The sequence below is a fragment of the Gordonia sp. KTR9 genome (genome assembly GCF_000143885.2).
GTDB lineage: Bacteria > Actinomycetota > Actinomycetes > Mycobacteriales > Mycobacteriaceae > Gordonia.
In genome coordinates this window covers 3,506,591-3,621,035 of record NC_018581.1, presented here as the reverse complement: position 1 = coordinate 3,621,035, position 114,445 = coordinate 3,506,591, and the positions used below count along the sequence as shown (strand labels likewise).

Here is a 114,445-nt window from a genome sequence, read left to right as displayed (position 1 = left end):
ATACTCGCACCGTGTTGCGGCTCGACCGGCGTCTGGCACCGATCAAGGTCGCCGTCCTGCCGCTCTCGCGCAACGAGAAGCTCTCGCCCAAGGCCCGCGACCTCGCCGCCGAACTCCGCAAGCACTGGAATGTGGAGTTCGACGACGCGCAGGGCATCGGCAAGCGTTACCGCCGGCAGGACGAGATCGGCACACCGTTCTGCGTGACCGTCGACTTCGACACCCTCGACGACCAGGCCGTCACGGTCCGTGAACGGGACACGATGAGCCAGGAGCGGGTCGCGCTCGACAAGGTCGCCGAGTATCTCGGCGGCAAGCTCCTCGGCGCCTGAGCGCTCTCGCGTCGCCACGGGCGTACGCTCTCGATTCCGCCTGACCTGCGGATGTCTGTCACAATTGATGGCGAGTTGTCGCGTGACGTAGGGCATGGGGTCCGGCGTGCATGCGACGAGAGAGTGAGTGGAGTCGTGTCTGTCAGCGGGAAAGTCGTTCATTACGACGCGAATCGGGGCTTCGGATTCTTGGCGCCGGAATCGGGCGGTGCCGATGTGTTCCTCCACATCAACGACATCGACATCGACGAGAACTCGTTGAAGCCCGGCGCGAAGGTGTCCTTCGACGTCGAGGAGACCGACCGTGGTTCGAAGGCGGTCAACGTCGCGGTGACCGAGGCCGCGCCCGCCGACGAAGCGGGCGCCCGGGCGCATCGTCGCGACGATCACCACGGCCGGGATCGGGGCGAGCGGGGTGATCGCGGCGACCGCGGACGCCACGACGACCGCGGCAGCCGTCGTCCGCGCGCTGGTGGTGGTTCCCTGGACGCCGCCGCGTTCACCGAAGAACTCACCGAGCTCCTGCTCGATGCCGACGGCGCCCTCACCGCGCGGCAGATCGTGGCGATCCGGCAGCGGGTCACCGACTTCGCAGTCGCCCGGGGCTGGGTGCTTGACTAGCACCCGCCATGGGCCCGAGACCGTCGGGCATGTCCTCCCGGCGGTCGCCACCTACGCCGACGAGGCCGTCGAGCGATACGTGCCCGAGGGGGCGAAGGTCGCGAGCCTGCCCGGCACCCGGACCGATCATCGGAGCGACTTCGCCCGGGACCGCGCGCGGGTCCTGCATTCTGCCGCGCTTCGCCGGCTGGCCGACAAGACACAGGTCGTCGGCCCGCGCGAGGGTGACACCCCCCGTACCCGGCTCACGCATTCGCTCGAGGTCGGGCAGATCGGCCGCGGGATCGCGATCGGTCTCGGCGCCGAACCCGACCTCGTCGAACTCGCCGGACTCGCCCACGACATCGGGCATCCGCCGTACGGGCACAACGGCGAACGCGCGCTCGACGAGGTGGCCGCCGACCACGGCGGTTTCGAGGGCAACGCGCAGAATCTCCGGATCCTGACCAGACTCGAGCCCAAGCTGCTCGACGCCGACGGGCAGAGTGTCGGCCTCAATCTCGCGCGCGCGTCGCTGGACGCGACCCTGAAGTATCCGTGGACCCGGCGCACCCCGGGCGGGAAGTTCGGGGCCTACGACGACGATGCCGGGATGCTCGCGTGGATCCGTCGGGATGCGCCCGGGACCCGTCAGTGCGTCGAGGCCCAGATCATGGACTGGTCCGACGACGTGGCGTACTCCGTGCACGACCTCGAGGACGGCGTGATCGGCGGGCGGATCGACCTGCGAACCCTCGGCGATCCGCAGGATCAGCGCGCGCTGGCCGACATCGGCGCCAAGGAGTTTCCCGGCCTCGACCCCGAGGCGCTGGTCGACGCCGCCGGCCGACTGCACCGCATGGACATCGTGCGTTCGGTGGGTGTCTTCGACGGAACGCTCGACTCCTACGTCGCACTCAAGCGACTGACCAGCGAGTTCATCGGCCGATTCGCGTCGGCCGCGATCACCGGTACCCGCGAGGTGGTGGGGGACCGGCCGGTGTCGCGCTACGACGCCGATCTGGAAGTGCCGGAACTCATCGCCGCCGAGGTGTCGATGCTCAAGACCCTGGCCCTGCGGTTCATCTTCTCCAACGAACGTCACAAGGCGACCCAGCGTCGCCAGCGCGAGCGCATCCACCGGGTCGCGAACTGGTTCGCCGAAGCGGCGCCGGGGGGACTGGACCCGGTCTTCGTGCCGTGGTGGAACGCCGCCTCCGACGACGCCGCCCGCATGCGCGTCATCGTCGACCAGATCGCGTCCATGACCGAAGGCCGGCTCGAGCGCACCGACAAGCACAACTCGGGGGCCCAGGCGCACCTGGGGTAGGCCGCGGTTCCGTCGGCCGCGCCGAAGGGTTGTCGTCAGAGTCGGAGCCCACGCCGGGGGCCTCCCGGGACGTCGGCCCCGGTCGGGTGGACGACCGGTGTCGAGTACCAGGTCGGGCCGGCCGCGCGGCGTCACTACACTGGTCGCGTGGCAGGCCGAATTCCCGATCGCGACATCACGGCGATCCGTGAGCAGACGAGGATCGAGGACATCGTCGGCGATTACGTCGCCCTGCGCCGTGCCGGTGCCGACAGCCTCAAGGGCCTGTGTCCGTTTCACGACGAGAAGTCGCCGTCGTTCCACGTCCGGCCCAACCACGGTCACTTCCACTGCTTCGGCTGCGGCGAGGGCGGTGACGTCTACAGCTTCCTGCAGAAGCAGGAGCACGTCAGTTTCGTGGAGGCGGTCGAGCAGCTCGCAGACCGCATCGGTTACCAGATCAACTACGAGGGCGGTGGCACCGCCATCAAGCGCGACCGCGGTACGCGCGCCCGCCTGGTGGCGGCCAACGCGGCCGCCGCGAAGTTCTACGCCGCCGCGCTGCAGTCACCGGAGGCGCAGCCGGCGCGCGATTACCTGAAGGAACGCGACTTCGACGCGGTGGCGGCCGTCCGATTCGGTTGCGGCTACGCTCCAGCCGGCTGGGACACGATGACCAAGGCCCTGCTGTCGCAGGGATTCGAGTTCAGCGAGCTCGAGGCGGCCGGTCTGTCGAAGCAGGGACGCAAGGGGCCGATCGACCGGTTCCACCGCCGTCTGCTGTGGCCGATCCGCAACCTGGCCGGCGACATCATCGGCTTCGGAGCCCGCAAACTGTTCGACGACGACAACCTCGGCAAGTACATGAACACGCCGGAGACCATGCTGTACAAGAAGTCTCAGGTGCTGTTCGGACTCGACCACGCGAAGAAGAGCATCGCCAAGGGACATCAGGTGGTGGTCGTCGAGGGCTACACCGACGTCATGGCGATGCACCTGGCCGGCGTCACCACTGCGGTCGCGTCGTGTGGCACGGCATTCGGTGAGGACCACCTGGCCCTCATACGGCGTCTGATGATGGACGACTCGTACTTCCGGGGCGAGGTCATCTACACCTTCGACGGCGACGACGCCGGTAAAGCGGCTGCCCTCAAGGCTTTCGAGGGAGAGCAGTCGATCTCGGGGCAGACGTTCGTGGCGATCGCACCCGATGGGATGGATCCCTGTGAACTGCGTCAGGAGAAGGGTGACGCCGCCGTCCGCGATCTGATCGCGCGACGGGTGCCGATGTTCGAGTTCGCGATCAAGGCGCTGCTCGCCGGACACGACCTCGACACGGCGGAGGGGCGTGTGCACGCCTTGCGCGACACCGTCCCGGTGGTCGCCCGGATCAAGGACATCGCTCTCCGCGACGAGTACGCGCGACAGCTCGCCGGCTGGGTCGGGTGGGAAGAGGTCTCCCAGGTTCTCGGGCGAGTGCGCGAGGAGGGTGCCAGAATCCGGAAGGCGCAGGGGGTCAGCACATCCGGAGGTCGGGGCAATGCGCGCGGCGCCCGAAACCGACCAGAGGCGGAGTCGGCGCCGACCTCGGCGCGGCCCCAGCCCAACGATCCGCGCCTGTGGCCGCAGCGAGAAGCGCTGAAGGCGGCGCTGCAGTATCCGGCGATCGCCGGCACGGTGTTCGACTCGCTGCCCGTCGAGTGCTTCAACGAACCGGCCTACGCGATCGTCCGCCAGGCGATGACCGGGCTCGGCGGGACGTCGGCCGGCATGGGTGGCGCGGCCTGGGTCGACGCCGTGCGCAATGCCGTCGACGACCCGATCATCGATCCGCTGGTGACCGAACTCGCCGTCGAATCGATGCCGGTCGACGAGGACAACATCGCCCGCTACATCTCGAGCGTGCTGGCCCGGCTGCAAGAGGTGTGGGTGGGCACGCAGATCGCCGACATCAAGTCGCGCCTGCGCCGGATGGCGCCCAGCGACGACCCAGACGGTTACAACGCGGTGTTCGGAGATCTGGTCGCCCTCGAGGCCTATCGTCGCAGCCTGCTGGAACAGGCCGTCGATCCCATCGTCGGCGCGGGCTGACGGGCTCACCGACGTCGAGAGCTGCGCGATCGATCCGCGCGTAAGCGCGAGACCGATGAGTTCCCGCCTCCGCGGAGGTCTGCACCGTGGACACCCCGACTCGACCGAACGAAGGCAGGAGTTCATGGCGACCACCATCTATTCGGCGACGGCATCTCTCGACGGATTCATCGCCGGGCCCGGCGGCGACATGTCCTGGCTGACGCCGTTCTTCGACGCCCCGACCGACGAACGGACCGAGGCCGCCGCCGATGCCGCCTCGCGGCTGATGCGGGGGACCGGCGCGCTACTGGTCGGCAACCGGTCGTTCGGCGGCGACGATCCCAACAAGGGCACCGACCGCGAAGGCGCGTTCGGCGGTGAATACGACGGGGACGCAGTCGTTCTCACCCACAACCCGCCTGCGGAGGCCGTCGCCGGCGTCACATTCGTCTCCGACCTCCACGCGGCGGTCGAGACCGCCGCGCAGATCGCGGGCGATGCCTACGTCACCGTCATCGGGGCCGATGTGGCGCGACAGATGATCGATCACGGGCTGCTCGACGAGGTCCTCGTGTTCTTCGTCCCGGTCTTCCTCGGTGCGGGCGTTCGACTGTTCGACCGGCCAGACGGCGGCGAGGTCCGGCTGACGCCGATCCCCGGCGAGACCGAGTACTGGTGTCGCGTCGAGCGATGAGCTCGCGCGGTGTCCGGGAACCGGAATCGAACCGTCGGTGCGGCTGATGAGTGGGGAGTGCGGGGCTCGAACCCGCGACCTACGGATTATGAGTCCGCGGCTCTAACCGACTGAGCTAACTCCCCGCGCAGATGTCGCTGCCTGCGGGAGGACAATACCGCACCTCGGAAGAACGACGACAGACGAGTGCGCGCAAAACGGTCGACTGTCGACGCCGCTACACTGGCCGCAAAATCGGGCACGAGTGTGGCGGGAAGTGGTACCAGATGACGGTCGAGGACGGGGTCGGTGGTGACCTGCCGGAGAGCCTGGTGGATGTCGCCGCGCGGCGGCTCCGTGACGCGATACTGAGCGGCGCACTCGAACCGGGCCAGAAGATCGTCGAAGAGACGCTGTGTGCAGATCTCGGTATCAGCCGGGCTCCCGTTCGCGAGGCGTTGCGCCTGTTGGCGCAGCAGGGGCTCGTCGAACATCAACCGCGGCGCGGGGTCCGGGTCGCCGAGTGGTCGCCGACGGACATCCTGCAGCTGTTCGAGATCCGCCAGGTGCTCGAACGCCATGCCGTGGAAACCGCGCTACCGCTGACCGATCCCGACCGGCAGCTGGAACCCGTGCGCGAGGCGATCGACGCGATGCGTCGCGCGGGTGACGATCTGGAACGCGACGATGCCCACCGTCGTTTCCACGCCGCAGTGGTCGCGCTGGCCGGGAACCGCCAACTCGACGTCACCCTCGCGCCGATCCTGCTGAAACTGCAACTGCCGATGGCGGTCAATCTGCGTTCCGAGACAGCTGACCATCACGGACCCGCGGACGGGTTCACCCGGCATCAGGCGATTCTCGATGCACTCGAACGCAATGACGCCGAAGCGGTCGTGGCCGCGCTCGGCGACCACGGGCATCTGCATTACCTGGGGCTGGTGTCCGCGAGTGCGGGCGAGTCCCCGGAGCACGTTCACGGGCACGCGCACACGCCCTGACCCGCCGACGGCATTGCCCTAACGCGATGCCCTAACACGATCGACACACAGCCGTTCCGCAAGCGCCATCATTCTGTCGACAATCGACGTTATGACGAAAGCTGCCGGTCCGACGACGGGGCCCACGGTCGCCGAGATACTCGACTCGCACCTCCACGGAAGCGGGTCGCCGACCCGCACCGCGCGAGCCGTCCTCGATGCGATCGAGGCGCGAGGTGACGACGGCACCTGGCTGTCCACGGTTCCTCGGGACGAGCTCATCGCCGCGGCTGCGGCTCTCGAGAACCGTTCCGACGCACGGGACCTACCGCTGTACGGCGTCCCGTTCGGGGTGAAGGACTCGATCGATGTCGCGGGGGTGCCCACGACGTTGTCGTGTCCCGCGTACGCGTACGTCCCCGAGACCACCGCCCCGGTGGTCCAACGACTCCTCGACGCCGGTGCGCTGTATGTCGGCAAGACCAATCTCGACCAGTTCGCCACCGGACTCAACGGGACGCGTACCCCCTACACCGTGCCGCGCGGGGTCTACGGCAACGAGATGATCTCCGGCGGTTCGAGTTCCGGCTCCGCGCTCGCGGTGGCACACGGGGACGTCCCGTTCGCCGTCGCCACCGACACCGCGGGATCCGGGCGTGTACCGGCGGCGCTCAACGGGATCATCGGATACAAGCCGTCCCGCGGACTGATCAGCACGACCGGCCTCGTGCCCGCCTGCAAGTCGCTGGACTGCATCACCGCGATGACCTCGACCATCGCCGACATGGACGTGATCATGAACGTGATGATCGGCCGCGACGACGCGGATGCCTGGTCGCGTGACAGGGGAGCCCGCCACTCCGGCGGCTCCCTCACCGTCGGCCTGCCCGCTCCGGACGAACTGGAGTTCTTCGGCGACGATGCCATGCGCGACGCCCACCTGTCGTTCCGGGCGCGGTTGGCGCATCTGGCGGTGCCCGGGGGTCTCGAGATCGTCGATGTCTCGCTGGCCCCGTTCCTCGCCGCGGGGGAACTGTTGTACTCGGGGCCCTGGGTCGCCGAGAGGCTCGTCGAATTCGCCGGCTTCCTGGCCGAACGGCCCGACGACATCCACCCGGTGGTCCGCGAGATACTGCGCGGCGGCGAGAAATACACCGCAGTGGACGCCTTCTCCGCACTGCAGCGGTTGCAGGAACTGCGCGCCGAGGTCGGCCGGGTGTGGCAGGAGATGGACGTCCTGGTGGTCCCCACCATCGGCCGCACCTTCACCGTCGACGAGGTGCTCGCCGAGCCGATCGCGACCAACACGATGCTCGGTCACTACACCCACTTCGGGAACCTGCTGGACCTCACCGGTGTCGCCATCCCGCAGGGTCTCACCTCCGACGGGCGGCCGCACAGCGCGATGCTCCTCGGCAATGCGCTGACCGACGACGCCGTGCTGCTTTTGGCGGCCGCACTCCTCGACGAGCCGCGCGCCCGACCGGCGGATGACACGCCGGCACGCGCCCCGATCACCTCCGCCGTTCCGACCCCCTGAAGTCCGACGACACCGTCCCCGAAGGAACCCCATGTCCGACACCGTCACACTCGACGCGCAGCCCGGCCCCATCGAACTCGACCTCGCGCACACCGCCCTGATCATCATCGACATGCAACGGGACTTCCTGCTGCCCGGTGGTTTCGGCGAGACGCTGGGCAACGACGTCAGTCAGTTGCAGCGTGTCGTCGCTCCGCTGGCAGGTCTGCTCGACGCCGCCCGCGCGGCCGGCATGCTCATCGTCCACACGCGAGAGGGGCACCTGCCCGATCTGTCGGACTGTCCGCCCGCCAAGCTCAACCGCGGGCTCCCGTCCAAGCGGATCGGTGATCCGGGAGCCTTCGGCCGCATCCTCATCCGGGGCGAATACGGCCACGACATCGTGGACGAACTCGCACCGCTCGACACCGAGGTCGTCATCGACAAGCCGGGCAAGGGCGCCTTCTATGCGACGGAGCTGGCGGCGATCCTGGCCGACAACGACATCACCCAGTTGCTCGTCACCGGTGTGACCACCGAGGTCTGCGTACACACGACAACGCGCGAAGCCAACGATCGAGGTTTCGAGTGCGTCGTCGTATCCGATTGTGTCGGTTCGTATTTCCCTGAGTTCCAGCGTGTCGGACTGGAGATGATCGCCGCGCAGGGCGGCATCTTCGGCTGGACCGCACCGAGCGAGGACGTCATCACCCTGCTGACGCCCGCCACCGCTGAGGACGTCGTCGGTTCGGCGTGAGCCGTCCGGGACCGACGACTCCGATCCCAGACCCCTTCTCGAGACACCGGCGTCTCGTACTCCCAACTCGACCACCCCGGAGGAAGTCATGAGCGCCACCACCGATCCAGCCCCTACGGCCGACCCGCCGTCACCCCCGCAGCAGTCCAAGGTCGCCTGGTGGACGCGCGGGGACACCAACGCGTTCTTCGGTCTCGGGTTCAACATCCTGGTCAACGTGCTGACGCTGACCGGACTGATGATCGGGGTGATCGGTCTCAGTGCGGAGAACGTCCTCGGTACCGTGCTGCCCGCCCTGGGGGTGGCTCTGATTCTGGGCAACCTGTACTACACCTTCCTGGCACGACGCCTCGCCGCGCGTGAGGGACGCGACGATGTGACCGCGCTGCCCTACGGTCCGAGCGTGCCGCACATGTTCATCGTGGTGTTCGTCGTGATGCTGCCGGTGTACCTGAACACCAACGACGCGATCCAGGCGTGGCAGGCCGGTCTGGCGTGGGCGTTCATGATCGGCGTCATCGTGATGATCGGCGCCTTCGTGGGTCCCTACGTCCGCAAGCTCACCCCGCGAGCGGCGATGCTGGGAACCCTGGCGGGCATCTCGATCACCTTCATCTCGATGCGGCCCGCCGCGCAGATGTGGGAGGCGGCGTGGATCGGCCTCCCAGTGCTGGCGATCATCCTCATCGGGTTCTTCACCGACGTGAAGCTGCCCGGCAACATCCCGGTCGGCCTGGCGGCGCTGCTCGTCGGCACGGCGATCGGCTGGGCCGGCGGGTACATGTCCGTGCCCGACCTGACCTCGGCGGTGGAGAACGTCGCGATCGGCATCCCGGATCAGCGTTTCGATCTGCTGTTCAACGGACTCGGTGATCTCGCACCCCTGCTGGGCACGGCCATACCGCTCGGTGTCTACAACTTCACCGAGGCGATGAGCAACGTGGAGAGCGCCGCGGCGGCGGGGGACAACTACAACCTGCGCAGCGTCCTGCTGGCCGACGGTGCCGGCGCGTGTATCGGTGCGGCTTTTGGGTCTCCGTTCCCGCCCGCGGTCTACATCGGACATCCCGGCTGGAAGGACGCGGGCGGGCGCGCGAGCTACTCCCTCGCGAGCGGTGTCGCCATCGGACTGTTGTGCTTCCTGGGCATGTTCGGAGTGCTCAACGCACTGTTGCCGGTCCCGGCGATCGTCCCGATCCTGCTGTTCATCGGCTTGCTCATCGGCGCTCAGGCCTTCCAGGCGGTGCCGCGCCTGCACGCGGTCGCGGTGGTGGCGGCACTGCTGCCGAACCTCGCCGAATGGGGTCGAGGGCTCATCGACAACGCGCTCGCGGCGGCCGGCACCACCGCCGACGAAGTGGGTATGGAGGCGCTCGGCGGCGCCGGGGTGATCTACGAGGGCCTCAAGACGCTGGGCGAGGGTGCGGTGCTCGTCGGCCTGGTCCTCGGCACCATCGTCACGTTCATCCTCGAGAAGAAATTCCACTACGCCGCGATCGCCGCATCGGTCGGTGCCGTCTTGTCGTTCATCGGCCTGATCCACGCGCCCGAGGTGTCGTGGGCGGCGGCCCCCGCGGTCGCGCTCGGCTACCTTCTCTTCGCGGCAGTGTGCATCGCGCACTGGTTCCTACCGGGGGCGCGCACGCCCGTGGTGGTCGACGAGTCGGACGTGGTCGCCGGTCACTGACCTCGATGACCAGGTGGTCGGGCCGGTGTGACACACCGGCCCGATCGCACCGATGTCTGCTGACCGCGCGTTTTGTTCTCCGGCGCGACCATGCGCTAGAGTCTGACCTCGGTTCTGGTGAAGCATCTGCGGGTGCCGAACCGAGCCGGCGCAATCCCCCATAGCTCAATTGGCAGAGCATTCGACTGTTAATCGAACGGTTACTGGTTCGAGTCCAGTTGGGGGAGCAGAACAACCCCCGTCACCTGTACCAGCAGGGGGCGGGGGTTTTCTCGACTCACGCCACCCACAGGAGACCCACGGGACACCCGGTCCCGGTCTCGTCGCGCTGCGGCGAGCCGCCGCTCGGACTCCGCATCGCCCGAAAATTCGTTGAACTGATGCGTTTGGCGGCGGAAGGGGAGGGTAGGCGACCTCCATGCACCCAGAATCATCGTCACGGTCTGTTCTCGTGATCGCCGATCCCGGTGCGACGGAGTCGATCGGCGAACACTTGTCCGAATCACTGTCAGCGGTCGAAGAGAGTACGGATCGTTGGCAGGTGTCCACCCGAAGTCATGCGTACCCGATCGACGAGCACACCGACTTCGCCGAAGTGGTCGACACTGTCGATCCCGAGTCGGCGACCGAAGACATCGTCATCTACCTCACCGACCTACCCCGTCGGCGGGGGACGGCCCCGATCATCGCCGAGATCGATCTGTCGAAACGCCTCGGAGTGATCTCGATACCCGGTATGGGTGCTGCCTTTGTCGATCGGCGTGCGAGGAACCTGGCTCGGATGATCGTGACCGAGGTGTCCCGCGGTCCGGCAGAACCCGGAGCGGAGAACGAGCGCTTTCAGCGGGTGCAAGATCACGACGTCGTCCAGTATGTCTCGCCGTCGAGGCTGTCACGCCTTCGGCTTCTCGCGGGCATGGTCTACGCCAATCGGCCCTGGCGAGTCGTCGCCGGAATGTCGAAGGTGATGATGGCGGCGTTTGCGACCGGAGCGGTGAGTCTGGCGTACGGGACCATGTGGCAGCTGTCGGACATGATGGGCCCGTGGCGGCTGGGGGTGGCCACCATTCTGTCGATAGCTGCGATGATCGCCTGGCTGATCGTCGAGCACGATCTATGGGAACGGCCGCCCTCGCGGGAGGAACGCGAGCGAGCGGTGCTCTACAACATGTCCACCATCGTCACGCTGACGATCGGGGTGATGGTCTTCTACGTGGTCGTGTTCGCTCTGCTGCTCCTGACAGCATGGTGGACGATACCGCCGGAGATGGTCGCGGACCAGATCGGTCACCCGGTGGGCGCCGCGTCCTTGGTGACGATGGCGTGGTTGGTGGCGTCGGTGGCGACACTGGGTGGCGCCCTGGGGTCCGGTATGGAGGATGACGACGCCGTGAGAGCGGCGACCTACGGAGCTCGGCAACGCCAGAGATTCGAGCGGGACGACCGTGGTGGTCGACGTTCGGGGAAGAGTCAGGGTCGGTGACGACAGCGGAAAGCCCTTCGGCTGCTTGAGCAGCTGAAGGGCTTTCCGCGTCGACGGCCCTATTCGCGGGGGTAATCCTCGGGGTCGGTCTCGACCTCGGTGGCCTGCTCGGCGGCGTCGGCGTCGTTGGCATCGAACGGCACGGTGGGCTCCGCCGCCTCGGCGGGGTCGGGGTCCGTCGGCTGGGCTTGCTCGATCGCGTCGGCCTCGTTTGCCTCGATCGGCAGGTCGGCTTCCGGTGACGTCATCGGGTTGATCCTCTCGTCGTCGAACTCCTACGTATCCACGTGTACCCGACGAGATGGAATTCAGTCTCCGCCGCTGTGTCGCCCGTCGTACTGCGCCTGCGCGTCCCGGACGACGGGCATGTTGTCCTGCACGAGTTCGATCAGTCCGCTCAACTGGTCGGCGACCTGGCGGCCCAGCGGGGTGAGGTGATACTCGACCTTCGGCGGGATGGCCTCGAGGACGGTGCGCACGATCATGCCGTCGCGCTCGAGGTTCTGCAGGGTCTGCGACAGCATGCGTTCACTCACGCCGTCGACGCGTCGTCGCAAGGCGCTGAACCGATAGTTGCTCTCTCCCAACGCCATCAGCACGAGGCTTCCCCAGCGACCGGTGACGGTCTGCAGCGTCGTCCGAGATGAGCAGTCTCGGGCGAAGACATTCGCTTCGAGGGACTCGTCGCTGGTCTCGGTCACGTCCTCAACGGTAGTCGAAGCGACGAGATATCGCTAACACTTAGTATTGCACTTACTAAAAGTTAGTGCATACTGGGGCGACCACCACCCAGAAAGAGGACACCATGACCACAGCAGTGACCGGCGCGACAGGACACCTCGGCGGACTCGTGATCGAGGAACTACTCGCGCGTGGCGTCGCGGCCACCGACGTCGTCGCGATCGTCCGGGACGAGTCGAAGGCGTCGAAGCTCGCGTCGCAGGGCGTCTCGGTCCGCGTCGCCGACTACGACGATCCGGAGTCGTTGCGGACCGCACTCGCCGGCGTCGACAAGCTGCTGCTCATCTCGGGCGCCGACATGGGCCGACGTGTCGCCCAGCACACCAACGTGATCGAGTCCGCGGAGGAGAACGGCGTCGCACTCATCGCCTACACCAGCCTGCTGCACGCGGACACGAGTGGTTTGAGCCTGGCCCCTGAGCATGTCGCCACCGAGGCCCGGCTGAGCAAGTCGCCGGTTTCCACCGTGATCCTGCGCAACGGCTGGTACTGGGAGAACTACCTGGCGGCCATCCCGCAGGCGGTATCGACCGGGACGCTCTTCGGGGCGGCCGGTGAGGGAAGGCTCGCGGCCGCTGCCCGTGCCGACTACGCGGCCGCGGCCGCGGCTGTCCTCACCGCCGATTCCGATCAGACCGGCAAGGTCTACGAGCTGGGTGGGGACGAACGGCTGACGTACGGAGAGTTCGCCAGCGCGATCGGTGAGGCGGCGGGTTCGACCGTCGAGTACCGCGACCTCTCGGAGTCCGATTACCGGGCGAGCCTGGTCGGCGCGGGCCTGCCCGAGCCGGTCGCCGCGATGCTGGCGAGCTCGGACGCGGGGATCAGTCGCGGCGAACTCGACACCACCTCCGGTGATCTCCGGTCGCTCATCGGCCGGTCGTCGACCCCCGTCGCCGACGTCATCGCCCAGGCGCTCGGCTGACGCTGCTTGGCTGTCGCCGCCTCCGGTCATCCATATCGGTCACCTCCGTCGTGGGTCCGCAGGCGGCGATCGCGGCGTGGATCATCCGGTCTGCGCCGCGGCGATGAGTTTTCCGGCGCCACCGGGTCCGTCCGCATATATTGCTCGTGCCGACAGACGACGGGAATGCCAAGCCATGCCGCAACTACTCAGAGTCCAGAACTTCTCCATCTCGCAGGACGGGATCGGGGCGGGGGAGAACCAGACGTTCGAGCGTCCCTTCGGTGACCGCGTCGAACCCTGGGAACTGATGTCATGGGCGGGTGCCACCGCCGGCTGGCCCAACCGGACCGACCCGGGTGGCACGCGGGGCCTCGACGACTACTTCACGCGCGACTTCTCCCACAACATCGGCGCGGAGATCATGGGCCGCAACAAGTTCGGCCATCAGCGCGGCCCGTGGACCGACCATGAGTGGCAGGGTTGGTGGGGCGACGAACCGCCCTTCCACACGCCCGTCTTCGTGCTGACGCACCACGTGCGACCGTCGTTCACGCTCGGCGACACCACTTTTCACTTTCTCGACGCGACACCCGCCGAGGCTGCCGAGCAGGCGAAGGCCGCGGCCGACGGCAAGGACGTACGCATCGGCGGCGGCGTGAGCACCGTGCGGGAATTCCTCGACGCCGGCCTCATCGACACCCTGCACATCGCCGTCGCGCCCGTCACGATCGGGGAGGGGCTGAAACTCTGGGAGTCGCCCGAGGAACTCGAGGACCGGTACCACCACGAGTCGGTCCCCAGCTCCAGCGGGGTCACTCATCACCTGTTCTGGCGTGAGTAGCGCCGGCCGGCCGGCCGCTACCCGGTTGCGTTTTGTCCCGGCATCGGTGGTTGCCACTCTGGATGTGAGTCACTCCTGATGGGGAGGAGCACACTGTGAGCATGTCACCGGGCTACACGGTCGAGGAGATCGAAGCTCTTGTGGAGGAGTACATGACTCTTCGACAGGGGCAGAAGGGGCCGTGGCTGAAAGCCAGGTCGATCAGTAAGTACCAGCTACACCGATGGCGCCAGGCCTATCTGGCCGGTGATCTGGCACGCGGGCTGGTGCCGCGTGACTCGGTGACCCGCCCGGACGCGATCCGACGGGCGATCGAAGCCGAGAAACAATTAGAAGCTCAACAGCGTGCTCATGCCGACGAACTCGAACGGTTACATCGGCAGATCGAGACCCTGCAAGGCGGTAATGCCGCGTTGGGAAAAGCTATCGGGCTCTTGCGCGAGTTGGACTCGCAAGAGCCCGGGACGACACCGGACGATCCCACCTGCGAGAAATAAGGTTCGGCCTGATCGCCGAACTCACAGCCTCGGGGTATTCCCAGCGGTCGGCGTTGACGATCGCTGGGGTATCGCGCGGATCGTTTCACTACCGTCGCCGGCCACGACCTGCGGTGTCACATCCGATCGCCCAACGAGACCGGGCCTATCCCAGCCGACTCAACTCCGCCGACGTCGCGACGATCAGCGAGTTGATCCGGGCCGGCTGGTCCCAGGGGCAGTCGGTGCTCGATACCTTCGCCCGCACCTGGGATTCGGGCCGGTACTTGGCGTCGCCGCGCACCTGGTATCGCATTGCCAACCGGATCGATCAGTCCACCCGCCCTGCCTCGCCACGCCTGCGCACACGTTCCCCACGGCAGGTGCCGGTCGTGGCGGCCACCGCCCCCGGACAGGTGTGGATGTGGGATATCACCGACCTCAACGGCACCTACGTCGGGCAGCGCTACAAGGCGTACTCGATCCAGGATCTGTACTCGCGCAAGATCATCGCGTCCTGCGTGGCACCTCGCGAGGACGAAGACATCACGGCGGGCTTGTTTGCTGCAGCATTCGACACCGATCAGGTTCCGCGCGTCATCCATTCCGACAACGGGTCGGTCATGCGGTCAGCGCGACTGGCCCAGCTGTGTGCGGCGATGAACGTGACCATGTCGTACAGCCGTCCACGAGTATCGAATGACAACCCGTACAAGGAATCCGAGTTCCGCACCATGAAACACCGGCCGTCATATCCGACCACTTTCGACGACATCCACAGCGCTCGGGACTGGGTCGAGTCCTACGTCGACTGGTTCAACCGCGAGCACCACCACCGTGGACTGGCCTTGTTCACTCCACAATCAGTCCACGACGGCAACTGGCGGAGGCACCACAGCGTGCGCACCTCAACACTCAACACCTACTACGCGCACAACCCCGACCGGTTCCGCCATCGTCGTCCCAGCGTGCACCGCCCGCGCAGCCGCGTCGGCATCAACCTGCACCACGAACACAACCAGATCGCACTAAACACAAACTAGTGACTCAACACAGGTTGACACCCACCGCATCCGGGACAAACCACAACCGGATGGCGGCGGCGGTGGAATGCGATCGCCGATCGGCGTAGTTGTAGGGACCATGACGGAACTCTCCAGCAAGGCCACGACTCTGCTCGACCTCCACCAGCCCGGAAATCCGGTCATCCTGCCCACGGTCTGGGATGCGTGGTCGGCGAATCTCGCGATCTCCGCGGGGTTCACCGCGCTCACGGTCGGGAGTCATCCGGTGTCGGACTCCATCGGCAAACCCGACAACGAGGGCATCACGTTCGATGAGCTGACCACCCGGATCCGGCAGATCACCGCCGCGGTCGACGTCCCGATCTCCGTCGACATCGAATCCGGCTACGGGGAAGACCCGAAGACACTCATCGACGGCTTGATCGCGGCCGGCGCGGTCGGCCTGAACATCGAGGACACCGTGCACAGCGAGGGCGGTCGCCTCCGCGAGGCGCAGGAGCACGCCGACTTCGTGGGCGCATTGCGGGCCGCGTCCGACGCCACCGACGTCCACGTGGTCATCGACGCGCGTACCGACCTCTTCGTGAAACAGGTCGGGGACGAATCCGATCGCGTCGACCGCGCCATCGAGCGACTGAAGCTGGCCGCCGAAGCCGGTGCGGATGTGTTGTACCCGGTCGGTTTCCACGACGACGCCACGCAGAAGCGGCTCACCGCGGAGCTGCCGTTGCCGGTCAACGCGATCGGGCATCCGACCAAGAACTCGAAGTCGGCCCTGGCCGAACTCGGCGTCGCCCGGGTCAGTTTCGGGCCGATCTTCCAGATGGTGCTCGCCGAGCGCGCCGCCGAGGTACTCGCACCCTGGAAGTAGCCAGAACATCCCGTCCGGGTCGAAAGAACCCGGACGGGATGTCGGTGGTGCGGTCTACCGTCGGCACATGGCACTCACGAAATCCGAACGAGAAGCGTTCCTGTCCGAACCCCACGTCGCGGCTTTGTCGGTGGAGGCCGAGCCCGGCCGGGCGCCACTGACCGTCCCGGTCTGGTACCAGTACGAGCCGGGTGGACGTCCCTGGCTGCTCACCGGGACCGAGTCGCGCAAACTGCAGCTCATCCGGGCAGCCGCGCGTTTCACGCTGATGGTCGACGAGGTGACGCCGCGGCTGATGTACGTGGCCGTGTCGGGGGATGCGGTCGACATGGTCGCCGGCACTCGCGCCGACCTCCAGGAGATGGCGGCGCATTACCTCCCGCCCCAGGCGGTGGACCCCTACGTGGAGATGGCCGAGAAGGACCACGGCCCGCAGACGAAACTGTTCCTCGAGCCGAAGCAATGGGTGTCTCTGGACCTCGGCAGCCTCTGATCGTCGGGCACTGATCCGGCAGCGAGACGAACCGGCCGGGAACGTCTCGCTACATTGAACGCATGCCGACGCCGCGTTCCACGTCCGACCAGCCCGACTCCGGGGGCACCGCACCCGGTGCCGAGTCCGATCAGTCCGTCGACCCCGGCTCGGCACCGGCGAATCCCCCCAGCGACGCCGCGGAGGTGAACCCTCTCCACGGCGCCGAGTTCCTGCAGGCCAACCGCAGCAACCGCGACAAGTACCGCGCCGAGGCCGAGGCCAAAGCGGAGAAGGCGGCTCGCAAGGCCGGTCGCAAGCGTGGCTCGGAGGGTTCCGGTCCCGCAACCCGTTCGGCGGCGACCGATTCCGCAGGCCCGGACCCCGCCGCGCCCACCGACGACCCGCCCACCGACGACCCGAAGTCCACCGACACCGATGCGGACCGCACGCCGCGCAAGATCGACCCCGCGGCGTCCGGTCGTCGTGGCTCTCGGTGGACCGGATGGACCTCGGCGGTCGGCGCCCGGCCCTGGGCCGTGATCGCGCTGATCGTGGCGGTCATCGCCCTCGCGGCGTCGACCGCGGTACTCGCGGTGGCCTATGTGGACGCCGACGAGCGGGCCGAGACGAGCGCGTCGGCCGGCGCCACGTCGTCGCTGCTCGAGACGGCGCGCCGGTACGCGGCCGAGATCTCCACCTACAACTCCGCCGATTACGCCGACCTCGACCGGCGCATCCGGGAGATCTCGACGCCCGCCTTCACCCAGACCTACATCGAATCCTCGCAGGACGCGAGACGCGGATCGACTGCGGCCGAATCGGTCTCGACCGCGAAGGCCGACAACGCCGGCATCATGTCCGTCGACGACGGCAAGGCCGTCGTGCTGGTGACGCTCGACCAGACGCTGAAATCGCCCCAGACCGCCCAGGAGTTTCCCGAGGGATTCCCGTACCAGTCGCGGGTCAAGGTCACTCTCGTCGAACAGGACGGCCGCTGGCTGATGGACGACTTCGCGGTGCTGTAGGGGCGTCAGTCGGCCACGTGTGGGCCGAGCAGTATCCGCATCGCGAGCGCTTCGATCCGCTCGGGTGAGGGCGGCGGGGACTGGCGCGACAGGTCGGTCACCACGTTGAGTGCCGCGTGCACGAGGAACCGGGCCTGTGAGAGCGACAGCTCCTCGCGGTCCCGGGTGAGCCACGTGGCGAACTCGTCAACGGTGATCCGTTGCTGATTGCGCAGTTCGGCGCGAGCCTCTGGTGTGGTGTGCCCGATCTCGGTCTCGTAGATCGAGATCAGATCCGTTGTGCTGGAGCTCAACCGGATGTAGGCGGCGAGTATCGCGACGATCGCCTCCCGGGGCGTCGTCGATGCGGCGAGGGCGTCGGCGATCGCAGACGTGACCCGATCGGTGGCGCGCCAGAACGATGCCTCGAGGATCGCGACCTTGCTCGGGAAGTGGCGGTACACGCCCGACGCGGGCAGGTCGGCCGCGTGTGCGATGTCCTCGATGGTGACGTCCCGGAACCCGCGGGCGGCGAAGAGTCCGATGGCCTCGGTCAGGATGACCTCACGTTTGGCGGCGGGGGCGAGTCCGGTGACTGTCGGTCGTTCGCGAGCGGTGGGGGCGGGTAACCCGACGTCGAGCAGGCCGATCGCGGCGCCGGACATCAGCGCCGTCGCCTCACGGGCGGGCAGCGCGGCGCGGTGCGTCGTGGGGCTGGCCGCGACGCTGATCATCGCCGCGGCGACGAGATTGGCGTCGGAGTCGTTCAGCGATGGCCGCAGTCGCCGGGCGGCCGCCCGCACGCGACGGTGCTGCTGCACGACGACGTCGCGGACGATCGCGACGTCGGCGGGCTCGAGGTACCGCGATTCCCAGCGATACAGCCCGCCGCGGCGCCGGTTGTCGAACGAGGTGGCGGTGATCGCCTCGAGGAGCGCGTGCAATTCCTCCGGGGACCCCTCGGGGACGGTGTCGAGTACGTCGCGCAGGCCGGTGGCGAGTTCGGCGGTGGTCTCGGCGAACAGTGCGTACTTGTTCGGGAAGTGCCGGTACAGGGCCGGCGCGGAGATGCCGACGGCCTCGGCGATGTCGTCGAGTCGTACCGCGTGATATCCGCCGTCGCTGAACGCCTTAGCCGCGGCGTCGACGATCATGCGTCGCCGGTCGGCGGGGCGACGACGCCGGACGCCCGGGTCCGGGCGTGACGTCTGCGGGCGGGCGGTCATGACGACACAGCCTAGCCGGAGACCACGTTCTCGTGACAGATTTCCGGACCAGACAGTAAAACCGCAGTAGAGGAGCACAAACTGATCTGATAAGTTAACGAGAATTCTCGTGATCTGCGTCGCATTGTGATAGTAGTCTAGGCGATGGCACAGATGCGGGGCACTGTGTCTATCGGAACCGGCATGAATGGGGAGTGGTAGTGAGCGACGAGATCACGCACGACGGAGTGGTGACGTCCGTCGACGATTCCGGGATCGGACGTCTGACGATTTCTCGACCGGAACGGATGAACGCCCTCGACGGCCGGGCCGAAAAGGCGATCGAGGAGACCTTGTCGGAGTGGTCGAAGCGGGATGACGTCCGCGTCGTCGTGATCGACGGCGCCGGTGGCAGTTTCAGTGCCGGTGCCGACGTCCGGGGGTTCGCCGAGCGGTCGACCGAAGGTGGCGCGTCCGGCTTCACCCGGGAACAGGCCCGGGCGATCATCTCCGGTGGCTCCGCCCTCGTACGTGCCGTGCGTTCGGTTCCGGTCCCGGTGATCGCCTCCGTCGATGGCGCGGCCGCCGGGATCGGTGCGTCACTCGCACTCGGCGCCGACCTCATCTACACGACGGCGCGGTCGTACTTCCTGCTCGCATTCGTCAACATCGGTCTGATGCCCGACGGCGCCGCGTCGATGTCGTTCGCCACGGCGGTCGGTCGCGTACGCGCCAACGAGCTGGCACTCCTCGGCGAGAAGCTGCGTGCCGCAGAAGCTCTCGAGGCCGGACTCGTCAACGGGGTCGTCGACGACCGTGCCGCGCTCGACGAGGTGGTCGGCACTGTGGCCCGAAAGCTGGCGGGCAAGAGTGCCGCTGCGCTCCGGCTCACGAAGGCCGCGCTCGACGCGCACACGATGTCCGGTTTCGACGCCGCCATCGAGCGAGAACTCGACGGCCAGACCGAACTGCTCCAGTCCCCGGAGTTCCAGGCGGCGATCAGTGCCTTCGCCGGCGCCTCCCGGTGATTTTCGCGCCACGCCGGAAGAACCACACACCACCCGTCCCGACCCCATCACCACCAGAGAAGACAACGAGGAGACCGATCGTATGACCGCGACCGTCGACACCTTCAGCGACCTGGCCACCGAGCCACTGCGTTCGCGCCGCAACCACTGGAACAACCAGATCCGCCGCCACGCCTTCATGACCCCGGACAAGCCGGCGCTGAAGTTCCTGGGCAACGTCACCACCTGGAAAGAACTCGACGAGCGCAGCCGGGCGTTTGCCGCCGCGCTGAGCCGACGCGGCGTGCAGTTCGGTGACCGGGTCCTGATCGTCCTGCTCAACCGCTCGGAGTACGTCGAAGCGGTTCTGGGCGCCAACCTGATCGGCGCCATCCCCGTGCCGGTGAACATCCGGATGAGCCCGGCCGAGGTCGCCTTCCTCGTCAACGACAGCGGTGCCAAGGTGATCGTCACCGAGACACTCCTCGCGCCGCTGGCCGACGCCGCGGGCGCCGCCACCGGCGCGATCGAGCACACCATCGTGGTCGGCGGATCGGACAAGGAGAATCACCTCGACTACGAGTCGCTGGTTGCCGAGGATTCGTCGGATCTCGAGGAGATCGACGTTCCCGAGGACACCGTCGCGCTGATCATGTACACCTCGGGCACGACCGGAAAGCCCAAGGGCGCCATGCTCACCCACACGAACATGCAGGCGCAGGCCGTCACCTGTCTGCAGGCTCTGCAGACCCGGTCCGATGACATCGGCTCCTGCGTCGCGCCGATGTTCCACATCGCCGGCCTCGGCGCGATGGCGCCTCTGTTCTACATGGGTGCGCTCTCGGTGATCCATCCGCTCGGTGCGTTCGACCCCGACGACATGCTCGACACGATCGAGAAGGAGGGCACCACCTCGATCTTCCTGGTGCCCGCGCAGTGGCAGGCCGTCTGCGCCGCGCAGCAGGCCAAGCCGCGCGACCTCAAGCTGCGGGTGATCAGCTGGGGCGCCGCCCCGGCGTCGGACACGGTCCTGAAGGCGATGAACGAGACCTTTCCGGAAGCGCTGAACGTCGCTGTCTTCGGGCAGAGCGAGATGTCTCCGATCACCTGTGTGCTCGAGGGCCGGGACGCGCTGCGCAAGATCGGCTCGATCGGCAAGGTCGTCCCCGCGGTCACCGCCCGCATCGTCGACCCCGAGGGGAACGACGTGGCGCAGGGTGAAGTCGGCGAGATCGTCTACCGGGGCCCGAACATGATGAAGGGGTACTGGCAGAACGAGCAGGGCACCGCCGACGCCTTCGCCGGCGGCTGGTTCCACTCCGGCGACCTGGTCCGCGCGGACGAGGAGGGCTTCCTCTACGTCGTCGACCGCGCCAAGGACATGATCATCTCCGGTGGTGAGAACATCTACTGCGCCGAGGTCGAGAACGTGCTCTTCGGTCATCCGAGCATCACCGAGGCGGCGATCATCGGTCGGGCGCACGAGAAGTGGGGCGAGGTGCCGGTGGCCGTGGTGGTGCTGGCCGACGGAGTCGACGACCTGACCCTCGCCGACCTCGAGCCGTACCTCAACGAGAACCTCGCCCGGTTCAAGCATCCGAAGGACATCGTCATCGTCGACGAACTGCCACGCAACGCCGGCGGCAAGGTCGTCAAGCCGACGCTGCGTCAGAGTTACGGCAGCAAGGACGCCGGCCTCTCCGACTGACGCCACCCTCCAGACCGACACCCTCCGACCTGGGCGCGAGCACGCGCGCCCAGGTCGTCGTGGTCTCGTCCGTCTCGATCGCACCGGGCGACTGCGCGGCCTGGAAACACGTACTAGAACACGTTCCAATTATGTGGTTGAGTGATGACTGTCACGTCATGGCGGCAACCGTCGGAGTGAGTAGATCCTCCCGGTGTGAGACGTCGCCGGGTTCGAACGGAGGAGTTCAGTGAAGACAAAGGGTGCACTGCTGCGGGAGCACAACAAGCCGTGGGCGATCGAGGACATCGAGATCGGCGATCCCAAGGCCCACGAGATCAAGATCAAGATGGAAGCCGCAGGCATGTGCCATTCCGATCATCATCTGATGACCGGTGGCATCCCGATGGCCGGGTTCCCGATCCTGGGCGGACACGAGGGTGCGGGAGTCGTCGCCGAGATCGGCGAGGGCGTCACCGACTTCGAGGTCGGCGACCACGTCGTGCTGTCGTTCATCCCATCGTGTGGCAAGTGTCCGTCGTGTCAGTCGGGGATGGCCAACCTGTGCGACTTCGGCGCCATGCTGCTGCAGGGTGAAGCCGTGTCGGACAACACCTTCCGCATCCAGACCGCATCCGGCGAGAACGTCTACCCGATGACGCTGCTGGGGACCTTCGCGCCGTACATGGTCGTGCACGAGGCGTCCGCGGTGAAGATCGACAAGGACATCCCGTTCGAGGTCGCCGCGCTGTGCGGTTGCGGCATCCCCACCGGTTACGGCTCCTCGACCCGGAGCGGCGACGTGCGCCCGGGCGAAGACGTCGCCATCGTCGGTGTCGGTGGCGTCGGTACCGCGGCACTGCAGGGCGCGGTGATCTCCGGTGCCCGCAACCTGTTCGCCATCGACCCGGTCGAGTGGAAGCGCGAGCAAGCGCTGAAGTTCGGGGCCACCGCGGCGTTCGCCTCGGTCGAAGAGGCTGCCATGGCGATCGCGGAGACCACGCACGGCGGCATGTGCCAGAAGGTGATCGTCACGGTCGGCGAGGTCCACGGCAAGGACGTCGACTTGTGGATGGGTATCACCGCCAAGGGCGGCACCTGTGTCCTGACCGGTATGGGCAACATGCTCGAGAGCGATGTGAACCTGAACCTCGCCATGCTGACCCTGCTGCAGAAGAACCTGCAGGGCTCCATCTTCGGCGGCGCCAACCCGAAGCTCGACATCCCGCAGCTGCTGTCGATGTACAAGATCGGCAAGCTCAACATCGCCGACATGATCACCCGCCAGTACCGGCTGGACCAGATCAACGAGGGTTACCAGGACATGTTGGACGGCAAGAACATCCGCGGTGTCATCCGCTACACCGAAGAGGACTGGTGAGCACCCGGGTAACGTGACCCGATGTGTCTGTCCTTGAATCTCTGACGGAATGGCCCGTCGACCACGCGTCGGCGGCGATCATCACCCGTGACGGGGTCGCCGACCAGTTCGGCGACCCCGCTCGCGTCTACGAACTCGCCTCGGTGACCAAGCCGCTGGTGGCCTACGCGGTTCTCGTGGCGGTCGAGGAAGGTGCCGTCGAACTCGACGACCCGGCGGGGCCGTCGGGATCGACTCTCGCTCACCTCCTCTCGCATGCGTCCGGACTGGCCTATGACACCCGCGAGGTCGAGGCGCCGCCGGGGGAGCAGCGGATCTATTCGAGTTCGGGCTTCGAGGTGGCCGCCGAGGCCGTGGCGGAAGCTACCGGTATCGAGTTCGGCCGCTACCTCTCCGAAGCCGTGTGCACGCCGCTGGGGTTGTCGTCGACGACCCTCTACGGGTCGGCCGGGCATGCGGCGCGCTCGAGTGCGGCGGATCTGGCGGTCTTCGCTCGAGAACTGATGAATCCGCGGCTGCTCGCGCCGGAGACGTTCGGAAAGCTGACGTCGGTCCAGTTCCCCGGTCTCGACGGATTCGTTCCGGGTTACGGCAAGCACCGCCCCAACGACTGGGGGATCGGCTTCGAGATCCGCTCGGAGAAGTCGCCGCATTGGACCGGGACACGGAATTCTCCGCGCACGTTCGGGCACTTCGGGCAGGCCGGGACGTTTCTCTGGGTGGACCCGGTTCTCGACGCCGCATGCGTCGTGCTGACCGACCGGCCGTTCGGACCATGGGCGAAGCCGCTGTGGAGCGAGTTCAACGATCGTGTTGTTGATGAACTCTCGTCACAGAACTGAATTTTTCTCGCACTAGAAACTGGCGCAACACGTGCCTCATGAGGCACACTTGATCTCACGAGTGTGATATCCGCTGTCGCGAGGTGTGTTGGGGAAGACGTTCCTCGTCGACAACGGAGGTGAACAAGGTGCGCAATCTGAACCAGTTTGCGGACATGACAACAGGAGTGGTGTACATCCACTCGGCGCCGGTGGCGCTGTGCCCGCATGTGGAGTGGGCTCTGTCGTCGACCCTGAATGCGCGCGCCAACCTGAAATGGTCGGCACAGGATGCCGAGCCGGGCATGCAGCGTGCCACTGTCGACTGGGCAGGGCCGGTCGGCACTGCCGCACGTCTGGTGACGGCTCTACGTGAGTGGTCGGCGCTTCGCTTCGAGGTGACCGAGAATCCGAGCGAGGGCGTCGACGGCGAGCGGTTCTGCTACGTCCCGGGACTGGGCCTGTGGCGCGGCTCCACGAGCGCCAACGGTGACGTCATCATCGGCGAGAACCAGTTGCGCTCGATGATCGAATCGCAACCCGACAGCGCCGGCCTCGCCGGTGAACTCGAAGGCGCACTCGGTACCGCGTGGGACAACGCGCTCGAGCAGTACCGCATGGGCGGCGCCGGCGCCGAGGTCACCTGGTTGCAGCAGCGGGTGGGCTAGCGCAGACGAGAAGTGCCCCGGTCCTCGAAGGACCGGGGCACTTGTCGTTGGTGCGACGCGTCAGAGCGGGATGTTCTTGTGGCGTCCGCGGCGTGCGGGTGCTGCCGCAAGCGCTTCGGCGATGATGCTGCGCGTGTGCGCCGGGTCGATGATCTCGTCGACCACCCCGATGGACTGAGCGCGGCCGACACCGCCGGCGATGGCCTCGTGCTCGGCGGCCAGGCGGTCGTGCAGAGCCTCTCGCTCATCGTCGGGTGCGGCGGCGAGGGCCTTCTTGTGGAGGATGCCCACCGCGGCCTTGGCGCCCATCACGGCGACCTCCGAACCCGGCCAGGCGAAGACCGCGGTGGCGCCGAGCGCTCGCGAGTTCATCGCGATGTAGGCGCCGCCGTAGATCTTTCGGGTCACCAGCGTGACGCGGGGGACCGAGGCCTCGGCGAACGCATGCAGCAGCTTCGCGCCGCGCCGGACGACGCCGTTCCACTCCTGGCCGACGCCGGGAAGGTAGCCCGGTACATCGGTGATGACGATGAGCGGGATTCCGAAGGCGTCACAGAGGCGGACGAAGCGCGATGCCTTCTCCGCACTCTCGGAGTTGAGGCAACCGCCCATCCGCAGCGGGTTGTTCGCGATGACACCGACGCTGCGTCCGGACAACCGGCCGAAGCCGACGACGATGTTCGGCGCCCACTTCGCCTGCAGCTCTTCGAAACTCGAGATCTCCGTCTCGCCGTCGGCGGCCACACCGGAGTCGAGCAGCTGCTCGACGACGGGGTGGACGTCGTAGGCGCGACGATTCGACTCGGGCAGCAGGGCCTTGAGGTCGGTGTCGCCGGCCCGGGCGTGATCGCGGTCGAAGTGTCCCTGCTGGGTGAACGTCGACACGAGACGCCGCGCCCGCCACAGCGCATCGGGCTCGGAGTCGGCGACGATGTGGCAGACGCCGGACTTCTTGCCGTGTGTGGTCGGGCCACCCAGCGACTCCATGTCGACTTCTTCGCCGGTGACGCTCTTGACGACATCCGGCCCGGTCACGAAGACCCGGCCGGCCGGCGCCATGATCACGACGTCGGTCAGCGCCGGGCCGTAGGCCGCGCCGCCGGCCGCGAACCCGACGACGACCGAGATCTGCGGGATGTAGCCGGAGGCGCGCACCATCGCCTCGAAGACCTGGCCGACTGCGTGCAACGCCTCGACACCCTCGGCGAGGCGAGCGCCACCCGAGTGCCAGATGCCGATGACCGGCGCCTGCTCGGTGATGGCGGTGTCGATGGCGTTGACGATGTGCGCACACCCCACGACACCCATGGCGCCACCCATCACGGTGCCGTCGGTGCAGTAGGAGACCGTCCGGACCCCGTGGACCAGACCGACGGCGGCCTGGACGCCCGACTTGTCGCGTGGGTGGAGCAGCGACATCGTGCCTTCGTCGAAGAAGTTGGTGAGCCGCAACAGGGGGTCGCGGGGATCGGCGGCTTCTTCGCGGCCGGCAACGGGAGCCAAGGTCGTCATCGATGTCTCCTGGGTGTCGGGGGTGTGGCGGGAGTGCTCAGTAGCGACCGAAGGCGAGCGCCACGTTGTGCCCACCGAAACCGAACGAGTTGTTGATCGCGTACTCGATCTGCCCGTAGCGGGGCTCACCGTGCACGACGTCGATGTCGCATTCCGGGTCCAGATTCTCGAGGTTAAGAGTCGGCGGGATGACGCCTTCCTCGACACTCTTGATGGTCAGGACCGACTCAAGCGCCCCGACGGCACCGATGGAGTGTCCGAGCGCGGACTTCGGTGCGTACACCGCCGCGTGCTGGCCGATGGCGGCGAGAATGCCCGCGGCCTCGGCGGTGTCGCCGATGGGGGTCGACGTGGCGTGCGCGTTGATGTGGGTGATGTCGGAGCGCTGCAGACCGGCGGTCTGCAGGGCCCGGGTCATCGCCCGTGCATTGCCCTGTCCACTGGGGTCGGGGGCGACGAGGTGGAATCCGTCGGAGGTGATGCCGGAGCCGAGGAGGCGGGCGTGGATGTGCGCGCCGCGTGCCCGTGCATGATCCTCACGCTCGAGGATCAGCATCGCCGAGCCCTCGCCGAAGACGAACCCGTCGCGGTCCTTGTCGAACGGCCGTGAGGCGGCCGCGGGATCGTCGTTGCGCGTGCTCATCGCACGCATCATCGAGAAGGCGGCGATCGGCACCGCGTCGATGTGACCCTCGACGCCGCCGGTGACGACCATGTCGGCGTCACCCATGACGATGTGGCGCCAGGCGTGTGCGATGGCCTCGGCGCCCGATGAACAGGCCGAGACCGGGGTGATCACGCCGGCGCGGGCGCCGACGTTGAGTCCCGCGACGGCCGCCGGTCCGTTCGGCATCGCCATCGAGACGGCGAGCGGGGACACCTTGCGGTAGTTCCCGGTGGTCTCCATGGCCTGGACCGCGTCGACCATCGCGTCGGCGCCGCCCTGACCGGTACCGATCACGACGGCGAGGCGATCCTTGTCGACGTCGGGTTCGCCGGCCTGGGCCCAGAGGCGCTTGCTCATGACGTGCGCGATGCGCTCGACGTAGGCCATCCGCCGGGACTCGACGCGCGTGACCTCCTCGGCGGGATCCTGGAGGAGACGACCACCGATGCGCACCGGGAGGTTGTACTTGGTGATGAAGTCGTCGGTCAGCTCACGGATTCCCGATTCGCCGGCCAGCAGGTTCTTCCAGGTCGAGTCGAGGTCCCCGCCCAGCGAGGTGGTGGCCACCATGGAGGTGACCACCACACTCGGGAAGTTCCCACCCAGCGTGGAGTACTCGCGGAGGGAAGAGGGAGTCATCAGTTCTCGTCTGCCTCGACCTGCGCCTTGATGGCTGCAGCGGCCTCGGGGTTCTCGTTCTCGAGCTTCTGGATGTAGGCGACGGCGTCGCCGACGGTGCGGAGGCCGGCGAGATCCTCGTCCGGGATCTTCACGCCGTACTTGTCCTCGGTCTGGACCGCGATCTCGACCATGGACAGCGAATCGATGTCGAGGTCGTCGACGAACGACTTCTCGAGGGTCACCTCGGACGGCTCGATGCCGGTGACTTCTTCGATGATCTCCGCGATGCCGGCAATGAGTTGTTCCTGGGTGGCAGCCACTGTGGCGTTCCCTTTCCTTAGCTTCGTTGACTTGATGGTTCCGGAGCGCATGACGGACAGGAGAGTCCGCGCGCTTGGACACGCCGGCTCTAACAGCCGACGTTCCGGGGGTCGCGGACTACCCGCGACCGCTATCCAAGTTCGGTGATCTTCGTGATGTCGCCGGGCTCCTTGAGCGCCAGCGCGGGAGTGCCCTTGAGTTCGCGCTTGGCGATACCCACCAGCGTCCCCGCCGGGGGCAGTTCCACCACGGCGTCGGCCGAGTGGTCCCGCAGGTACGCCGAGCAGAGATCCCAGCGGACCGGCCTGGTCACCTGTCCCACCAGTTTTGTCAGCGCGTCGGCGCCGTCCGTTACAGGCTGACCGTCGGAGTTCGACAGCAGCGTGCGGACGGGGTCGGACGGGGTGATCTGTGCCGCGGCAGCGGCGACGGCCTCCTGGGCCGGAGCCATGAAATGTGTGTGGAACGCGCCGGCGACGGCGAGCTTGCGGATGCGAGCCTTCTCCGGCGGCGACGCGATGAGTTCGTCGATCTGAGAGACCGCTCCGGCGGCGACGATCTGACCCGCCGCGTTGCGGTTGGCGGGGACGAGGTCGAGTTCGTCGAGGCGCGCGAGCACCGCGGCCTCGTCGCCACCGAGAACGGCAGCCATGGTCGTGGGCTCGAGCGCGCAGGCCTTGGCCATCTCGGCACCGCGGATCGCGGCGAGCGTGACCGCTTCGTCGGCGGAGATCACACCGGTGATCGCCGCAGCGGCCAGTTCACCCACCGAGTGTCCGGCCACGACGGCGTCGGCAGGCAGCTCGCCGTTCTTGCGGACCTCGTCGTAGGCCAGCAGCGCCGCGACCACGACGAGCGGCTGGGTCACCGCGGTGTCGGTGATCTCCTCCGCGGTGGCGGTGGTGCCGAGCCCTTCGAGGTCCAGCTGGATGAGCTTGGACCAGGTGGCGAGCTGGTCACGCGCGCCCGGCAGTTCGAGCCAGGGCACGAGCATTCCGGGTGTCTGTGAGCCCTGTCCGGGGGCAAGCATCGAAAGCACGTGACCAGAGAACACCCTTTGCCCGTGGGATGTGGGTGTGGAGAAGCATGAACCTTGTCGCCGCCTTTTGTGGGGTTCCCACAAAGGTGACCTACAGGTCACCTGGTTCGTCACCAGTCCGAGATTTGTTACCGAACCGTGTTCTTAAGGCTTCTATCAGCACAAACGGTGAATCGGACATGAAACCGGTGTGACTCATGTGGCTGATGAATGCGATTTGTGCCGGAAGTGTGTCAGTCGACCCACCGTCGACGCGACCCTCAGAACGTAGGCGTCGCGAGGGTTAGTTGGGTCACGTCCTGTGATTTCTGAAATTTTCTTCAACCGGTAGCGGACCGTATTTGGATGTATGTACAGAATCCGAGCGCACGATTCCACCGAGCCGCCCGAGTCGAGGTAGGCATCGAGCGTCGTCGTCAACGTCGAGCCGCCCTCGGCCAGCGGTAGGACGAGGGATTCCACCAAAGCGGTCATCGCTGACTCGTCGCCGTTGAGCGCGCGTTCGGGGAGCAGTTCGAGACTGTGGACCGGGCGCGGGGCGTTCGGCCAGCCCGCCACCGCCTCTATTCCGGCCATCGCCTCGGTCGCACTCGTGTGCGCACTGCCGAGGTTCGGCATCGTCGGTCCGATGACGACCGGGGCATCGGCGAAGTGGGACAGCAGCGCGCCGACGAACTTCTCGGTCGGACGGGCCGGACCGCTCACGATGGCCACCAGTACCGAACCCTGCACCACCGAGAGGGCCGACCGGTCGAAGGACTTGGCCGTGTTGTGGATCGCCAGCGGCACCGAGACGTTCTGTTCCGGCGGCGGGGTCCCGACGATGACGGTGGCGGGTGCATCCGATTCCCAGTTGAGTGCTGCTGCGCGGGACAGCAACTGGGCGCCGGTGTCCCCGCGGACGACCGCGTCGACGACCAGGGCCTCGAGCCGGGAATCCCACGCACCCCGCGACTCCGCGGCCGAGGCGTAGATGGATGCCGCGGCGAAGCCGATCTCCCGTCCGTACCGCAGCACCGACTCGGTGAGCGCGCGGAGCTGGGCGTCGTTGCGGGCCAGGAGCGGGAGCCACTTCTCGAAGAACTCCATCGCCACGCGGACCATCTCGACGGTCTGCAGGAGGGTGATCCGGCGGGCGAGATCCTGGGGGACCACCTGGAAGGCCTGGACCGTGAACTTCACGTTGCCTTCGGGGTCCTGGATCCACTCGACGAAATTGACCACCGCGGTCTGCACGACGAGTTGCACACTCGCGCGCTGCGCCGCGTCGAGATCGGAGAAGTACGGCAGCTGGTCCTGCATCGAGTGGACCGCCTCGGTGGCGAGTCGGCCGCTGTACTGCTTGACCCGCCGGAGCAGTGTGTCCGGGAGTGCGTCGTGCACGGTGGCGGGGGCCGGTACATGGGCGCCCCGCTCACCGAACACATCAGCCGGCGGTGGCTTCCTGTTCACGCTGGCATCGGACACGACCTCAATCTAGACCCTCGGCCGGCCGGAGTCGCCGACCGTGGGCGAGACGAGGCCGCGTCCGTCGACGCGACGCTCAGGCGACACCCGGATCGCTGGTCTGCTCGGGTGCGGCCGAGACATCGTCGATCCGGTACTTGTCGGCGGCCTGCTTGGCGACCGACATCTCGATGTTGCCGTCTCGGGCGAGCGCGACGAGCACGGCGACCACGATCGACTCGGCGTCGACGTTGAAGAACCGGCGTGCCGCCGGACGGGTGTCGGAGAACCCGAAGCCGTCCGTGCCGAGCGTGAGGTAGGTGCCCGGGAGGTAGGCCCGGATCTGCTCCTGGACGCCTCGCATGTAGTCGCTGACTCCGACGAACGGGCCGGCGGCGTCGGCGAGCAACTCGGTCAGGTAGGCCGGGGCCGGTTCGGCCCCCGGATCGCGCACCGCCTCGCGGTCGGCGCGGATGCCGTCGCGGGCGAGTTCGCTCCACGAGGTGACCGAGTAGACGTCGGCGCCGACGTTCCATTCCTCCGCGAGCATGTCTGCGGCGCGCAGCGCGTCGGGCATGGTCACGCCGGAGACGAGGATGTTGGCCGGATGCTGCTTGCCCTCGGGAGCCTTCTGGAACCGGTACGCGCCCTTGACGATGCCGGCCGGATCGAGCCCCTCGGGCTTGGCCGGCTGACTGATCGGCTCGTTGTAGACGGTCAGGTAGTAGAAGACGTTCTCCGGGTCGTCGCCGTACATGCGCTCGATGCCGCGCTCGACGATGTGGCCGAGCTCGTAGGCGAAGGCCGGGTCGTAGGCGACGACCGCGGGGTTCGTGGCGGCCAGCAACGGGGAGTGCCCGTCGGCGTGCTGGAGCCCCTCGCCGGTCAGTGTGGTGCGCCCCGCGGTCGCGCCGATGACGAAGCCCCGCGCCATCTGGTCCGCGGCCGCCCAGAAGCTGTCGCCGGTGCGCTGGAAACCGAACATCGAATAGAAGATGTACAGCGGGATCATCGGCTCGTCGTGGGTCGAGTACGACGTGCCGACCGCGGCGAAGCTGGCCGCCGACCCGGCCTCGTTGATGCCCTCGTGGAGGATCTGGCCCTCCGAGCTCTCCTTGTAGGCGAGCATCAGTTCGGCGTCGACCGAGGTGTAGAGCTGCCCGTTGCGGTTGTAGATCTTGAGGGTCGGGAACCACGAGTCCATCCCGAACGTGCGCGCCTCGTCGGGGATGATCGGGACGATGCGCTTGCCGATCTCCTTGTCGCGCAACAGATCCTTGAAGACACGTACGAGCGCCATGGTGGTGGCGACCTGCTGCTTGCCCGAGCCCTTCGCGGTGGCCTTCAGCGCCGAACTCATGTCCGCCTTCAGGACTTTGGACTTCGTGCGCCGGCTCGGCAGGAAGCCGCCGAGGGTCTTGCGCCGGTCGAGCATGTACTGGAGTTCCGGCGAGTCCTTGCCGGGGTTGTAGTACGGCGGCAGGTACGGGTCCTTCTCGAGCTGCTCGTCGGTGATCGGGATCCGCGTGCTGTCGCGGAAGGCCTTCAGGTCGTCGAGCGTCAGCTTCTTCATCTGGTGCGTCGCGTTGCGACCCTCGAAGTGCTTGCCCAGCGTGTAGCCCTTGATGGTGTGGGCGAGGATGACCGTCGGCTGTCCCTTGTGGGTCATCGCCGAGGCGTAGGCGGCATGGATCTTGCGGTAGTCGTGACCGCCGCGCTTGAGGTTCCAGATGTCGGCGTCGGAGAGATCCTTGACGAGTTCCTTCGTACGCGGATCGCGGTTGAAGAAGTGTTCGCGGACGAACGCGCCGTCGTTGGCCTTGTAGGTCTGGAAGTCGCCGTCGGGTGTGGTGTTCATCAGATTGACCAGAGCGCCGTCGCGGTCGGCGTGCAGCAGCGAGTCCCACTCACGGCCCCAGATGACCTTGATGACGTTCCATCCGGCGCCGCGGAAGAAGGACTCGAGTTCCTGGATGATCTTGCCGTTGCCGCGCACCGGGCCGTCGAGACGCTGCAGGTTGCAGTTGATGACGAAGGTCAGGTTGTCGAGACCCTCGGTGGCCGCGAAGCTGGCGAAGCCGCGCGACTCGGGCTCGTCCATCTCGCCGTCGCCGAGGAAGGCCCACACATGCTGATCGGAGGTGTCCTTGATCCCGCGGTCGTGCAGGTAGTGGTTGAAGCGCGCCTGGTAGACGGCGTTCATCGGACCGAGACCCATGGAGACGGTGGGGAATTCCCAGAAATCGGGCATCAGGCGCGGATGCGGATACGACGGCAGGCCGCCGCCCTCGCCGGCGTGGCTGTGCTCCTGGCGGAAGCCGTCCATCCGGGCCTCGTCGATCCGGCCCTCGAGGTAGGCGCGGGCGTAGATGCCCGGTGAGGCGTGGCCCTGGATGAAGATGTGGTCGCCGCCGCCGGAGTGGTCCTTGCCGCGGAAGAAGTGGTTGAAGCCGACCTCGTAGAGCGACGCCGACGAGGCATAGGTGGAGATGTGGCCGCCCACACCGACACCCGGCCGCTGGGCGCGATGCACCATGATCGCGGCGTTCCACCGGATCATCTGACGGAAGCGGCGTTCGACGTCCTCGTCGCCGGGGAACCAGGGCTCGGCCTCGGTGGGGATGGTGTTGACGTAGTCGGTGGAGGTGAGTGCGGGGATCGACACGCGCTTCTCGCCGGCCCGCTCGAGAAGTCGCAGCATCAGGTACCGAGCGCGACCGGGTCCCGCGGCATCGAGGAGGGCGTCGAACGAGTCGAGCCATTCGTCGGTCTCGTCTGGGTCGATGTCGGGCAGATAGGACGCGACTCCTTCGCGGATGACCCGGACTCGTTGTCCGGCGGCGCGCCCGTTCGAGCGGGGGCCGGTGTTCCCGGCGGGTTCGCTCGGCGAGACGTCCTGTGTCGCATGGTCCATCTGGTTGGTCACGGTGATGCCTACTCCCTCTGACAGGCCGGACTCGGGGTGGTGGTCCGACTGCATGGCGTCGGGCACCGCGCTCCGATGTTGTGCGGTGCCTCCCCTCATCGTGCCCCATGTGGGGTGGCTTGGCACCGGGTGGATCCGTGTCGGCTGTCGCGATCGCGTCGATGCGGTAGCGTCCAGAAACTATTACTAACCAGTAGGGGGAGTGGATGCCGGAGCGAGGAGCGGGAACGGTGGGGCGCCGCCGGGGCCGCGTCATCCGGTCGGCGACCGCGGCCACGATCGCCCTCGGGGCGGCGCTGTCGGGTGCGTGTGCCTCGACGGTCGGTGGCGCGGGCACCCCGGCGCCGGGCGAGGTCGCGGTCTACCGCTCCGAGCTGTCGGCCTCGGCGGCCGCCGAGGTACGGGCCGAGGGGGTCGAGCTGTGCCGCGAGTCGATGGCGTCGATGGTCGTGATGGTCCGGGGGTTCAACGCTTTCGTCACCCGTCTGAACGTCGCACAGTCGTATCCCGGGGTCGGCGATCTCGACGAGAAGGCACGGGCCAGTCTGATCGCCGGCGCCGATCAGATCCGTCCCAAGATCACCGCAACCGCGCCCGCGGACGTCTCGACGCCGGCGCGGACATTCCTGGAATCGACCGCACGGCTGGAGAACGCGATCCGTCGTGAACTGAGTGCCGGCCTCAACCCGGTGTCGGGTCAGTGGTCCCGCGACAAGCAGCGGCTGCTCGACGTGTGCGGCGGTTACACGCCGCTTCCGGCGGCCTCCTCGGCCACCCCGCGCCCGTCCGTCCCGTCGACGACGTCGGACCGTCCCGGCGGGTAGCGCCGCCGCCCCGCGATGATTGGGATCGTGGCACCCGGGGTACCGGTTGTGCACAGGCTGTCGCGAAACGCCCGAAATCACTGACGGCGTTCGGCTTGCAATGTGAGGCTTTAGGCTGTTGCCTATGCTGACAGGCGAACAGCGTGCGAGAACGTACGCTGATTCGGCACAGACGACGCACACAAAGATCCACACATCTTCAGGAGGTCACGCGCGGTGGTAGCCGCCACAGACGGTAGCAACGCCCAGAAACTGGGCTTGACCGCAGGCTTGGTCGTGCAGGAACTCGGCTGGGACGAGGACACCGACGACGAACTGCGCGCTGACATCGAGGACGCGATCGACGCCGAGATGGTCGACGAGGATGCCGACGACGTCATCGACGTCGTGGTCCTCTGGTGGCGCGACGGTGACGGTGACCTCGTCGACGCCCTGATGGACGCGATCGGCCCGCTCGCCGAAGACGGCTTCGTGTGGGTGCTCTCGCCGAAGACCGGCAAGTCCGGCTATGTCGACCCGAGTGAGATCGCCGAGGCGGCCCCGACCGCGGGCCTCACCCAGACCTCGGCCATCAGCCTCGGCGACTGGTCGGCGGCCCGACTCGTCCAGCCCAAGGCCCGCGCGGGCAAGAAAGCATGAGCGGTGCGCTGCCTTCTGCGCCCCTGACCGTCGGCGATCGGGCACCGGACTTCGCCCTTCGCGACCAGAACAACCAGCTCGTGTCGCTCTCGACGCTACGAGCCGATCGCAATGTGCTCGTCGTGTTCTTCCCGCTCGCATTCACCGGCACGTGCCAGGGCGAGCTGGGCTACATCCGCGACCAGCAACCGCGCTTCGAGAACGACGACGTGACGACGGTGACCGTGTCGGTCGGTCCCTCGCCCACACACAAGGTGTGGTCCGCGGCGCAGGGATTCCTGTTCCCGCTGCTGTCGGACTTCTGGCCGCATGGTGATACCGCGCGCGCCTACGGCGTGTTCAACGAGGACCGTGGTTACGCCAACCGCGGCACCTTCCTCGTCGATCGAGACGGCACGATCGTCTTCGCCGACATGGTCGGCCCGGGTGAGGTACGCGAGAACGCGGTCTGGGACAAGGCTCTCGGCGTCATCGGCTGATCGGGTCCGGCCGTCCTCGGATCAGAGTGCCGAGCGGCATGGCAGAAGAAAACCGTTTGCCGCCCGGAGGATTCGACTGTGTGATGTGAGAGCCCGTCGACCCGGGCGCTCACGAAAGGACGATCCTCCATGCCGACCAAGTCGTCGCCCAAGGTGCTGAACTACGCATCGCATGTGGACGACAACACTCTGACCCAGGCGGCCGAGACCGCCCGAATGCCGTTCGTGCACCCGCACATCGCCCTCATGCCCGATGCCCACTTCGGGAAGGGCTCTGCGGTGGGCACGGTCATCCCGACGACCGGTGCGGTGATCCCCGCGGCCGTCGGCGTCGACATCGGCTGCGGCATGATCGCGGTGCAGACGCGACTGCGCGCCGCGGACATCGACGGGATGGACCTCGGCCGACTGCGAGGGAAGATCGAGGATGCGATCCCGCTCTCGCCCGGCAACTACAACCGCGGTCTGGACCGGTTCGGTTTCACGCGGGCCCGGATCGACTCGCTCGACGAGCAGGCGACGAACGACGGTGTGGACCTCTCACATTCGCCGAAGTGGCGGGAACAGCTCGGGTCGCTCGGCGGCGGCAACCACTTCATCGAACTGTGCCTCGACGAGGGTGACGTGGTGTGGCTGTTCCTCCATTCGGGTTCGCGCGGCGTCGGCAACAAGATCGCCCAGAAGCACATCAAGATCGCTCAGCGGCTGTGCCGCCAGTGGTGGATCAAGCTGCCCAACGCCGACCTCGCGTACCTGCCGCAGGGAACGCCGGAGCTCACGGCGTACCTGCGGGATCTGTCCTGGGCTCAGCGGTTCGCGTTCGAGAACCGCGCGGAGATGATGGATCGATTCGTCGCGGTGTTCGCCGAGTGGTTCGGCGACAACGTCTCCGGTGATCGCGATGCCGGGGCGGAGTCGCTGGAAGTGGACCGGATCAACTGCCACCACAACTACACCGTGCGGGAAACGCACGCGGGCAAGGACGTCTGGCTGACCCGGAAGGGAGCGATCGACGCCCATGAGGGCGTCCGGGGTGTCATCCCGGGATCGATGGGAACGCGGTCGTATGTCGTGCGCGGCAAGGGCAATCCGGCAGGCCTGTGCTCGGCGCCGCACGGTGCCGGTCGGCGGTACTCCCGAAGCGAGGCCCGGAGGCGGTTCACCGCCGCGGATCTCGCGGCCCGCATGACGGGGATCGAGTACCGGCACGGCGACGAGTGGGTCGACGAGATCCCCGACGCCTACAAGGACATCGATCAGGTGATGGCCGACGCCGTGGACCTGGTGGACATCGAGCACACCCTGCGGCAGATCCTCAACGTCAAGGGGACCTGACCGGCCGCGTTCGGCCATGAGAACGAGACGAATCCCGAAGGTGCTGAGCACCTTCGGGATTCGTCTGTCGAGCTGGCGGAGATCTCAGTTGCCGGACAGCTTGTCCTTGATGTTCGACGCGGCGTCCTTCACGCTCTCCACGCCGTCCTTGACGGCCGCGGAGAGCTGATCGCCCTTGCCCTCGCTCTTGAGCTGGTCGTCACCGGTCACATCGCCGGCGGTCTCCTTGGCCTTGCCCGAGAGGTCCTCGGCCTTGTTGCTGACCTTGTCGCTGAATCCCATTTCTCTTCTCCTTCATCTCATGTGTTCATTCATCTGTTCGACGACAACCTCGGGTGAGGTCGTCGGTCGGTGCGGGTGTCTGCCTGTTCACCGATCGAGGTGGACGAAGGCCTGCACGTGTACTCCGGAGTCACCCAACGCGGTCCGGATCGCGGTGACTGTGTCGGCGACCGGTGCGGTGACCTCGTCGAAGCGCCGGGTCGGCCTCGCCGACACCTCGAGCCGGATGATGCTGCGCGACCGGTCGTCGATCGCCTTCGCGGTCGCTTTCTGGAACAACGGGTTGCCGGCCAGTTCCGCCGCGGCCGCGTTCGCGATCAGTTTCGGTGCGACGGTGAGCGTTCCGGTCTGATCGGAACCGTCGAGCACGGCGTCGTCGACGGCGCGTGGCCTGATGTTGGTGGCCAGCAACAGCAGACCCCAGCCGACCGCGATCACGGTGAGACCGGCCAGCGCCCAGATCCACCAGGACGCCTGTGCCGCATCGAGAGCGGCGCGCTCGTCGAGACGTTCCACCCATCCGGCCACCGGCTCGATGCCGACCCGCCATGCCATGGCCGCCGCACCGACGACGATGAGAAGCACGGCCACGAGTCCGACCGACAGTCGATGTGCGATGGCGGGAAGACGATTCATCGGACGCTCCTCGTTCCTTGCACGCGCAACCGCACGACGACCTTGGGGGACGACCGCACTTCGGCGGCCGTGTGAGCGACGGTGTCTTCGATCAGCTGGCGGTCGACACCCTGTGGCCGGACCGACACCGTGCACCGGATCTTTCGCCGGGTCACCACCGTGTCGGCGTCGAGTACGCCAGGTAGGTCGGAGACGGCAGCACTGCACCGCCGCGCGACGTCCCCGGGGCGGGTCCACATCCCGTCGCCGCCGGCGAGGGCGAGATGTGTCCTGCGCCGTGGTTTGACCGCGACCCACAACAGGATCAGACCCAGCACGATGGCTCCGACCGCGGCGGGCCACATCCAGTTCTGCCACTGCAGGTCCGAGATCCATTCGGCGGCGGTGACCGACCACTCGCGTCCGTCGAGCCAGTTCGCGCGGACGGCGATGTCGCGCACGGCCACCGCGCCGAGCGCGATGAACCCGAGCCCGAGTGCGGCGCCGGCGATCGCGGCTCCCGGAAGGGCCGCGGGCGGGAAGACGTGTTCCGAATCGGTGTTCCGCCCGCTGTCCATACGTGCGGTATCCGGTTCGAGTGCGGTCTGCGTCATCGTCGTACCCCCAGGTTGGTGCTGATGGTCGAGGTGAGCGTCGCGGTGTCGTGCTGCGGGCCCAGCGGGTCCGGCGTGCCCGACGGCACGCGGTCCGTGCGCGGGGCCTCGGTGTGTAGGTCGTCGGTGTGTGGGTCGTCGCCGACCGGTGGCAGGTCGACGTAACCCCGTTGGCGTCGCCGGATCGCCTGTCGTGGCTCGAATGTGGACACGGTCACGTCGACGCGTGTCGGTGCGACCCCGGCGAGGCGTTCGACCTCCGCGGCGACGTGATCGCGCGTGCGACGGGACACCTCGGCGACTGCACACGGCCACTCGAGGGCGAGGGACAGCGTGATTCTGGTGCCGCCCGCATGGACGGTCGCGTCGGGTAGGGCGGACCTCTCACCGATCGCCCCCAGGACCGAGCCGACGCCGCCGCGATGGCGGACGACGCCCGGGATGTCGAGGGCCGCCCGGGCCGCGATCTTCTCGAGGACGCGGTCGGCGACGGTGAGTGTCCCGGGCGGCGAGTCGTCCCCGGAGGGGGCGCCACCCGTCACCGGCCCGCCGGTGTGCTCAGCCACGACCCCGGCTCCGCAGGAGGGCACCCAGGTCGATGGCGCCGTCACGGTTGAGACCCAGGACGAGTCCCGCGGCGCCGAGCACAACGGCCAGCAGGAAGCCCGCCAGTCCACCGGCGACGGCGGCCAGTGCGAGGAGCAGGCCGACGAACAGACCCACCACTGCGTTGTTCATTTCGCTTCTCCTTCATGCGGACTCGGCTTCGAGCTGACGCTGATGTCGGCCACGGTCACCGAGATCGGTCTCGCGGCGAGCGTTTCGGCGATGTCGCGGACCTGTGCGGCGACGCCCTGCAAGTCGTGCGCGGCGTCGACCACGATGTGGACCTCACCGCTGTCGTCGGCGAGGGACACGCCCGAGACCCGATGTCCGGGTAGGTAGGTGGCGATCTCCCCGAACAGACCGCTGTGCAGGTCGTGCACGCCCGGGACGGCGAGCACGGCGGCGGCGAGGCGATCTGCCAGTGAGCCGCCGTCATCCGTCCGCGCCGCCGGGAGGTCCGACGTCATCACTGGACCCGCGGGGTGGTGTTCGATTCCTGCTCGTCGTCGCCGAACGCGATGTCGTGCACGGTGACATTGACCTCGGTGACCTCGAGACCGGTCATCTGCTCGATCGCGGTGATCACGTTGCGTCGGATGGCTGCTGCCAGTTGATGGATCGCGACGCCGTACTCGGCCACGATGGAGACATCGACGGCGGCCTGGCGCTCGCCGACCTCGACCTCGATGCCCTGGGTGGTACTCACCGTCGTGCCCGGCAGGACGTCGCGAACCCGGCCGACCACCCGTTCGGTGGTGCCGCCCAGATCGTGGACGCCGTCGATCTCCCGCGCGGCGATGCCGGCGACCTTCGCGACGACGATGTCGGCGATGGAGGTGCGTCCCCGATCGCCCGACGAATCACGGCGGGCGAGGGCGCGACCCGCGGCGGCGTCGGTGGCGCCGGTGGTCGACCCGTCGAGGCCGGCCGCGTCGTCCTTCGTGGCGTCCTTGGTCGGGGTGGCGCTTGCGGACATGTCGAACTCCTTCGGTCGTCGTGTCTTCTTCGTAGACGGACCGCCTTCGGATGATGCGCTATCGCAAAGGCTGTTCACGATCCGTCTGTAAGGTCAGTCGGGACGGACGGGGGGAGTTGCACGCATGGGACCCAGTGATTCGGCTCACAGACAGTCGCTCGACCTGTCCGAGCTCGGCGATGACGAACTCGCGGGCGCGGCCGCTGTCGGCGACACCGAGGCATTCGATGTGCTCGTCCGACGGGTGACGCCGGGTCTGCTGCGGTACATGCTGCGGATGGTCGACGGTCAGCAGACTGCCGAGGACCTCACCCAGGAGACATTGCTCGATGCGTGGAAAGGATTGCCCGACTTCGCATTCCGAAGCAGCTTTCGGACCTGGATGTTCACCATCGCGCACCGGAAGGCGGCCGATCACCATCGGCGCAGGCGCGACGTCCCGTTCGACGACGAGCGGTTCGCCGAACTCGAGGCCGCTGGACCGTTGCCCTCCGACATGGCGGAGCGGAGTCTGCTGATCGACGCCCTGCGCGCCGAATTGGACAATCTGCCCGCGACGTCGCGCGCCGCGTGGTGGCTCAAGGAAGTCGAGGGGCTTACGCTCGAGGAAATCGGACAGGTGCTGCGCATCACAACGGGCTCGGTGCGCGGACACCTCCAACGCAGCCGGAAGTTCCTGTTGACCCGTTTGGCACCGTGGAACCCTGGTAAACCGACAACCACACCGACGGCCACGACGATCGTCGGCAACGCGGAGGGAGGCGAGGCCGGTGCCTGACAAGCACATCCGCGACGCCGAGACCGCCGACATCGCCGACGCCTGGCTGGTCGAGGCCACGCAGCGGCTGGCCGACGAGCCCGCGAGCGACGTCGACCGCCTGATCACCTCCATTTCGGGGAGCCTGCAGCGCATCCGGCGGCCGGCGCGAACCCTGGCCACCGACGGGCTGCGCATCACCACCAGCGACCGCGTCGTCAAACAACTGATCGCCGTCCGCACCCGACGCGAACTCGGACGACTGACGGTCTTCGTGTCGGTGGACGGAGCCGGCGACACCGTCGACGGCGTGCGCGTCGGCCTCATCGCCCGCTACGCCGACGACCTCCCCGCGCTGTCCGACGACGTGCGCGACATCGTCGACGAGGTTCTGATCGAGACTCTCGGCGCCGAGAGCAGCGCCGCCGCCCGTCGCAACATCTCGGTGCGTTGGCAGGACGTGTACACGCGGGAGTGGCTCAGCCGCTAGCGATTTCATAGCTCGAAGTCGCGCTGGGCGCGGGTTGGGGCTATGGGATCGGGGTGGTGCGCGCAAAGGGATTCGAACCCCTGACCGCTGGTGTGTAAGACCAGAGCTCTACCGCTGAGCTATACGCGCGTGCCGCGTCGACATTCGTGGCGCTGCGCACACGAATTTAGTCGGTTCGGCGCCGATCGCCCAAACCGGGCTGTGTCCCGGGGCGGAGGCTCGGGTCGCCGGCCCTTCGAGGCTCGTCGCTTGCGCTCCTCGCACCTCAGGGAGCAGGGGGCGTCGCTTGCGCTCCTCGCACCTCAGGGAGCAGGGGGTCAGGCGAAGACGGGCGGGAGGGCCAGGACCATGACGGCGCCCCAGATGACGTGAGTGATCGCGGGTGCGAGGATGCCTGCGGTGCTGCGTCGGAGGATCGCGCACACGGTGCCGAGCACCGCGCCGGCGAAGCCGAGCATCACATTGCCGCTGGCCATGGTGACCAGCACGTAGATCACCGTCGACACGAGGATCGGGTTGTGCGGACGTGCCGCCGAATAGACCGAGCCGCGGAAGAACAGTTCCTCGGCCAGGCCATTGATCATCGTGATCGCGGTGACCACGGCGAGGCTGCCGTAATCGGCGAAGGCGAGTACCTGATTGGCCAGGTCGCTGACGCCGGGGATCATCCTGGCGACGAGACCGCCGACCAGGAACGCCCCGCCCACCGCCACGCCCACGACGACACCCAGCCCGATCGCGCCGACGCGTCCGGGCGGGCGTGAGGGCGTGGGGCTGAAGGCACCGAGCCGCAGCGGGCCGGACAGAAACGCGCCGACGATCCAGACCGCCGCCAGCGCGAGCGTCAACGGGTAGAACGCCGCGTCGCCCGGTTCGACACGCAGCGACACGCCCAGCACGACGGCGCCGATGACGAGGAAGACGCCGACCAGCCAGCGTCGTCGGACGTAGTGGGCGCCGGGATCGGGGTCTCGGTCCGCGGCGACGGACTCGTACAGGTCGCGCGCCAGTGAGGTCACCAGCACATCACCACCTAGTTCGATCGGTCAGGGAATCGGTCGATCAACGGTTACCGGTCACGACGCTACATCGGGGCGCGGCGGGCGGAGGACCCCGACGACCTTGGCCGCCACTCCGAGGGACGTGCCGATCGTCTCGACGACGCTGCGCTTGACCCGCAGCCAATCGCCGCCGGCCCAGGCCGGGTCCGTGTCCGCGAGGTGATGCAGGTCGTCGAGGTCGCACACCGATCGCGGATACGGCGACCGTACCGAGGCGTGAATGGCTTCGCGCATCGGCGTCAGACCGCCCGCCGGTGGCGGGACGAGATCGCGGATTCGATGCTCGGACGCCGTCATCGGGTGGTCGAGCGAGGTGACGAGCTCTTCGGTGAGCGACGTGGGGACCGGCACGAGCATGCCACCCACCCGTCCGGCAAGGCGGGTCGAGATCCCGAAGACCGGCAGCCGCAGCCTCGGCATCCGGATCGCCGACACGTACTCGTGCAGGATCGAGATGTAGCGCGCACTGTCGGGGCCGGAGATGTCGTAGTCCCCGGCGGGCAGAACGGACGAGTCGCACGCCGCGGTCAGGTAATGGACGGCATCGCGGATGGAGATGGGGTCCATCTCGTTGGTGATCCAGCCGGGCTCGGGAATCACCGGCAGCCGGTCGGCCATGTACCGGATGATCTCGAACGACGTCGAGCCGGCGCCGATGATGACGGCGGCACGCAACCACACGAGTTCGGGCCCGCCGTCGACGACGAGCCCCTCGGCGACGTCGGCCCGGCTCTGCAGATGGGTCGACAGCTTGTCGTCCGACGGCACGAAACCACCGAGGTAGATGATGCGGCCGACTCCGGAGTCGCGGGCCGCCTCGGCCACGTTGCGCGCCGCGTCACGGTCGCCGTTGGCGAAATCGCCCTGGCCGATGGCGTGGACGAGGTAGTAGATCGCGTCGATCTGCCCCGCGTCCGACATCGCCTCTCTGACCGAAGCCGGGTCGTCGGCGTCCATGGTCACCATGCTGACCTGGGACGACCAGCCGAACGTGGCGAGCTTGCGGGTGTCCCGCGAGGTGACGACCACGTCGTGTCCCTGTTTGAGCAGTGCGCACACCAATCGGGAACCGACGTACCCCGTGGCGCCAGTGATGAGAAGTCGCATGACACCGACGGTAGAGACATTCGACGGAATGGGTCGGCCTACGGGCTCGCATGTGACAGACACGGTGCCGGTGTCACGGCGAGATCACGAGGTGTGACCGCGGTCACGGCTGCGCGTCGACCGCCCGACGATACCGCTCGGCGACCTGGTCGTGGTACTCCGCAGCCGCCACCAACTCGGCACGGAGCTCGACCGGTTCGATGACGGTGAAGTCCGCTCCGAAGGCGTACATCCAGCGCGCGATCGATGTCAGCGACGTGCTGTAGAGGGTGACCTCGCAGCTGTGTTCGTCGCCGGACTCGAGGGCCCCCCACGACTCGTGGACCATCGCCGAGACCTCGTCGAGCGGGGCGTGGATGCGCACCCGCGCGGTGGCCCGCCGGTACACCGAACCGAGACCGCGGAGCACGAACGCCGCGGCGCCGCCCTCGGGTGGTTCGCGCGGGGTGAAACGCGGTCCGGTCGGGACCTTAGGTTCCATCCGGTCGACGCGGAACGATCGCCAGGCCACGCGCTGCACGTCGAAACCGACTAGGTACCAACGATTTCCGTTGCGGACGAGCCGGTAGGGTTCGATCTCGCGCCGACTCTCCTCGCCGTCGTTGCGCCGGTAGTCGAACCGCAGGCGCTCGTTGCGGTGGCACGCGGTCGCGATCTCGGTGAGGCGGTCGGCGGACACCGCGCTCGCCGGTGCGGTGCGGGGCACGGCCTCGATCCGCAGGGCGTCGAGCCGGTGGCGCAGCCGCGACGGCATGACCTGCCGGAGCTTCGCAAGTGCCCCCGCCGACGCCTCGGCCATGTCGGCCACCGCGCCGGTTGTCACCGCGTCGAGCCCCAGGGCGACCGCGAGGACCTCCTGGTCGTCGAGCAGCAGTGGGGGCATCTCCGCACCGGCGCCCAGTCGATAACCGCCGCGCGAGCCGACGTTGGCGTCCACCGGATAACCCAGTTCGCGCAGCTTGTCGACGTCGCGGCGCACGGTGCGGGTGGTGATGTCGAGCCTCTCGGCGAGTTCTCGGCCCGACCACTCCCGTCGTGTCTGCAGCAGTGACAGCAACGCCAGCAACCGCGCGGAGGTTTCCAACATGCATCACATCGTGCCCGATGATGCGGACAGTTTCGGTCCTTGTTCGGCGCGGCGTCACACCGGGGCGGCCGAAGGTCAGCAGGTGATCAGCGATGCCGGGTCGGTGGTGTAGTCGAGCCATTTGCCATACGCGGCGCCGCCGATCCGGTTGCGCAGCGTGCAGATGTCGTCGAGCGTCGGGCCGGCGACGTAGTAGACCGCGTAGATCGGGGTGCCCACGTCGCTCACCTGCTTCAGCGACGGACACGACTGGTCGGTGCGGAGGTAACTAGCTCCCGGGTATCGGTTCAGGTAGGACTGCACCTCGCCGGGGTAGTTCCCGGGTGCGATCGCGTTGGCGACCACGACGATTCCCGTTCCGTCGCACGCCGGCCGGGTCATCGGCACGGTGAGACCGAGATCGCCGGGGACGATCGTGCGCGGGACGCCCGCCGATGGCCCGGGGCCGGGTTGCGACGACGGACCCGGTTCCGATGGCGGTCCGGGGCTCGGGCCGGTTGCAGTCGAGGCCGACGTCGACGGGAGCGTGGCGTCGGCGGTGGTCGACAACGGCGCGGCATCACCGGCGGTGCCGGCCGGCTGGTCCTGTTGGGTCGTGGCGATCGCCCACGCGACGATCCCGGCGCAGATCAGCAGTACGACGACCGTGGCCACGATGATCGGGATCAGAGGTGATCGCCGTCGGGGCGGTGCGGTCCACGCCGCGGCTCTGGTGGCATCCCACGGCGTGCCCGGACCGGGCGGTCCACCGGGTGTGGACACGGTCGGAGCGACGGGCACGGCGGGCGGGGGTCCGCCCGGAATGATCGTCGGGGCGCCGCCGAGAGGCTCCGAGCGCAGGGCCGCGCCTGCGTCGGCGACCAATTCGGCAGACGAATGCTGCCGTTGCCCGGGATCTTTCGCCATTCCGCGGGCGATGACCTCGTCGACGGCCGCGCCGAGCCGCGGCGGCGGGGCGGTGAGATGAGCGGCGATGAGCCGCTCGATGGTGGTCGCCGAGGCGAACGGGTGTGTGCCGGAGAGGCATTCGAAGAGCACGCATGCCAGCGCGTAGATGTCCGCGGGCGCTCCCACGACGCCGTCGCCGAAGCGTTCCGGCGCCATGTACCCGAACGAACCGACTGCGGTGCCGGTGCTCGTGAACCGGGTATCCGTGTCCGCCTGCGCGAGGCCGAAATCCACGAGGTACGCGAAGTCGCGATCGTCGACGAGGATGTTGTCGGGTTTGACGTCGCGGTGGACCAGCCCGGAACGATGTGCCGCGTCGAGGGCGTCACCGATCTGGCCGACGATCCGAAGCGCGCGTTCGGCCGGGAGGGGACCGTCTTGGAGAAGCAGCGTGCGCAGGTCGCGACCGTCGACCAGGCGCATGTCGATGAACAACCGCCCGTCGATCTCGCCCCAGTCGTGGATCGGGATGACGTGTGGATCGTTGAGGCGGGCTGCGACGCGTGATTCGCGATGGAACCGGTCGCGGAAGGCGGGATCGTCGGCGACCTGGGGGCCGAGCAGTTTCAGGGCGACGACCCGATCCTTGCGGGTGTCGGTGGCGCGGTACACCTCACCCATTCCGCCCCGGCCGATCAAGCCCTCGATGAGGTAGGGACCGAGCCGGTCGCCGGCGCGTAGGGATGCTGACACGCGGACAAGCGTAGGGGGCCGTGGTCGTTCACCGACGCCGACACCGCGCGATGTCGCCCGTTCGGCGGGTTCCGGGATCCGCGGAGCGGTCCCCGATACGGTTGTCCCGAGTGAGCCGTCGGCGACGTTTTCGCCGGCACGGACCCGAGGAGTGACGATGGGGACGACGATCCTTCCGATCGGCGAGGTGACCGGGGCGCTGATCGCCCAGTGGGGTGCGCTCGGTGAGCTCGCCCGCGCGCTCGATGACGACGCGTGGTCATCGCCGTCGGTCCTGCCCGGTTGGACCAACGCCGACATCGTCGCCCACATCGTCGGCACCGAGAGCATGCTCGAGGGTCGTGATGTCGAGGCCACCCGCACGGTCAGCGCCCTCGATCACGTCCGCAATCCGATCGGCGAGTTCAACGAGAAGTGGGTCGACCACTACCGTCCGAAGCCGCGTGCCGAGGTGGTCGCCGCCCTCGACGAGATCGTCGGCGTGCGCACCGCGGCGCTGAAAGCGATGTCGCAGGCGGACTTCGACGCCGAGGCGATGACGCCCGCGGGACCCGAGACCTACGGTCGCTTCATGCGAATCCGCATCTTCGACTGCTGGGTGCACGAGATCGACCTGCGTGACGGCACCGACCGTTCCGCGGTCGCCGATCCGGCGCCGGCGTCGTTCGCACTGGACGAGCTCGCCGCGTCGCTCCCGTTCGTCGTCGGCAAGCGGGCCGATGCGCCGAAGGGCAGCACCGTGCTCTTCGACATCACCGGGCTGTCCCCGCGAACGGTACGGATCGCCGTCGGGGGCCGGGCGGGCATCGTCGACGAGTTCGACGGCGGCGACGACGCAGCCGATGTGCGTATCCGGCTGGACGCGACCAACTTGGCGCGGTTCGCCGGTGGTCGGCGCGACGCGGACCCGTCCGCTGTGGAACTGCACGGCGATCAGGCTCTGGGACAAGCGATCCTGAGTCGGATGAACTACGTGATCTGATCGGCGGCCCGTCGAGATCGTCACGCCGCGGTCCAGCCGGCTGGTCTCGAAGTTCCGGTTGCGCTTTGTCCCGGTATCGGTGGTTGCCACTCTGGATGTGAGTCACTCCTGATGGGGAGGAGCACACTGTGAGCATGTCACCGGGTTACACGGTCGAGGAGATCGAAGCTCTTGTGGAGGAGTACATGACTCTTCGACAGGGGCAGAAGGGGCCGTGGCTGAAAGCCAGGTCGATCAGTAAATATCAGCTACACCGATGGCGCCAGGCCTTTCCGGTGGTTGCCACTCTGGATGTGAGTCACTCCTGATGGGGAGGAGCACACTGTGAGCATGTCACCGGGTTACACGGTCGAGGAGATCGAAGCTCTTGTGGAGGAGTACATGACTCTTCGACAGGGGCAGAAGGGGCCGTGGCTGAAAGCCAGGTCGATCAGTAAATATCAGCTACACCGATGGCGCCAGGCCTATCTGGCCGGTGTTCTGGCACGCGGGCTGGTGCCGCGTGACTCGGTGACCCGCCCGGACGCGATCCGACGGGCGATCGAAGCCGAGAAACAATTAGAAGCTCAACAGCGTGCTCATGCCGACGAACTCGAACGGTTACATCGGCAGATCGAGACCCTGCAAGGCGGTAATGCCGCGTTGGGAAAAGCTATCGGGCTCTTGCGCGAGTTGGACTCGCAAGAGCCCGGGACGACACCGGACGATCCCACCTGCGAGAAATAAGGTTCGGCCTGATCGCCGAACTCACAGCCTCGGGGTATTCCCAGCGGTCGGCGTTGACGATCGCTGGGGTATCGCGCGGATCGTTTCACTACCGTCGCCGGCCACGACCTGCGGTGTCACATCCGATCGCCCAACGAGACCGGGCCTATCCCAGCCGACTCAACTCCGCCGACGTCGCGACGATCAGCGAGTTGATCCGGGCCGGCTGGTCCCAGGGGCAGTCGGTGCTCGATACCTTCGCCCGCACCTGGGATTCGGGCCGGTACTTGGCGTCGCCGCGCACCTGGTATCGCATTGCCAACCGGATCGATCAGTCCACCCGCCCTGCCTCGCCACGCCTGCGCACACGTTCCCCACGGCAGGTGCCGGTCGTGGCGGCCACCGCCCCCGGACAGGTGTGGATGTGGGATATCACCGACCTCAACGGCACCTACGTCGGGCAGCGCTACAAGGCGTACTCGATCCAGGATCTGTACTCGCGCAAGATCATCGCGTCCTGCGTGGCACCTCGCGAGGACGAAGACATCACGGCGGGCTTGTTTGCTGCAGCATTCGACACCGATCAGGTTCCGCGCGTCATCCATTCCGACAACGGGTCGGTCATGCGGTCAGCGCGACTGGCCCAGCTGTGTGCGGCGATGAACGTGACCATGTCGTACAGCCGTCCACGAGTATCGAATGACAACCCGTACAAGGAATCCGAGTTCCGCACCATGAAACACCGGCCGTCATATCCGACCACTTTCGACGACATCCACAGCGCTCGGGACTGGGTCGAGTCCTACGTCGACTGGTTCAACCGCGAGCACCACCACCGTGGACTGGCCTTGTTCACTCCACAATCAGTCCACGACGGCAACTGGCGGAGGCACCACAGCGTGCGCACCTCAACACTCAACACCTACTACGCGCACAACCCCGACCGGTTCCGCCATCGTCGTCCCAGCGTGCACCGCCCGCGCAGCCGCGTCGGCATCAACCTGCACCACGAACACAACCAGATCGCACTAAACACAAACTAGTGACTCAACACAGGTTGACACCCACCGTTTCCGGGACAAACCGCAACCGGATCACGGTGTGCTCGCGCGTTATTCGCTGACGGTGGCCTTCTGGATCAGCAGGTTCTGGTTCGGCGGGCCCGACGCGGCACCGGGGCGGGTCGGGGTGAAGCCGCCCGCCAGGACCTTGTCGAGGACGGCCAGCCCGGACGGGTCGATGGTGCCGGCGATCGAGTAGGTCAGGGGGAGTCGGGTGTCGTCGGCGAGCAAGAAGAACGTGGTCGATCCGGTTGCGCCCTCGTCGTCGGGTAGGTCGAGGATGCCGACGGAGCCGCGCGGATAGGTGACCTGCGGTACCCCGTCGTCGTCGGTGCCGGCCGACGGCAGGTTCTCGGGCAGCTCGTCCGGGCTGGTCCACCCCGGATTGGTTCCCTCCCGGCCGCCGGAGGAACCGCAGATGAGGTACTGCCGCGAAGCGCGGTGACATTTGCTGTTGTCGTAGAAACCGGACTTGATCAACGAGACCACCGCCCCGACGTTGCAGGGCGCCTCCGCGCGGTCGAGCGTCAGATCGATCGTGCCCTGGCCCGCGATGGGGATCTGCGCCTCGACCGTTCCGGTGTTCGGCTGGGTCGCGGCCGGTGCGGGCTCGGTGATTCCGCCCACGGCCGTGCGCTGGGGGTAGTCGCACGTCACGGTGCCCGCCGGCATCGCGCTGGTCGACGTGTCCGGGGTGGCCGTGTCGTCGTCGCCGCCGGAACCGGCCAGGACGACCACGATCCCGGTGACCGCCAGCACGATCACCACCAGCCCGACTCCCACCGCGATGGCGACATTCCGTCCGGTGTTCGACTTGTGCGGCGTGGGTGTCGGCGCACCGCCATAGGGATTCGGGCCCGAGAAGTACGGGCCGGCAGGGGATCGCTGGGGACCGGAGAACTGTTGGGGACCGGAGAACGGCTGGGGGCCAGGGAACGGCTGGGGGCCCGAGTGTCGTTGTGGGCCCGATGGTCTCGGTGGGTCGGAAGGTCTCGGTGGGCCCGGACTCCCGGGCGGCGAGAAGAAGCCTCGCGCGGCGCCGGCCGGGCCCGGTGGGGGCGTGCCGGGCGAGATGATCGTCCGATCCGAGGGGACCGGACCGCCGGGCGTCGCGGGGGCGCCCGAGCCGGACCCGCCCGGTGCGTACTTTGGCGGTGTCATCGTTGGTGGGGCCATCGGCGGGGGTGTCACGATGCGGGGTGTCACCGTCGGCGGCGCTGACGGGGCGGGCGGCTCGGTGAGCGCGGTCGACGCGGCCCGGATCAGTTCGCGCGCCGTGGGGTAGCGCTGGGCGGGGTCTTTGGCGAGTCCGCGTGCGATCACCGGGTCGAGCGGACCACCCATCGTCGGCGGTTCCTTGGTGATGTGCGCGGCCATCAGACCCTGGTCGGTCTTCGCCGGGTACGGCGGCCGACCTGTCACACACTCGTAGAGCACGCAGGCGAGTGCGTAGTTGTCCGAGCTCGGCCCGGCGGGATCGTCACCGAAACGCTCCGGCGCCATGTACGCGAGTGTCCCGAGCGCCGTCCCGATCTGGGTGAGCCGGCTGTCGGTGGTTCCCTGCGCGATCCCGAAGTCGACGAGGTAGGCGAAGTCGTCGGAGTCGACGAGGATGTTGTCGGGCTTGATGTCTCGATGGACGAGGCCGCCGCGGTGTGCGGCGTCCAGCGCGGACGCGACCTGACCGAGGATCGAGATCGCGCGGGGAGCGGGCAGTGGACCGGAGGAGAGCAGTGCGCGCAGGTCTTGTCCGTCGACGAGTCGCATGTCGATGAACAGGACGCCGTCCTTCTCGCCCCAGTCGTGGATCGGGATGACGTGCGGGTCGGAGAGTTTCGCCGCGGTCTTCGACTCGCGCTCGAATCGTTCGCGGAAATCCTTGTCGTGCACCAGATGTGGGGGAAGGAGTTTCAATGCGACCCGGCGTTCGCGGACGGTGTCGAAGGCCTCGTACACCTCGCCCATGCCGCCGCGACCCAGAAGTCTGTCGATGCGGTACGGGCCCAGCGTCGTCCCCGCCCGCGACGATGGATCGCTCACGTCATCCTCGGTTCCTCGGCGTCGGGATCGAGTAAACCCTATCCATTCACCGAGATCGACGTGCAGCGCGCCTCGGCGTCCCGCTGTTCACGCCTCGTCGACGAGCGCCTCGCCGCGGGCGAACTCCCGCGCTCGACCTCCGGAGAGGATCTGGGCCGGCAGCGGATCGCTGAGCAGGGTGCGGATCAGCGTTGCCGACGGGTCGAGCGGGGCATCGCTGCCCGCGATCACGATGTTGCCCGTGCGTCGACCCTTGAACATCGCGGCGTCGGCGATGAGCGCGAGATGATCGAACACCGCTCCGACGGTCGCGGCCTCGGCGCGGGCACCGGCGAGGTCCCGGCTGTCGCCGCAGTTGGCGAGGTACAGACCACCGGGGGTGAGGACGTCGCGGACGCGTTCGGTGAACTCGGTGGTCGTCAGATGTCGCGGGGTGCGATCGCCGGCGAAGGCGTCCCGCACCACGACGTCGCGCGTGCCGGGTTGGAGTGCCTCGACGACCTCGCGCGCGTCGCCGACGCGGATACGCAGCTTCGGCGCTCGGGGTAGGTCGAACAATTCGCGTACGAGGCGTGCGAGTTCGGCGTCGATCTCGACGGCCACCTGGCGGGCGTCGGGATAGCGATTGTCGAGGTGGCGTGCCAGTGCGCACGCCGCACCGCCGAGGTGCAGGACCCGGAGGCGTTCGGTGGCGGGGTGGCGTTCCTCGATGACGGCGGCCATCTGTCGCAGATATTCGAAGTCGAGCGCGGTGGGGTCGTCGGGGTGGATGTGTGAGCTGTGGGCTCCGTTGATGGTCAGCAGCCAGCCGCCCGCGATGGTGTCGGGGCTCAGCTCGGCGACGCCCGTGTCGATGTCGTACCGACCGGGTGTTGGCTGTGCGTGTGTCCGGGCCACGGGGGCCAAGTGTCCCAGCCGGCGCCGGGAGCGGAGCGAGCGGGCCGAATCGTCGTGGCGCCGGGAGCGGAGCGAGCGGGCTGAATGTGTACCGGCCCGGCTCGATACCATCGCGCGGTGCCCAGACCACCGCGTGTTCATCGCCCGCGTCCAGATCGCCGGCGCGGTGCGGTGACCGCGGCGGGGATGCTGGTCGGTTTCGTGCTCGACGGTCTGTTCGGGGATCCGTCTCGTGGACATCCGGTGGCCGGGTTCGGTCGGCTGACCAGCGCGGTCGAGCGCCGCCTCTACCGGGATTCGCGGAGAGCGGGTGCGGGTCTGGTCGGGGTGATGGTGGGGTCGACGGTGGTCCTGGCGGCGGTGCCGGATCGGCGCGCGACGGGCGTCGCCGGTGTCGCGGTGACCGCTGCGGCGACGTGGGTCGCCCTGGGTGGCACCTCGCTGTGCCGGGTGGGCGACGCGGTCGCGGAGGCGTTGGAGGCCGGTGACATCGACGCCGCGCGCGCGCTCATCCCGAGCCTGTGCGGCCGGGACCCGGAGTCGCTCGACGAGGCGGGTCTGTGCCGTGCGGCTCTGGAGTCGATCGCGGAGAACACCTCGGATGCGACGGTCGGGCCGCTGGTGTGGGGGGCGCTTGCCGGTGTCCCCGGCGTGCTCGGGTACCGGGCGGTGAACACACTCGATGCGATGGTCGGTTACCGGAGCCGGCGTTATCGCAACTTCGGCTGGGCGGCCGCGCGCCTGGACGACCTCGCGAACCTGCTGCCGGCGCGACTGGCGGGTTCGTTGCTGGTGATTCTCGGCGGTGCTCCGCGCCGGACGATCGCGGCCTGGCGTCGCGACAGCGGTGCCCACCCGAGTCCGAATGCCGGCGTCGTCGAAGCCGGGTTCGCGGGTGCGCTCGGGGTGCAGCTCGGCGGACGGACGGTGTACCCGCACGGCGTCGAGGTGCGTCCGACCCTGGGTTCCGGACCGGCGCCGGGCCCGGCGGATCTCCGCGCCGCGGTCGCCCTGTCGCGACGGGTGCAGCGGGCCACCGTGCTGACCTGTGCGGCCGTCGCCCTGGCGCGACCGGGGGTGACGGCCGCGTTGCGCCGGCTCAGCCGCCGTACCGCCGGGTGAGTTTGTCGCGAACGTCGCGGGACTCGTCGGCGGTCCGTGGCCCGTGGCCGATCTCGCCGACCTGCTGGGTCATCGTGGTTCCGGCGGCTGCCCGGAGCTCGTCGCGACGGTGCTGGCGGCGCTGAGCGCGCGATTCGGCGGCCGGACCGGGAGCGGCCGCCGGGGCGGACGAGGGGTCGGAGTCGGTACCGGGCGCGGTGGCGTCTGCCGTGCTTGCGGACGCCGAGGCCTCGGCGGCAGCACGGCGTCGGGCGCGGATCTCGGAGAACAGGAAGTATCCGACGCCGAGGGGCGCCATCACGCCGAAGGCGAGCCACTGCAGGCCGTAGGACAGGTACGGGCCGGTGTCGAGCTGCGGGAGCGAGATCTCACCGAGTGACCCCGGCTGGTCGGGGGAGAGCTGGAGGTAGAAGTCGTCCATCGGCGTCGAGGTCGCGTCGGCGACCAGGCCCGGGTTGATGGTCGCGACGGTCAGTGCGCCGTTCTCGACGCGGGCGCCGCGATCCGTGCTCACACTCTCGGCTGCGCGGATCCGGCCGTCGACGGTCTGCTCGCCGGCCGGCGGCGCGGGGATGTCGGGGACCGCACCCTCGACGGGTCGGACGTACCCCCGGTTGACGAGGATCACCCGATCGGACCCGCTGACCGCGAACGGGGTGAGTACTTCCACCGCGGGACGTTGGTCGATGTTGCGGAGCCGCACGAGGGCCTGCCGGTCGGTCAGATAACGACCGGTCACCGCGACCGACCGCCACTCGGAGGACGGCACGAAGGCCGACGACGGCGCCACCTCGGCCAGTGGGGCCGTCTCGATCGACGTGGCGGTGCGGATCAGGTCGTTGCGGCGCTCGGTGTCGGAGTTCTTGCCGAGCTGCCAGGGCGCGAGGAGGGTGAAGCAGGCCACCGCGAACGCAGCGACCACGACACCGAGGGCAATCCACCCGGGCCGAAGGATCGTTCGCAGTACGTGCACACCGCCAGGCTACCGAGCGGGGTAGCCTGGTCGAAATGCGAGACTTCCTCTGCTTGAACTGCGGTCAACGTCTCTCCTTCGAGAACAGCCTGTGCCTGAATTGCCGGAGCCCTCTCGGCTTCTGGCTGAAGACCAGGTCGATCCACGTCCTCGACGACAAGGCGCGCGCGGAGGTGGACGGCGTGCTGCTCGAGCGCTGCGCCAACACCAAAGTCGCGCAATGTAACTGGATGGTGAAGTGGACCGGCAAGCCGACCATGTGCGAGTCGTGCCGACTCACCCGCACCCGGCCCGGTGACGACGACACCGAGGCGCTGCCCATCTTCGGCCAGACCGAGACCGCCAAGCGTCGTCTCATCCTGGAGCTCGACGAGTTGGGGCTGCCCATCGAGACGCGGGATGAGAACCCGCAGTCCGGACTGGCTTTCGACCTCCTCTCCAGCGCGCAGCAGTCGGTGATCACCGGCCACGCGAACGGGGTCATCACGCTCGACCTCGCCGAGGGCGACGACGTGCACCGGGAACAGATGCGCGTCGAACTCGCCGAGCCGTATCGCACCGTCCTCGGGCACTTCCGGCATGAGATCGGTCACTATTACCAGTTGGTCCTCATCACCGACGACCGTCGTCCGGGCTTCGAGGAGCTGTTCGGCAACCCCGACGACGACTATCAAGCGGCTCTCGACCGCCACTACAGCGAGGGCGCCCCCGAGGGCTGGCAACAGGACTACGTGTCGTCCTACGCGACGATGCACCCGGCCGAGGACTTCGCCGAGACGTTCGCGCACTACCTGCACATCCGCGACACCCTCGACACCGCGGCGGCGTTCGCGATGGCGCCCGCCGGAGCGACTTTCGAGGGTGTGCCGCCGGGCGATGTCGGCTTCGATCGCCTCCTCGACGAGTGGCTACCGCTGACGTGGGCGCTCAACCAGATCAACCGGTCGATGGGTCACCCGGACCTCTATCCGTTCGTGTTGCCCGAGAAGGTGCTGACGAAGATCCGCTTCGTGCACAACCTGGTGGCCCCGGCGGCCTGAGGCTGTCATATCGGCTGAAAGCACCACAACGCCCTGCTCCCTGAGGTGCGAGGAGCGACCCCATTGCTCCCTGAGGAGCGCCCGGAGCTTGCGGAGGGTGCGTCACGAAGGGTCTGGCGACCGGGGCTGCGAAACCCTTCGTGACGCTCGCAAGCTCGCTCCTCAGGGAGCGGGGTGGGGGCTCGCTCCTCGCACCTCAGCTCAGGGAGCAGGGCGGCTCACCGTTCGCCCGTCGGGCCCAGCGCGTGTCGTGCGGATCGAGCTCAGGACACCCCGAGTTCGCCGCGTACCCAGTCGATGAGACCCGGCATCGAACTCTCGATCTGTTCGCGCGTCACCACGAAGTCCTCGGTGGTGCCGTAGTAGGGGTCGGCGAGATCGAGGTCGTCGGCGGGAGCGGAGGGGTCGAACGAGCGCAGCAGCCGTGTGCGGTCGCCGAGCCGCTTGCGTTCGAGTTCGCGCACGTGGCCCTCGTCCATGGCGAGCAGGAGGTCGGCGTCGAAATGCTCGGGTCCGAGCAGGGCGGCGACATGGGCGTCGGAGTAGCCGTGCGCGACCAGCTCGGTCCGCGCGCGGTTGTCGGCCGGTTCGCCGACGTGATAGCTGCTCGTCCCGCCGCTGGACACACGCACCTTGCCGCCGAGCCCGGCGTCGTCGAGTGCGGTCCGGAAGATGTTCTGCGCCATCGGTGACCGGCAGATGTTGCCCGTGCACACGAAGCAGATGTGAAGTTCGTCAGCCACTGCTACCTCACAAGTCGATTCGCCGTCAGCCGGGATTCGGGGTGCGGATCACGCACCCAGGACGTCGCGCAGTTCGGCCACGGACCCGACTGCCCAGGTCGCGCCCTGTTCCTCCCCGCCCAGAGCGTAACCCCAACGCACGAGAATCGCTGGGATGCCGAATGCCGCTGCGCCCAGCACATCATGGCTGCGATCGCCGATCATCACGACCGGACCGGTGACGTGCCCGGTCTGTGGGTCAGTCGGTATCCGGAGTTCTTCCAGCGCAGAGGCGATCACGTCCGATTTCTCGCGGCGGGTGCCGTCGTCGCTGGCACCGGCGATGTAGCGGAAGTGGTCGGCGAGACCGAAGTGCTCGAGGATCCGGCGCGCGGTGGTCTGGTTCTTCGACGTGGCGATCGCCAACGTGCGGCCCGCGGCGGCCAGATCGGCGAGCAATTCGCCCATCCCGTCGAACACCGAGTTCTCCAGCCAGCCGACCTCGGTGTATCTCTCTCGGTACGCGCGCATCGCCTTGTCGGCCACCTCGGACGAGAGCCCCAGCGCATTGAGCGTGTCGATCATCGGCGGGCCGGCGATCCCAGCCACGAGGCGCGGGTCGGGCTCGGGTGCTCCGACCGTGGCGAGCGCGTGCCGAAAGCTGTTCTCGATACCTGCGAAACTGTCGGTCACCGTGCCGTCGAGGTCGACGAGTAGGACGGTCTCGGGGTGGCGTGGATCCGGCGTCGTCGTCACCTCTCCATCGTGCACGTAAGGTCTGAACACATGACAGCTGGGTACGACGCGCTCGATGTCGAGACCGGGCCCTCGCGTCCGTCCGCGTCCGATGGGCCGACACGCGCCGGTCACGCCGGTGCGGGGCCCGCCCAGACGCACCCTCCGCGCGCCGATCTCACCGACCCGGAACGCCACGGTGACCAGGACGCCGCCCCGGGACTCGTCGACTTCGCGGTGAATGTCCGTGGTACGCCGCCCGCATTCGTGCTGGACGCCATCCGGTCGGGACTCGACGACCTCGCGCGGTATCCGACCGGGGCGCAGGAGCGACGCGCCGTCGACGCGATCGCCGCGGCACACGACCGCCGCCCCGAGGAGGTGTTGCTGCTCTCCGGAGCCGCTGACGGATTCGAGATGCTGCCGCGGCTGGGGTCTCGGCATGCGGCGCTGATCCAGCCGTCGTTCACCGAACCGGAGATCGTGCTGCGAGCCGCCGGCATCCCGATCTCGCAGGTGGTGCTGACCGAACCCTGGCACCTGCACGCACCGGACGGGATCGGGACCGCCGCGACCGTGCCGGACGATGCCGACCTGGTGATCCTGGGCAACCCCACGAATCCGACCTCGGTGCTGCATCCGGTCGAGGCCGTTGCCGCGTTGCGCCGCCCGGGCCGGATCATCGTCGTCGACGAGGCCTTCGCCGACCTCACGCTGAGCGCCGACGCAACGCCCGAACCGCAGTCCCTCGCCTCCGCGGACTGGCCCGATCTGCTCGTGATCCGAAGCGTGACAAAAACATTCGGACTGGCCGGTTTGCGTGCGGGCTACCTGCTCGGACCGGTCGGCCTGCTCGACCGGCTGCGCGCCGGGCGCCGACCGTGGGCGGTGTCGACCCCGGCGCTCGCCGCGCTGACCGCGTGCGTCGAGGAGCAGGGACAGCGATACTGCGCCGAGACCGCGCGGACGGTCGCCGAGGAGCGCGCCGACATGGTGGACGAACTCACGCGCGTCGGGCTCCGCGTGGCGGCCGAGCCCGCGGCGCCGTTCGTCCTGGTCGAGATGCGCGACGCCACCGAGGTGAAACATCGTCTGATCCGCCACGGTTTCGCGGTGCGCAGCTGCGCCAACTTCGTCGGTCTCGGTGATTCGCACCTTCGTCTCGCCGTCCGTCGGCTTCCGCAGGTTCGGGCGCTCACGCGCGCGATCGAGCTGGTCCGAGAGGAGATCGACAGTGAAGTCGGAACCCCGCGCTGACGCGTCCGTGACGGTCGGCGACGTCGTCGACGTGGTCGAGCGTGCCTATCCGCCCGCCCTCGCCGAATCGTGGGACTCGGTCGGTCTGGTGTGCGGCGACCCCGCCGACTCCGCGCGCGGTGTGCTGGTGTGCGTGGACGTGACCGATGCGGTGGTCGACGCCGCGGTCGAGGCCGGCGCCGGGATCGTCGTCGCCCACCACCCGCTGCTGCTGCGCGGCGTCACCTCGGTGTCCGCCGACACCCCCAAGGGACGGATCGTTCATCGGCTGATCCGCAACGGGATCGCGCTGCTGTGCGCACACACCAACGCCGACAGTGCACGGCCCGGCGTCTCCGACGCGCTCGCCGACCGTCTCGGACTGCGCGGCACCGTCCCCATCGAGCCGAAACCGGTTGCAGCGATGGACAAATGGGTCGTCATGGTGCCGGAGGGAAACGTCGAGCAGGTGAGTGAGGCGATGTTCGCCGCGGGCGCGGGGGCGATCGGCGACTACCGGGACTGCTCCTGGACGGTCGTCGGTACCGGACAGTTCGAGGCCGGTGAGGACGCGTCGCCGACCATCGGCGAGATCGGGATGCGCACGCATGTCGACGAGGCGCGGGTCGAGATGGTCGCGGCACGAGGGCTGCGCGCCGGTGTCCTGCGCGCCCTGCGCAACGCGCACCCCTACGAGGAACCGGCCTTCGACGTGTTCGAGCTGGCCGACCTCAGCAGCGACGTCGGGCTGGGCCGGGTCGGGTCGCTCGAGGAACCGATGACCCTGCGCGACTTCGTCGACCGGGCCGCCCGGGTCCTGCGCACTCCGACCGGCGTCCGCGCCGCGGGTGACCCGGATGTGCTGGTGCGGACCGTTGCGGTGTGCGGCGGGGCCGGGGATTCCCTGCTCGGACGTGTCCGCGGTCTCGGCGTCGACGTCTATCTGACCGCCGACCTGCGGCATCATCCGGTCGACGAGAGCCTCCGCGACGGCGGGCCGGCAGTGGTCGACGCCGGGCACTGGGCGACCGAGTTCCCGTGGTGCGCTCAGGTCGGGGCGCTTCTGGAGGCCGAATTGGGCACGCCGGTGAGTGTGTTCGAGGCCCCGACCGATCCGTTCGCGCTGCACAGTGCGGGCTGAGTCACCGACACCGAGCCGCCGCCGACTCTCCCGCACCTCCCGCGTACGGTAGGGGGACTTTCGCCGAAGAGGAGACCGCAATGAAAGTCGACGCCGCCGTGCAGCGACTGCTGCTCGATCTCGCGGACTCCGATGCCGAGATCAACCGTCTCGTCCATCGCCGCAAGACCCTGCCGGAGGACGCCGAGATCGCCGAGCACAATGCCGCGATCGACGCCGCGCGTGACGACCTGGTGCGCGCGGAGATCGCCGCGGAGGACCTGGGCCGCGAGTACCGCCGGATCGACTCCGAGGTGACCGGTATGGCCAACCGCGAAGCCAAGGACTCGGCTCTGTTGACCGGCGGTGGCCTGGCGCCGAAAGCCTTGTCGGAGTTGCAACACGAGCTCGCCGGGCTGGGTCGTCGGCGGGCCGTGCTGGAGGACGAGATGCTGTCGCTGATGGAGCAGCAGGAGGCCGTCGAGTCCGAACGCACCCGCGCGGCGGCGACCATCGGCCACCTCGAGGAGAAGGTCGCCGAGGCGCGGGTCCGGCGAGACCGGTCGCTGGAGTCCATCGACGAGGACCTGTCGCGTGCCCGGGAGCGCCGGGAGTCCCTCGAGGCCGAGATCGATGCGCCGCTGCTCGCGGTGTACGAGAAGCAGCGTGCCGGAGGCCGCATCGGTGCCGGCCTGTTGCGGGCCCGCCGGTGCGGAGCGTGCCGGATGGAACTCGACCGCGGGACCATCGCGGCCATCGGTGCGGCGCAGTCCGACGAGGTCATCCGATGCGAAGAGTGCGGCGCGATCCTGGTGCGCACTGTCGAGTCCGGAATCTAGATCCATGACGGCAACGGCCGAAGGGTCTGTGCCCGAAGGCGATTCGGCGGCGAAGGCGCCGTCGTGGCAGGGACGGCGCGGGGAGCCGACGCGGTTCATCCTGCTGCGGCACGGACAGACCGCGCTGTCGGTCGGACGACGCTACTCCGGTCGCGGCAATCCCGAACTCACCGACGAGGGCCGACGCCAGGCCCGCGCGGCCGCGGAGCGCGTCGTGCGTGAGGACGGGATCGCCGCGATCGTGACCTCGCCGTTGCGTCGTGCGCGCGCCACCGCCGAGGAGGTCGGCGCGCTGACCGGGATCGAGGTCGTCGAACACGCCGGGCTGATCGAGAACGACTTCGGCGACTGGGAAGGCCTGACGTTCACCGAGGCGTCCGCGCGTGACCCGGAGCTGCACCGCTCCTGGCTGTCCGACGTCACCGTGCCGGCACCGGGTGGGGAGAGCTTCGCGCAGGTCGCCGAGCGCATCGCGCAGACGAAAGCCGAACTGCTGGACAGGTATCCGGGGCAGACGGTGGTGCTGGTCTCGCACGTCACCCCCATCAAGACGATGTTGCAGGATGCACTCGGCGTCGGACCCGAACTGTTGTTCCGGCTGCACCTCGACCTCGCTTCGGTGTCGATCGCCGAGTACTTCGACGACGGCGGGTCCGTGGTCCGGCTCGTCAACGACGCCGCACACTGGCGCGTCTGACCGTCGCAGTCCGGTGTCAGAACACCGGTGCCGTCGACTCATAGTCCCGGGCGTATCCTGAGTGCGCGAACGAGTCGGCCGGGCGGCCGCGGTGCGCGGAACGGGCGGTTTCCCGCCACGCCGCGCATCGAGGAAAGTCCGGACTCCGCAGAGCAGGGTGGTTGTCAACGGCAACCCGGGGTGACCCGCGGGACAGTGCCACAGAGAACAGACCGCCGGCCGCAAGGCAGGTAAGGGTGAAACGGTGCGGTAAGAGCGCACCAGCGGCACGGGTGACCGTGCCGGCTAGGTAAACCCCACCCGGAGCAAGGCCGAAGCACGCACCTCGCGGTGCGTGTGCGCGGGCGTCACGAGGGCTGCTCGCCCCAGCCCGCGGGTGGGCCGCTCGAGGTACCCGGCGACGGTGTGCCCAGATGGATGGTCGCCACCCGTATCGGTCTCACGACCGTGCGGGTACAGGATCCGGCTTACGTGCCGACTCGTTCGCCTCTCTCGTCCGGTCGATGCCGTGCCCATCGGCGCGCGTCGCGCCCCACCCGGGTCGTCGTGCTCTCTAGGGTTGGGGGAGTGAAGCGCATTCTCTCGGCCCCCGACATCGACTTCGCCGGTATACGCACCGAACTGGGCGTCGACGAGGAGTACGGCGAGGATGCCCTCGCCGAAGCACGGGCCACCGCGGAACTGATCGAATCCGGCGCCGCGGGCGCCGACCGGTACGCCGATGTCCGCGAGGACCACACCGAATTGCCGTTCGTCACGATCGACCCGCCGACCTCGCGAGACCTCGACCAGGCGTTGCACATCACCGCAGACGGGGGCGGGTTCGTCGTCGACTACGCGATCGCCGACGTCGCGGCCCTGATCACCCCGGAGGGCGCCCTCGACCAGGAGAGCCGACGACGCGGCACCACCGTGTACTTTCCGGACGGCTCGGTCCCGCTGCATCCTCGCGAACTGTCCGAGGGCGCGGGTTCTCTTCTGCCCGAACAGGTCAGGCTGTGTGTGCTGTGGACGATCCGGGTGGACGGAGACGGATCGGTGGCCGATGTGCGGGTGCGACGATCCCGAATCCGGTCCGTCGCGCGCCTCGACTACGCCGGCGTCTCGGCCGATGCGACCGCAGGCCGGTTGCATCCGTCCATCGCGGCTCTGCCCGCGTTCGGCGAACTCCGGCACGAGGTCGCGCTGGAGCGGGGCGCGGTCGAACTCGACCTGCCCGATCAGACGGTCACCCGAACCGACGACGGGTGGCGGCTCGATCTCGAGGCGCACACACCCGCCGACATGTGGAACGCGCAGGTGTCGCTGCTGGCCGGGATGTGCGCGGGCACGTTGATGGCCGAGGCCGGTGTGGGGCTGCTGCGCACACTGCCGCCGGCCGAGGACGACGCGGTCGAGGACCTGCGCGCCGCCACCCGGGCGCTCGGCGTGCACTGGCCGGACGGGCTGTCGGTGGGACGGTTCCTGGCGGGCCTGCCGGGTGACGAGCCGAGCACGCTGGCCCTGCAGTCGGCCGCCGGGGGCCTGATGCGGGGCGCCAATTATCTCGCGCTCACCGGGGCCGGTGAAGCCGATCGCGTCGACGACGCACTCATGCGGCATTCGGCCATCGGTGGTCTCTACGCACATGTCACCGCGCCCCTGCGTCGCCTGGGCGACCGGTTCGCCACCGAGGTGTGCCTGGGGGTCACCGCTGGTACGCCGGTACCGGATTGGGTGCAGCGTGCGTTGCCGACACTTCCCAAGATCTTGCGGTCCGCCGACACGCTCGGCGCCACCGCGGATCGGGCGAGCATCGACCTCGCCGAGGCCGTCATCCTCCGGGAACGGGTGGGTGAGCGCTTCGAGGCGGTGGTGATGTCCGGCGCCACCGAGCGACGGCCGGCCCAGATCTTTCTGGCCGATCCACCGGTCGTGGCGCGGTGCGCGGGTGATCTCCGGCCCGGCGACCGCGTGGTCGTGGAACTCGTCAAGGCCGACGAGGTCAGCCGGACGGTGGAGTTCCGCCGGGTCTGAACTGTTGTGGCTGCGCCGGCGGGTCAGAGTTCCTTCGCGACCCGACGGTACGCGGCGATCGCACGGTGTCCGTCGGCCTCGAGCCGGGCGTCGATCCGGCCGAGGACGAACATGTCCGGGCCACCGAGGTTTCCGGCCGCCGCGATCTCCGCGAGTCGCGTCCGGTTGATCCGGGTGTCGTTGAAATCCCCCAGGGCGGACTGGATCTTCTTGGCAGCCGAGCCGACCTCGCGGTACTTCTTCTTGCCGAGCGGTTCGGTCGCGTCGATGCTGTAGCGCAGCCGCTTTGCCCGCTTGCGGATGGTGTGCAGCTGCTCTTCCCATTCGTCGGAACCCTCGGTGAACCCGGCGAGGCGGGCCTGCGCTCGATGAATGTGCTTGCGGCTGCGGGCGATCGCCTTGTCGACGACCGTGGTCGCCGGTAGGTCGGCGTCGGGACCCGGAGGGGGCGAGGCGATCAGGCCGTCGATGCTGTCGAGCAGGGTGAAGTACCTCTTCGACGACATGGCGGCGTGCGCCGCGCGAAGTGCCCGGTCGTGCGCGGTGACCTCGGTGCCGGCGAGCTCGGCGAGCAGTTCGGGCGAGGCGTTCTCGCCACGCAGCAGCGACTCGCTCAACTCCAGCTGCACCTCCGAATCGCGCGCGTCACCCAGGATCTGGGCGAGCAGCTTCAGTTCGGCGCCGACGTGTGCGGTGCGCTCGGCGTCGAGGACGGTGGGGAAGCCCGACAACACGCTGCGCAGGCGTCGGCACGCCACGCGCATCTGGTGCACCGCGTCGGGGGCGTCGACGCGCACCAGCGGGTCGTAGGCGACCAGTGAATTGCGGTGGAGCGCGATGTCGGTCACGACGAGTTCGAGTGCGGTGGGCCGCTTGGAGAGTCGCGGCTCGTGCACGGTCGGTGTCGCGCCGATCGCCCGGGCGAGCTTCGACGCGCTCGACGCCTCACGACCGCCACCGGCGCGCAGCGCCTTGTCGGCCGCCTTGAGCAGCTTGGGCGTGCCGCCGGAGAGCAGTTCGAACTCCCACTCCGCCCACTGCTGGCAGTGGCCACCCGGCAGGAGCGACTGCGCGGTCACCAGATCCTCGGCGAGCTCGGCGAGCGGCTCGTCGTCGGCACCCAGCAGCCGGGTCACGGTGCGCGTCGTCGAGATCACCGCGACCGGGATCAGCGTTCGCGCGCGGATGTGGGCCAGGACCGGGCCCGACAGCGCCTCGGGGACCTCGCCGTCCGCGGGCGCCTCGTCGAAACCCACCTGCAGTTCGCGTCGTGCCCCGGGAATGTCGGTGGGGCGCTTGAGGTGCCAGCCCTCGTCGGTCCCGCCGGTGCGCCGGCGCATGGTGATCTTGTTACCGGCGAGATCGAGATTCTCGGTGTCGAAGTAGGTGGCGTCGAGGGAGAAGGTCTCGGGGGTCGTCGCCGAGACGACGCCCGGCAGCGCCCGCAGGTCGGGGGCTGCGTGGCCGGCGTCCACATCGAACTTGAGCTCCACCTCGACCTGCTCGGATGCGGCCACCTGTTCCTCCTGAAGTCGTCGACGGCTGTCCGTCGAGTCTAGTGACCTCGGCCGACCCTCGGCGCCGGCTACCGCGCGAAGCGGTCGGTCGCCTCGATGAGGTGATGGCGGATACCCGGTTCATAGGACGCGTGTCCGGCGTCGGCGACGATGTGCAGATCGGCGGCCGGCCACGCCCGGTGCAGGTCCCACGCGCTGCGCGCCGGGCACACCACGTCGTACCGGCCCTGGACGATCACGCCGGGGATGGAGGCGATCCGGTCGATGTCGTCGAGGAGCTGGCCGTCGCGGAGGAATCCGTGGTTGACGAAGTAGTGGTTCTCGATCGACGCGAACGCGAGGTCGAAGCGGCCGGTATCCCCGGTCTCGGCGTCGTCTCCCGAGGAACCGTCCGAACCCTCGTCGGGGCGGGGGAGGAGGTAGCTCGTCGCCTGCTCCCAGCCCGTCCAGGCGCGGGCTGCGGCGCGGGCGGTCGCGGCATCGCCGGAGGTGAGCAGCCGGTGGTACGCCTCGACCAGGTCGCCGTCGCGCTCGTCGACCGGTATGGGATCGAGGTAGCTCTCCCACAGGTCGGGGTAGATGTGCGCGGCCCCGCCGTTGTAGTACCAGTCGATCTCGCTGCGCCGCAGGAGGAAGATGCCGCGCAGCACGAGTTCGGTGACCCGCTCGGGATGTGTCTGCGCGTAGGCCAGTCCGAGCGTCGAGCCCCACGATCCGCCGAAGACCTGCCAGCGCTCGATCCCGAGATGGGTGCGGAGCCGTTCCATGTCGGCGATCAGGTGCGGCGTCGTGTTGACCGTCAGGTCGGCGCCGTCGGCGATGTGGGGCTGCGACTGTCCGCAGCCGCGCTGGTCGAACAGCACGATCCGGTACTTCGCCGGGTCGAAGAACCTGCGTTGCGCGGGGGCGGTTCCGCCACCGGGCCCGCCGTGCACGAAGACGGCGGGTTTCCCGTCCGGGTTGCCCGACGTCTCCCAGTAGATCTGCTGGCCGTCGCCGACGTCGAGGTGACCGGCGGCGTAGGGCTCGATCTCCGGGTAGAAGTTCCGCATGGACGCCAGCGTAGGCGCCCCGATCAGTAGCTGTGCTCGGGACCCGGGAACACCCCGCGGCGTACCTCGTCGGCGTATTGCTCGGCGGCCGAACGCAACTCGCCACCGACATCGGCGAAGCGCTTGACGAATCGGGCGGTCTTGCCGTGGGTGAGGCCGGCCATGTCCTGCCACACCAGGACCTGGGCGTCGGTCTCGTTGCCCGCGCCGATCCCCACGGTGGGGATGGTGAGCTTGCGGGTGATCTGTCCGGCGAGGTCGGCCGGGACCATCTCCATCACCACGGCGAACGCGCCCGCCTCCTGGACGGCGATGGCGTCGGCGATGAGCTGATCGGCGCCGTCCCCGCGGCCCTGGACGCGGAATCCGCCGAGCCCGTTGACACTCTGCGGGGTGAAACCGATGTGCGCCATGACCGGGATCCCGGCGGCGGTCAACGCGGCGATCTGGGGTGCCACACGCTCGCCGCCCTCGAGCTTCACCGCGTGTGCGCCGGTCTCCTTGAAGATGCGGAACGCGTTTTCGAGGGCGTGCTGCGGACCCATCTCGTAGCTGCCGAACGGCATGTCGGCGACGACGAGTGCGTGCGGTGCGCCGCGTACGACGGCGCGGATCAGCGGGATCATCTCGTCGACGGTGATGGGGATCGTGGTGTCGTAGCCCAGCACGACGTTGGCCGCGGAGTCGCCGACGAGGAGCACGGGGATCTCGGCGGCATCGAAGATGCGGGCGGAGGAGTAGTCGTACGCGGTGAGCATCGACCACTTCTCGCCTTCGGCCTTCATCTGGGCCAGGTGGTGGATGCGGGTCACGCGACGCTTGGCGGACTGGCCGGAGGCGGGCGCACCATAGACCGAGGAATCGGACATCATTGTCTCTTTTCTGCCTCGAGTCCCGACTGGCCGGAGATCGGCGCGGCGGGTACCCGGGTTGAACACGGACGTAGGCCATTGTTTCACCGGCGCGGCCCGTTGTGACCGGTCGTCTCTATGCGATTGGTCACACGTACGAGCGTCCCGACTTTCGGCGTATGCGACTCTGGACACCGAGCCGGCGGTACGACTGTGCCGTGCCGGATCCCAGGTGACCGGCCAGCCGTCTCATCATGTGGGATGGCGTCGGCAAAGCCGCTGCACAGCGAGTTGGATTCGCGCGTGTAACACGGATTTAACAGCGTACTTCTAAGGTCGGCGACCATGGATCGCCAAAAGGAATTCGTGCTGCGGACCCTCGAAGAGCGCGACATCCGTTTCGTCCGTCTGTGGTTCACCGACGTCCTCGGTTATCTGAAGTCCGTGGCGATCGCCCCCGCCGAACTCGAAGGCGCGTTCGCCGAGGGGATCGGCTTCGACGGCTCGGCCATCGAGGGCTTCTCCCGGGTCTCGGAGGCCGACACCGTCGCCAAACCCGATCCGTCGACCTTCCAGGTGCTGCCGTGGACCACCTCGGCCGGCCGGCACCACTCGGCACGCATGTTCTGCGACATCGCGATGCCCGACGGCACCCCCAGCTGGGCCGACTCGCGTCACGTCCTGCGCCGGCAGCTGAACAAGGCCGCCGACCTCGGCTTCAGTTGCTACGTCCATCCCGAGATCGAGTTCTTCCTGCTGAAGGAGGCCCCTCTCGACGGGTCGGTGCCGACCCCGGCGGACTCGGGCGGCTACTTCGACCAGGCCGTCCACGACGCCGCGCCGAACTTCCGGCGGCACGCGATCGAGGCGCTCGAGTCGATGGGCATCTCGGTCGAGTTCTCCCACCACGAGGGCGCTCCGGGGCAGCAGGAGATCGACCTGCGCTACGCCGACGCCCTGTCGATGGCCGACAACGTCATGACGTTCCGCTACCTCATCAAGGAGGTCGCGATCAACGAGGGCGTCTGGGCGACCTTCATGCCCAAGCCGTTCAGCGAGCATCCCGGGTCGGCGATGCACACCCACCTGAGCCTCTTCGAGGGCGACATCAACGCCTTCCACAACCCCGACGACCCGATGCAGCTCTCCGTCACCGGCAAGAAGTTCATCGCCGGCATCCTGCACCACGCCTCGGAGATCAGCGCCGTCACCAATCAGTGGGTCAACAGCTACAAGCGGCTCATCCACGGCGGTGAGGCGCCCACCGCGGCGACCTGGGGTGGCGCGAACCGGTCCGCGCTGATCCGTCTCCCGCTCTACACGCCGAACAAGGCGTCCTCGCGGCGCGTCGAGGTCCGCAGCCCCGACTCAGCCTGCAACCCGTATCTGACCTTCGCGGTCCTGCTGGCCGCCGGACTCAAGGGCATCAACGAGGACTACGAGCTGCCCGACGAGGCAGAGGACGACGTCTGGGCCCTCACCTCGGCCGAGCGTCGCGCGATGGGCTACAAGGAACTCCCCGGAAGCCTGGCCGACGCGTTGAAGGAGATGGAGAACTCGGAGCTGGTCGCCGAAGCACTCGGCGAGCACGTCTTCGACTACTTCCTCCGCAACAAGTGGACGGAATGGACCAACTACCGCAGCCTCGTGACACCGTTCGAGCTGAAGAACTACCTGCCGCTGTAAGGGTGCTGCGGCCCGGTCCGGGACCGCGATGTCGTATTCGGCGGACCCGGTCGCTACTTTTGTGATGTGACAACACGATCGGGACCACCCCCGGCACGGTCCGGACTCCCTGGGCGAGCCGGACGCAGCACGGTCCCCAGCGCGGGCCGCCTGGGTCTCCTCGACGACTCCGCACCACGGAACCTGGCCGACCTCGGCTGGAACACGCCCGAGTCGGTCGACGTGTTGTGGGCGCTGTCGCGATCTCCCGACGCCGACCTCGCGCTGCGAACCCTCGTCCGGCTGCGCGGTGCGGTCGGCGACGAGTGGTCCGAGATCGACGCCCTGGTCCGCGCACAGCGCTCGTTCCGCGGGCGCCTGTTCGCGGTCATCGGTTCCTCCGACGCACTCGCCGATCACCTCGTCGCCGAACCGTCGAGCTGGCGGCTGCTGGTCCCCGACGAGTTGCCCGACCGCGCCGAGGTCGACCGGCTGATGCTCGCCTCGGTCGATGCGCAGCCCGTGCCGGGTGAGATCGAGAAGGGTAATCGGGTGTACCGGGCCCGGCTCACCGGCCCGAAGGCCGTGGTGGCGCTGCGTCTGGCCTACCGCAACCTGATCCTGCAGCTCGCCGCACACGACGTCGCCTCGACCGTCGAGGACGAGCCGGTGATGTGGCTGCCCGAGGTCGGGGCGTACCTGTCCGACCTGGCCGACGCCGCCCTCACCGCGGCACTGGCCGTCGCCTTCGCGGAGGTGTGCGGGGACAAGCCGATCTCGGTTCGCCTCGCCGTCGTCGCGATGGGCAAATGCGGTGCGCGCGAACTCAACTACGTCAGCGATGTCGACGTCATCTTCGTCAGTGACCCGGCCGACGGCACCGCGGCGCGCATCGCCGGCGAGATGATGCGCATCGGTTCACTCGCCTACTTCGAGGTCGACGCCGCACTGCGGCCCGAGGGGAAGTCCGGCGCGCTGACGCGGACACTCGAATCGCATGTTGCCTACTACGAGCGCTGGGCCAAGACCTGGGAGTTCCAGGCGCTCCTGAAAGCACGGGCGATGACCGGCGACATGCAGCTCGCCGACGACTACATCGCCGCCGTCAAACCGATGGTGTGGAAGGCCGCCGAGCGACCCGACTTCGTCCCCGAGGTGCAGAAGATGCGACGGCGGGTCGAATCGCTGGTGCCCGAGGCCGAGCGGGAACGCAACCTCAAACTGGGACGCGGCAGCCTGCGCGACGTCGAGTTCGCGGTCCAGCTCCTGCAGATGGTGCACGGCCGGGTCGACGAGAACCTGCGAGTGATGCCGACCGTCGACGCACTGGCCGCGCTCACCGCGGGCGGTTATGTCGGACGCGACGACGCCGCGAATCTCAGTGCGTCGTACCAATTCCTGCGTCTGCTGGAGCATCGTCTGCAGCTGCAGCGGATGTCCCGGACCCACCTGCTGCCCCAGCCCGACGACCACGAGGCCCTCCGGTGGCTCGCGCGCGCCGCGCACATCCGGCGCGAGGGCGAACTCGACGCGACCGGGGTGCTGCGCGAACAGATCCGCCACCAGAGCCTGCGGGTCCGGCGCCTGCACCAGAAGCTGTTCTACCGGCCGCTGCTCGAAGCGGTCACACGCTTCAAGACCGACGAGCTGACCCTGACCGACACCTCGGCCGAGAGACGGCTGGCCGCACTGGGTTACGCCAAGCCCGAGCGCGCGCTGAGTCACATCCGCGCGCTGTCGAACGCGCCGGGGCGGCGTGGCCAGATCCAGCTCCTCATCCTGCCCCAGTTGCTCGAGCACATCGGGGACACCCCCGATCCCGACGCGGGTCTGTTGAACTACCGCCGGCTGTGCGAGGTCATGGAGGACACCGACTGGTTCCTGCGGCTGTTGCGCGACGACGGCGTCGTCGCGGCGCGGCTGATGAAGGTGCTCGGGACGTCGGAGTACATCGCGAACATGCTGATGCGTTCGCCCGAGGTGATCCACCAGTACTCCGACGGGCCTGACGGGCCCAAGCTGTGCAACGTACGACCCGAGGACGTCGCCAAGGGCCTCATCGCGTCGACCGTCCGCCAGCAGGACATGAAACGCGCGGTGGCCGTGGCCCGGTCGCACCGACGGGCCGAGCTGGTCCGCATCGCTTCGGCCGACGTCCTGGGGCTTCTCGACGTGCCTGCCGTCTGCAACGCGCTGTCGAGTGTCTGGGCGGCGGTGCTCAACGCCGCGCTCACCGTGGCCATCGACATCTCCGAACGCGAGCGGGGGAGCCGGGCGCCGGCCCGCATCGCGGTGATCGGCATGGGCCGGCTCGGCGGCGGTGAGCTCGGCTACGGTTCGGACGCCGACGTGATGTTCGTGTGCCAGCCCGATCGGGACGCCGAGGAGTCCGAGGCGCTCAAGTGGGCGCAGACGATCGCGGAGAACGTGCGGTCGATGCTGGGCAGTCCCAGTGCGGATCCGCCGTTGGAGGTCGACACGGGTCTGCGCCCGGAGGGCCGGAACGGTCCCATCGTGCGGACCCTCGCGTCGTATGCCGCGTACTACGCGCAGTGGGCGCAGCCGTGGGAGGTCCAGGCGCTGCTCCGCGCGCATCAGGTCGCCGGCGACGAGGCGCTCGGCATCGACTTCCTGCACATGATCGATCACGTCCGCTATCCGGCCGGCGGGGTCAGCAACGACGCCGTCAAGGAGATCCGCCGGATCAAGGCCCGGGTGGACGCCGAACGTCTGCCGCGCGGTGCCGATCCGGCCACCCACACGAAACTCGGACGCGGCGGCCTCGCCGACATCGAGTGGACCGTGCAGCTGCTCCAGCTCAAGTACGCGCACCGCTACCGCAGCCTGCACAACACGTCGACCCTCGACTCGCTGGACGCCATCGGCGCCGCGGAGCTGTTGTCGGAGAACGACGTCGCGCTGCTCAAGGACGCCTGGACGACTGCGACGAAGGCGCGCAACGCGCTGGTCCTGGTCCGTGGCAAGCCGATCGACCAACTCCCCGGACCGGGTGCACAGCTGCGTCAGATCGCCTTCGCCGCCGGATGGCCGGAAGACCAGGCCAACGAATTCCTGGAGAATTATCTACGGGTCACGCGCCGGGCCAAGGCCGTGGTGCTCAAGGTCTTCGGGGCCTGACGCGCCGACGCGACTGACCAGGCCCGCAAAGGGCTCAGACGAATCCGGCGGGGGGCACCGGACCACTTGGGGGAGCGATGACGAGATTTCTGTGGGCGGCCGCGTACGTCCTGGGGTGGGCGATGCTCGCCGGCGTGGTGCTGGGCGTGTTCCTGCACTTCTACCCGTCGCGCGGCGACGTCGCGCTGTACCTCACGAGCGGGGTGCAGTTCGCCCTCATCCCCGGGTTGATCGCGATCGTCGTCTTCGGGGTCCTGCGACGCTGGTTCATGCTGGCGCTCGCGGTCGTGGCGGCCGGCGCGCTGGCCTACACACAGGTGCCCCTCGTCGTCGCCGAGCCCGTGCCGGCCGGCGAGCGGTTCACCGTGGTGTCGTCGAATCTGCTCTTCGGCGGTGGCGACCTCGGTGTGCTCGAGAAGATCGTCGCCGACGCCGATCCTGATCTGTTGTCGCTCCAGGAGGTCACACCGGAGGCGTTGGAGCGCCTGCGGCGCAGCGAGATCGGCCGCGCGCTGCCTCATCAGTTCGCGATCCCGTACACGTACGCGGCCGGCACCGCATTGTTCAGCAAGAAGCCGCTCGACGAGCGGTACAACATCCCGGGTACCGTGCTGCACAATCTGCAGGCCCGTACGGATCTGCCGGGGGCGGCGGGGACCCAGGTGCTGGCGATCCACCCGGCTGCACCGCTGTGGGGCCGGAACTGGGACTGGCTCGCCGACATGGACACCCTCGCCGAGCATTTCGAGCAGCTTCCACCCGGGCGGGTCATCGCGATCGGGGACTACAACTCGACCTGGAATCACGCGAAGTACCGCAACCTGCTGACCAACGGACTCGTCGACGGGACCGACCTCGCGGGTGCGGGCTTCCTGCCGAGCTATCCCACCGACAAGCGGATCGGCAACCGGCCCCTGGTCGCCATCGACCGGGTCATCCTGCGCGGCTTCGTGGCGACCTCGATGGACACCCACTACCTTCCGGGTTCCGATCACCGGACTCTGGTGGTATCACTGGTGGCATCATGACCCCCGATCCCGAGAAGGCCGGACCCCAGACCGCCGACGGCCCGAGTGTTCCCGAGTACCCGAGTATCTCCGCGCGACTCCGATCGGCGACCGCGGTGGCGCACGAACGTGCCGAGCATGCTCCGTTCATCGACGATCTGATGTCGGGCCGGCTGGACACCGGGGAGTATCAGCGCCTCGCGATCCAGCTCTACTTCGTCTACGAGGCACTCGAGCGCGTCGGTGCGGAACTGGCCGGGGACCCGGTCGCCGACGCCGTGCTCGACCCGAAACTGCTACGCCTGCAACGACTCGGTGCCGACCTCGCGTCGTTCGGCATCGACCCGTCGCGCGAGACGCCGTTGCCGGCCGTGCGGCGTTATGTGACAGCGATCGAGTCCACCCGTGCCGATCCGGCGCGCTATGTGGCCCATCACTACACGCGTTATCTCGGCGACCTGAGCGGCGGCCAGGTGGTCGCCCATCGCATGCGGGAGCACTACGGCGTCGGCGACGACGCGCTGAGTTTCTACTCGTTCGACGAGATCGACAAGCTCAAGCGCTACAAGGACGCCTACCGGGCGCGGCTCGACGCGCTACCCCTCGACGCGGACGGGATCGATCGTCTCGTCGACGAGGCCGTGGCGGCGTTCGATCACAACCAGGCTGTGTTCGGCGATCTCGACGGTGCCCGGGCAGCCTGACCCATAGGTCCGCCCGAGCGGCCGGGATCTGTCGAGCTCGGCTCAGTTGACCTGCAGCTTGACCGTGCGGTGCAGCACGACCTCGCTCACATCGTCGTGGCCCTTCACGAGCTCGATACGCAGCTGGTTGTCGTCGAGACGACTGGTGGTGCGAACCACGCGAGGGGTGCCTTCGAGGCTGATCCGGTCGCCGGGTACGAGGTCTTCGACATATACATCACGGGTCATCCGTCCAAACTACGGTCGTACCTTGTGAGTCGGCAGGGCAACAAGTCCCAAAAGTGATATGGATCACGTGTGAGGGTCACCACGCCGGCGGCCGATGCTTCGGCGATCGCCGTTCCACGGTCTCACCGTGAGACGAATCGTCGGCGCGATCGAGCTTGTTCTACGGGCGGGGCCGGCACACGTCAGGAGTCGGAGAGGAAAGCTGCGACGGCCATGCGCCCGAGGTGCGTGGCGTCGTTACTCTCTCGCCTCGGAGATGGACAGCACGACGGTGGTTCGCTCATCGGAGTCCAGCGTGTCGTCGTCGGGAGTGTGATCGACCAACGAGAGGTGCGCAACGTTGGCGAGATTCACGAGGTGAGCCGATCCCTCGAGTTCGAGGGCGATCGGTTCGCGTTGCCGGACCACGTCGCGGACGAACTGCATCACCTCCGGGACCGACTCCGCAAACAGCAGGCGGATCTCGAACTCGTCGGACGTCAGAAGTGTGCCCATGCGGCTCATCGTCGCACGGTGCGCCGGTCGAATTGGGCGCCTCGCGCGGATTGACGTGCCGGTAGCTGTACAACGAAACGGCCCGCTCGGCGATCGGAGTGCGATCGCGGAGCGGGCCGAGTCGATGTGAGCCGAGTGGCTCAGCAGTCGTAGTACAGCGAGAACTCGTACGGGTGCGGACGGATCTGCACCGGCTCGATCTCGTTCTCACGCTTCAGCGCGATCCAGGTCTCGATGAGGTCCTCGGTGAACACGCCACCGGCGGTGAGGTACTCGTGATCCTCTTCGAGGCGGTCGATGACCGCGGCCAGCGAGGTCGGAGCCTGCGGGATGCTCTTCGCCTCCTCCGGCGGGAGCTCGTAGAGGTCCTTGTCGACGGGCTCGTGCGGCTCGATCTTGTTCTTGATGCCGTCCAGGCCGGCCATCATCATCGCGGCGAACGCCAGGTACGGGTTGCCCGAGCTGTCCGGGCAACGGAACTCGAGGCGCTTGGCCTTCGGGTTGTTGCCGGTGATCGGGATACGCACACAGGCCGACCGGTTGCGCTGGCTGTAGACGAGGTTGATGGGGGCCTCGTAGCCCGGCACCAGACGCTTGTAGGAGTTGACCGTCGGGTTGGTGAAGGCCAGCAACGACGGTGCGTGGTGCAGGATGCCGCCGATGTAGTAGCGCGCCAGATCCGACAGGCCCGCGTAGCCGGCCTCGTCGTGGAACAGCGGCTTGCCGTCCTTCCACAGGGACTGGTGGGCGTGCATGCCCGAGCCGTTGTCACCGAACAGCGGCTTCGGCATGAAGGTGACCGACTTGCCGTTCTGCCACGCCGTGTTCTTGATGATGTACTTGAACAGCTGCACGTCATCGGCTGCGTGGAGCAGCGTGTTGAACTTGTAGTTGATCTCCGCCTGGCCCGCGGTGCCGACCTCGTGGTGGCCGCGCTCGAGCTCGAAGCCCGAGTTCTGCAGGTTGGTCGACATCTCGTCGCGCAGGTCGACGTAGTGGTCGTACGGAGCGACGGGGAAGTAGCCACCCTTCGGGCGGACCTTGTAGCCGAGGTTCGGGCTGCCGTCGGGATCGGTCGGGGACGCGGTGTTCCACCAGCCGGACTCGGACTCGACCTCGTAGAAGGTGCCGTTCATCTCGGAGCCGAAGGACACCGAGTCGAAGATGTAGAACTCGGCCTCGGCGCCGAAGAAGCAGGTGTCCGCCACGCCGGTGGAGGCGAGGTAGTCCTCGGCCTTGCGGGCGACGTTGCGCGGGTCGCGGCTGTAGGCCTCACGGGTGAACGGATCGTGGACGAAGAAGCTGAGGTTCATCGTCTTGGCCTTGCGGAACGGGTCGATCCGCGCGGTGGCCGGGTCGGGCAGCAGCATCATGTCCGACTCGTTGATGGACTGGAAGCCACGCACCGACGAGCCGTCGAATGCCAGACCGTCCTCGAAGACGTCCTCGTCGAAGGCCGACGCGGGGATCGAGAAGTGCTGCATGACACCGGGCAGGTCGCAGAATCGGATGTCGACGTACTCGACACCTTCCTTCTTGATGCCCTCGAGTAGTTCTTCTTTACTGCTGTACACCGTGCGGTGACTCCTTCGTGATCGGTGGTCCGTGTATGGGGACACGCCACATCCGCCACTGAGAAACAGCAGCGGATCTCAGCGGCAACCGTATGGAGGCGAAGTTGCCCATGCGCTAAGTCCGTGTTTCCCCCGTGTTACACGCGAGTGGTATTCGCTACACGGTGTGTCCGGGGCGCGACGCACTCGGCGCACCCCAACCCTAGCGGGAGGCCCGAACGGGCGGGACGGGTCGCCACAACCAGCGACTACGATGGTTCCCAGTGCGGCGACGACGCGGACCGAGGGGGCTGCGCGGTCGCGTGAGAGGAGTCATCACCGATGGGACGAGTCACGGGTTCCTGGCTGTCGGGACCGCAGATCGGTCCCGCGACCGGCGTGGACAACGAGTACCGAGGGCAAGATCTCGGCCTGCCGGAGAGCGGTCCCGGGTCGCTGGCGACCGGCTGGCCACGGGTTGCGGCTTTGCTCGTCGACTGGCTGATCGCCGGTGGTCTGGCAATGGCGTTCGTCGGGTTTCCCTCTGCCCACCTGGGCACCACCCAACTGGGCATCTGGTTCGTCATGGGCGTCTTCGCGGTGACGCTGTTCGGCTTCACACCCGGCCAGCTCGTCATCGGGATGCGAGTCGCGCGAGTCGACTTCGGCGCTGAACGCAACACCGCGGAGGCGACCGGCGAACAGAGCCCGGCTGCCGTCGGGATCGTTCGGGCCTTCTTCCGTCAGCTGCTGATGGTGTTCCTGGTTCCGGCCCTGATCAACGATTACAACGGACGCGCTCTCCACGACCGCGCGACCGGCACCGCGCTCGTCCGGACCCGCTGACAGGCGCCGAGCCGCCCGCGGACCCACCACTCACCGACAAACCCACCACCGGATCGGACTTGGTCCAGATCGGTGGTGGGTTTGGTCGTATGCAGGGCGCACAGTCGATGGGATTCAGCGCACAGTCGACGGAATCGGGCGCCCAGTCGACGGGATTTGACGCCCAGTCGACGGGTGTGGCGTCAGCCGCGGCGGCGTGCCGTCCGCTGCATGCTGCGCATCTTGGCGTTCCCGGGCAGGGGCCCCTTCGGCATCCCGGGGCCGGGAGCCTTGCTGCCGAGGGCGGAGAGCCGTCCCTCGAGGGTCTCCATCCGCTTGCGGTCGATGTTGCTGGGCAACTTGTTGAGGTGCCGCTCGAGCTTCGACAGCGGGACCTGGCCGTCGTCGTTGCCGACCATGATCTCGTAGATCGGGGTGTCGCCGACGACGCGCGCGACCTTCTTCTTCTCCTGGCCGAGCAGGGACTTGATGCGCGTGGGCGAGCCTTCACCCACGAGGATGACGCCCGGCTTGCCGATGACCCGGTGCACGGCGTCGAGCTGGGACGTCCCGGCGACGGCCTGCTTCACCCGCCACTGTCCGCGCATGTTGCCCAGCGCCCAGCCCGCGGCGCCCGGCTGTCCCTCGGCCTTGGTGTACACGTTCTTCTGGACCCGGCGGCCGAACAGGATGAACGCGCCCAGGATGCCCAGCACCACGCCGAGGGGGATCAGCAGCCACGGCGAGCCGAGCACGAACCCGAGGACGGTGAAGACGGCGATCGACAGGACGATCACACCCACCATGTAGGGGATGAGCCGTTTGTCTTCCTTGCGCTGCATCTGGAAGGCCTGCCACAGCTGCTGGCGCCGTTCCTTCGATGCCGCCTTACGGGCCTTCTTCTTCTCGGCCTTGACCTCTTTGTTCACCTGCGCCTTTGCCATGAGGCCAGTTTACGTCCGCGCGTCCGGCGACCGCCGGAAAGGTCACCGGACGCCGCACGAGGGGTCAGCGGGCGAGGCGTGCCATCAGGCTGGAGGCCTCCTGGCTTGCCGATCCCTCGGCTGCCAGGTGGGCCAGAGCGGGTGAGATGTCGCGGCCGTGGTGGGCCATTGCCTGCGCATAGAGCCGGCCTGCCCGGTACGACGAGCGCACCAACGGACCCGCCATGACACCGGCGAAACCGACCTCGGTGGCGAACTCGGAATGGTCGACGAACTCCTCGGGCTTGACCCAGCGCTCGACCGGATGATGCCGCGGCGACGGGCGCAGGTACTGCGTGATGGTCAGGATGTCGCAGCCCGCCTCGTGCAGATCCACGATCGCCGACTGCACCTCCTGCGGTGTCTCACCCATGCCCAGGATCAGATTCGACTTCGTCACCAGACCGAAATCGCGTGCGGCGGTGAGGACTTCGAGGGACCGCTCGTAGCGGAACGCCGGGCGGATGCGCTTGAAGATGCGCGGCACGGTCTCGAGGTTGTGTGCGAGCACCTCGGGCCGGGCGTCGAAGACCTCGGCCAGCAGATCGGGCTTGGCATGGAAGTCCGGGATGAGGTTCTCGACACCGGTGCCGGGATTGAGGCGATGGATCGCGCGGACGGTCTCGGCGTAGAGCCAGGCACCCTCGTCGGGCAGGTCGTCGCGGGCCACGCCGGTGATGGTCGAATAGCGCAGGCCCATCGCCTGCACGCTCTCGGCGACGCGGCGGGGTTCGTCGCGGTCGAGGGCGGCGGGCTTGCCGGTGTCGATCTGGCAGAAGTCGCAGCGGCGGGTGCACTGTTCGCCGCCGATGAGGAAGGTCGCCTCGCGGTCTTCCCAGCACTCGTAGATGTTGGGGCAGCCGGCTTCTTCGCAGACGGTGTGCAGGCCTTCACGTTTGACCAGGCCCTTGAGTTCGGTGAACTCCGGGCCCATCGTCGCGCGGGTCCGGATCCACTCCGGCTTGCGTTCGATGGGGGTCTGCGCGTTGCGCACCTCGAGGCGGAGCAGCTTGCGGCCTTCGGGGGCGGGGTTTGAGGGTGCCGTTGCCGAGGGTGTGGCTTCGGGGGCACCGGGTCCGGGGGTGAGGGGGGACGCGGTCACTGTATCGATCCTACGCTTGCAGAAGTGGGTGTTCCGGACTGTGTGGCGGCGGTCGCCGGGGTGCCGGTGGTGTCGGAATGGGTGACGTCGAAAGTGGGTGCGTCGAGTGCGGACAGCACCGCGTCGGCGGTGACGTCGAGCATGTCGTGCACCGACAGCGGCCGCGCGAGTTCGCGGGCGAGCGAGGTCACCCCGGCGTCGGCGATCCCGCAGGGGACGATCGCCTCGAAGGCTGCCATGTCGGGGTCGACGTTGAGCGCGAACCCGTGCAACGCGACTCCGCGCGCGACGCGGATACCGATCTGCCCGAGCTTGCGTTCCCCGGCGTCGTCGGTGATCCACACGCCCGACCGGCCGTCGACGCGCCCGGTCGTCACGCCCAGTCCGGCGCAGACCGAGATGAGTGCTGCCTCGAGCCGCCGTACGTACTCGACGACGTCCAGCGGCTCGGCGAGCTTGACGATCGGGTAACCGACGAGCTGCCCGGGGCCGTGCCAGGTGATCCGCCCGCCGCGGTCGACGTCGACCACCGGTGCGCCGTTCGTGGGCCGGTCGGAGTCCTCGGTGCGTTTGCCCGCGGTGTAGACGGAGGGGTGCTCCAGCAGGAGCAGGACGTCGTGGTCGAGGAGGCCGTCCGCGCGTTCGGTGGCCAGACCGTGCTGCATGTCGTAGGCAGCCTGGTAGTCGAGGACGCCGAGCCGACGGATCTCGACCGGTTCGGTACTCGCGCGGATCGGACGATCAGTCATGGCGATTGGTTCCGGTGGCGTAGGCCAGGGCCTCGTCGACACCGGGATGGGTGAAGGTGAATCCGTGATCGGTCAGCACCTCAGGTGCAACGCGTTGACTGAACAAAATCATTTCCTCGGCCATCTCGCCGCCGACCCGGCGCGCCGCGAAGGCCGGAACCTTGAGCACCGTCGGGCGGTGTACGGCGCGGCCCAGCGCCGACGCGAACTCGCCGAACGGCACCGCGCCGGGCGCGCTCAGGTTCACGGGCCCGGACACGTCGGAGTCGAGGAGGAACTCGATGGCACGTACCTCGTCGACGAGGCTGATCCAGGAGAAGTACTGCTTCCCGTCGCCGATGGGCCCGCCGAGCCCCAGCTTGAACAGCGGACGAAGCTTGCCGAGAAGACCGCCCTGCGCACTCAACACCGGTGCGGTCCGCAGGAGGACCAGGCGGGTGTCGGTGCCGACGTTGGTACGGGCGGCGGCCTCCCAGTCGACGACCAGGTCCGCGAGGAATCCCTCTCCGGGACCGTCGGTTTCGACGGCGGGACGGCTGCCGGTGTCGCCGTAGAAACCGGACGCACTGGCACTCACGAACGTGGGGATGCCGAGATCACGCACGGCCTCGGCGAGGACCTCGGTCGGCGTGACCCGGGAGTTCCGCAGTTCCTGTTTGAAGCGCCCGGTCCACCGGCCGTTTCCGACCCCCACGCCGCCGAGCGACACCACCGCCTCGACGCCCTCGAGACTCTCGGGCGGCACGCCGATGGTCTCGGGATCCCAGCTGAACTCGTCATCGGCGCGTGCCTCGCGGCGGACCAGACGGGTGACCGTGTGGCCCGCCGCGCGCAGCGAGTTGACCAGGGCGTTGCCGATGAGCCCCTGCGAACCTGCGACGGCGATGCGCATCGTGAGTCCTCGGTGTGCCGTAACCGGAGATCCGGGCTAGAGGCCCAGGTCCGCGGCGAAGGCGGCCTCTTCGAGGCGCTTCTTCACCGTGGTGAGGAAGCGGCCCGCGTCGGCGCCGTCGATGAGACGGTGATCGTAGGTCAGCGGCAGGTAGGACATCGACCGCACTGCGATCGACTCCGAGCCGTCCTCGCCGGTGATGACGACCGGACGCTTGACGATCGCTCCGGTACCGAGCATCGCGGCCTGCGGGGGGACCAGGATCGGGGTGTCGAAGAGCGCACCCTGACTGCCGATGTTGGTGATGGTGAAGGTGCCGCCGGCGAGCTCGTCGGGCTTGAGTCCGTTGGAGCGTGCCCGCGCCGCGATGTCGGCGATGGCGCGTGCCAGGCCGGCGATCGACAGGTCATCGGCGTTGTGGATGACCGGCGACAGCAGTCCCTGCGGGGTGTCGACGGCGATGCCGAGATGCACCTTGTCGTAGTAGGTGATCTCCTTCTTGTCCTCGTCGATCGAGGCGTTGACGTTGGGATGCGCCTTCAGCGCCTCCACGACGGCCTTCGCGATGAACGGGAGGTACGTCAGGTTGACACCCTCGGACGCCTTGAAGCTCTCCTTGGCCGCCTTGCGGAGTCCGGCGATGCGGGTCATGTCGACCTCGAAGACCTGCGTGAGCTGTGCGCTCTGCTGCAGCGACTCGCGCGTCTTCTTGGCGGTGATCTGACGGATGCGGTTGATCTTCTGCGTGGTCCCGCGCAGCTCGGCCAGCTCGGGGCGGATCTCCGGCGATGCGGACTTCCCGGCCGATGCCGCGGGTGCCGACGGAGCAGCCGCCGCGGGCTTCTGCTCGGGAGCAGGTGCCTTGGCCTCCTCGGCGGCGGCGAGCACGTCCTGCTTGCGGATCCGGCCACCGACACCGGTGCCCTTGATCGCGTTGAGGTCGATGTTGTTCTCCGCGGCCAGCTTGCGCACCAGCGGGGTCACGTACGGAGTCGACTCGACGGTCGGCGGATCGGACTTCTCCGCGGCCTGCGACTTGGGCTCCGAGGTCTTCGGTTCGGCCTTCGGTGCGGGCTTCTGCTCCTCCTCGGGGGCGGGCGCCTGCTCGGGCTCGGGTTCCGGCTCCGACTTCTGCTCGGGCTCGGGCTCGGGCTCGGGTTCCGGTTCGGGTTCCGGCTCGGGCTCCTTCTTCGACGGTGCTGCCGAGGCATCACCGATGACGGCGAGCTTGCCGCCGACCTCGATGACGTCGTCCTCCTGCGCGAGGATCTCGAGCAGGGTGCCGGCGACGGGGGAGGGGATCTCGGTGTCGACCTTGTCGGTGGAGACCTCGAGGAGCGGTTCGTCGGCGGCGACCTCGTCGCCGACGGACTTCAGCCAGTTGGTGACGGTGCCCTCGGTGACCGATTCGCCGAGTTCGGGCATGAGCACGTCGGTGCCCTCTGCGGAGCCGGAACCGGTGTCGGCCGTGGGCTTCTCGGCGGGAGCGTCCTCATCGGTGGAGGGCTCCTCGGCGGCCTGCTCGGGCTCGGGCTCGGGGGCGGCCTCGGTCGGCTCGTCGCCGCCGGCGGAATCCGAACCGGAATCGTCCGAGCCGGAGTCGGCCTCGTCGGCGTCACCGATCAGGGCGAGGTCGCCGCCGACCTCGACGACGTCGTCCTCCTGGGCGATGATCTTCGTCAGCACACCCGAAGTGGGCGCCGGGATCTCGGTGTCGACCTTGTCGGTCGACACCTCCAGCAATGGTTCGTCGGCCTCGACGGTGTCGCCCTCCTCCTTCAGCCACCGGGTGACTGTCCCCTCGGTGACACTTTCACCAAGGGCGGGCATCTGGACGGAGAAGGCCATCGTTGTGAACTCCTGAACTCGACGTGGTGGTCTGTAGGTGATGCCCAATGGTGTGTGCGCCGTGGGCACGGGGTCGGGGGCGGTTCGGAGCCCGCGCAGATGAGTGGCGGATCAGCCGCTCATCCCCGCGGCCAACCCTACCCGTAGGGTGCGTCGCCGACTCGGTTCGGCTCGTACTCGTCGGTAACGATTCTCATCGGGCCGGTGCGCGGGTGCCGGTTGCTGTCGGTCAGCCGTTCGCGGCGATGTCCTCGAGCACCGCGGCGATGGTCCGGACGGGCACGCCCGTACCGCCTTTCGTGGTGTAGCCCCAGGCCCCGCCGGTGTTGAAGGCGGGTCCGGCGATGTCGATGTGGGCCCACTGCACGTCCTCCGGCACGAACTCCTTCAGGAAAATGCCGGCGGCGAGCATCCCGCCCCAGCGGTGCGGGGTCACGTTCGCCAGGTCCGCGACGCGGGACTTGAGGTCGGCGCGGAGTTCCGCGGGCAGCGGCATGGCCCAGGCGTTCTCGCCGACATCGGCCGACCGGGCCGCCACGCGGTCGCGGAACTCGTCGGTGCCCATCACGCCGGGAGTCCGGGTGCCGAGCGCCACCATCTGCGCGCCGGTCAGGGTCGCGGTGTCGATGAGGTAGTCGGGATCGTCCTCGCAGGCCCGCACGATGGCGTCGGCGAGGATCAGACGACCCTCGGCGTCGGTGTTGAGGACCTCGACGGTCCGTCCGCCGTACTGCGTCAGCACATCACCGGGCCGCTGCGCGGTCGACGACGGCATGTTCTCGGCCATCGGTACGGTCGCGGTGACCGTGACGTCGACGTCGAGGCGGGCGGCCAGGATGGTCGCGGCGATGACCGCGGCGGCGCCACCCATGTCGGAGGTCATGGCGTCCATGTTCGCGGCGGGCTTGATCGAGATGCCGCCGGTGTCGAAGGTGATGCCCTTGCCGACCAGCGCGACTTTCTTGGGCGACTTCTTGGCGGTGTGGGTCAGCCGGACCAGGCGCGGCAACCGGGAGGATCCCTTGCCGACACCGATGATCCCGCCGTAACCCTGGGCCTCGAGCTGTTTGTCGTCGAGGATCTCGACCTTGAGGCCGGCCTTGCTCCCGAGCGTGCGGGCACGGGCGGCGAACTCCTCGGGATAGAGGTGACTCGGCGGGGTGTTGACGAAGTCGCGGGCGATGGCGACGGAGTCGGCGACCGCGACGGCCCGCTCCAGGCCCGCCCTGGCCTCCTTGGACTTCGATTCGACGAGCAGCGTGATGCGTTGCGGCGGAGTCTTCTTCGGCTTCGACTTCGCCGAGCGGAACTCGTCGAACCGGTAGGCGCCGAGGAACAGGCCCTCGGCCGCGGCGGCCAGGTCGATCGCGGAGAGCGTGGTGGACACCGACTCGTGTCCGTCGAGTTCGCGGGCGACGATGCCCGCTGCCTGCCGGACCTGATCGGCGTCGTCGAGGTTGTCGGCGTCGCCGAGGCCCACGGCGACGACGACATCGACCGGCAACGAATCGGGAGCCGCGGTCCGGGTGACCTCACCGTGCGAGCCGGTGGCCCCGAGCGCGGTGAGGGCCGCGCTGATGGCGGCCGCCTGGGCGTCGTCGAGGATGCCGTCACCGATGGCCAGGGTCGGTTCGGCGGCGGGGCCGTCGGCGTCGTCGTCGGGGGACGACGTGCTGATCAGGCCGATGACCAGGGCGGAATCGTCCTTGCCGATCGAGGTGGACAGTTCGAGTTCGGGGCCGCGCGCGCGGTCGACGGTGTCGTTCTTGCTCACCCGCTCAACTCTGCCACAGCGCCGACGCGGCGGGGCTGCCACGAACCTCATCGGCCGGGACGCGCGGTCTCGGGGTGCATGCGTGGACAACGGTCGGCCGGTACCACCCGTGGCGTTCTGCGCCGCCGCCGGCGCGGATGGTCCGCGCCCGGCGGCACGGATCGCCCGATAGCGTGGACGCCATGAGTGAACTCCTCGCCGGGCCGATCGCCGACCGTCATGCCGCACTGGGGGCCACCTTCGCCGAGTTCGGTGGCTGGAACATGCCGGTGTCGTACTCGGGCACCGTCGCCGAGCACGCGGCGGTGAGGGAGAGCGTGGGCATCTTCGACGTCAGCCATCTCGGCAAGGCGCTGGTGTCCGGGGCGGGCGCGGCGGCGTTCGTCAACTCGACGCTCACCAACGACCTCGGCAAGATCGTCCCCGGCAAGGCTCAATACACGTTGTGCTGCAACGATTCCGGTGGTGTCGTCGATGACCTGATCGCCTATCTCGTCGGTGACGACGAGGTGTTCCTGGTGCCCAACGCGGCGAACACCGCGGCTGTCGTGGCCCAGCTGCAAGCCGTTGCGCCGGAGGGTATCTCGATCACCGACCGGCACCGCGACCTGGCCGTCCTGGCGGTACAGGGGCCGAGATCGCCCGACATCCTCACCGGGCTCGGGTTGCCGGCCGACATGGAGTACATGGCCTTTGCCGACGCCGATCTGGCGACGGCCGACGGTCCGGCTCGCGTGCGGGTCTGCCGGACCGGATACACCGGTGAGCGGGGGTACGAGATCGTGCCGCGATGGGACGACGCCGGTGCGGTCTTCGACGTCCTGCTGGAGGCGATCACCGCGGCCGGCGGGCTGCCCGCGGGACTGGGCGCCCGGGACACCCTGCGCACCGAGATGGGTTATGCCCTGCACGGACACGAGCTCGGTCCGGACATCTCGCCGGTACAGGCGCGTTCGAGCTGGGCGGTCGGCTGGGACAAGCCGTCGTTCTTCGGCCGCGATGCGCTGCTGGCCGAGAAAGAGGCCGGTCCGTCGCGTCGTCTGTACGGGCTGAGGGCGACCGGGCGCGGGGTGCCGCGGGCCGGGTGCGCGGTTCGTCTCGCGGGCGACACCCAGAGCGGGGGGCAGATAGGGACCTGTACGTCGGGCACCTTCTCGCCCACGCTGAAACAGGGCATCGCGCTCGCGCTGCTGGACACGGCGTCGGGTGTGCGCAAGGGCGACGAGGTCGTGGTCGACGTTCGCGGCCGCGACCTCGCGTGTGAGGTCGTGATCCCGCCGTTCGTGCCGTCGCACGTGTGACCTGCGGCCACTGGCACGAGGCCACGCCGGGGTCCGGGGGTGACCCACCGGGCACGGAATTGCTTTTGTGGCCGGCGGTACGATGGCGCCATGACCTTGGAGTTCAACCGTACCGAGCACCCGCACCCGGTGTCTGAGGGCCGGCGCGCGGAGATCTTGTCCGCCCCGGGATTCGGGCGCCACTTCACCGACAACATGGTGATGATCGACTACGACGCCGAGGTGGGTTGGCACAGTGCCACGGTGAAGCCGTACGGTCCGATCGCGCTGGACCCCGCCGCCACGGTCCTGCACTACGGCCAAGAGGTGTTCGAGGGGCTCAAGGCCTATCGGCAGCCGGACGGTTCGATCGCCGCGTTCCGGCCGGAGGCCAACGCGGCACGGCTGCAGCGCAGTGCCGAACGACTCGCGATGCCGGCGCTGCCGGTCGAGGATTTCATCGGCTCGCTCAAGGCTCTGCTGGACGCGGACAACGAGTGGGTGCCCGCCGCCGGCGGCGAGGAGTCGCTGTACCTGCGTCCGTTCATGTTCGCCTCGCAGGCGAGCCTGGGCGTGAATGCCCCGTCGACGAGCTACATCTATTCGGTCATCGCCTCACCGGCGGGCGCCTACTTCGCCGGCGGCATCAAGCCGGTGAGCGTCTGGCTCTCCACCGAGTACGTCCGCGCGGCGCCGGGCGGCACCGGATTCGCCAAGTGCGGAGGCAACTACGCCGCGGCGTTCCTCGCGCAGCGGCAGGCGACCGAGCAGGGTTGCGACCAGGTCGTGTGGCTCGACGCGATCGAACGCCGCTTCATCGAGGAGATGGGCGGCATGAATCTGTTCTTCGTGTTCGGTTCGGGCGCCGACGCCCGACTGGTGACCCCCGAACTGTCGGGGTCACTGCTGCCGGGGATCACCCGTTCGTCGCTGCTCACGCTGGCCACCGACGCCGGCTTCGAGGTCGAGGAACGCAAGATCACCACCGAGGAGTTGCGCAAGGGCGTGGCGTCGGGCGACATCACCGAGGTGTTCGCCTGTGGCACCGCCGCGGTCATCACCCCGGTCGGTCGGGTCAAGGGTGAGAACGAGGACTACACCATCAACAACGGCGAGACCGGCGAGGTGACGCAGGCATTGCGTGACACCCTGACCGGCATCCAGCGGGGGACGTTCGCCGACACCCACGGCTGGATGACGGAGCTCTACCGCAGCTGACCGTTCGCGTGACGGGTCCCGTGGCGGGTCAGAGCAACAGCCCGACGACGGCGAGCGCGACCCCGACTTCGATGGTCGCGCCCAGTACGTCACCGGTGATCCCGCCCATCCGGCGCGCACAATGCCGGGTGAACCACCAGGCGAACGCGGCGACACCGAGCACGATCGCGATTCCTCGGACGACGGCGGCCACCTCGAGGTGGCCGCCGTCGAATCCGTTGGCGGACAGTCCGAGTGGGATGGCCGCTACGAGCGCGAGAACCAGCCACACGGCGACGGAGAGATGTTGTGTGCCCGCGACCAGGGCGCCGAAACCGTTGGGGTGGGCAGGTTTCAGCGACCTCCGGGTGCCGATGACGGCGCCGATCCGGCCGAGGCCGACGGCGAAAGCCAGGCCGTACCACTGTGACTCGTCGACGAGTGCGGCGAAGCCGGTCGACTGCACCGCGAGTACCAGGACCAGGGTGGCCACCCCGAAGGGGCCGACGGTGCCGCTGCGCATCACCTCGGTGACCCGATCGGGTGGCCCGTAACACCCCAGTCCGTCGGCGGTGTCGGCGAGCCCGTCGAGGTGCATGCCCCGGGTGGCCGCGGCGAGCAGGACGACGACGAGCACGCCGATCAGCAAGGTCGGGAGTCCGGTGTGGGCGAGCCCGAAGGCCACGGACGCCGACGCGGCACCCAGCAGCGCGCCCACCACCGGGACCGACGCCATCACCGCCGCACCCAGCGACCGATCGGGCGCGTCCGACGCGTGTCCGCCGACGGGCACCACCGTCAACCAGCTGACGGCCGTACGGAACGCCCGGGTCGGCGGAATCATGGCGGATCCGTTCGGCGTCAGGATGTCTCGGCGTCGTCTGTGGTGTCCCCGGCCCGGGCGCTCTTGTCGGACACGCCGGCTTCGTCGAAGGTGGCCATCGAGACGAGCAGATCGGCGGCCGACTGCACGATCGGCAACGCCAGAACGGCGCCGCTGCCCTCACCGAGCCGCATCGACAGATCGAGAACCGGGACCAGATCGAGGTGCTCGAGCGCGATCTGATGGGCGGGTTCGACCGACCGGTGCCCGGCGATCCACCAGCGCATCGCCCCCGGCGCGAACTCGTTGGCGACCATGGCCGCGGCCGTGATCACCACGCCGTCGAGGATGACCGGCGTCCGGCGTAGGGCCGCTTGTGCGAGGAATCCGACGGTGGCGGCCAGGTCGGCTCCGCCGACGGCGGCCAGCAAGGCGAGCGGGTCGTGGATCACCTTGCGCGCGCGGCGCATACCGTCACGGATCGCGGCTGTCTTGCGCATCCATCCGGCGTCGTCGACACCGGTTCCCCGACCGACGATCTCGACCGGTTCGCGCCGGGTCAGCGCGCCGATGAGGACCGTCGCCGGGGTGGTGTTGCCGATGCCCATCTCACCGGCGATCAGCAGATCGGTACCCGAGTCGATCAGGTCGTCGGCGATCGCGCGCCCGGCGGCCAGGGCCTCGCGAGCCTCCGCGAGAGTGATCGCGTCGGTGGTTCGGAGGTCGTCGCTGCTGCGACGGACCTTGTACCGCGACAGTTCGGGTGCGGTGTCGGCGTCGACGGACATGTCGACGACCTTGACCGCCGCGCCGACGCGTCCTGCCATGACGTTCACCGCGGCACCGCCCGCGGAGATGTTGGCGACCATCTGCGCGGTCACCTCGGGCGGGAACGCCGACACTCCGCCGCGGGCGACGCCGTGGTCGCCGGCGAAGACGACGACGGTGGGGGAGGTGAGGGGTGCGGGCGGGCACTGGCCCTGGCATGCGGCGATCCAGACGCCGATCTCCTCGACGCGACCGAGCGATCCCGGCGGCTTGGTGAGCGTCGCCTGTCGGTTGCGGGCGTCCTGGGCGACCAGCTCGTCCGGCGGCCTGACGGGCGCGAACACCTCGGCATCGGTGGGGTCCGGCCGGGGACGCTCGGAGAGCCCCACGCCCGCAACGGGTTCGGGCGCCGTGGCAACGGCCGCGGCGACCGGGTCCGACGGTGCCGGGGCGGGCTCGCCGCGGTCCGGTGTCGTCGCGACCGGCGCCGGGGTGTCCGCGCTGTCGGTCGTGTCCTTCTCGGTCGTCTCCGTCTCGGTGGTGTCCCGGCCCGGCGCCTCGACGCCCGCCGCCGGGGCGTCCGGTGTGCTGGTCGTCGCAGGCCGCGGTTCGGCCGGGAGATGGAGAACCCGGCCGGCGACGACGAGATCGACGCGCTCGCACACCTGCGCCACCCGGACGTTGAGGGTGCCGAGCAGGTCCTGGAAGACCCGTCCGGCGGGGGTGGGGGGAACGAGCGAGAGCCCGGCTTCGGGGCTGATGAGCACCACGTCGGCGGTCATGGCGGCCAGGGCGTCGCAGAGGTCGTCGATCGGGCCGTCGAGGTCGATCTCCGAACCCGAGGTCCAGCCGTGCACGGCGTCGATCTGCGCGGTGAGCCAGTTACCCAGATCGTCGACCAGGGCCGGGATGTCGGGCGCGGCGCGCAGAGCGTGTCCGAGGTCGGTCGTCTCGATCGTCGTGTACCGGTCGTCGCGGCGTTCGCGATGTAACCGAACGCGGTCCATCCAGTCCCCGTCGGAGGACGTCAGCGGGCCGGTGGCGAGGTAGCGGATCTGCCGGTGGTCGCCGAGGAGCGACTCGCCGTGCGCGGACTTACCCGAGCGCACGCCTCCCAGGACGAGGGTGCGCACTGCGCGATCGGTCATCGATCAGACTTCGTCGCCCGGCGAGACCATCGGTTTGGGGGCGCGCATCTTGCGCAGCTGCATCGCGCGGGTGAAGGCGTACCAGCCCAGCTTGAAGCCCCCGTCGCTGGACTCGGGGAAACGTTCGGCGACGCGCCGGTTGACCATGCGGCCGAGGATCACACCGTCGATGGCCATCAGCACGACGAAGGCGACCAGGATCAGGTTCGTCAATGCGGCGGCCTGCGGGACCAGGAACATCAGCACGATCAGCAGGATCGCGAACGGCATGAACAGCCCGGCGAAGTTGCGTCGCGCGTCGACGATGTCGCGGGTGTAGCGCCGCGAGGCGCCCTTGTCGCGCGGCATGAGGTAGGCCTCGTCGCCGGACATCATCCGTTCCCGCTGCTGGAGCCGCTTCTCGCGTCGCTCGGCGGAGAGTGCGCGCTTCTCCTCCTTGGAGAGCGACGACTTGAGTTCCTTCTTACGGGCGCGAGCCTCGGAGCGGTTCGTCGGCGGCGGCGCGACCGGGCCGCGACGCCGGTTCTCGGCCTGGCGACGAGACGGCGTCGGGCGTCCCTTGCCCGGGGTGTACTTGCTGCCCTTGGCGGAGGGCGCGACGTCGGTGCCGGACTCGTCGTCGGCGGTGTAGGTGGAGACCGAGCTGTCGCCGGAATCCGCCTGGGTGTCGTCCTTCTTCCATGGCAGCTTCACGCCTGTAGAGCCTAGGTGATCGGTGTTGCGAGACAAACGCGTGGTCGTCGCTTTTGGGTGGTCGTCTCCCGCAGCCGGGGAGACGGCGGGGCATCCGGGGTCTCGGCGTCGTCCCGTGGGACCCGCCCGGCTCCGCCGAGCGCTGCCGGGTTCTGTCCGCCTACCTATACTCCGTGCTCATGACCGGAAATGATGCGACGCGCGGTGCTACGACGACGGAGTTGGCGACGGGATCCCGGTGCGCATCCTGATCGCGCCGGACTCGTTCGGCGACACCATGTCCGCGGTGGTCGCCGCGCGTGCGATCGCCCGGGGGTGGGGTGCCGCACGGCCGGATGACGAACTCGTCGTGGCCCCGCAGTCGGACGGCGGCCCCGGATTCGTCGACGTCCTGGCGTCGCGGTTCGGGACCGTGATCAGCGAATCGGTGACCGGGCCGCTCGGTGCGGGGGTCACTGCCCGGTGGCTTCTCGACGAACCCTCGACCACCCCCGATGAACCCTCGACCGCCTACATCGAGTGCGCGCAGGCCTGCGGTCTGCACCAGCTCGGTGGCACGCCGACGCCGCGAACCGCGGTGGCGGCCGGCACCCACGGTGTCGGTGAGCTCGTCGCGGCGGCGCTGGCTCGTGGGGCGGGCCGGATCGTGATCGGACTCGGTGGCAGTGCCTCCACCGACGGCGGTGTGGGCCTGGTCGAAGCCCTCGGGGGCGGCGATCGCGCCCGTGAACGACTTTGTGGCCTGGAGCTGATCGTGGCGTCCGACGTGGAGAACCCACTCCTGGGGCCGCTGGGCGCAGCAGCCGTGTTCGGTCCGCAGAAGGGTGCCGACCCGGACACCGTCGCCCTCCTCGAGAGGCGACTCGACGACTGGTCGCGCACCCTGGGTGCGCTCGCCGGCCGGGACCTCGCCGACGAGCCGGGCGCCGGTGCCGCGGGTGGCCTCGGTGCTGCGCTCCTCGCTCTCGGCGCTACTCGCGTGTCCGGTGCCACCGTGGTCGCCGAGGCGACCGGCCTGGCCGCCGAGGTCGCCGCGGCCGACATCGTCGTCACCGGGGAGGGGAAGTTCGACTCGCAGACGCTGCAGGGGAAGGTCGTCTCCGCGCTGCATTCGGCAGCCTCGTCGCTCGGCGCCCGTGGTGCCGGTGCCGCGACGATCGTCCTCGCGGGGCAGGTCGCCCTGGGTGCCGACGAGATCGCCGCGGCCGGTGTCGCGGCCGCGCACGCGATCGTCGACGTCGCCGGTTCGGTCGAGGTCGCGATGGCCGACGCGGAGAACCAGCTCGCCGCACTCGCCGAATCGGTGGCGTCGGACCTCGGGGACGCGCGCGGCTGACCTCGCGCTCCTGCGAGACCAGCACACGGCGCGGACCTTGCGGAAACGCCCGTCCGACTGGACGGGAATACCACGGGGAGGAGTACGGTTGTACGCACGGGCACAACCGGTCGACCTCCCGGCGAGCGGGGTGAATCCCGAACGACGTGCGGGGCGCAACCCACCACGGCATCGGGCCACATTGCACCGGGACCACACCACTTACAGGAGCATCCATGACCGTGCAGAACGAAACGAGCACAGCCACGAGCACCGGCGTCGTCCTCAGCGACGCTGCCGCGTCCAAGGCCAAGGCGCTGCTCGACCAAGAGGGCCGCGACGACCTCGCGCTGCGTATCGCCGTACAGCCGGGTGGTTGCGCGGGGCTGCGCTACCAGCTCTTCTTCGACGATCGCACCCTCGACGGTGACATCACCACCGACTTCGGCGGGGTCACCCTTGCCGTCGACCGGATGAGCGCCCCCTACGTCCAGGGAGCCACCATCGACTTCGTCGACACCATCGAGAAGCAGGGCTTCACGATCGACAACCCGAACGCCACCGGCAGTTGCGCCTGCGGCGACTCGTTCAACTGACGCGACGACTCGCGTCAGAGGCTTTCCGGCACCGGCCGCATCCCATGGGGGTGCGGCCGTTGTCGTGTGCCGGGTGGTGAGTAGCGTGGACACCTGTCTGTGTAGTCGTCATCACCTGCCTGGGTCACCACCTGCTGGGCACCATCCATCGGGCAACCACATGAAGGGCTGAGATCTCCAGTGGCAATCGTTGTGTGCGGATCCATCGCGACCGATCATCTGATGAAGTTCCCGGGCAAGTTCTCCGAGCAGTTGCTCGGCGATCACCTCGAACACATCTCCCTCAGTTTTCTGGTGGAGGATCTCGTCGTCCGGCGCGGCGGTGTGGGAGCCAACATCAGCTACGCCATGGGTCAGCTCGGAGGCACGCCGGTACTCGTCGGCGCGGTCGGCTCCGATTTCCACGACTACCGTCAGTGGCTCGAATCCAACGGCGTCGACTGTCGCGGCGTCCGGGTGTCGGAGACCCACCACACCGCCCGCTTCATGTGCACCACCGACGAGACGATGGCCCAGCTCGCGACCTTCTACGCCGGCGCCATGAGCGAGAGCAAGGACATCGATCTCTCGTCGGTCTTCGCGGAGGTGGGTTCGCCCGATCTGGTTCTGATCGGTGCGGACGATCCGGCCGGGATGATCCGCCACACCGAGGAATGCCGGACTGCCGGCATCCCCTTCGCCGCCGACCCGTCGCAGCAGCTGGCAAGGCTCGACGGCGAGCAGGTGCGCACGTTGATCGACGGCGCCACCTACCTGTTCACCAACGAGTACGAGTGGGGTCTCCTGCGCCAGAAGGCCGGACTGTCCGAAGCACAGGTCGCCGAGATGGTCGGCGTCCGCGTCACGACGCTCGGCAAGGACGGCGTCGAGATCGTCGACCGCGACGGCACACGCATCCACGTGCCTGTGGTGCCGGAGACGGAGAAGGTCGATCCGACCGGTGTCGGCGACGGTTTCCGCGCCGGGTTCCTGTCTGCGCTGTCCAAGGGACTCGGCTTCGAGCGGGCCGCGCAGGTCGGGTCGATGGTCGCGGTGCTCGTGCTCGAAACCGTCTCGACGCAGGACTGGGCCTGGGATTCGAACTCGGCCCTCGCTCGGATCGAAGGCGCATATGGCGCCGAGGCCGCTGCGGAGATCAGCGCGGCGTTCGCCGGCTGAGCCCGGTCCGCCGGGGGGTGGTGACCGGTCTGACGTTGCCACTCCCGGCCCGGCGTGAGACGTTGGAGATGAGCCCCGATCGAGGGCTCCCGGACGAGGGGTGCTGTACCCGGTGCGCGACAAGACGGCCCGGAGGAGGCGTCATGTCGTGGCTGATCCTGGTCGTGTCCGGTGTCCTGGAAGCCGTCTGGGCAACCGCACTGGGCAAGTCGGAGGGTTTCAGCAAGCTGGGTCCGACCGCCGTGTTCGTCGCGGCGCTGGTCGCCAGCATGGCCGGCCTGGCGTACGCGATGCGCGACCTGCCGGTCGGGACCGCCTACGCGGTGTGGGTCGGCATCGGTGCGGTGCTGACCGTCGTCTATGCCATGGCCACCGGTGAGCAAGCCGTGTCAGCGCTCAAGGTGTTCTTCCTGCTGATGATCGTGGGCGGAGTCGTCGGTCTCAAGCTCGCGCACTGAAGCCCTTGTTGCGCATCACATCACACAACTCGGTGAAGTGGTTCGCGGCCGTACCCGATTTCCACGGCGTTCAGGGCGCAGATCCGGGCCATCTCGGATCGGACGGCGATAGTCGCGCTACCCACGTGCGGAAGCAGGACGGTGTTCGGTGCGGCTGCCAGGCCTGGCGCCAGCGCTGGTTCGTTCTCATAGACATCCACACCGGCACCGGATATCACTCCGTCGTTCAGCGCGGTCACCAGTGCCGTCTCGTCGACGACGGGCCCGCGCGCGGTGTTGATCAGAATCGCTGAGGTCTTCATTGCCGATAGAACTGTCGAGTCGACCAGATGGTGCGTGCTCTCCGACAGTGGGACATGGAGTGACAAGAAGTCCGACTCCGCCACCAGTGTCGGCCAATCGACGTGCTGGACGACGCCGGCGAACTCACCGAGCTCGTCGTCGGTAACCACGCGGTCGCCGGGTGGGCGGGGGCAGAACAGAACGGACATACCGAATCCCAAGGCTCGGCGCGCGGTTGCCCGAGCGATTCTCCCGAATCCCGCCAGGCCCAATGTGCGTCCTGAAAAATCAACTCCCAGAAGAAGTTCGGGTTTCCATCCGTCGAATTTTCCCGCGCGCACGAACGCGTCGGCCTCGATCACCCGACGCGCGGTCGACAGCATCAGAAGCAGTGCAACATCCGCGGTCGCGTCGGTCAGCACGCCGGGCGTGTTGGCCACGACGATCGAATGACGCCGTGCCGCGTCCACATCGATGTTGTCGTAACCCACCGCGTAGTTCGACACTCCACGGATCGGCGACGCTTCGAGGAGCTCCTCGTCGAACCGATCGCCGAGCTGTGAGACGACGACGTTCGAATTCTCCCGACGTCGTGAGCTCGGTCAAGTCTCGGTGAACGGGTGGAGTTTCGAGGACGGTGACGCGCAGATTCTCGCGCAGGATGCCCATCCCTGGCTCGGGTATGGGGGTGGTGACGAGGACAGACGGCGTGGCAGGCATGAGTTCCTCTGATCAGTCGAGTCGGCAGCGATTGCGCCATCCTGGCCGGGTCGGCAGGCGGGCTACCTGGACGAGACCCGGGCAATCGCTGCGCTGGCTGTGATGGTCATGCTGTCGCCCGTGTTCCGGGCGTCGGGGTTCGATCTCAGGCGGTGCTGGGAGAGTCTGAGAGTCGCGTACCTCTAATCCTCATGATAAACCAGACCGTCAGCGTCGACGGCCCATGATCCAGTCGACACATGAGACGAGGGGCGCCGGCTACTGACAGTTGAGGTCATGCAGATCGTCCAGGCACTGTGGGGCAGCTGGGGATACGAGGCCGGGGAACCTGACCAGTCCGGCGTTTTCGCGGATTCGGCTCATGTGAAGGCCGTCAATCTACAGGGGCAGCACGTCGGTTCGCGGGGGCCGCTGCCGATCCCGCCGTCGGAACAGGGTCAGCCTGTAATATTCCAGGCCGGCGGTTCTGGCTACGGACTGCAGGTGGCGGGGATGTACGCCGACGTCGTGGTCGGAATGCCTCTGACGATCGAGGACAGTCGCGCCCAGCGCGAGATGACCCGTCGGGCGGCCGTCGAGGCCGGTCGTGACGCGGACGATGTCAAGTTCGTGGCCTTCGCCAGCTTCTCCCTGGGAGAATCCGTCCGCGAAGCCCTCGACCGGCGTCGGGCGCTCGATGACAAGGTCGACGCGAGTGAGCGGGTGGCCCTTCTGGGCGCACTCCTCGGGCTCGATCTGGATCCGACGAGATCCGATGACCCACTCACCAGCCGGCAACTGTCGGCGGCACGACCGCACCCGATGGACCCCCGGTCGTCCGATGCTCTCGATCTCGCGAAGAACGGATGGTCACCACGGGACATGATCGCCCGCGGTCTCGTCGATCCCTATCCCGGTTCGGTGGGCACCGCAGCAGACGCAGCAGACCTCCTGCAGGAGTGGTTCGAGGCCGGTGCCGTCGACGGGTTCATCGTGACGGTCGACAGCCTCCACGATGGTCTCGCACCGTTCGTCGACGATGTAGTACCGGTCTTGCGCGATCGGGGACTGTTTCCCGCCGAAGCGCGGCCGACCATGCGTGAGAACCTCGGACTCCCTGCCCTGTACGGACTGGACAGTCGCCTGGCGCGGCACAAGGGGTGACCGAACGAGTCATGGCCTCGGCGACAACGTAGCGGGAAGTGGGCTCGATGCGGTACGTGCGCGCGAGGCCCGGACCTCGCCCGTGTTCTCCTCGTTCCGCCGACCGTCCGGTCACCAACGTCGAATCGAGTTGTTGACAACCGATTTCGTCGGTTGCTGCCGACTGGATGACAGCACTGACGGTGAAATGAGGGCGCGGACGGATCTCGTCGGCGGACCGGGCCCGACCGGCCCGATGCGGGCGAACCGCCAGCCCGCGAGACCGGGGCGTCGAGGCCGCCGCGCGCATCCGCGATCTGGGTATGTGGTTTCGGTGCAGCTGCGAGACCGGGACGAGCTGTCGGCGCAGGGTGGTGCTAGACGCGCACCGGGTAGGTGTGGTCGATGATCTCCGGAACGATGGTGCCCTCGACGAAGATGCCGTGCCAGACCATGAACATCAGGACAGTCCAGAGACGACGGCTGTTGTCCACCACGCCTTCTCGGTGCTCGTTGAGCATCGCGATCACCGCGTCCTTGGCGAAGATGTGATCGGTCTGCGAGTGCGTGATGGTGTCGTGCGCCCAGTCGAACATCTCCGTCCCGGCCAGCCAGTGCCGGATCGGCACCGGGAAGCCGAGCTTCTTGCGGTGGAGGACGTGCGCCGGGACGATCTGCTCCAGCGCCTTGCGCAACGCGTATTTCGTGGTGCCGTGCGAGATCTTCTGGTCGTGGGGGAGACCTTCGGCGATCGCGAAGACCTCCGGATCGAGGAACGGCACGCGCAACTCGAGCGAGTTGGCCATCGTGATCTTGTCCGCCTTGACCAGGATGTCGCCACGCAGCCAGGTGAACAGATCCAGATGCTGCATGCGCGCCACCGGATCCCATCCCTCACTCATCGCGTAAATCGGGGCGGTGACGTCGGTGTGGGTCCACTCCGGACGGTAATCGCGGAGCACCGCGCGAAGCCGCGCGTCGTCGAAGCTGCGGGCGTTGCCGTAGTACCGCTCCTCGAGCGTGAGTGACCCGCGGTGCAGCAGGCTCTTACCGCGGGTTCCCTCGGGGATGCGGTCGGAGATCTTGCCGGCCGCCCGGCGCAGGGGTCGGGGCAACCGGTCGAAGGCCGCGAGCGACAGCGGTTCCTTGTAGATCGTGTACCCGCCGAAGAGCTCGTCGGCGCCCTCACCGGACAGCACGACCTTCACATGCTTACGGGCCTCGGCCGCCACGAAGTAGAGCGGGACGAGTGCGGGATCGGCGACCGGGTCGTCGAGGTACCAGACGATCGAGGGGATCGCCTCGATGAACTCCGACGGCCCGACGACCTTCACGACATGCCGCGCGCCGATCGCCTCCGCGGACTCGGCCGCGACGTCGACCTCCGAGTAGCCCTCGCGCTCGAAGCCGGTGGTGAAGGTGATGAGGTCCGGGTTGTGCCGGATCGCTAGCGCGGCGATGGCTGTCGAGTCGATGCCGCCGGACAGGAACGACCCGACTGTGACGTCGGCCCGCATGTGCTTGGCGACGGAGTCGGCGAGCACGTCGGCGATCTCGTCGTAGCGCTTCTGCCGGGTGGCGTCGGTGACGGGTCGGACACCGAACTGGGGAGTGAAGTACCGCCGGATCGACAGGGGACTGCCCGGCGTCGCGGTGGCGTGACAGCCCGACTCCAGTCGCCGGATCGAGGCATGGATGGTCTCGGGCTCCGGGACGTACTGCAGCACCGTGTAGTGCTCGATCGCGCGGGGATCGAGCTCCGACGACAATCCGACGCGCTCGATCAGTTCGAGCAGGCTCTTCTTCTCGCTGCCGAAGATCAGCCCGCCGGGACCGGACGCCACGAACAGGGGCTTGATGCCGAACGGGTCACGCGCGAGGAACAGCGACCGGTTCTCGGTGTCCCAGATCGCGAACGCGAACATCCCGCGCAGCCGCCGGACCGCGTCGGGTCCCCAGTGATGGAAGGCGGCGACGATCGCCTCGCTGTCGCCCTCGGTGCGGAACAGCGCGCCCTCGTCCCTGGCGAGTTCCGCACGGATCTCGAGGTAGTTGTAGATCTCGCCGTTGAACACGAGCGCGTACCGATCCGGATTCTCGGGCGGACCCCAGCGGAGTGGCTGATGCGAGTGTTCGATGTCGATGATCGAAAGGCGGTTGAACCCGAACACGATGTCGTCGTCGTGCCAGGTGCCGGGTTCGTCGGGTCCGCGATGCCGCATGCAGTGCGAGGCCACCGCCACCGGTTCGACGACCTCGGCGGCCGTTCCGTCGGATGTCAGCAGGCCGAGCAGACCACACACGTCTCGTTCTCTCCGTTCAGTTGCCGGTCCACAGCAGGTTCTCCACCCCGCGCCGGATCGCGTCCGAGTATGCCTGAAGCACACGGTGGAGCGCCGACGTGGCGGGGTGGGGCGAGTGCGCGGCCGGGCCGTCGTTCGCGCGTCGCCGACAGCGGTGCGGGATGGATTCCGAGAGGACACGACCGGATCGCGCCCCGATTCCGTCACCGTCCCCGGGTTGGTCTACGCTGCGTAGTACTAGGTGCAAGAATTGCTGTGTGTTGACGGCAAGACCTTGCCCCGTGCAGGTCATGTGGCATGCACTCACCTCGGCGCAAGGGCGCCGGTGAGCGAGCAGGAAGGCGTGAAATTGGCACACGGTGGACGGCCCCGAGCGAGGCGTGTCTCATCAGCGTCGCGGACGATGAAGCGACTGGGATTCGTCGCCACTCTCGGCCTCGGCGCACTGCTGATGTCGGGTTGCGACGCCAGTGAGGCGATGCGTTTCGGTTGGCCCGAGGGCGTCACGCCCGATGGCAAAGAGATGGTCGACCTGTGGACCTGGTCGGTCATCGCGGCGCTGGTCATGGGCATCCTGGTGTGGGCGCTGATCTTCTGGACGATCACGTTCCACCGTGCGAACGACGCGAAGAAGGGCGTGTTCCCGCGCCAGACCGCGTACAACGTGCCGCTGGAGCTCACCTACACGGCGATCCCGTTCGTGATCATCGCCGTGCTCTTCTACTTCACGGTCATCGTGCAGAACAACGTCGAGAGCAAGAACGACGACTCGAAGGTCGTCGTCGACGTGACCGCATTCCAGTGGAACTGGAAGTTCGGTTACAACCAGGTCGAGTTCTCCGACGGCACCACCTACAACGGCTTCGAGCAGAACGGCAACCCGTTCGAGGTCCAGGCCCAGACCGGTAGCGGTGCCGAGACCGAGCACGCCGGCAGCGACGAGGGTGGGGAGCACGGCGAGCTTCCCGGTCCGGCCGGCGGTCGTGACGACGACATCCGCGACTACCTCAAGTTCGACAAGATCGAGACGGTCGGCTCGTCGTCGGAGATCCCCGTGCTGGTGCTCCCGACCGGCAAGCGCATCGAGTTCAACATCGCCTCGGCCGACGTCATCCACTCGTTCTGGGTGCCGGAGTTCCTGTTCAAGCGCGACGTCTTCCCGTTCCCGGAGCAGAACGCGACCGACCCGGTCTTCCAGATCAAGTCGATCGACCGGACCGGAGCCTTCGTCGGCCGCTGTGCGGAGATGTGCGGCACGTACCACTCGATGATGAACTTCGAGGTCCGCGCGGTGTCCCCGGAGGACTTCGACAGCTACATCCGTTTCCGTGAGTCGAACCCCGGTGCCACCAACGCGGAAGCGCTCGCCGCGATCTGCCAGGCGCCCGAAGCGGTGACCACGGTGCCGTTCGACACCCGCCGCGCCACCGACGGCAGCGTCGGCGCGACCGGTGACCGGGACAACCCGACCCTCGCCAACTGCACCAAGAAAGTGAGCTGACGATGAAGATCGAGGCACGCCTCTTCGAGATGCTGACCGCCTTCTTCTTTCTGACGGGCGTCGCGTACACCCTGTTCACCGCTTTCACCAGCAAGGGCATCGAGTGGGTCGGCGTCGTCGGCCTGTTCTTCGCGGCGGGCCTGACGCTCATCGCCGGCACGTTCTTCAGGTTCGTCGCGCGGCGCGTCGAGATCCGCCCGGAGGACTACGAAGATGCCGAGATCGAGGACGGTGCAGGCGAGCTGGGCTTCTTCAGCCCGCACTCCTGGTGGCCGATCCTGATCGCGCTCGGCGCCTCGACCTTCGCGGTCGGCTTCGCCACCGGCAACTTCTGGCTGGCGATCTTCGCCGCGGTGGTGATCATGGGTACGGCGGCGGGACTCGTCTTCGAGTACCACGTCGGCCCCGAGAAGCACTGAGCCCACGCGCACCGCGCGATCACGAACCGAGACGAAGCGCCCCACCGGTGATCCGGTGGGGCGCTTCGGTGTCCTGCAGTCGGGGCGTGTCGCTCGGGTCAGGACCGCCGGCGGGCGGCGGGCCGGAACACCTTGAGGGCGCGATAGTCCACGCGGAAGTCGGCGTGGGAGTACGAATCCTCGACCTCCCCGTCGTGCGAGACCGCGACGGGACCGTCTACCGCGGTGAACCGGAACTCGGGCACCTGCATCTCGTGGTAGAGACGTGAGCGTTCGAGGCGTCCGACGGCCAGCGAGCCGAGCAGCCGCAGGGTCGCCCAGCGATGGCTGGTCTCGAGGATGCGCACGTCGAGGAGTCCGTCGTCGAGCCGGACACGGCGGGACGGCAGGAATCCGGTGGGCTGATAGATCGAGTTGCCGACGAGGAAGAGCGACGCGTCGAGCACACGGCCTTCCACCTCGATGCGCACATGGGGATCTTTGCGGAGGACGTGCAACACCGCGGCAGCGGTCGCGAGCGGACGGCTGATCCGCCGCTGCAGACGCCGGCGTACCCGGACGAAATCGGGGTGAGCGCCGATGCTCGCGGTGTTGAGGATCAGTCGGGAATCATTGAGCCACATAGCGTCGACCCGGGACGCCGACCCCGCGCGGATGGCCTCGATGGTGGCGTCCACCGTCCCGCACCCGATGTCGCGGGCGAAGTGGTTGAAGGTGCCGGCGGGGAAGACGGCGAGGGGGATGTCGGCGGCGAGTGCCGGCCCGGCCGCGCACGCCGCGGTACCGTCGCCACCGGCCACCCCGAGGATCGTCGCGCGGGTCGCGACTTCGGCGAAAACGGCTGCCATGTCGTCGGTCTCGTCGAGCTCGACGATCTCGGCGGCCGGTAGCCGGCCGCGGATCGTCTCGACGACACGTCGCCCGCGGCCATCCGCGGAACCCGGATTGACGACGACGACCAGACCTGCCCCGTCCGGGTTGCGGTCCACGTCGACGACGGACGGGGCGGCCAGGGACAGCGACGGCTCGGTGATGGGCGGAATGACGCGCGCGCCGATGGTCGCGATCGCGGCCCCGATGCCGAGCCCGGCGACCACGTCACCGGGGTAGTGGGCTCCGGTCGCCACGCGGGACAACCCGACGAGCCCCGCCAGGGCGGACAGCAGCAGGCCCGCCGGCGGATTCTCCACGCCCACCCCGACCGCGAACGCCGCAGCGCTGGCCGAGTGACCCGAGGGCAGCGAGTTCGACGTCGGACGCCGACTGCCCTGTCGTGGCACCGGAATGAGGCCGTGGGCGGGGCGTGACCGTCGGCGCACACGCTTGGCGCCCTGATTGGTCACCAGGCTCGTCACGGCGAGCGAGACCATCCCACGTGCGGCTCCGCGCTGCAGCGACGGACGCCCGGACACGGCCAGACCGGCGGCGACGGCCATCCACAGTTTGGAATGGTCGGCGGCGCGCGTGAGTGCCGGCATCGTCACGTCGAGCAGGGGGCTCGGGGAGCGGGCGATCGAATCGTAGATCTCGGCGTCGAGAGTGCCCATCCCGCGGGTGATCTGGGACAGACCGGAACTTCGGGGAGGTAGCCGGTGCATGGGGTCCACCGTGCCACATCGACGACCTGTCGCCGACCGTGACGTGGGGGAGGGGAGTGCAACGTCCCGGAAACGCACCGCGGGCCGTCGAGCACTCGATGGTGCTCGACGGCCCGCGGTGGGTCGTGCGTGGAATTTCTCGCGCGTGGCTACTCGCCGAAGGGGTAGCCGCCCTTGGCCTGCAGCTCGCGGAGAGCCTTGCGTTCGCCCGCCTCGATCTCGTGCTCGAGTTCGACGTTGCGCAGCTGCTCCTCCGGCGGATCGGCCGTCAGGATCGAACCGGTACCCGGCGCGCCCGCGGAACCCAGCTTGTTCATCCGCTTGGGCAGAGCCGCACCCTCGTAGGGGAGCGGGATCGGGTGACCGTGGCTGTCGACCGGGCCGAGGGGCTGGTGGACCTCGATGTACTCACCCTGCGGGAGCCGCTTGATGATGCCGGTCTCGATGCCGTGTGCGAGGACCTCGCGGTCGCTGCGCTGCAACGAGAGTGCCCAGCGGTACGCGATGAAGTACACCAGCGGCGGCAGGATGATCAAGCCGATGCGTCCGATCCAGGTCGTCGCGTTGAGCGAGATGTGGAACTTGAACGCGATGATGTCGTTCATACATGCGATCGTCAGCAGGATGTAGAACGAGACCGCCATGGCACCGATCGCGGTCCGCACCGGTGCGTCACGCGGACGCTGCAGCAGGTTGTGGTGCGCATCGTCGCCGGTGAGCTTCTTCTCGATCCACGGGTAGGCGAACATCAGGCCGAAGATGATCGTCATGATCAGCACGACCCAGTTCGACATCGGCACCGTGTAGTTGCCCAGGTAGAGCTCCCATGCCGGGAACAGACGTATCAGGCCGTCGGTCCACATCATGTAGATGTCGGGCTGGGAGCCCGCGGACACCTGCGCCGGGTTGTACGGACCGATGTTCCAGACCGGGTTGATCTGGAAGATGCCCGACATGACGGCGAGCACGCCGGTGACGAAGGCGAACATCGCGCCGGCCTTGGCGGCGAACACCGGCATGATCCGGACGCCGACCACGTTCTTCTCGGTGCGGCCGGGGCCGGGGAACTGCGTGTGCTTCTGGTACCAGACCAGCGCGAGGTGCGCGCCGATCAGCGCCAGGATGATGCCCGGGAAGAGCAGGATGTGCAGCACGTACAGGCGCGGGATGATGATCACGCCGGGGAAGTCGCCGCCGAACAGCGCCCAGTGGATCCAGGTGCCGACCACCGGGATACCGAGGACGATGCCGCTCATCGCGGCGCGGACGCCGGTACCCGAGAGCAGGTCGTCGGGGAGCGAGTAGCCGAAGAAGCCCTCGAACATCGCCAGGATCAGCAGGAGGCAGCCGATGATCCAGTTGGCCTCACGCGGACGGCGGAACGCACCGGTGAAGAAGATGCGCAGCATGTGGATGATGATCGACGCCGCGAACAGCAGTGCTGCCCAGTGATGGATCTGACGGACGAACAGACCGCCGCGCACCTCGAACGAGATGTTCAGCGTGGTCTCGTACGCCTTGGTCATCATCACGCCGTTGAGCGGCTGGTAGGCGCCGTCGTAGACGACGCGGGTCATCGACGGATCGAAGAACAGCGACAGGTAGACGCCGGAGACCAGCAGGATGATGAAGCTGTACAGCGCGATCTCACCCAGCATGAACGACCAGTGGGTGGGGAACACCTTGTTGATCTGGCGACGCATGCCCGCGGCCAGGTGATATCGCGAGTCGACTTCTTCGGCTTGAGTGCCGAGGCGTTCGGCGATGCTCATGACTTACGCTCCCAGAATGCCGGTCCGACGGGCTCGATGAAGTCGCCTGCAGCAACGAGGTAACCCTCATTGTTCACCGTGATCGGCAGCTGTGCCAGGGCACGGGCGGCCGGTCCGAAGATGGGCTTGGCGTACTCGAGTGCGTCGAACTGCGACTGATGGCAGGGACACAGGATGCGGTTGCTCCGCTGCTCGTAGAGCGATGCGGGGCATCCGAGGTGGCTGCACACCTTGGTGTAGGCGAAGTAGTCACCGTAGTTGAAGCTCTCCTGCCCCTTGCGCTTCACAGCGCGGGCAGCGTCCTCGGGACGCAGACGGATGAGCATGACGGGATTTCGGACCTGGTGCAGGCCCTCCTCCAACAGGTGGCGGGAGTGTTCGGACTCGCCGAAACCGTCCGAACGACGCCACGGGAACACGGTTTCCATGCCGCCGGCGTCGAGATCTTCCGGCCGGACCAGGGCGACCTGGAACGGATTACCGGTGTCGCGCCGCAGGTAGATGGTCTCGTTGGGTGCTTCCGGCGGGTTGTAGATCGGCGACCAGCCCGAGTGCCACAGCGGCGAGTCGGGACCCTCGGCCCACGGGTTCTTGATGAATCCGCCGAGGAAGGCGACGAGTCCGGTGACGGCGAAGGCGCCGAGACCGAAACCGGCCGAGCCGATGATCATCTTGCGACGACCCAGGGTCGAGGTGGTGCCGGTGTCCTGCAGGAGCCCGACGATCGTCTTCTTGTCGACCTCTGTCGATCCACCGTCGTGACGGTCCTGGACCGAGATCTCGGCGGGGATGAACTTCTTGGTGATGAGGATCATCGCGACGCCGATGGCGAACACCGAGAGGCCGAACGTCACGCCCAGGAGGGGCGTGTTGAAGGTGTACCACCAGTAGTTCGGGTCATCGGGGAGGGCGAACTCCCAGTGGTTGAACAGGAAGATGCCGAGGCAGGCGAGTGCGGAGACACCGGCGATGGTGAACCAGATGGCCACTTGACGCTCGGCGCGCTTCTCGACCTTGGTCCCGGGCACCGTGTAGCGCTCGGACCGGTGGATGATCTCGACGCCGTCGAGATTGGTGCCGAGTTTGACGAGCTCGTCGGTGCTCATCTGGTCGAGTTCGTCCCGCGACGGGACATCCTTGTCGTTCGCGCTCATGCTCGAGATCCCATCCACATGGCGCCCGCGACGATGGCGATGACGCCGACGAACCACATGACCATGCCTTCACTGACCGGACCGAAACCGCCGAGTCCGAGTCCGCCGCTGGGCTTTGCCTCGGTCGCGTACTTGACGTAGGCGATCACGTCCTTCTTCTCTTCCGGATCAAGCTGGCGGTTCGAGAACTTGGGCATGTTCTGCGGACCGGTCAGCATCGCGGTGTAGATCTGTGCCTCGTTGACGCCGTCGAGGTTCGGTGCGAACTTGCCCGAGGACAGCGCTCCGCCGCGACCGGTGAAGTTGTGGCACGACGCGCAGTTCAACCGGAACAGTTCGCTGCCCCGACCGATGCTCTCGCCGCGCAGGGACTCCTGCGCGACCGTTCCGTCGGCGTTGCGCGGAACCTGCGGTCCGCCGCCCTCGGCCTGGATGTAGGCGCCGAGCTGATCGATCTGCTCGGTCGTGAACTTCGCGGGCTTGCGCTGGGCCTGGGCCTCGCCGCGCGCCGCGGGCATACGGCCGGTCGACACCTGGAAGTAGACGGCGGCGTCACCGACCCCGAGCAGTGCGGGACCGCGGTCCGGCACACCCTGGAGGTTGGCGCCGTGGCAGGTGATGCACGAGGTCTCGTAGAGCTTGCGACCGTCGTCGATCATCGCGGCGTTGCTCTGGTCGGCGACCGCGACCTGGGGGTCGGGGGTCAGGACCGAGGCGAGGACGCCTGCCATGACGAGACCGGCCAGCAACACGATGGTGCCGGTGGCGCGCCGACGGAGCTTGCGTCGTGTCTTGGCGCGGCGGCCGGCGTCGCGTGCAGAGGAGCGTCGGGCCGAGGCATCGGGTCCGACCTCGGTGCCGCTATCCGACGGACGCGGTGGAGATGAACTCATCTGTGACTCTCTACTAAGCGGGACGGGCTGTTCTTCTAATGCGAGGTCGCCGGTGTCATCGGATGAAGTAGATCGTGACGAAGAGTCCGATCCACACGATGTCGACGAAGTGCCAGTAGTAAGAGACAACGATTGCGGCGGTTGCCTGCGCCGGAGTGAACTTCGACAGCTTGGTCCGGATGAGCAGATAGACGAACGCGATCAGACCGCCGATGACGTGGAGGCCGTGGAAGCCGGTCGTCATGTAGAAGACCGAACCGTACGCGTCCGACGACAGGGTCGTGCCGTGCTCGACCAGGTGGTAGTACTCGTACGCCTGGCCGCAGACGAAGAACGTGCCCATCGCCAAGGTGATGACGTACCAGCGGCGCAGGCCGAAGACGTCGCCGCGCTCGGCGGCGAAGACACCCATCTGGCAAGTCACCGAGGAGAGGATCAGCACCGTCGTCACCGGGATGGCGAGGGCGAGATTCAGCTCGGTCGGCGGCGGCGGCCAGCCGACCGCCGAGTTGGCACGGGCGACGAAATACATCGCGAAGAGGCCAGCGAAGAACATGAGCTCACTGGACAGCCACACGATCGTGCCGACGCTGACCATGTTGGGCCGGTTCAGCGAGTGCACGCGCGAGGTGATGGCTGTTCCTGAGGTACCTACAGCGCTTGTCACATGTGAAGTATGACGGTTCGTAGTAAGCGGTGGCCACCCGGGTCGGAAATTGCCCCCGGGTAATTCTCCCGCCGCAGGTCCGAGCCCCTATCGGGCGGCCGTCGGCGTGTCCGATGAGCGCGTACTGCGGGCCCGCCTCGCTACCGTGTGTTCATGTCGAATTCGGCGCCATCCGGCCCCCGCGATCTCAACGGCCGGGTGGTCGAGCAGGGCCGCCTGGCGCGGCTCCGTTCGCGGCTGCGTCCGCGGTCCGAGGCGGGGCCGCTGACGCTGGACGAACGGGTGGAGGTGGTCGCCCGGTCCGACGACGACGCGATCGCGAGTTCGGTCGCACTCGACGCCTCGTCGTGGCGCGCGGCCGAGGAGGTCATCCTCCGTCACCACGTCGAGGTGCCGCCCGCCCGGCGCGCCGACGCGGCGGCGGTGGCCGCGCTCGACGGTTACGAGTCCGTCGACGACGACCGCTGGGGGCCGAGTCCGCCGGCACTCGAGGACGGGTTCGTGGTCCTGGTCCTGGCGCGGGTCCAGTTGCTCGACGCGATGCATCTGTCGCAGGAACGATCCCGCATGGCCAGCCTCGGCTCGCGACACGGCGGATTCGCCCGCGAGTGGGCCGTCCTCCAGCGTCCGCCGGGCTGAACAGGAACCGGTGGTGTGTCTGGAGAATCAGGCGACTGGTCTCCGGCGTTCGACACCGGCCACCTGATTCCGAGACACACCACTAGGCTCTGTCCTCGTGAGCACCACACAGTCCGACTTCAGCTGGCCGCAGATCCTCGGCAAGATCATCGATCGCCTCGACCTCAGCACCGACGAGGCCGCCTGGGCGATGAACGAGATCATGACCGACAGCGCGACCGGAGCTCAGATCGCCGCCTTCGGCGTCGGCGTGAAGATGAAGGGGGCGGCACCGGCCGAACTCCTCGGACTGTCGCGCGCGATGCTCGAGCACGCGACGCTCGTGGACGTCAGCCGTCCGGCGGTCGACGTGGTCGGTACCGGCGGCGACCGGTCGCACACGGTCAACATCTCGACGATGACGGCGATCGTGATCGCGGCCGCGGGTGTCGCGGTGGTGAAGCACGGCAACCGCGCGGCGTCGTCGAAGAGCGGTGGTGCCGATGTGCTCGAGGCGCTGGGCGTGAACATCTCCCTCGACGCAGCGGCGGTGGCGCGGTGCGTCGACGAGCTCGGGATCGGGTTCTGTTTCGCGCCGGTGTTCCATCCCGCGTTCCGGTTCACCGGCCCGCCGCGCAAGGAGATCGGCATCCCGACCGTCTTCAACGTGCTGGGGCCGCTGACCAACCCGGCGACGCCGTCGCGTGGGCTGATCGGTTGCGCGTTCGCCGACCTCGCCCCGGTGCTGGCGCGGGCCTTCGCCGAACGCGGCGGATCCGCTCTCGTGGTCCGCGGCGACGACGGACTCGACGAGCTGACGACCACCACGACGTCGACGGTGTGGCAGGTCGTCGCCGGTCAGGTGAACGAGCTGACCGTCGATCCCACCGATCTGGGGATCGCCCGAGTGGAGTTGTCGTCCCTGCAGGGCGGCGATGCCACGGTCAACGCCGCGATCGCCCGCGAACTGCTGGCTGGGACCACGGGACCGGTCCGCGACGCGGTGCTGCTCAACTCGGCCGGCGCCATCGTCGCGTTCGAACAGGAGGCGCCGATGAGTTCGGCGGAACTGACCGACGCGCTCGGGGAGGCACAGGGCCGCGCCGCCGAGGCCATCGACGACGGCTCCGCCGCGGACCTGCTGCGGCGGTGGGCCGAGCTCAGCCGGCAGCTCGCCGCACCCGCCTGAGGGTGCGTCAGCTCTCGCCGATGGAGAATCCGCCCTCGACGTCGGAGCTGGAGTAGCTGCGGAAGGCGATGTGTGTCGCGCTCTTGAGCACGCCCGGTAGGCGGTTGATCTTGCCGGTGACGACCGTCGCGATCTGTTCGTGGTCGCGGACCCGGATCTTCGCGATCAGATCGACGTCGCCCGCGCAGGAGTACACCTCTTCGACCCCGGGGATGTCGGCGACGGCCTGCGCCGTCTCCGGGATGCGGTGGATGTCGGCCTGGATGAGGACGATGGCAGTGATCATGGCGCAAGCCTAGTGGTGCTCCCCAGGACCAGGCGGCCGGTCAGCTCGCCTGTCGCACGCGAGGTTCCGTGGCGGGCCTGGCCGTGCGCGCGTCGTGCGCTGATCGCGACCAGTCGAGGCGTCGTTCGGCCGAGTAGGCCGGCAGCGCGACCGGCTCACTGGTCGCGACGATCCGCGCGCCCGGTTCGGTCATCCAGCGGTAGACGAGCCCCACCTCCTCGGCGGGCGCGCCGCGCAGCGGACCGTCTCCGGGCACCACGGTCTCGGCCGCGGCGACCAGCGCGTCGACGACGGGCATGGGGGAGACGCCGCGTCGCGCGCGTCCGGCCGCCGCGAGCCGCCCGTGCCGGATCACCGCGAACTGCCATCCCCGTTCGCCATCGGGCCGCGCGACGACGATCTCGGCGATCGCGCACAACGCGGCCAGTCGCTGACACCGGGCGAGGGTGTCGATCGTGAGCGCGAGCCGGTCCCGATGGCGTGCCGCGGTCTCGAACATGTGGGCCTGCGCGAGGTCGGCGAGGCGTGCGGTGAGCCCGTCGAGGAGTTCGTCGGCCTCACCCCGCATGAGTCGGCGGGCCGCGGTGACCCGCGGGGAGTAGTCGGGGACCGTCTGCGGCTGCGCGGTGGCCGCTCGGCACGACCCGGGGCGTCGCCTCCCGTCGGCATCGGGACACCAGTGGTAACCGTTGGCGCCGAGCCGCTTCGTACACGTGCGGAGACCGGCGGCCGTCGAGATCACATCGGCGACGGTCGCCGCACCGGTGCGATTCCCGACCGGGCCGATCGACTCGTCGGTGGGTGTGCGGCTGACTTTCAGACGAGGGAACCGCTCCTCGGTCAGGGTGACCCACCATCCCTTGTGCGGCTGTGTCGACCGCCGGTTGTACGCCGGCGCGTGTGCGCCGAGCAGCCGCAGTTCGCGTACCGCAGCCTCGAGCGGGTGGGAGCATTCCACGATGTCGACCCGCTGCGCGAGGAGCACCATCTCGGCGATGCGGCGGCGGGGGTCGCCACCGGTGAAATACGACCGGACCCGACGGCGTAGGTCCACCGCGGTACCGACATAGAGGACCTCGTCGGACGGGCCGCGGAAGAGGTAGACGCCGGGACGCGAGGGGATGCGGTCGGCGAGACCGCGTTTGGCCCGGAGTCGCGGGTCGGTCCGCGGCAGATAGGACGTCAGGTCGCCGACGGTGGCGATGCCCTGGTTGCCGACGCGCTCGAGGAGCCGGTGGAAGACCTCCACCGTGGCGCGGGCATCGTCGAGTGCCCGGTGCGTGGGGCGCACGGAGACGTCGAACAGGTCGGCGAGGGCGCTGAGCTTGACTGTGGGCGCCTCGTCGCGCGTGAGGATGCGCCGGGCCATGGTCACCGTGCACAGACTCAGGCTGAACGTCCACGGGAGCTGGAGCCGGATCGCGTTCTGGCGCAGGAAGCCCATGTCGAACCGGGCATTGTGGGCCACCAGGATCGAGCCGCGGGCGAACTCGAAGAACGAGGGCAGTACCGACTCGATCCGCGGTGCGTCGGTCAGCATCGCGGTGGTGATGCCGGTGAGGGTGACGATCTGGGGCGGGATGGGTCGACCGGGGTCGACCAGGGTCGCGAACTCGCCGATGATCTCGCCGCCACGGATCTTCACCGCGCCGATCTCCGTGATCCGGTCACGGGCCGGATCGGAGCCGGTGGTCTCGAGGTCTACGACGACGAGGGTCGTGTCGAAGAGTGAGCGGTCGCTGAACTCGTTCGACGACTCGCCGGTGTCCCCCTGATCGGCGGCCTCCAGGTCGGCGAAGGTGAGCTGCCCCGCGGAGGAGCCGGCCACGCTGGTCTGCGTCACCCGGCGAACATTAGTTCGATCCACCGACATCGCGATGACGGCACACCGCGAACTCGGCCTGTGGCTGGTGTGACTGCTGGGTCGACGACTGTTCGACGGGATTTGTCGGTGGGTGCTCCTAGTCTCCACCTGGACGTGAGAAATGCGGTGCTCTCACGGTGACCACGACCCCTACGAGGGCCGACACGGCCCCGCCTCACCAGATGAGATGGAGATCACACCATGTACGTCGACTGTGCACGATGCCCCGCCCGTCCCGTCGCTTGCGACGGGTGCATGATGACGGTGCTGTTTGGCGGTCCGAGCTGGGACGATATGCCCGACGAAGGTGGAGTTTCGGTAACGGCGGCGACGGTCGAGGCGGACGCCGAGATCGACCTCGCGATCGACGTTCTGCAGGCTGCTGCAATGGTGACGAGTGGCGCTGCACGATCTGCAAGATCGGCGAAAACCGCAGTTCAGGCACCAGATCGACGCGCCTCTGTGACGGTCCTCAGGGCCGGTTGAAAAGCGGCCGAGGTTTGGCTGTCTGTCGCTTAGTGGACAGAGCGCATCCGATTTCGTAACCTTTCTGAGACCTTTGCGGAGCGTCCCGCTTCAACAGAAGTGGTCCGCAGTAGTCACCGCTCAATCGCCCTTGCGGCGAACCGGGGAACCACAACCTTCGGGCGGGCTCGTCGGAGCGCATCACCACGGATGCGTCTCAGCGAATCCGTTCCGAATCGGGGTGAATCGCGTTGCCACGCATGAGTGTCCAGTGGATACCTCATGCGCGAAACACGCGTAGGGCCACTCTTCCGGCCCGAACCCGACAGCTAACTCGGTCGGCGGTAGAGGAAGATCTGAAGGAGAACTCGCTTCGTGGCCAAACATCGTTTGGAACAGCCCAATCGTGGCAGCACGGTCGCCAAGAAGGCGGTGATCGCCGGATCGATCACGCTCGGTTCGCTCGCCGCAGCCGCCGGCCCTGCTCTCGCCGCCCCGGTCCACACCCCGCTGGGGACTTTCGAGATCCCGGCCCTGCCCGGTGCGAAGGCCCCGGACGCCAAGCCCGCACCCCCGGCGACGCCCGTGAAGAAGTCGCCCGCGGCCACGGTCGAGATCCCCAACCTTGGACAGTTCACCGTGCCGGGCATCGCCCCTGACCAGATTCCCCAGCAGTTCCGTCCGCAGGGCGGCGCGCCCCTGGGCCAGCCGCAGCTGACCGCGGGTGAGAAGGCCGTCAAGGCCGCTGAGAGCAAGATCGGCTCGCCGTACTCCTACGGTTCCGCCGGCCCCAACGCATTCGACTGCTCGGGTCTCGTCTACTGGTCCTACAAGCAGGCCGGCAAGAACATTCCGCGCGACAGCTACGGCCAGCTCGGCGGCGGACGTGCGGTGTCCTACTCCGAAGCCAAGCCGGGCGACGTCATGATCTTCAACGGTGGCGGCCACGCCGGCATCTATGTCGGCAACGGCCAGTTCGTCCACTCGTCCAACTACGGCACGCCGGTCAAGCGCGACGCCGTCAAGGAGTGGACCCTGACGGGAATCCGTCGTTACTGACGACAACCGAACACGGACAGACTGAGCACGAGGGTCTCGGGACGGGCGGATCGCGTGGATTGCGATCCGCCCGAACCAGTCCAGGGGGCCTGTCGGCGCCCTAGGGTGGTCGACGGGACGTGGGGCACGGGTGACGGGAGGCCCGGGTTGCTCAGGATCGACGAGCACACACGAGGGAGTGAGTAGGACCGTGCTGATCGGGGAGGGGCGGGCTCGCGTCATGCGGCCACCCATGCGTTCGCGTCCGCTGATGTTCGCGGTCTGCGTCCTGTCGGCGCTCGCCGTGCTCATACCGACGGTCTCCGGTGGTGTCGGGGACGCCCGTGCGGTGCCCGCGCGCTCGGCCGATCAGCTGCTCGACCGCTACAAGCAGCTCGGCATCGACGCGGAGAAGACCACCGAGGCGATGCACAACGCGAAGATCGAGTACGACAAGCAGCGCGGCATCGTGGCCACGGCCAAGAGGGCGGCGGCCGAGGCACAGCAGACGCTCGACAGGAGCCGCGCCCAGCTGGCGGTGCACCAGAACCGCGTCGACGCCATCGTGCGCGCCAGCTACCAGGGCGCTCGCGTGAGTGGCCTCTACGCGGTGATGATCAGCGACTCGCCCCAGGCACTGCTCGACCAGATGTCGGGCCTGGACATGATCTCGCGTCAGGCGTCGGCGGATCTCACCGCCATCAAGAAGGTTCGCGCACGCACGGAGATCGCGAAGAAAGACGCCGAGCAGACGGCAGTGGCGGCCTCCGAGGCGGTCTCCCGCGCCGAGCGGGTCCGCGGTGATCTGCAGACGAAACAGGCCGACCTGCAGCTCCAGGCGATCCAGATCCGGGCGATCTACAAGTCCATGACCGGAAAGCAGCTCGCCGCGCTGCGCGGACCGACCTTCGACTTCGATCCGCGTCTGGTGCCCAGGGGTACCGCGGCCGGACTCATCGCGGTACAGGCCGCGCTGACCCGGATCGGTGATCCGTACGTGTGGGGCGCCACCGGACCGAACTCATTCGACTGTTCCGGCCTGATGGTCTGGGCATTCAAGCAGGCGGGCAAGACCATCCCGCGGTCGAGCGAGGCGCAGATGGGTGGCGGGACCGCCGTCGACCGCAACGATCTGAAGCCCGGCGACCTGATCATCTACTACCCGGACGCGCATCACGTCGGCATGTACGTCGGCGACGGATATGTCATCCATGCCTCGACCTTCGGCGTCCCGGTCAAGGTCGTGCCGATCGACGAGGCAGGCCCGTACAACTCCGCTCGCCGGTTCTAGTCCACGGTGATCTCGCGGCGTCGGCGTGCCGGCCTGTCGTCGGCGGTCGTCGCGCTGGTCGTCGTCGGCACGTTCACCGGATGCGGCACGGGTGATCCGCTGGGGGGAGCGAGCCCATCGGCAGGAGCGGAGTCGACGCCGAGTTCCGAGGTCAACGTCTACGAGCGTGATCGTGCCGCGGGGGTGACCAGGCTGCTCGACTCGCTCACCGAGACCGTGCGTTCCGGCGACATACGGGCGATCGGGACCCTGTTCGACACCGCCGCCACCCCCGCGTTCAAGAACAGATTCCTCACCGCGACCAGCACGTTCGCGCCCCGCCGGTTCACGCCGCGCAACGATCGTTCCGGCACTCTGCGGTTCGCAGGGTTCCGGTATCAGCTCGCGCCCACCGAGGAGGCGGAGGTCCTCGTCCCCGGCGAGCTCCAAGAACTCCTCGACGCCGGGGGGAGTTCCGACTCGTGGGTGGCACCGGTGGAGCTGCGCTACGCGCTCGGCGGCGAGACCGTTCCGGGTATCGCCGAGGCCGAGGTGGTCGTCGGCACCCAGTTCGTGGTCGCCCGCCACGGCGACGAGTGGCGCCTCGTCGCCGATGCCGAGGCGCTGGGTCGTGACCCGTCGCCCACCCAGATGTGGGAGCTGCCCGGTCTCCAGGTCGCCGACACCGCGACCGCGGGCGGCACGTCGGTGGTCGCGTCGTACCCGCGAACCGGACCGGCGGTGACGGCGCTTCGGCGTGAGCTGCCGGCCGCGGTCGATGCCGTCAGTGACTTCTGGGGCGACTCCTGGGATCGCCGTGCCGTCATCGTGGCGACCGCGACCGACGTCGAGTTCAGCGCGCTGGTGCCCGACGGGCGCGCGGCCACCGACACGGCGGCGGCCGCGACGGTGTACAGCAGTGTCGACCTGGTGCAGCGCACCGCGACCGGACAGCGGATCATCCTGACCCCGGCGATCCGGGAACTCGCGCCTCCGACACTCGCCGTGGTGCTCCGGCACGAGCTGACGCACGTCGCCGCCCGCACCTCCACCGCGCTCGACGCGCCGCTGTGGATCACCGAGGGGGTGGCCGAGTACGTCGGCCGCAAGGGCACCTACACGCGGTTCGCCGACGCCGCTCCCGATCTGACCGCGACCGTGCGCGCCGGCGCCGTCCCCGCGGGCCCACCCGCCGACGCCGACTTCGCGATGGACGGGCAGACTTCACAGGTGGCTTATCAGAGTGCGTGGTCGTTGGCGGCCTACGTCGCCGATCGGTTCGACGAGGTCCGACTGAAGAAGATGTACGTGGGGGTCGCGGCGTCGGCCGTGCCCACGGCCCAGGACGCGGCGATCGCCTCGAGCCTCGGGCTGACGCGTGCCGAACTGCTCGCCGGGTGGCAGCGCTGGCTGGTACGGCAGGCCGGCTGATGGCCCGGACGTTGCTGCTCACCAACGATTTCCCGCCCCGGCCCGGCGGCATCCAGTCCTACCTCCAGAATCTCGTGGAGCTGCTGCCCCCGGAGGATGTGGTCGTCTACGCGCCTCGGTGGCGGGGCGACTCGCACGAGAAGTTCGACGCGGCGGCGGCATACCGGGTGTACCGGCACCCGACGACCCTCATGCTGCCCACTCCGTTCGTCGCGCGGCGCGCCGCCGAGATCGTGCGCCGAGAACAGATCTCGACGGTGTGGTTCGGGGCGGCCGCACCGCTGGCCGTCCTGGCGCCGGCGATGCGTCGTGCGGGCGCGCAGCGGATCGTCGCGAGCACACACGGTCACGAGGTCGGCTGGTCGATGCTCCCGGGCGCGCGACAGGTGCTGGGTCACATCGGTCGCCACACCGATGTGATCACCTTCGTCAGCCGCTACACCCGCGGCCGTTTCGCATCGGCCTTCGGTGCCCGCGCGGCCCTGGAACATCTGCCCCCAGGCGTCGACACCGAACGTTTCGCCCCGGATCCGGTGCTGCGTCAGCGGTTTCGTGAACGTCTCGACCTGGGGGAGCGGCCGACGATCCTCTGTTTGTCGCGACTTGTGCCGCGCAAGGGTCAGGATGTCCTGATCCGCGCGTTGCCGTTGATCCGGCGCACGATTCCCGACGCCACGCTCGTCATCGTCGGCGGTGGTCCCTATGCGAAGACCTTGCGCGACCTCGCCGCCGACACGGGGGTGGCGGGTGAGGTGATCTTCACCGGTTCGGTGCCCGCCGACGAGCTCGCCGCCTACCACAACATCGCGGACGTGTTCGCGATGCCGTCCCGCACGCGGGGTCGTGGTCTGGACGTGGAAGGGCTGGGCATCGTCTACCTGGAGGCGTCGGCGTCCGGCGTGCCCGTTGTCGCGGGCCTGTCCGGGGGTGCCCCGGAGACCATCGAGGAAGGGGTCACCGGCACCGCCGTCGACGGCACCGATGTCGACGCCGTCGCCCTGGCGACCCTGTCGATCCTCGGTGATCGCGCCGCAGCCGCCGAGATGGGCCGGGCGGGACGGCGATACGTCGTCGAGAACTGGCAGTGGAGCCAGATGGCGGCCCGCCTACGCCAGTTGCTCTGAGGAGCAACCGGCGTAGGCGGCCCACGCCGCCGGCGCTGGGCTCAGCGCTGGTAGATCGCCTCGATGTCGCCGGCGAACTTCTGCACGACGACGTTGCGCTTGACCTTGAGGGTCGGCGTCATCTCGCCGGTCTCCTCGGTGAAATCGGTCGGCAGGATCCGGAACTTCTTGATCGACTCGGCGCTGGACACCGTCTTGTTGGCGAGGTCGACGGCCGACTGCACCTCGGCCCGCAGGTCGGTGTCGTCGGCGAGATCGGCGACCGTCGCGGACGCCGGCTTGCCGGTGCGTTCCTTCCACGCCGGGAACGCCTCGGGATCGATCGTGATGAGTGCGGCCACGAACGGTTTCGCGTCACCGACGACGGTCGCCTGCGAGATCAACGCATTGGCGCGGATGACGTCTTCGAGTCCGGCGGGGGAGACGTTCTTGCCGCCCGCGGTCACGATCAATTCCTTCTTGCGGCCGGTGATGGTGATGAATCCATCGGCATCCACGGTGCCGAGGTCGCCGGTGTGGAACCATCCGTCGACGACCGCCGATGCGGTGGCCTCCGGATTCTGCCAGTACTCGGTGAAGACGACTCCGCCGCGCAGCAGCACCTCGCCGTCGTCCCCGATCCGAACGGCGTTGCCCGACAACGGCTTCCCGACGCTGCCGATCTTCGATGCCGACGGGGTGTTCACGCTGAAGGCCGCGGTGGTCTCGGTCAGCCCGTAACCCTCGAATACGGGCACGCCGACGCCGGAGAAGAAGTGGCCCAGGCGGGCGCCGAGCGGAGCGCCACCGGAGATCGCCATCTGGCATTCGTCGCCGAGGGCGGCGCGGAGCTTCTTGTAGACGAGCGCGTCGAAGGCGCCGTGCTTGACCTTCAGCGCGAGGCCGACCTGCCCCTTCTCCTTCGCCTGCGAGTAGGCGATCGCGGTGTCCGACGCGGCGTCGAAGATCTTGCCCTTGCCGCCGTCGTGGGCCTTCTGGCGTGCGGTGTTGTAGACCTTCTCGAAGACGCGCGGCACCGACAGGATGAGCGACGGTTTGAAGACGGCGAATTCGTCCACCAGGTTCGGGATGTCGCTGGTGTGCCCGACCTCCGCGCCGGCTTCGATGGCGACGAGCGTGATGGCCCGGGCGAGCACGTGGGCGAGGGGGAGGAACATC

108 protein-coding genes, 3 tRNA genes, 1 other RNA gene, 1 pseudogene and 2 riboswitches (2 of these 115 cut by a window edge) are annotated in these 114,445 nt (G+C 68.2%); of the genes and pseudogenes, 61 read left to right on the top strand and 52 right to left on the bottom strand.

The genetic code is table 11. The features are described 5' to 3' along the window. The 5 genes from KTR9_RS17020 to KTR9_RS17000 all read left to right on the top strand — a co-directional run. Nucleotides 1-332 carry the 3' portion of a glycine--tRNA ligase gene (locus KTR9_RS17020; RefSeq protein ID WP_010841215.1) on the top strand. The gene continues 1,054 nt to the left of window position 1, outside the view, so the window shows 332 of its 1,386 coding nt (coding positions 1,055-1,386); its start codon lies off the left edge, out of view; it ends in the stop codon at nt 330-332. 135 nt (nt 333-467) lie between these two features. After that, complete coding sequence (locus tag KTR9_RS17015; protein WP_010841214.1) at nt 468-953, top strand: cold-shock protein; 486 nt, start codon at nt 468-470, stop codon at nt 951-953. Further along, nucleotides 946-2,262, top strand: coding sequence for a deoxyguanosinetriphosphate triphosphohydrolase (locus tag KTR9_RS17010; RefSeq protein WP_014927400.1), 1,317 nt, complete (start codon nt 946-948; stop codon nt 2,260-2,262). The genes KTR9_RS17015 and KTR9_RS17010 overlap by 8 nt, the downstream gene beginning before the upstream one ends. A 147-nt stretch (nt 2,263-2,409) precedes the next feature. Further along, nucleotides 2,410-4,332: a DNA primase gene (gene dnaG / locus KTR9_RS17005; protein WP_044506955.1), complete on the top strand. Its 1,923-nt coding sequence runs from the start codon at nt 2,410-2,412 to the stop codon at nt 4,330-4,332. Between the two features lie 124 nt (nt 4,333-4,456). Beyond that, complete coding sequence (locus KTR9_RS17000; RefSeq protein WP_014927398.1) at nt 4,457-5,008, top strand: dihydrofolate reductase family protein; 552 nt, start codon at nt 4,457-4,459, stop codon at nt 5,006-5,008. A 51-nt stretch (nt 5,009-5,059) separates the two neighbouring features. Here KTR9_RS17000 and KTR9_RS16995 read toward each other — a convergent pair. Further along, nucleotides 5,060-5,133: transfer RNA gene (locus tag KTR9_RS16995), tRNA-Ile, on the bottom strand. Between the two features lie 141 nt (nt 5,134-5,274). On the opposite strand from KTR9_RS16995, the gene KTR9_RS16990 reads away from it, so the two are divergent. The 6 genes from KTR9_RS16990 to KTR9_RS16965 all read left to right on the top strand — a co-directional run bounded on the left by KTR9_RS16990 (nt 5,275) and on the right by KTR9_RS16965 (nt 11,413). Next, nucleotides 5,275-5,988 (top strand): GntR family transcriptional regulator, encoded by a 714-nt coding sequence (locus KTR9_RS16990; protein WP_014927397.1) that lies wholly within the window; start codon nt 5,275-5,277, stop codon nt 5,986-5,988. Between the two features lie 91 nt (nt 5,989-6,079). Beyond that, nucleotides 6,080-7,507, top strand: coding sequence for an allophanate hydrolase (locus tag KTR9_RS16985; RefSeq protein ID WP_014927396.1), 1,428 nt, complete (start codon nt 6,080-6,082; stop codon nt 7,505-7,507). Between the two features lie 31 nt (nt 7,508-7,538). Continuing rightward, entirely contained in the window at nt 7,539-8,243 is a 705-nt protein-coding gene (locus KTR9_RS16980) for a cysteine hydrolase family protein (RefSeq protein WP_014927395.1), read from the top strand. Between the two features lie 88 nt (nt 8,244-8,331). Further along, the gene (locus KTR9_RS16975) at nt 8,332-9,930 is read left to right on the top strand and encodes a permease (RefSeq protein ID WP_010841207.1); all 1,599 of its coding nucleotides are present in this window, start codon (nt 8,332-8,334) and stop codon (nt 9,928-9,930) included. 154 nt (nt 9,931-10,084) lie between these two features. Then, a tRNA-Asn gene (locus tag KTR9_RS16970) sits at nt 10,085-10,157 on the top strand. Between the two features lie 191 nt (nt 10,158-10,348). After that, the gene (locus tag KTR9_RS16965; protein ID WP_014927394.1) at nt 10,349-11,413 is read left to right on the top strand and encodes a hypothetical protein; all 1,065 of its coding nucleotides are present in this window, start codon (nt 10,349-10,351) and stop codon (nt 11,411-11,413) included. Between the two features lie 59 nt (nt 11,414-11,472). Here the strand turns inward: KTR9_RS16965 and KTR9_RS16960 are convergent, their stop codons facing one another. Further along, complete coding sequence (locus tag KTR9_RS16960) at nt 11,473-11,661, bottom strand: hypothetical protein (RefSeq protein ID WP_010841205.1); 189 nt, start codon at nt 11,659-11,661, stop codon at nt 11,473-11,475. A gap of 60 nt (nt 11,662-11,721) precedes the next feature. Then, nucleotides 11,722-12,114: a winged helix-turn-helix transcriptional regulator gene (locus tag KTR9_RS16955; protein WP_010841204.1), complete on the bottom strand. Its 393-nt coding sequence runs from the start codon at nt 12,112-12,114 to the stop codon at nt 11,722-11,724. Between the two features lie 104 nt (nt 12,115-12,218). Between KTR9_RS16955 and KTR9_RS16950 the strand changes: the two genes are divergently transcribed. The 7 genes from KTR9_RS16950 to KTR9_RS16920 all read left to right on the top strand — a co-directional run bounded on the left by KTR9_RS16950 (nt 12,219) and on the right by KTR9_RS16920 (nt 17,774). Next, the gene (locus KTR9_RS16950; RefSeq protein WP_014927393.1) at nt 12,219-13,079 is read left to right on the top strand and encodes an SDR family oxidoreductase; all 861 of its coding nucleotides are present in this window, start codon (nt 12,219-12,221) and stop codon (nt 13,077-13,079) included. Between the two features lie 175 nt (nt 13,080-13,254). After that, on the top strand, nt 13,255-13,902 hold the full coding sequence (locus KTR9_RS16945; protein WP_014927392.1) for a dihydrofolate reductase family protein: 648 nt from the start codon (nt 13,255-13,257) through the stop codon (nt 13,900-13,902). 101 nt (nt 13,903-14,003) lie between these two features. Further along, nucleotides 14,004-14,399 carry a hypothetical protein gene (locus tag KTR9_RS16940; protein ID WP_044508033.1) on the top strand — a complete coding sequence of 132 codons (396 nt, stop codon included), beginning with the start codon at nt 14,004-14,006 and terminating at the stop codon, nt 14,397-14,399. 113 nt (nt 14,400-14,512) lie between these two features. Further along, nucleotides 14,513-15,421, top strand: a complete 909-nt coding sequence (locus KTR9_RS16935; RefSeq protein ID WP_148281207.1) for a DDE-type integrase/transposase/recombinase — start codon at nt 14,513-14,515, stop codon at nt 15,419-15,421. 100 nt (nt 15,422-15,521) lie between these two features. Next, nucleotides 15,522-16,274, top strand: coding sequence for an isocitrate lyase/PEP mutase family protein (locus KTR9_RS16930; protein WP_014927389.1), 753 nt, complete (start codon nt 15,522-15,524; stop codon nt 16,272-16,274). A gap of 67 nt (nt 16,275-16,341) precedes the next feature. After that, nucleotides 16,342-16,767 (top strand): pyridoxamine 5'-phosphate oxidase family protein, encoded by a 426-nt coding sequence (locus KTR9_RS16925; protein ID WP_044506952.1) that lies wholly within the window; start codon nt 16,342-16,344, stop codon nt 16,765-16,767. Between the two features lie 62 nt (nt 16,768-16,829). Further along, nucleotides 16,830-17,774, top strand: coding sequence for a hypothetical protein (locus KTR9_RS16920; RefSeq protein ID WP_014927386.1), 945 nt, complete (start codon nt 16,830-16,832; stop codon nt 17,772-17,774). Nucleotides 17,775-17,779: 5 nt separating this feature from the next. Here KTR9_RS16920 and KTR9_RS16915 read toward each other — a convergent pair whose 3' ends face one another. Then, complete coding sequence (locus KTR9_RS16915; RefSeq protein WP_044506950.1) at nt 17,780-18,979, bottom strand: TetR/AcrR family transcriptional regulator; 1,200 nt, start codon at nt 18,977-18,979, stop codon at nt 17,780-17,782. 200 nt (nt 18,980-19,179) lie between these two features. Here KTR9_RS16915 and KTR9_RS16910 point away from each other — a divergent pair, with 200 nt between their 5' ends. From KTR9_RS16910 to KTR9_RS16890, 5 genes are all read left to right on the top strand, one after another. After that, the gene (locus KTR9_RS16910; protein ID WP_010841197.1) at nt 19,180-19,986 is read left to right on the top strand and encodes an enoyl-CoA hydratase-related protein; all 807 of its coding nucleotides are present in this window, start codon (nt 19,180-19,182) and stop codon (nt 19,984-19,986) included. An 82-nt stretch (nt 19,987-20,068) separates the two neighbouring features. After that, the gene (fadD5, locus tag KTR9_RS16905) at nt 20,069-21,673 is read left to right on the top strand and encodes a fatty-acid--CoA ligase FadD5 (RefSeq protein ID WP_014927383.1); all 1,605 of its coding nucleotides are present in this window, start codon (nt 20,069-20,071) and stop codon (nt 21,671-21,673) included. Between the two features lie 229 nt (nt 21,674-21,902). Beyond that, nucleotides 21,903-23,033: an NDMA-dependent alcohol dehydrogenase gene (locus tag KTR9_RS16900; RefSeq protein ID WP_010841195.1), complete on the top strand. Its 1,131-nt coding sequence runs from the start codon at nt 21,903-21,905 to the stop codon at nt 23,031-23,033. A gap of 23 nt (nt 23,034-23,056) precedes the next feature. After that, nucleotides 23,057-23,875: a serine hydrolase domain-containing protein gene (locus KTR9_RS16895; protein ID WP_014927382.1), complete on the top strand. Its 819-nt coding sequence runs from the start codon at nt 23,057-23,059 to the stop codon at nt 23,873-23,875. 128 nt (nt 23,876-24,003) lie between these two features. Then, a complete protein-coding gene (locus KTR9_RS16890; RefSeq protein WP_010841193.1) occupies nt 24,004-24,522 on the top strand; it encodes a DUF3145 domain-containing protein in 519 nt (172 codons plus the stop codon). Nucleotides 24,523-24,582: 60 nt separating this feature from the next. On the opposite strand, the gene KTR9_RS16885 is transcribed toward KTR9_RS16890, so the two are convergent. From KTR9_RS16885 to aceE, 6 genes are all read right to left on the bottom strand, one after another. Beyond that, nucleotides 24,583-26,034 carry an acyl-CoA carboxylase subunit beta gene (locus KTR9_RS16885; RefSeq protein WP_010841192.1) on the bottom strand — a complete coding sequence of 484 codons (1,452 nt, stop codon included), beginning with the start codon at nt 26,032-26,034 and terminating at the stop codon, nt 24,583-24,585. Between the two features lie 37 nt (nt 26,035-26,071). Next, nucleotides 26,072-27,340: a KasA/KasB family beta-ketoacyl-ACP synthase gene (locus tag KTR9_RS16880; protein WP_010841191.1), complete on the bottom strand. Its 1,269-nt coding sequence runs from the start codon at nt 27,338-27,340 to the stop codon at nt 26,072-26,074. Then, nucleotides 27,340-27,642 carry a meromycolate extension acyl carrier protein AcpM gene (gene acpM / locus KTR9_RS16875; RefSeq protein ID WP_010841190.1) on the bottom strand — a complete coding sequence of 101 codons (303 nt, stop codon included), beginning with the start codon at nt 27,640-27,642 and terminating at the stop codon, nt 27,340-27,342. The genes KTR9_RS16880 and acpM overlap by 1 nt, the downstream gene beginning before the upstream one ends. A gap of 131 nt (nt 27,643-27,773) precedes the next feature. Further along, the gene (locus KTR9_RS16870; RefSeq protein ID WP_044506948.1) at nt 27,774-28,682 is read right to left on the bottom strand and encodes an ACP S-malonyltransferase; all 909 of its coding nucleotides are present in this window, start codon (nt 28,680-28,682) and stop codon (nt 27,774-27,776) included. A 195-nt stretch (nt 28,683-28,877) separates the two neighbouring features. Continuing rightward, the gene (locus KTR9_RS16865) at nt 28,878-30,149 is read right to left on the bottom strand and encodes a PucR family transcriptional regulator (protein WP_014927379.1); all 1,272 of its coding nucleotides are present in this window, start codon (nt 30,147-30,149) and stop codon (nt 28,878-28,880) included. Nucleotides 30,150-30,225: 76 nt separating this feature from the next. Further along, nucleotides 30,226-33,108 carry a pyruvate dehydrogenase (acetyl-transferring), homodimeric type gene (gene aceE / locus KTR9_RS16860; RefSeq protein WP_442902690.1) on the bottom strand — a complete coding sequence of 961 codons (2,883 nt, stop codon included), beginning with the start codon at nt 33,106-33,108 and terminating at the stop codon, nt 30,226-30,228. A gap of 152 nt (nt 33,109-33,260) precedes the next feature. Here aceE and KTR9_RS16855 point away from each other — a divergent pair, with 152 nt between their 5' ends. The 4 genes from KTR9_RS16855 to KTR9_RS16840 all read left to right on the top strand — a co-directional run bounded on the left by KTR9_RS16855 (nt 33,261) and on the right by KTR9_RS16840 (nt 36,331). Next, the gene (locus KTR9_RS16855; RefSeq protein ID WP_014927377.1) at nt 33,261-33,878 is read left to right on the top strand and encodes a hypothetical protein; all 618 of its coding nucleotides are present in this window, start codon (nt 33,261-33,263) and stop codon (nt 33,876-33,878) included. Nucleotides 33,879-34,094: 216 nt separating this feature from the next. Next, nucleotides 34,095-34,517, top strand: a complete 423-nt coding sequence (locus KTR9_RS16850) for a DUF3052 domain-containing protein (protein ID WP_010841185.1) — start codon at nt 34,095-34,097, stop codon at nt 34,515-34,517. Beyond that, nucleotides 34,514-34,996: a peroxiredoxin gene (locus KTR9_RS16845; protein WP_014927376.1), complete on the top strand. Its 483-nt coding sequence runs from the start codon at nt 34,514-34,516 to the stop codon at nt 34,994-34,996. The genes KTR9_RS16850 and KTR9_RS16845 overlap by 4 nt, the downstream gene beginning before the upstream one ends. Before the next feature lie 129 nt (nt 34,997-35,125). Next, nucleotides 35,126-36,331 (top strand): RtcB family protein, encoded by a 1,206-nt coding sequence (locus KTR9_RS16840; protein ID WP_014927375.1) that lies wholly within the window; start codon nt 35,126-35,128, stop codon nt 36,329-36,331. 84 nt (nt 36,332-36,415) lie between these two features. Here the strand turns inward: KTR9_RS16840 and KTR9_RS16835 are convergent, their stop codons facing one another. The 7 genes from KTR9_RS16835 to KTR9_RS16805 all read right to left on the bottom strand — a co-directional run bounded on the left by KTR9_RS16835 (nt 36,416) and on the right by KTR9_RS16805 (nt 39,424). Next, nucleotides 36,416-36,613, bottom strand: a complete 198-nt coding sequence (locus tag KTR9_RS16835; protein ID WP_010841182.1) for a CsbD family protein — start codon at nt 36,611-36,613, stop codon at nt 36,416-36,418. Between the two features lie 87 nt (nt 36,614-36,700). Continuing rightward, nucleotides 36,701-37,249, bottom strand: coding sequence for a hypothetical protein (locus tag KTR9_RS16830; protein ID WP_014927374.1), 549 nt, complete (start codon nt 37,247-37,249; stop codon nt 36,701-36,703). Next, entirely contained in the window at nt 37,246-37,842 is a 597-nt protein-coding gene (locus KTR9_RS16825; RefSeq protein ID WP_014927373.1) for a DUF6286 domain-containing protein, read from the bottom strand. The genes KTR9_RS16830 and KTR9_RS16825 overlap by 4 nt, the downstream gene beginning before the upstream one ends. After that, nucleotides 37,839-38,408, bottom strand: a complete 570-nt coding sequence (locus tag KTR9_RS16820; RefSeq protein WP_014927372.1) for an Asp23/Gls24 family envelope stress response protein — start codon at nt 38,406-38,408, stop codon at nt 37,839-37,841. Before KTR9_RS16820 ends, KTR9_RS16825 begins: the two co-directional genes overlap by 4 nt. Next, nucleotides 38,401-38,580 carry a hypothetical protein gene (locus KTR9_RS16815; protein ID WP_004022968.1) on the bottom strand — a complete coding sequence of 60 codons (180 nt, stop codon included), beginning with the start codon at nt 38,578-38,580 and terminating at the stop codon, nt 38,401-38,403. Before KTR9_RS16815 ends, KTR9_RS16820 begins: the two co-directional genes overlap by 8 nt. Further along, nucleotides 38,577-38,915, bottom strand: coding sequence for a hypothetical protein (locus tag KTR9_RS16810; RefSeq protein WP_044506946.1), 339 nt, complete (start codon nt 38,913-38,915; stop codon nt 38,577-38,579). Before KTR9_RS16810 ends, KTR9_RS16815 begins: the two co-directional genes overlap by 4 nt. Continuing rightward, nucleotides 38,915-39,424: an Asp23/Gls24 family envelope stress response protein gene (locus tag KTR9_RS16805; protein WP_014927370.1), complete on the bottom strand. Its 510-nt coding sequence runs from the start codon at nt 39,422-39,424 to the stop codon at nt 38,915-38,917. Before KTR9_RS16805 ends, KTR9_RS16810 begins: the two co-directional genes overlap by 1 nt. 124 nt (nt 39,425-39,548) lie before the next feature. Between KTR9_RS16805 and KTR9_RS16800 the strand changes: the two genes are divergently transcribed. Together KTR9_RS16800 and KTR9_RS16795 are read left to right on the top strand one after the other, a co-directional pair. Beyond that, nucleotides 39,549-40,202, top strand: a complete 654-nt coding sequence (locus tag KTR9_RS16800) for an RNA polymerase sigma factor (protein ID WP_010841176.1) — start codon at nt 39,549-39,551, stop codon at nt 40,200-40,202. Beyond that, a complete protein-coding gene (locus tag KTR9_RS16795; protein ID WP_044506944.1) occupies nt 40,195-40,671 on the top strand; it encodes a hypothetical protein in 477 nt (158 codons plus the stop codon). Before KTR9_RS16800 ends, KTR9_RS16795 begins: the two co-directional genes overlap by 8 nt. A gap of 54 nt (nt 40,672-40,725) precedes the next feature. On the opposite strand, the gene KTR9_RS16790 is transcribed toward KTR9_RS16795, so the two are convergent. The 5 genes from KTR9_RS16790 to KTR9_RS16770 all read right to left on the bottom strand — a co-directional run bounded on the left by KTR9_RS16790 (nt 40,726) and on the right by KTR9_RS16770 (nt 45,567). Further along, nucleotides 40,726-40,800, bottom strand: a tRNA-Val gene (locus KTR9_RS16790). Between the two features lie 188 nt (nt 40,801-40,988). Next, nucleotides 40,989-41,696, bottom strand: coding sequence for a type II CAAX endopeptidase family protein (locus KTR9_RS16785; protein WP_014927369.1), 708 nt, complete (start codon nt 41,694-41,696; stop codon nt 40,989-40,991). 51 nt (nt 41,697-41,747) lie between these two features. After that, nucleotides 41,748-42,839: an NAD(P)H-binding protein gene (locus tag KTR9_RS16780; protein WP_044506943.1), complete on the bottom strand. Its 1,092-nt coding sequence runs from the start codon at nt 42,837-42,839 to the stop codon at nt 41,748-41,750. A 103-nt stretch (nt 42,840-42,942) separates the two neighbouring features. Next, complete coding sequence (locus KTR9_RS16775; protein ID WP_010841165.1) at nt 42,943-43,926, bottom strand: helix-turn-helix transcriptional regulator; 984 nt, start codon at nt 43,924-43,926, stop codon at nt 42,943-42,945. Between the two features lie 75 nt (nt 43,927-44,001). After that, a complete protein-coding gene (locus KTR9_RS16770) occupies nt 44,002-45,567 on the bottom strand; it encodes a serine/threonine-protein kinase (protein WP_044506941.1) in 1,566 nt (521 codons plus the stop codon). A gap of 157 nt (nt 45,568-45,724) precedes the next feature. On the opposite strand from KTR9_RS16770, the gene KTR9_RS16765 reads away from it, so the two are divergent. The 3 genes from KTR9_RS16765 to KTR9_RS16755 all read left to right on the top strand — a co-directional run bounded on the left by KTR9_RS16765 (nt 45,725) and on the right by KTR9_RS16755 (nt 48,297). Next, on the top strand, nt 45,725-46,549 hold the full coding sequence (locus KTR9_RS16765; RefSeq protein ID WP_014927366.1) for a maleylpyruvate isomerase family mycothiol-dependent enzyme: 825 nt from the start codon (nt 45,725-45,727) through the stop codon (nt 46,547-46,549). Between the two features lie 330 nt (nt 46,550-46,879). Beyond that, a complete protein-coding gene (locus KTR9_RS16760) occupies nt 46,880-47,275 on the top strand; it encodes a hypothetical protein (RefSeq protein ID WP_044508031.1) in 396 nt (131 codons plus the stop codon). Between the two features lie 113 nt (nt 47,276-47,388). Next, nucleotides 47,389-48,297: a DDE-type integrase/transposase/recombinase gene (locus KTR9_RS16755; RefSeq protein ID WP_148281207.1), complete on the top strand. Its 909-nt coding sequence runs from the start codon at nt 47,389-47,391 to the stop codon at nt 48,295-48,297. Between the two features lie 69 nt (nt 48,298-48,366). On the opposite strand, the gene KTR9_RS16750 is transcribed toward KTR9_RS16755, so the two are convergent. Together KTR9_RS16750 and KTR9_RS16745 are read right to left on the bottom strand one after the other, a co-directional pair. Next, the gene (locus KTR9_RS16750; RefSeq protein ID WP_014927362.1) at nt 48,367-50,355 is read right to left on the bottom strand and encodes a protein kinase domain-containing protein; all 1,989 of its coding nucleotides are present in this window, start codon (nt 50,353-50,355) and stop codon (nt 48,367-48,369) included. Between the two features lie 87 nt (nt 50,356-50,442). Next, on the bottom strand, nt 50,443-51,252 hold the full coding sequence (locus KTR9_RS16745) for a spermidine synthase (protein WP_014927361.1): 810 nt from the start codon (nt 51,250-51,252) through the stop codon (nt 50,443-50,445). An 84-nt stretch (nt 51,253-51,336) separates the two neighbouring features. On the opposite strand from KTR9_RS16745, the gene KTR9_RS16740 reads away from it, so the two are divergent. Then, nucleotides 51,337-52,374: a cobalamin biosynthesis protein gene (locus tag KTR9_RS16740; RefSeq protein WP_044506938.1), complete on the top strand. Its 1,038-nt coding sequence runs from the start codon at nt 51,337-51,339 to the stop codon at nt 52,372-52,374. Here the strand turns inward: KTR9_RS16740 and KTR9_RS16735 are convergent. Next, a complete protein-coding gene (locus tag KTR9_RS16735; RefSeq protein WP_014927359.1) occupies nt 52,352-53,347 on the bottom strand; it encodes an SURF1 family cytochrome oxidase biogenesis protein in 996 nt (331 codons plus the stop codon). The genes KTR9_RS16740 and KTR9_RS16735 overlap by 23 nt on opposite strands. Nucleotides 53,348-53,382: 35 nt before the next feature. Here KTR9_RS16735 and KTR9_RS16730 point away from each other — a divergent pair, with 35 nt between their 5' ends. Next, nucleotides 53,383-54,387, top strand: coding sequence for a zinc-binding metallopeptidase family protein (locus KTR9_RS16730; RefSeq protein ID WP_014927358.1), 1,005 nt, complete (start codon nt 53,383-53,385; stop codon nt 54,385-54,387). A 263-nt stretch (nt 54,388-54,650) separates the two neighbouring features. Here KTR9_RS16730 and KTR9_RS16725 read toward each other — a convergent pair whose 3' ends face one another. Together KTR9_RS16725 and KTR9_RS16720 are read right to left on the bottom strand one after the other, a co-directional pair. Continuing rightward, on the bottom strand, nt 54,651-55,130 hold the full coding sequence (locus KTR9_RS16725; RefSeq protein WP_010841157.1) for a low molecular weight protein-tyrosine-phosphatase: 480 nt from the start codon (nt 55,128-55,130) through the stop codon (nt 54,651-54,653). 48 nt (nt 55,131-55,178) lie between these two features. Further along, a complete protein-coding gene (locus KTR9_RS16720) occupies nt 55,179-55,865 on the bottom strand; it encodes an HAD hydrolase-like protein (protein ID WP_014927357.1) in 687 nt (228 codons plus the stop codon). A gap of 30 nt (nt 55,866-55,895) precedes the next feature. On the opposite strand from KTR9_RS16720, the gene cobC reads away from it, so the two are divergent. The 6 genes from cobC to KTR9_RS16695 all read left to right on the top strand — a co-directional run bounded on the left by cobC (nt 55,896) and on the right by KTR9_RS16695 (nt 61,752). Further along, nucleotides 55,896-57,101, top strand: a complete 1,206-nt coding sequence (gene cobC / locus KTR9_RS16715; RefSeq protein ID WP_014927356.1) for an Rv2231c family pyridoxal phosphate-dependent protein CobC — start codon at nt 55,896-55,898, stop codon at nt 57,099-57,101. Continuing rightward, nucleotides 57,079-58,221 (top strand): Nif3-like dinuclear metal center hexameric protein, encoded by a 1,143-nt coding sequence (locus KTR9_RS16710; RefSeq protein WP_044506937.1) that lies wholly within the window; start codon nt 57,079-57,081, stop codon nt 58,219-58,221. The genes cobC and KTR9_RS16710 overlap by 23 nt, the downstream gene beginning before the upstream one ends. An 80-nt stretch (nt 58,222-58,301) precedes the next feature. Continuing rightward, nucleotides 58,302-59,039: a zinc ribbon domain-containing protein gene (locus KTR9_RS16705; RefSeq protein WP_014927354.1), complete on the top strand. Its 738-nt coding sequence runs from the start codon at nt 58,302-58,304 to the stop codon at nt 59,037-59,039. A 4-nt stretch (nt 59,040-59,043) separates the two neighbouring features. After that, entirely contained in the window at nt 59,044-59,736 is a 693-nt protein-coding gene (locus KTR9_RS16700; protein WP_010841152.1) for a histidine phosphatase family protein, read from the top strand. Between the two features lie 70 nt (nt 59,737-59,806). Then, an RNA gene (gene rnpB / locus KTR9_RS26615) (RNase P RNA component class A) lies at nt 59,807-60,222 on the top strand. A gap of 81 nt (nt 60,223-60,303) precedes the next feature. Next, nucleotides 60,304-61,752, top strand: a complete 1,449-nt coding sequence (locus tag KTR9_RS16695; protein WP_014927352.1) for an RNB domain-containing ribonuclease — start codon at nt 60,304-60,306, stop codon at nt 61,750-61,752. Between the two features lie 23 nt (nt 61,753-61,775). Here the strand turns inward: KTR9_RS16695 and KTR9_RS16690 are convergent, their stop codons facing one another. From KTR9_RS16690 to panB, 3 genes are all read right to left on the bottom strand, one after another. Beyond that, a complete protein-coding gene (locus KTR9_RS16690) occupies nt 61,776-63,269 on the bottom strand; it encodes a CYTH and CHAD domain-containing protein (protein ID WP_010841150.1) in 1,494 nt (497 codons plus the stop codon). A gap of 68 nt (nt 63,270-63,337) precedes the next feature. Next, complete coding sequence (gene pip / locus KTR9_RS16685; RefSeq protein WP_014927351.1) at nt 63,338-64,321, bottom strand: prolyl aminopeptidase; 984 nt, start codon at nt 64,319-64,321, stop codon at nt 63,338-63,340. Nucleotides 64,322-64,344: 23 nt separating this feature from the next. Further along, nucleotides 64,345-65,190: a 3-methyl-2-oxobutanoate hydroxymethyltransferase gene (gene panB / locus KTR9_RS16680; RefSeq protein WP_044508027.1), complete on the bottom strand. Its 846-nt coding sequence runs from the start codon at nt 65,188-65,190 to the stop codon at nt 64,345-64,347. Between the two features lie 327 nt (nt 65,191-65,517). Between panB and glnA (KTR9_RS16675) the strand changes: the two genes are divergently transcribed. The 4 genes from glnA (KTR9_RS16675) (at nt 65,518) to KTR9_RS16660 (ending at nt 71,686) form a co-directional block, all read left to right on the top strand. Beyond that, the gene (gene glnA, locus KTR9_RS16675) at nt 65,518-66,858 is read left to right on the top strand and encodes a type I glutamate--ammonia ligase (RefSeq protein ID WP_010841147.1); all 1,341 of its coding nucleotides are present in this window, start codon (nt 65,518-65,520) and stop codon (nt 66,856-66,858) included. Nucleotides 66,859-66,924: 66 nt separating this feature from the next. Continuing rightward, nucleotides 66,925-69,975 carry a bifunctional [glutamine synthetase] adenylyltransferase/[glutamine synthetase]-adenylyl-L-tyrosine phosphorylase gene (locus tag KTR9_RS16670; protein WP_014927348.1) on the top strand — a complete coding sequence of 1,017 codons (3,051 nt, stop codon included), beginning with the start codon at nt 66,925-66,927 and terminating at the stop codon, nt 69,973-69,975. 77 nt (nt 69,976-70,052) lie between these two features. Next, nucleotides 70,053-71,003, top strand: coding sequence for an endonuclease/exonuclease/phosphatase family protein (locus KTR9_RS16665; protein ID WP_010841145.1), 951 nt, complete (start codon nt 70,053-70,055; stop codon nt 71,001-71,003). Beyond that, nucleotides 71,000-71,686, top strand: a complete 687-nt coding sequence (locus KTR9_RS16660; RefSeq protein ID WP_014927346.1) for a biliverdin-producing heme oxygenase — start codon at nt 71,000-71,002, stop codon at nt 71,684-71,686. Before KTR9_RS16665 ends, KTR9_RS16660 begins: the two co-directional genes overlap by 4 nt. A gap of 42 nt (nt 71,687-71,728) precedes the next feature. On the opposite strand, the gene KTR9_RS16655 is transcribed toward KTR9_RS16660, so the two are convergent. The 3 genes from KTR9_RS16655 to glnA (KTR9_RS16645) all read right to left on the bottom strand — a co-directional run bounded on the left by KTR9_RS16655 (nt 71,729) and on the right by glnA (KTR9_RS16645) (nt 73,983). Further along, nucleotides 71,729-71,914, bottom strand: coding sequence for a hypothetical protein (locus KTR9_RS16655; protein ID WP_010841143.1), 186 nt, complete (start codon nt 71,912-71,914; stop codon nt 71,729-71,731). 237 nt (nt 71,915-72,151) lie between these two features. Then, a complete protein-coding gene (locus tag KTR9_RS16650; protein ID WP_044506934.1) occupies nt 72,152-72,409 on the bottom strand; it encodes a hypothetical protein in 258 nt (85 codons plus the stop codon). Nucleotides 72,410-72,549: 140 nt separating this feature from the next. Further along, entirely contained in the window at nt 72,550-73,983 is a 1,434-nt protein-coding gene (glnA, locus tag KTR9_RS16645) for a type I glutamate--ammonia ligase (protein ID WP_010841141.1), read from the bottom strand. A 321-nt stretch (nt 73,984-74,304) separates the two neighbouring features. Between glnA (KTR9_RS16645) and KTR9_RS16640 the strand changes: the two genes are divergently transcribed. Further along, nucleotides 74,305-74,808 carry a transporter gene (locus tag KTR9_RS16640; RefSeq protein ID WP_014927344.1) on the top strand — a complete coding sequence of 168 codons (504 nt, stop codon included), beginning with the start codon at nt 74,305-74,307 and terminating at the stop codon, nt 74,806-74,808. 182 nt (nt 74,809-74,990) lie between these two features. Here the strand turns inward: KTR9_RS16640 and KTR9_RS16635 are convergent, their stop codons facing one another. The 6 genes from KTR9_RS16635 to KTR9_RS16610 all read right to left on the bottom strand — a co-directional run bounded on the left by KTR9_RS16635 (nt 74,991) and on the right by KTR9_RS16610 (nt 82,135). Further along, nucleotides 74,991-75,731 carry a DUF4191 domain-containing protein gene (locus KTR9_RS16635; protein ID WP_010841139.1) on the bottom strand — a complete coding sequence of 247 codons (741 nt, stop codon included), beginning with the start codon at nt 75,729-75,731 and terminating at the stop codon, nt 74,991-74,993. A gap of 64 nt (nt 75,732-75,795) precedes the next feature. After that, nucleotides 75,796-76,872, bottom strand: a complete 1,077-nt coding sequence (gene lipA, locus KTR9_RS16630; protein WP_010841138.1) for a lipoyl synthase — start codon at nt 76,870-76,872, stop codon at nt 75,796-75,798. Further along, nucleotides 76,869-77,621: a lipoyl(octanoyl) transferase LipB gene (gene lipB / locus KTR9_RS16625; RefSeq protein ID WP_014927342.1), complete on the bottom strand. Its 753-nt coding sequence runs from the start codon at nt 77,619-77,621 to the stop codon at nt 76,869-76,871. Before lipB ends, lipA begins: the two co-directional genes overlap by 4 nt. Then, nucleotides 77,614-78,513, bottom strand: coding sequence for a TIGR01777 family oxidoreductase (locus KTR9_RS16620; protein WP_014927341.1), 900 nt, complete (start codon nt 78,511-78,513; stop codon nt 77,614-77,616). The genes lipB and KTR9_RS16620 overlap by 8 nt, the downstream gene beginning before the upstream one ends. A gap of 36 nt (nt 78,514-78,549) precedes the next feature. Further along, nucleotides 78,550-80,361 carry a 2-oxoglutarate dehydrogenase, E2 component, dihydrolipoamide succinyltransferase gene (gene sucB / locus KTR9_RS16615; protein WP_044506932.1) on the bottom strand — a complete coding sequence of 604 codons (1,812 nt, stop codon included), beginning with the start codon at nt 80,359-80,361 and terminating at the stop codon, nt 78,550-78,552. Nucleotides 80,362-80,590: 229 nt separating this feature from the next. Beyond that, the gene (locus tag KTR9_RS16610) at nt 80,591-82,135 is read right to left on the bottom strand and encodes a leucyl aminopeptidase (RefSeq protein WP_010841134.1); all 1,545 of its coding nucleotides are present in this window, start codon (nt 82,133-82,135) and stop codon (nt 80,591-80,593) included. A 182-nt stretch (nt 82,136-82,317) separates the two neighbouring features. Here KTR9_RS16610 and gcvT point away from each other — a divergent pair, with 182 nt between their 5' ends. Next, nucleotides 82,318-83,436 carry a glycine cleavage system aminomethyltransferase GcvT gene (gene gcvT / locus KTR9_RS16605; RefSeq protein ID WP_014927339.1) on the top strand — a complete coding sequence of 373 codons (1,119 nt, stop codon included), beginning with the start codon at nt 82,318-82,320 and terminating at the stop codon, nt 83,434-83,436. 90 nt (nt 83,437-83,526) lie between these two features. Then, nucleotides 83,527-84,633 (top strand): branched-chain amino acid aminotransferase, encoded by a 1,107-nt coding sequence (locus KTR9_RS16600; RefSeq protein WP_014927338.1) that lies wholly within the window; start codon nt 83,527-83,529, stop codon nt 84,631-84,633. A gap of 28 nt (nt 84,634-84,661) precedes the next feature. On the opposite strand, the gene KTR9_RS16595 is transcribed toward KTR9_RS16600, so the two are convergent. The 3 genes from KTR9_RS16595 to KTR9_RS16585 are packed head-to-tail and all read right to left on the bottom strand — an operon-like array spanning nt 84,662 to nt 88,044. Further along, nucleotides 84,662-85,456: an adenosylcobinamide-GDP ribazoletransferase gene (locus tag KTR9_RS16595; RefSeq protein WP_014927337.1), complete on the bottom strand. Its 795-nt coding sequence runs from the start codon at nt 85,454-85,456 to the stop codon at nt 84,662-84,664. Between the two features lie 17 nt (nt 85,457-85,473). Next, entirely contained in the window at nt 85,474-87,351 is a 1,878-nt protein-coding gene (gene cobT / locus KTR9_RS16590) for a nicotinate-nucleotide--dimethylbenzimidazole phosphoribosyltransferase (RefSeq protein WP_014927336.1), read from the bottom strand. 3 nt (nt 87,352-87,354) lie between these two features. After that, complete coding sequence (locus KTR9_RS16585; protein ID WP_010841129.1) at nt 87,355-88,044, bottom strand: DUF3043 domain-containing protein; 690 nt, start codon at nt 88,042-88,044, stop codon at nt 87,355-87,357. A gap of 238 nt (nt 88,045-88,282) precedes the next feature. Between KTR9_RS16585 and KTR9_RS16580 the strand changes: the two genes are divergently transcribed. The 4 genes from KTR9_RS16580 (at nt 88,283) to KTR9_RS16565 (ending at nt 91,571) form a co-directional block, all read left to right on the top strand. Beyond that, nucleotides 88,283-89,380 carry a glycerate kinase family protein gene (locus KTR9_RS16580; RefSeq protein ID WP_014927334.1) on the top strand — a complete coding sequence of 366 codons (1,098 nt, stop codon included), beginning with the start codon at nt 88,283-88,285 and terminating at the stop codon, nt 89,378-89,380. A gap of 215 nt (nt 89,381-89,595) precedes the next feature. Next, nucleotides 89,596-89,955, top strand: coding sequence for a HesB/IscA family protein (locus tag KTR9_RS16575; protein WP_004022921.1), 360 nt, complete (start codon nt 89,596-89,598; stop codon nt 89,953-89,955). Nucleotides 89,956-90,135: 180 nt separating this feature from the next. Next, nucleotides 90,136-91,113 carry a carbohydrate kinase family protein gene (locus tag KTR9_RS16570; RefSeq protein ID WP_014927333.1) on the top strand — a complete coding sequence of 326 codons (978 nt, stop codon included), beginning with the start codon at nt 90,136-90,138 and terminating at the stop codon, nt 91,111-91,113. Between the two features lie 67 nt (nt 91,114-91,180). Next, nucleotides 91,181-91,247, top strand: a riboswitch (guanidine-III (ykkC-III) riboswitch). A gap of 9 nt (nt 91,248-91,256) precedes the next feature. Continuing rightward, nucleotides 91,257-91,571 carry a DMT family transporter gene (locus tag KTR9_RS16565; RefSeq protein ID WP_010841126.1) on the top strand — a complete coding sequence of 105 codons (315 nt, stop codon included), beginning with the start codon at nt 91,257-91,259 and terminating at the stop codon, nt 91,569-91,571. Between the two features lie 20 nt (nt 91,572-91,591). Here the strand turns inward: KTR9_RS16565 and KTR9_RS16560 are convergent. Continuing rightward, nucleotides 91,592-92,573 (bottom strand): annotated as a pseudogene (locus KTR9_RS16560) (2-hydroxyacid dehydrogenase). A 261-nt stretch (nt 92,574-92,834) separates the two neighbouring features. On the opposite strand from KTR9_RS16560, the gene KTR9_RS16555 reads away from it, so the two are divergent. Continuing rightward, the gene (locus KTR9_RS16555) at nt 92,835-93,716 is read left to right on the top strand and encodes an LLM class flavin-dependent oxidoreductase (protein WP_274518070.1); all 882 of its coding nucleotides are present in this window, start codon (nt 92,835-92,837) and stop codon (nt 93,714-93,716) included. Between the two features lie 356 nt (nt 93,717-94,072). On the opposite strand, the gene asnB is transcribed toward KTR9_RS16555, so the two are convergent. Beyond that, nucleotides 94,073-95,998, bottom strand: a complete 1,926-nt coding sequence (gene asnB / locus KTR9_RS16550; RefSeq protein ID WP_014927330.1) for an asparagine synthase (glutamine-hydrolyzing) — start codon at nt 95,996-95,998, stop codon at nt 94,073-94,075. Between the two features lie 403 nt (nt 95,999-96,401). On the opposite strand from asnB, the gene ctaC reads away from it, so the two are divergent. Both ctaC and KTR9_RS16540 read left to right on the top strand, forming a co-directional pair. Then, nucleotides 96,402-97,499: an aa3-type cytochrome oxidase subunit II gene (ctaC, locus tag KTR9_RS16545; protein WP_044506928.1), complete on the top strand. Its 1,098-nt coding sequence runs from the start codon at nt 96,402-96,404 to the stop codon at nt 97,497-97,499. A 2-nt stretch (nt 97,500-97,501) separates the two neighbouring features. Continuing rightward, entirely contained in the window at nt 97,502-97,918 is a 417-nt protein-coding gene (locus KTR9_RS16540) for a cytochrome c oxidase subunit 4 (RefSeq protein ID WP_010843621.1), read from the top strand. Between the two features lie 98 nt (nt 97,919-98,016). Here the strand turns inward: KTR9_RS16540 and KTR9_RS16535 are convergent, their stop codons facing one another. From KTR9_RS16535 to ctaE, 5 genes are all read right to left on the bottom strand, one after another. Beyond that, entirely contained in the window at nt 98,017-99,516 is a 1,500-nt protein-coding gene (locus KTR9_RS16535) for a bifunctional phosphatase PAP2/diacylglycerol kinase family protein (protein ID WP_014927328.1), read from the bottom strand. Between the two features lie 149 nt (nt 99,517-99,665). Continuing rightward, complete coding sequence (gene qcrB, locus KTR9_RS16530; RefSeq protein WP_014927327.1) at nt 99,666-101,288, bottom strand: cytochrome bc1 complex cytochrome b subunit; 1,623 nt, start codon at nt 101,286-101,288, stop codon at nt 99,666-99,668. Further along, the gene (gene qcrA, locus KTR9_RS16525) at nt 101,285-102,442 is read right to left on the bottom strand and encodes a cytochrome bc1 complex Rieske iron-sulfur subunit (protein WP_010843624.1); all 1,158 of its coding nucleotides are present in this window, start codon (nt 102,440-102,442) and stop codon (nt 101,285-101,287) included. Before qcrA ends, qcrB begins: the two co-directional genes overlap by 4 nt. Continuing rightward, nucleotides 102,439-103,335 carry a cytochrome bc1 complex diheme cytochrome c subunit gene (qcrC, locus tag KTR9_RS16520; RefSeq protein WP_014927326.1) on the bottom strand — a complete coding sequence of 299 codons (897 nt, stop codon included), beginning with the start codon at nt 103,333-103,335 and terminating at the stop codon, nt 102,439-102,441. The genes qcrA and qcrC overlap by 4 nt, the downstream gene beginning before the upstream one ends. Before the next feature lie 55 nt (nt 103,336-103,390). Then, nucleotides 103,391-104,002, bottom strand: a complete 612-nt coding sequence (gene ctaE / locus KTR9_RS16515) for an aa3-type cytochrome oxidase subunit III (RefSeq protein WP_083888978.1) — start codon at nt 104,000-104,002, stop codon at nt 103,391-103,393. A gap of 153 nt (nt 104,003-104,155) precedes the next feature. Between ctaE and KTR9_RS16510 the strand changes: the two genes are divergently transcribed. After that, on the top strand, nt 104,156-104,641 hold the full coding sequence (locus KTR9_RS16510) for a hypothetical protein (protein ID WP_044508022.1): 486 nt from the start codon (nt 104,156-104,158) through the stop codon (nt 104,639-104,641). 97 nt (nt 104,642-104,738) lie between these two features. Next, nucleotides 104,739-105,809, top strand: a complete 1,071-nt coding sequence (gene trpD, locus KTR9_RS16505) for an anthranilate phosphoribosyltransferase (RefSeq protein WP_014927323.1) — start codon at nt 104,739-104,741, stop codon at nt 105,807-105,809. Between the two features lie 7 nt (nt 105,810-105,816). On the opposite strand, the gene KTR9_RS16500 is transcribed toward trpD, so the two are convergent. Both KTR9_RS16500 and KTR9_RS16495 read right to left on the bottom strand, forming a co-directional pair. Continuing rightward, a complete protein-coding gene (locus KTR9_RS16500) occupies nt 105,817-106,095 on the bottom strand; it encodes an Lrp/AsnC family transcriptional regulator (protein WP_014927322.1) in 279 nt (92 codons plus the stop codon). Between the two features lie 40 nt (nt 106,096-106,135). After that, nucleotides 106,136-107,968, bottom strand: a complete 1,833-nt coding sequence (locus KTR9_RS16495) for a DEDD exonuclease domain-containing protein (RefSeq protein ID WP_443134907.1) — start codon at nt 107,966-107,968, stop codon at nt 106,136-106,138. A 246-nt stretch (nt 107,969-108,214) separates the two neighbouring features. On the opposite strand from KTR9_RS16495, the gene KTR9_RS26990 reads away from it, so the two are divergent. The 5 genes from KTR9_RS26990 (at nt 108,215) to KTR9_RS16475 (ending at nt 113,287) form a co-directional block, all read left to right on the top strand. Then, nucleotides 108,215-108,445, top strand: a complete 231-nt coding sequence (locus tag KTR9_RS26990; protein ID WP_231632728.1) for a hypothetical protein — start codon at nt 108,215-108,217, stop codon at nt 108,443-108,445. A gap of 107 nt (nt 108,446-108,552) precedes the next feature. Further along, nucleotides 108,553-108,783, top strand: a riboswitch (cyclic di-AMP (ydaO/yuaA leader). 16 nt (nt 108,784-108,799) lie between these two features. Then, complete coding sequence (locus KTR9_RS16490) at nt 108,800-109,483, top strand: C40 family peptidase (protein ID WP_014927320.1); 684 nt, start codon at nt 108,800-108,802, stop codon at nt 109,481-109,483. Nucleotides 109,484-109,715: 232 nt separating this feature from the next. Then, nucleotides 109,716-110,753: an NlpC/P60 family protein gene (locus KTR9_RS16485; protein WP_044508021.1), complete on the top strand. Its 1,038-nt coding sequence runs from the start codon at nt 109,716-109,718 to the stop codon at nt 110,751-110,753. Nucleotides 110,754-110,759: 6 nt separating this feature from the next. Then, entirely contained in the window at nt 110,760-112,163 is a 1,404-nt protein-coding gene (locus KTR9_RS16480; protein WP_014927318.1) for a hypothetical protein, read from the top strand. Beyond that, nucleotides 112,163-113,287 carry a glycosyltransferase family 4 protein gene (locus KTR9_RS16475; RefSeq protein WP_014927317.1) on the top strand — a complete coding sequence of 375 codons (1,125 nt, stop codon included), beginning with the start codon at nt 112,163-112,165 and terminating at the stop codon, nt 113,285-113,287. The genes KTR9_RS16480 and KTR9_RS16475 overlap by 1 nt, the downstream gene beginning before the upstream one ends. Nucleotides 113,288-113,328: 41 nt before the next feature. On the opposite strand, the gene KTR9_RS16470 is transcribed toward KTR9_RS16475, so the two are convergent. Continuing rightward, nucleotides 113,329-114,445: the 3' portion of an AMP-dependent synthetase/ligase gene (locus KTR9_RS16470; RefSeq protein WP_014927316.1), read on the bottom strand. The gene runs 692 nt beyond the window's last position; only the last 1,117 of its 1,809 coding nucleotides appear in the window; the start codon falls outside the window, past its right edge — the gene reads right to left on this strand; the stop codon is at nt 113,329-113,331.

Coding starts and splice junctions, on each gene's coding strand:
- KTR9_RS16810 (WP_044506946.1), bottom strand. CDS start 38,915: ATGACGTCGGACCTCCCGGCGGCGCGGACGGATGACGGCGGCTCACTG.
- KTR9_RS16700 (WP_010841152.1), top strand. CDS start 59,044: ATGACGGCAACGGCCGAAGGGTCTGTGCCCGAAGGCGATTCGGCGGCG.
- KTR9_RS16730 (WP_014927358.1), top strand. CDS start 53,383: ATGCGAGACTTCCTCTGCTTGAACTGCGGTCAACGTCTCTCCTTCGAG.
- KTR9_RS16815 (WP_004022968.1), bottom strand. CDS start 38,580: ATGAACAACGCAGTGGTGGGTCTGTTCGTCGGCCTGCTCCTCGCACTG.
- lipB (WP_014927342.1), bottom strand. CDS start 77,621: ATGACTGATCGTCCGATCCGCGCGAGTACCGAACCGGTCGAGATCCGT.
- KTR9_RS16705 (WP_014927354.1), top strand. CDS start 58,302: ATGAAAGTCGACGCCGCCGTGCAGCGACTGCTGCTCGATCTCGCGGAC.
- KTR9_RS16765 (WP_014927366.1), top strand. CDS start 45,725: ATGGGGACGACGATCCTTCCGATCGGCGAGGTGACCGGGGCGCTGATC.
- KTR9_RS16885 (WP_010841192.1), bottom strand. CDS start 26,034: ATGACGACCTTGGCTCCCGTTGCCGGCCGCGAAGAAGCCGCCGATCCC.
- KTR9_RS16665 (WP_010841145.1), top strand. CDS start 70,053: ATGACGAGATTTCTGTGGGCGGCCGCGTACGTCCTGGGGTGGGCGATG.
- fadD5 (WP_014927383.1), top strand. CDS start 20,069: ATGACCGCGACCGTCGACACCTTCAGCGACCTGGCCACCGAGCCACTG.
- KTR9_RS16835 (WP_010841182.1), bottom strand. CDS start 36,613: ATGGGATTCAGCGACAAGGTCAGCAACAAGGCCGAGGACCTCTCGGGC.
- ctaC (WP_044506928.1), top strand. CDS start 96,402: ATGAAGCGACTGGGATTCGTCGCCACTCTCGGCCTCGGCGCACTGCTG.
- glnA (WP_010841147.1), top strand. CDS start 65,518: ATGGATCGCCAAAAGGAATTCGTGCTGCGGACCCTCGAAGAGCGCGAC.
- KTR9_RS16985 (WP_014927396.1), top strand. CDS start 6,080: ATGACGAAAGCTGCCGGTCCGACGACGGGGCCCACGGTCGCCGAGATA.
- KTR9_RS16940 (WP_044508033.1), top strand. CDS start 14,004: ATGTCACCGGGCTACACGGTCGAGGAGATCGAAGCTCTTGTGGAGGAG.
- cobT (WP_014927336.1), bottom strand. CDS start 87,351: ATGACCGATCGCGCAGTGCGCACCCTCGTCCTGGGAGGCGTGCGCTCG.
- KTR9_RS16540 (WP_010843621.1), top strand. CDS start 97,502: ATGAAGATCGAGGCACGCCTCTTCGAGATGCTGACCGCCTTCTTCTTT.
- KTR9_RS16880 (WP_010841191.1), bottom strand. CDS start 27,340: ATGACTCCCTCTTCCCTCCGCGAGTACTCCACGCTGGGTGGGAACTTC.
- KTR9_RS16535 (WP_014927328.1), bottom strand. CDS start 99,516: ATGCACCGGCTACCTCCCCGAAGTTCCGGTCTGTCCCAGATCACCCGC.
- KTR9_RS16640 (WP_014927344.1), top strand. CDS start 74,305: ATGGGACGAGTCACGGGTTCCTGGCTGTCGGGACCGCAGATCGGTCCC.
- KTR9_RS16830 (WP_014927374.1), bottom strand. CDS start 37,249: ATGAATCGTCTTCCCGCCATCGCACATCGACTGTCGGTCGGACTCGTG.
- KTR9_RS16800 (WP_010841176.1), top strand. CDS start 39,549: ATGGGACCCAGTGATTCGGCTCACAGACAGTCGCTCGACCTGTCCGAG.
- KTR9_RS16840 (WP_014927375.1), top strand. CDS start 35,126: ATGCCGACCAAGTCGTCGCCCAAGGTGCTGAACTACGCATCGCATGTG.
- KTR9_RS16965 (WP_014927394.1), top strand. CDS start 10,349: ATGCACCCAGAATCATCGTCACGGTCTGTTCTCGTGATCGCCGATCCC.
- KTR9_RS16495 (WP_443134907.1), bottom strand. CDS start 107,968: ATGTCGGTGGATCGAACTAATGTTCGCCGGGTGACGCAGACCAGCGTG.
- gcvT (WP_014927339.1), top strand. CDS start 82,318: ATGAGTGAACTCCTCGCCGGGCCGATCGCCGACCGTCATGCCGCACTG.
- KTR9_RS16960 (WP_010841205.1), bottom strand. CDS start 11,661: ATGACGTCACCGGAAGCCGACCTGCCGATCGAGGCAAACGAGGCCGAC.
- KTR9_RS16565 (WP_010841126.1), top strand. CDS start 91,257: ATGTCGTGGCTGATCCTGGTCGTGTCCGGTGTCCTGGAAGCCGTCTGG.
- KTR9_RS16650 (WP_044506934.1), bottom strand. CDS start 72,409: ATGGGCACACTTCTGACGTCCGACGAGTTCGAGATCCGCCTGCTGTTT.
- KTR9_RS16655 (WP_010841143.1), bottom strand. CDS start 71,914: ATGACCCGTGATGTATATGTCGAAGACCTCGTACCCGGCGACCGGATC.
- KTR9_RS16805 (WP_014927370.1), bottom strand. CDS start 39,424: ATGTCCGCAAGCGCCACCCCGACCAAGGACGCCACGAAGGACGACGCG.
- KTR9_RS16950 (WP_014927393.1), top strand. CDS start 12,219: ATGACCACAGCAGTGACCGGCGCGACAGGACACCTCGGCGGACTCGTG.
- KTR9_RS16475 (WP_014927317.1), top strand. CDS start 112,163: ATGGCCCGGACGTTGCTGCTCACCAACGATTTCCCGCCCCGGCCCGGC.
- KTR9_RS16485 (WP_044508021.1), top strand. CDS start 109,716: ATGCGTTCGCGTCCGCTGATGTTCGCGGTCTGCGTCCTGTCGGCGCTC.
- panB (WP_044508027.1), bottom strand. CDS start 65,190: ATGTCCGATTCCTCGGTCTATGGTGCGCCCGCCTCCGGCCAGTCCGCC.
- qcrB (WP_014927327.1), bottom strand. CDS start 101,288: ATGAGCATCGCCGAACGCCTCGGCACTCAAGCCGAAGAAGTCGACTCG.
- KTR9_RS16660 (WP_014927346.1), top strand. CDS start 71,000: ATGACCCCCGATCCCGAGAAGGCCGGACCCCAGACCGCCGACGGCCCG.
- KTR9_RS16945 (WP_014927392.1), top strand. CDS start 13,255: ATGCCGCAACTACTCAGAGTCCAGAACTTCTCCATCTCGCAGGACGGG.
- KTR9_RS16575 (WP_004022921.1), top strand. CDS start 89,596: ATGACCGTGCAGAACGAAACGAGCACAGCCACGAGCACCGGCGTCGTC.
- KTR9_RS16920 (WP_014927386.1), top strand. CDS start 16,830: ATGCCGACGCCGCGTTCCACGTCCGACCAGCCCGACTCCGGGGGCACC.
- KTR9_RS16855 (WP_014927377.1), top strand. CDS start 33,261: ATGCCGGAGCGAGGAGCGGGAACGGTGGGGCGCCGCCGGGGCCGCGTC.
- aceE (WP_442902690.1), bottom strand. CDS start 33,108: ATGCAGTCGGACCACCACCCCGAGTCCGGCCTGTCAGAGGGAGTAGGC.
- KTR9_RS16925 (WP_044506952.1), top strand. CDS start 16,342: ATGGCACTCACGAAATCCGAACGAGAAGCGTTCCTGTCCGAACCCCAC.
- KTR9_RS16760 (WP_044508031.1), top strand. CDS start 46,880: ATGTCACCGGGTTACACGGTCGAGGAGATCGAAGCTCTTGTGGAGGAG.
- KTR9_RS16740 (WP_044506938.1), top strand. CDS start 51,337: ATGTGTACCGGCCCGGCTCGATACCATCGCGCGGTGCCCAGACCACCG.
- KTR9_RS16775 (WP_010841165.1), bottom strand. CDS start 43,926: ATGTTGGAAACCTCCGCGCGGTTGCTGGCGTTGCTGTCACTGCTGCAG.
- KTR9_RS16510 (WP_044508022.1), top strand. CDS start 104,156: ATGTCGAATTCGGCGCCATCCGGCCCCCGCGATCTCAACGGCCGGGTG.
- KTR9_RS16930 (WP_014927389.1), top strand. CDS start 15,522: ATGACGGAACTCTCCAGCAAGGCCACGACTCTGCTCGACCTCCACCAG.
- KTR9_RS26990 (WP_231632728.1), top strand. CDS start 108,215: ATGATGACGGTGCTGTTTGGCGGTCCGAGCTGGGACGATATGCCCGAC.
- pip (WP_014927351.1), bottom strand. CDS start 64,321: ATGCGGAACTTCTACCCGGAGATCGAGCCCTACGCCGCCGGTCACCTC.
- KTR9_RS16915 (WP_044506950.1), bottom strand. CDS start 18,979: ATGACCGCCCGCCCGCAGACGTCACGCCCGGACCCGGGCGTCCGGCGT.
- qcrC (WP_014927326.1), bottom strand. CDS start 103,335: ATGAGTTCATCTCCACCGCGTCCGTCGGATAGCGGCACCGAGGTCGGA.
- KTR9_RS16845 (WP_014927376.1), top strand. CDS start 34,514: ATGAGCGGTGCGCTGCCTTCTGCGCCCCTGACCGTCGGCGATCGGGCA.
- KTR9_RS16780 (WP_044506943.1), bottom strand. CDS start 42,839: ATGCGACTTCTCATCACTGGCGCCACGGGGTACGTCGGTTCCCGATTG.
- KTR9_RS17000 (WP_014927398.1), top strand. CDS start 4,457: ATGGCGACCACCATCTATTCGGCGACGGCATCTCTCGACGGATTCATC.
- qcrA (WP_010843624.1), bottom strand. CDS start 102,442: ATGAGCGCGAACGACAAGGATGTCCCGTCGCGGGACGAACTCGACCAG.
- sucB (WP_044506932.1), bottom strand. CDS start 80,361: ATGGCCTTCTCCGTCCAGATGCCCGCCCTTGGTGAAAGTGTCACCGAG.
- KTR9_RS16990 (WP_014927397.1), top strand. CDS start 5,275: ATGACGGTCGAGGACGGGGTCGGTGGTGACCTGCCGGAGAGCCTGGTG.
- KTR9_RS16975 (WP_010841207.1), top strand. CDS start 8,332: ATGAGCGCCACCACCGATCCAGCCCCTACGGCCGACCCGCCGTCACCC.
- KTR9_RS16825 (WP_014927373.1), bottom strand. CDS start 37,842: ATGACGCAGACCGCACTCGAACCGGATACCGCACGTATGGACAGCGGG.
- KTR9_RS16620 (WP_014927341.1), bottom strand. CDS start 78,513: ATGCGCATCGCCGTCGCAGGTTCGCAGGGGCTCATCGGCAACGCCCTG.
- KTR9_RS16595 (WP_014927337.1), bottom strand. CDS start 85,456: ATGATTCCGCCGACCCGGGCGTTCCGTACGGCCGTCAGCTGGTTGACG.
- cobC (WP_014927356.1), top strand. CDS start 55,896: ATGACAGCTGGGTACGACGCGCTCGATGTCGAGACCGGGCCCTCGCGT.
- KTR9_RS16600 (WP_014927338.1), top strand. CDS start 83,527: ATGACCTTGGAGTTCAACCGTACCGAGCACCCGCACCCGGTGTCTGAG.
- KTR9_RS16635 (WP_010841139.1), bottom strand. CDS start 75,731: ATGGCAAAGGCGCAGGTGAACAAAGAGGTCAAGGCCGAGAAGAAGAAG.
- KTR9_RS16500 (WP_014927322.1), bottom strand. CDS start 106,095: ATGATCACTGCCATCGTCCTCATCCAGGCCGACATCCACCGCATCCCG.
- KTR9_RS16980 (WP_014927395.1), top strand. CDS start 7,539: ATGTCCGACACCGTCACACTCGACGCGCAGCCCGGCCCCATCGAACTC.